The sequence below is a fragment of the Brevundimonas sp. RM1 genome (assembly GCF_052907225.1).
The window spans coordinates 1-111017 of the sequence record NZ_JBRERY010000008.1; the positions used below are offsets into that span (position 1 = coordinate 1).

Annotated in this window: 111 protein-coding genes (1 of these 111 running past the window's edge); 37 read left to right on the forward strand and 74 right to left on the reverse strand. The window is 68.4% G+C overall.

The genetic code is table 11. The annotated features are described in order from the left end of the window. The 19 genes from ACU5AP_RS09185 to ACU5AP_RS09275 form a co-directional block, all read right to left on the reverse strand. Complete coding sequence (locus tag ACU5AP_RS09185; RefSeq protein WP_446681122.1) at positions 1 to 972, reverse strand: hypothetical protein; 972 nt, start codon at positions 970 to 972, stop codon at positions 1 to 3. Next, positions 969 to 1214, reverse strand: a complete 246-nt coding sequence (locus ACU5AP_RS09190; protein ID WP_446681123.1) for a hypothetical protein — start codon at positions 1212 to 1214, stop codon at positions 969 to 971. The genes ACU5AP_RS09185 and ACU5AP_RS09190 overlap by 4 nt, the downstream gene beginning before the upstream one ends. An 86-nt stretch (positions 1215 to 1300) precedes the next feature. Further along, on the reverse strand, positions 1301 to 2368 hold the full coding sequence (locus ACU5AP_RS09195) for a glycosyltransferase (RefSeq protein WP_446681124.1): 1068 nt from the start codon (positions 2366 to 2368) through the stop codon (positions 1301 to 1303). A gap of 174 nt (positions 2369 to 2542) precedes the next feature. Then, positions 2543 to 2725 carry a CsbD family protein gene (locus ACU5AP_RS09200; protein WP_128719677.1) on the reverse strand — a complete coding sequence of 61 codons (183 nt, stop codon included), beginning with the start codon at positions 2723 to 2725 and terminating at the stop codon, positions 2543 to 2545. A gap of 63 nt (positions 2726 to 2788) precedes the next feature. After that, positions 2789 to 3265 carry an NUDIX domain-containing protein gene (locus ACU5AP_RS09205; protein WP_128719676.1) on the reverse strand — a complete coding sequence of 159 codons (477 nt, stop codon included), beginning with the start codon at positions 3263 to 3265 and terminating at the stop codon, positions 2789 to 2791. Positions 3266 to 3315: 50 nt separating this feature from the next. Next, positions 3316 to 4359, reverse strand: a complete 1044-nt coding sequence (locus ACU5AP_RS09210; protein WP_258317076.1) for a sensor histidine kinase — start codon at positions 4357 to 4359, stop codon at positions 3316 to 3318. 4 nt (positions 4360 to 4363) lie between these two features. Then, a complete protein-coding gene (locus ACU5AP_RS09215; RefSeq protein ID WP_046651841.1) occupies positions 4364 to 4762 on the reverse strand; it encodes a response regulator in 399 nt (132 codons plus the stop codon). Positions 4763 to 4782: 20 nt separating this feature from the next. Continuing rightward, the gene (locus ACU5AP_RS09220; RefSeq protein WP_046651617.1) at positions 4783 to 6318 is read right to left on the reverse strand and encodes a sensor histidine kinase; all 1536 of its coding nucleotides are present in this window, start codon (positions 6316 to 6318) and stop codon (positions 4783 to 4785) included. A gap of 54 nt (positions 6319 to 6372) precedes the next feature. Beyond that, positions 6373 to 8472: a flagellar biosynthesis protein FlhA gene (gene flhA / locus ACU5AP_RS09225; RefSeq protein WP_128719674.1), complete on the reverse strand. Its 2100-nt coding sequence runs from the start codon at positions 8470 to 8472 to the stop codon at positions 6373 to 6375. Between the two features lie 47 nt (positions 8473 to 8519). Next, the gene (bla, locus tag ACU5AP_RS09230) at positions 8520 to 9404 is read right to left on the reverse strand and encodes a class A beta-lactamase (protein ID WP_128719673.1); all 885 of its coding nucleotides are present in this window, start codon (positions 9402 to 9404) and stop codon (positions 8520 to 8522) included. 4 nt (positions 9405 to 9408) lie between these two features. Next, positions 9409 to 10821, reverse strand: coding sequence for a sigma-54-dependent transcriptional regulator FlbD (gene flbD, locus ACU5AP_RS09235; protein ID WP_128719672.1), 1413 nt, complete (start codon positions 10819 to 10821; stop codon positions 9409 to 9411). Positions 10822 to 10863: 42 nt separating this feature from the next. After that, positions 10864 to 11196 (reverse strand): flagellar motor switch protein FliN, encoded by a 333-nt coding sequence (fliN, locus tag ACU5AP_RS09240; protein ID WP_003163531.1) that lies wholly within the window; start codon positions 11194 to 11196, stop codon positions 10864 to 10866. Beyond that, entirely contained in the window at positions 11196 to 11870 is a 675-nt protein-coding gene (locus tag ACU5AP_RS09245) for a hypothetical protein (protein ID WP_003163532.1), read from the reverse strand. The genes fliN and ACU5AP_RS09245 overlap by 1 nt, the downstream gene beginning before the upstream one ends. A 1-nt stretch (position 11871) precedes the next feature. Continuing rightward, entirely contained in the window at positions 11872 to 12909 is a 1038-nt protein-coding gene (gene fliG, locus ACU5AP_RS09250; protein ID WP_003163534.1) for a flagellar motor switch protein FliG, read from the reverse strand. Next, positions 12909 to 14546: a flagellar basal-body MS-ring/collar protein FliF gene (gene fliF, locus ACU5AP_RS09255; protein WP_446681125.1), complete on the reverse strand. Its 1638-nt coding sequence runs from the start codon at positions 14544 to 14546 to the stop codon at positions 12909 to 12911. Before fliF ends, fliG begins: the two co-directional genes overlap by 1 nt. A 238-nt stretch (positions 14547 to 14784) precedes the next feature. Continuing rightward, positions 14785 to 15873, reverse strand: coding sequence for a Glu/Leu/Phe/Val family dehydrogenase (locus tag ACU5AP_RS09260; protein WP_312121650.1), 1089 nt, complete (start codon positions 15871 to 15873; stop codon positions 14785 to 14787). 143 nt (positions 15874 to 16016) lie between these two features. Next, a complete protein-coding gene (locus tag ACU5AP_RS09265; protein ID WP_128719669.1) occupies positions 16017 to 17060 on the reverse strand; it encodes an alpha/beta fold hydrolase in 1044 nt (347 codons plus the stop codon). Then, entirely contained in the window at positions 17057 to 17662 is a 606-nt protein-coding gene (locus ACU5AP_RS09270; RefSeq protein WP_046651624.1) for a uracil-DNA glycosylase family protein, read from the reverse strand. Before ACU5AP_RS09270 ends, ACU5AP_RS09265 begins: the two co-directional genes overlap by 4 nt. Then, a complete protein-coding gene (locus ACU5AP_RS09275; protein WP_046651625.1) occupies positions 17646 to 17966 on the reverse strand; it encodes a DUF3253 domain-containing protein in 321 nt (106 codons plus the stop codon). The genes ACU5AP_RS09270 and ACU5AP_RS09275 overlap by 17 nt, the downstream gene beginning before the upstream one ends. A 47-nt stretch (positions 17967 to 18013) precedes the next feature. On the opposite strand from ACU5AP_RS09275, the gene ACU5AP_RS09280 reads away from it, so the two are divergent. Continuing rightward, entirely contained in the window at positions 18014 to 18448 is a 435-nt protein-coding gene (locus tag ACU5AP_RS09280; RefSeq protein ID WP_003163540.1) for a PaaI family thioesterase, read from the forward strand. Here the strand turns inward: ACU5AP_RS09280 and ACU5AP_RS09285 are convergent. From ACU5AP_RS09285 to ACU5AP_RS09300, 4 genes are all read right to left on the reverse strand, one after another. Then, entirely contained in the window at positions 18432 to 19070 is a 639-nt protein-coding gene (locus ACU5AP_RS09285; RefSeq protein ID WP_198478723.1) for a YoaK family protein, read from the reverse strand. The two genes, ACU5AP_RS09280 and ACU5AP_RS09285, sit on opposite strands and share 17 nt — an antisense overlap. 7 nt (positions 19071 to 19077) lie before the next feature. Then, positions 19078 to 19695, reverse strand: coding sequence for a glutathione S-transferase family protein (locus tag ACU5AP_RS09290; protein ID WP_003163543.1), 618 nt, complete (start codon positions 19693 to 19695; stop codon positions 19078 to 19080). A gap of 35 nt (positions 19696 to 19730) precedes the next feature. Then, a complete protein-coding gene (locus tag ACU5AP_RS09295) occupies positions 19731 to 21002 on the reverse strand; it encodes a NupC/NupG family nucleoside CNT transporter (RefSeq protein WP_003163544.1) in 1272 nt (423 codons plus the stop codon). 111 nt (positions 21003 to 21113) lie between these two features. Next, positions 21114 to 21992 carry a branched-chain amino acid aminotransferase gene (locus ACU5AP_RS09300; protein ID WP_312991326.1) on the reverse strand — a complete coding sequence of 293 codons (879 nt, stop codon included), beginning with the start codon at positions 21990 to 21992 and terminating at the stop codon, positions 21114 to 21116. Between the two features lie 88 nt (positions 21993 to 22080). Between ACU5AP_RS09300 and ACU5AP_RS09305 the strand changes: the two genes are divergently transcribed. The 3 genes from ACU5AP_RS09305 (at position 22081) to ACU5AP_RS09315 (ending at position 24773) form a co-directional block, all read left to right on the forward strand. After that, positions 22081 to 22812, forward strand: coding sequence for a response regulator (locus ACU5AP_RS09305; RefSeq protein WP_003163547.1), 732 nt, complete (start codon positions 22081 to 22083; stop codon positions 22810 to 22812). Positions 22813 to 22834: 22 nt separating this feature from the next. Then, entirely contained in the window at positions 22835 to 24193 is a 1359-nt protein-coding gene (locus ACU5AP_RS09310) for an ATP-binding protein (RefSeq protein ID WP_128719667.1), read from the forward strand. Between the two features lie 88 nt (positions 24194 to 24281). Beyond that, on the forward strand, positions 24282 to 24773 hold the full coding sequence (locus tag ACU5AP_RS09315) for a hypothetical protein (protein WP_128719666.1): 492 nt from the start codon (positions 24282 to 24284) through the stop codon (positions 24771 to 24773). A 12-nt stretch (positions 24774 to 24785) separates the two neighbouring features. Here ACU5AP_RS09315 and ACU5AP_RS09320 read toward each other — a convergent pair whose 3' ends face one another. The 3 genes from ACU5AP_RS09320 to ACU5AP_RS09330 form a co-directional block, all read right to left on the reverse strand. After that, positions 24786 to 25589 (reverse strand): pyrroline-5-carboxylate reductase family protein, encoded by an 804-nt coding sequence (locus tag ACU5AP_RS09320; protein ID WP_128719665.1) that lies wholly within the window; start codon positions 25587 to 25589, stop codon positions 24786 to 24788. Then, on the reverse strand, positions 25589 to 26092 hold the full coding sequence (locus tag ACU5AP_RS09325) for a YbjN domain-containing protein (protein ID WP_004370784.1): 504 nt from the start codon (positions 26090 to 26092) through the stop codon (positions 25589 to 25591). The genes ACU5AP_RS09320 and ACU5AP_RS09325 overlap by 1 nt, the downstream gene beginning before the upstream one ends. A 79-nt stretch (positions 26093 to 26171) precedes the next feature. After that, positions 26172 to 26459 carry an accessory factor UbiK family protein gene (locus ACU5AP_RS09330; RefSeq protein ID WP_046651628.1) on the reverse strand — a complete coding sequence of 96 codons (288 nt, stop codon included), beginning with the start codon at positions 26457 to 26459 and terminating at the stop codon, positions 26172 to 26174. 179 nt (positions 26460 to 26638) lie between these two features. Between ACU5AP_RS09330 and lgt the strand changes: the two genes are divergently transcribed. The 4 genes from lgt to pgeF are packed head-to-tail and all read left to right on the forward strand — an operon-like array spanning position 26639 to position 29642. After that, the gene (gene lgt, locus ACU5AP_RS09335) at positions 26639 to 27511 is read left to right on the forward strand and encodes a prolipoprotein diacylglyceryl transferase (protein WP_003163553.1); all 873 of its coding nucleotides are present in this window, start codon (positions 26639 to 26641) and stop codon (positions 27509 to 27511) included. Between the two features lie 7 nt (positions 27512 to 27518). Next, positions 27519 to 28592, forward strand: coding sequence for a class I SAM-dependent methyltransferase (locus tag ACU5AP_RS09340; RefSeq protein WP_128719664.1), 1074 nt, complete (start codon positions 27519 to 27521; stop codon positions 28590 to 28592). Positions 28593 to 28626: 34 nt separating this feature from the next. After that, positions 28627 to 28875: a helix-hairpin-helix domain-containing protein gene (locus ACU5AP_RS09345; RefSeq protein ID WP_164918056.1), complete on the forward strand. Its 249-nt coding sequence runs from the start codon at positions 28627 to 28629 to the stop codon at positions 28873 to 28875. Continuing rightward, positions 28872 to 29642, forward strand: a complete 771-nt coding sequence (pgeF, locus tag ACU5AP_RS09350) for a peptidoglycan editing factor PgeF (protein WP_446681126.1) — start codon at positions 28872 to 28874, stop codon at positions 29640 to 29642. Before ACU5AP_RS09345 ends, pgeF begins: the two co-directional genes overlap by 4 nt. Positions 29643 to 29817: 175 nt before the next feature. Here pgeF and lpxC read toward each other — a convergent pair whose 3' ends face one another. The 7 genes from lpxC to murC form a co-directional block, all read right to left on the reverse strand. After that, complete coding sequence (lpxC, locus tag ACU5AP_RS09355; RefSeq protein ID WP_128719661.1) at positions 29818 to 30717, reverse strand: UDP-3-O-acyl-N-acetylglucosamine deacetylase; 900 nt, start codon at positions 30715 to 30717, stop codon at positions 29818 to 29820. Positions 30718 to 30922: 205 nt separating this feature from the next. Beyond that, on the reverse strand, positions 30923 to 32515 hold the full coding sequence (ftsZ, locus tag ACU5AP_RS09360) for a cell division protein FtsZ (protein WP_128719660.1): 1593 nt from the start codon (positions 32513 to 32515) through the stop codon (positions 30923 to 30925). 520 nt (positions 32516 to 33035) lie between these two features. Beyond that, positions 33036 to 34361 carry a cell division protein FtsA gene (gene ftsA / locus ACU5AP_RS09365; protein ID WP_223850933.1) on the reverse strand — a complete coding sequence of 442 codons (1326 nt, stop codon included), beginning with the start codon at positions 34359 to 34361 and terminating at the stop codon, positions 33036 to 33038. 27 nt (positions 34362 to 34388) lie between these two features. Next, the gene (locus tag ACU5AP_RS09370; RefSeq protein WP_128719659.1) at positions 34389 to 35228 is read right to left on the reverse strand and encodes a cell division protein FtsQ/DivIB; all 840 of its coding nucleotides are present in this window, start codon (positions 35226 to 35228) and stop codon (positions 34389 to 34391) included. Next, positions 35216 to 36154 carry a D-alanine--D-alanine ligase gene (locus tag ACU5AP_RS09375; protein WP_128719658.1) on the reverse strand — a complete coding sequence of 313 codons (939 nt, stop codon included), beginning with the start codon at positions 36152 to 36154 and terminating at the stop codon, positions 35216 to 35218. The genes ACU5AP_RS09370 and ACU5AP_RS09375 overlap by 13 nt, the downstream gene beginning before the upstream one ends. A 255-nt stretch (positions 36155 to 36409) precedes the next feature. Further along, positions 36410 to 37330, reverse strand: coding sequence for a UDP-N-acetylmuramate dehydrogenase (gene murB / locus ACU5AP_RS09380; RefSeq protein ID WP_128719657.1), 921 nt, complete (start codon positions 37328 to 37330; stop codon positions 36410 to 36412). Between the two features lie 153 nt (positions 37331 to 37483). Beyond that, positions 37484 to 38929 carry a UDP-N-acetylmuramate--L-alanine ligase gene (murC, locus tag ACU5AP_RS09385; RefSeq protein WP_128719656.1) on the reverse strand — a complete coding sequence of 482 codons (1446 nt, stop codon included), beginning with the start codon at positions 38927 to 38929 and terminating at the stop codon, positions 37484 to 37486. A 150-nt stretch (positions 38930 to 39079) separates the two neighbouring features. Here murC and ACU5AP_RS09390 point away from each other — a divergent pair, with 150 nt between their 5' ends. The 3 genes from ACU5AP_RS09390 to ACU5AP_RS09400 all read left to right on the forward strand — a co-directional run bounded on the left by ACU5AP_RS09390 (position 39080) and on the right by ACU5AP_RS09400 (position 43637). Beyond that, complete coding sequence (locus ACU5AP_RS09390) at positions 39080 to 40159, forward strand: site-specific DNA-methyltransferase (protein ID WP_040344441.1); 1080 nt, start codon at positions 39080 to 39082, stop codon at positions 40157 to 40159. Positions 40160 to 40291: 132 nt separating this feature from the next. Then, positions 40292 to 41383 carry a glycosyltransferase family 4 protein gene (locus ACU5AP_RS09395; RefSeq protein ID WP_446681127.1) on the forward strand — a complete coding sequence of 364 codons (1092 nt, stop codon included), beginning with the start codon at positions 40292 to 40294 and terminating at the stop codon, positions 41381 to 41383. A 106-nt stretch (positions 41384 to 41489) separates the two neighbouring features. Further along, on the forward strand, positions 41490 to 43637 hold the full coding sequence (locus ACU5AP_RS09400) for an amylo-alpha-1,6-glucosidase (protein WP_446681128.1): 2148 nt from the start codon (positions 41490 to 41492) through the stop codon (positions 43635 to 43637). Between the two features lie 187 nt (positions 43638 to 43824). Here ACU5AP_RS09400 and mutY read toward each other — a convergent pair whose 3' ends face one another. Next, positions 43825 to 44865, reverse strand: coding sequence for an A/G-specific adenine glycosylase (gene mutY, locus ACU5AP_RS09405; RefSeq protein ID WP_446681129.1), 1041 nt, complete (start codon positions 44863 to 44865; stop codon positions 43825 to 43827). A gap of 21 nt (positions 44866 to 44886) precedes the next feature. On the opposite strand from mutY, the gene ACU5AP_RS09410 reads away from it, so the two are divergent. The 5 genes from ACU5AP_RS09410 (at position 44887) to smc (ending at position 50922) form a co-directional block, all read left to right on the forward strand. Then, complete coding sequence (locus ACU5AP_RS09410) at positions 44887 to 45450, forward strand: DUF721 domain-containing protein (protein WP_313521163.1); 564 nt, start codon at positions 44887 to 44889, stop codon at positions 45448 to 45450. A gap of 99 nt (positions 45451 to 45549) precedes the next feature. Continuing rightward, complete coding sequence (locus ACU5AP_RS09415) at positions 45550 to 46185, forward strand: thioredoxin domain-containing protein (protein ID WP_003163571.1); 636 nt, start codon at positions 45550 to 45552, stop codon at positions 46183 to 46185. 28 nt (positions 46186 to 46213) lie between these two features. Then, positions 46214 to 46819, forward strand: a complete 606-nt coding sequence (locus ACU5AP_RS09420) for a thioredoxin domain-containing protein (protein WP_128719651.1) — start codon at positions 46214 to 46216, stop codon at positions 46817 to 46819. Positions 46820 to 46826: 7 nt separating this feature from the next. Further along, on the forward strand, positions 46827 to 47471 hold the full coding sequence (locus ACU5AP_RS09425; RefSeq protein WP_164918002.1) for a DsbA family protein: 645 nt from the start codon (positions 46827 to 46829) through the stop codon (positions 47469 to 47471). Positions 47472 to 47481: 10 nt separating this feature from the next. Next, positions 47482 to 50922 (forward strand): chromosome segregation protein SMC, encoded by a 3441-nt coding sequence (smc, locus tag ACU5AP_RS09430; RefSeq protein WP_446681130.1) that lies wholly within the window; start codon positions 47482 to 47484, stop codon positions 50920 to 50922. A 225-nt stretch (positions 50923 to 51147) separates the two neighbouring features. On the opposite strand, the gene ACU5AP_RS09435 is transcribed toward smc, so the two are convergent. Next, complete coding sequence (locus ACU5AP_RS09435; RefSeq protein WP_446681131.1) at positions 51148 to 52008, reverse strand: WecB/TagA/CpsF family glycosyltransferase; 861 nt, start codon at positions 52006 to 52008, stop codon at positions 51148 to 51150. Between the two features lie 89 nt (positions 52009 to 52097). Between ACU5AP_RS09435 and ACU5AP_RS09440 the strand changes: the two genes are divergently transcribed. Further along, entirely contained in the window at positions 52098 to 52550 is a 453-nt protein-coding gene (locus ACU5AP_RS09440; RefSeq protein WP_312294587.1) for a surface-adhesin E family protein, read from the forward strand. Between the two features lie 83 nt (positions 52551 to 52633). On the opposite strand, the gene ACU5AP_RS09445 is transcribed toward ACU5AP_RS09440, so the two are convergent. From ACU5AP_RS09445 to ACU5AP_RS09460, 4 genes are all read right to left on the reverse strand, one after another. Next, positions 52634 to 53056: a MucR family transcriptional regulator gene (locus ACU5AP_RS09445; RefSeq protein WP_040344688.1), complete on the reverse strand. Its 423-nt coding sequence runs from the start codon at positions 53054 to 53056 to the stop codon at positions 52634 to 52636. A 164-nt stretch (positions 53057 to 53220) separates the two neighbouring features. Next, complete coding sequence (locus ACU5AP_RS09450) at positions 53221 to 54438, reverse strand: DUF2336 domain-containing protein (protein WP_446681132.1); 1218 nt, start codon at positions 54436 to 54438, stop codon at positions 53221 to 53223. A gap of 60 nt (positions 54439 to 54498) precedes the next feature. Then, complete coding sequence (gene cysK, locus ACU5AP_RS09455) at positions 54499 to 55488, reverse strand: cysteine synthase A (protein ID WP_446681133.1); 990 nt, start codon at positions 55486 to 55488, stop codon at positions 54499 to 54501. A gap of 101 nt (positions 55489 to 55589) precedes the next feature. Then, on the reverse strand, positions 55590 to 56072 hold the full coding sequence (locus tag ACU5AP_RS09460) for an Lrp/AsnC family transcriptional regulator (protein WP_003163583.1): 483 nt from the start codon (positions 56070 to 56072) through the stop codon (positions 55590 to 55592). An 85-nt stretch (positions 56073 to 56157) separates the two neighbouring features. Between ACU5AP_RS09460 and ACU5AP_RS09465 the strand changes: the two genes are divergently transcribed. Further along, entirely contained in the window at positions 56158 to 57069 is a 912-nt protein-coding gene (locus ACU5AP_RS09465) for an EamA family transporter (protein WP_040344449.1), read from the forward strand. Between the two features lie 133 nt (positions 57070 to 57202). Here the strand turns inward: ACU5AP_RS09465 and ACU5AP_RS09470 are convergent, their stop codons facing one another. Then, entirely contained in the window at positions 57203 to 58687 is a 1485-nt protein-coding gene (locus tag ACU5AP_RS09470) for a methyl-accepting chemotaxis protein (RefSeq protein WP_191001986.1), read from the reverse strand. Between the two features lie 189 nt (positions 58688 to 58876). On the opposite strand from ACU5AP_RS09470, the gene fliI reads away from it, so the two are divergent. Genes fliI through ACU5AP_RS09485 form a run of 3 tightly spaced genes read left to right on the forward strand, consistent with a single transcriptional unit; the run spans position 58877 to position 61723 of the window. Continuing rightward, positions 58877 to 60220, forward strand: coding sequence for a flagellar protein export ATPase FliI (fliI, locus tag ACU5AP_RS09475; protein WP_128719644.1), 1344 nt, complete (start codon positions 58877 to 58879; stop codon positions 60218 to 60220). Positions 60221 to 60236: 16 nt separating this feature from the next. Next, positions 60237 to 60650 (forward strand): flagellar FliJ family protein, encoded by a 414-nt coding sequence (locus ACU5AP_RS09480; protein WP_076223519.1) that lies wholly within the window; start codon positions 60237 to 60239, stop codon positions 60648 to 60650. A gap of 2 nt (positions 60651 to 60652) precedes the next feature. Further along, the gene (locus ACU5AP_RS09485; protein ID WP_128719643.1) at positions 60653 to 61723 is read left to right on the forward strand and encodes an endo-1,4-beta-xylanase; all 1071 of its coding nucleotides are present in this window, start codon (positions 60653 to 60655) and stop codon (positions 61721 to 61723) included. A 100-nt stretch (positions 61724 to 61823) separates the two neighbouring features. Here the strand turns inward: ACU5AP_RS09485 and ACU5AP_RS09490 are convergent, their stop codons facing one another. From ACU5AP_RS09490 to rpsD, 5 genes are all read right to left on the reverse strand, one after another. Beyond that, positions 61824 to 62204: a hypothetical protein gene (locus ACU5AP_RS09490; RefSeq protein WP_003163589.1), complete on the reverse strand. Its 381-nt coding sequence runs from the start codon at positions 62202 to 62204 to the stop codon at positions 61824 to 61826. Then, positions 62204 to 62332, reverse strand: coding sequence for a hypothetical protein (locus ACU5AP_RS09495; protein ID WP_003163590.1), 129 nt, complete (start codon positions 62330 to 62332; stop codon positions 62204 to 62206). The genes ACU5AP_RS09490 and ACU5AP_RS09495 overlap by 1 nt, the downstream gene beginning before the upstream one ends. Positions 62333 to 62419: 87 nt before the next feature. Next, positions 62420 to 64774: a bifunctional diguanylate cyclase/phosphodiesterase gene (locus ACU5AP_RS09500; protein ID WP_446681134.1), complete on the reverse strand. Its 2355-nt coding sequence runs from the start codon at positions 64772 to 64774 to the stop codon at positions 62420 to 62422. 116 nt (positions 64775 to 64890) lie between these two features. Next, positions 64891 to 65274, reverse strand: a complete 384-nt coding sequence (locus tag ACU5AP_RS09505; protein WP_164918001.1) for a hypothetical protein — start codon at positions 65272 to 65274, stop codon at positions 64891 to 64893. 164 nt (positions 65275 to 65438) lie between these two features. Beyond that, positions 65439 to 66056, reverse strand: coding sequence for a 30S ribosomal protein S4 (rpsD, locus tag ACU5AP_RS09510; protein ID WP_003163593.1), 618 nt, complete (start codon positions 66054 to 66056; stop codon positions 65439 to 65441). Positions 66057 to 66315: 259 nt separating this feature from the next. On the opposite strand from rpsD, the gene ACU5AP_RS09515 reads away from it, so the two are divergent. Beyond that, positions 66316 to 67785 (forward strand): amidohydrolase family protein, encoded by a 1470-nt coding sequence (locus ACU5AP_RS09515; RefSeq protein WP_446681135.1) that lies wholly within the window; start codon positions 66316 to 66318, stop codon positions 67783 to 67785. 7 nt (positions 67786 to 67792) lie between these two features. On the opposite strand, the gene ACU5AP_RS09520 is transcribed toward ACU5AP_RS09515, so the two are convergent. Both ACU5AP_RS09520 and ACU5AP_RS09525 read right to left on the reverse strand, forming a co-directional pair. Further along, the gene (locus tag ACU5AP_RS09520; protein WP_223850934.1) at positions 67793 to 68737 is read right to left on the reverse strand and encodes an MBL fold metallo-hydrolase; all 945 of its coding nucleotides are present in this window, start codon (positions 68735 to 68737) and stop codon (positions 67793 to 67795) included. Positions 68738 to 68805: 68 nt separating this feature from the next. Further along, the gene (locus ACU5AP_RS09525; protein ID WP_003163596.1) at positions 68806 to 69420 is read right to left on the reverse strand and encodes a superoxide dismutase; all 615 of its coding nucleotides are present in this window, start codon (positions 69418 to 69420) and stop codon (positions 68806 to 68808) included. 194 nt (positions 69421 to 69614) lie between these two features. On the opposite strand from ACU5AP_RS09525, the gene ACU5AP_RS09530 reads away from it, so the two are divergent. Further along, on the forward strand, positions 69615 to 69803 hold the full coding sequence (locus ACU5AP_RS09530) for a hypothetical protein (RefSeq protein ID WP_446681136.1): 189 nt from the start codon (positions 69615 to 69617) through the stop codon (positions 69801 to 69803). A gap of 15 nt (positions 69804 to 69818) precedes the next feature. Here ACU5AP_RS09530 and cckA read toward each other — a convergent pair whose 3' ends face one another. The 4 genes from cckA to fliQ are packed head-to-tail and all read right to left on the reverse strand — an operon-like array spanning position 69819 to position 74088. Next, complete coding sequence (gene cckA, locus ACU5AP_RS09535; RefSeq protein ID WP_446681137.1) at positions 69819 to 71903, reverse strand: cell cycle histidine kinase CckA; 2085 nt, start codon at positions 71901 to 71903, stop codon at positions 69819 to 69821. 59 nt (positions 71904 to 71962) lie between these two features. Then, positions 71963 to 73039, reverse strand: coding sequence for a flagellar biosynthesis protein FlhB (flhB, locus tag ACU5AP_RS09540; RefSeq protein WP_003163602.1), 1077 nt, complete (start codon positions 73037 to 73039; stop codon positions 71963 to 71965). Continuing rightward, positions 73032 to 73802 carry a flagellar biosynthetic protein FliR gene (fliR, locus tag ACU5AP_RS09545; protein ID WP_003163603.1) on the reverse strand — a complete coding sequence of 257 codons (771 nt, stop codon included), beginning with the start codon at positions 73800 to 73802 and terminating at the stop codon, positions 73032 to 73034. The genes flhB and fliR overlap by 8 nt, the downstream gene beginning before the upstream one ends. A gap of 22 nt (positions 73803 to 73824) precedes the next feature. Next, positions 73825 to 74088: a flagellar biosynthesis protein FliQ gene (gene fliQ, locus ACU5AP_RS09550; RefSeq protein WP_003163604.1), complete on the reverse strand. Its 264-nt coding sequence runs from the start codon at positions 74086 to 74088 to the stop codon at positions 73825 to 73827. A 192-nt stretch (positions 74089 to 74280) separates the two neighbouring features. Between fliQ and ACU5AP_RS09555 the strand changes: the two genes are divergently transcribed. The 3 genes from ACU5AP_RS09555 (at position 74281) to ACU5AP_RS09565 (ending at position 76853) form a co-directional block, all read left to right on the forward strand. Beyond that, complete coding sequence (locus ACU5AP_RS09555) at positions 74281 to 74964, forward strand: hypothetical protein (protein ID WP_128719636.1); 684 nt, start codon at positions 74281 to 74283, stop codon at positions 74962 to 74964. A gap of 70 nt (positions 74965 to 75034) precedes the next feature. After that, a complete protein-coding gene (gene folE / locus ACU5AP_RS09560) occupies positions 75035 to 75625 on the forward strand; it encodes a GTP cyclohydrolase I FolE (RefSeq protein WP_003163608.1) in 591 nt (196 codons plus the stop codon). A gap of 127 nt (positions 75626 to 75752) precedes the next feature. After that, positions 75753 to 76853: an acyltransferase family protein gene (locus tag ACU5AP_RS09565; protein WP_003163609.1), complete on the forward strand. Its 1101-nt coding sequence runs from the start codon at positions 75753 to 75755 to the stop codon at positions 76851 to 76853. Here the strand turns inward: ACU5AP_RS09565 and ACU5AP_RS09570 are convergent. From ACU5AP_RS09570 to ACU5AP_RS09580, 3 genes are all read right to left on the reverse strand, one after another. Further along, positions 76850 to 77233, reverse strand: coding sequence for a VOC family protein (locus tag ACU5AP_RS09570; RefSeq protein ID WP_003163610.1), 384 nt, complete (start codon positions 77231 to 77233; stop codon positions 76850 to 76852). The genes ACU5AP_RS09565 and ACU5AP_RS09570 overlap by 4 nt on opposite strands. A 129-nt stretch (positions 77234 to 77362) precedes the next feature. Then, positions 77363 to 77566, reverse strand: a complete 204-nt coding sequence (locus ACU5AP_RS09575; protein ID WP_003163611.1) for a cold-shock protein — start codon at positions 77564 to 77566, stop codon at positions 77363 to 77365. A gap of 368 nt (positions 77567 to 77934) precedes the next feature. Next, a complete protein-coding gene (locus ACU5AP_RS09580; protein WP_446681138.1) occupies positions 77935 to 79032 on the reverse strand; it encodes a serine hydrolase domain-containing protein in 1098 nt (365 codons plus the stop codon). 95 nt (positions 79033 to 79127) lie between these two features. Between ACU5AP_RS09580 and ppk2 the strand changes: the two genes are divergently transcribed. Then, complete coding sequence (ppk2, locus tag ACU5AP_RS09585) at positions 79128 to 79871, forward strand: polyphosphate kinase 2 (RefSeq protein ID WP_046651664.1); 744 nt, start codon at positions 79128 to 79130, stop codon at positions 79869 to 79871. Positions 79872 to 79899: 28 nt separating this feature from the next. Beyond that, on the forward strand, positions 79900 to 80664 hold the full coding sequence (locus tag ACU5AP_RS09590; protein WP_128719634.1) for a COG4705 family protein: 765 nt from the start codon (positions 79900 to 79902) through the stop codon (positions 80662 to 80664). A 4-nt stretch (positions 80665 to 80668) separates the two neighbouring features. Here ACU5AP_RS09590 and ACU5AP_RS09595 read toward each other — a convergent pair whose 3' ends face one another. Both ACU5AP_RS09595 and ACU5AP_RS09600 read right to left on the reverse strand, forming a co-directional pair. Further along, entirely contained in the window at positions 80669 to 81307 is a 639-nt protein-coding gene (locus ACU5AP_RS09595; protein ID WP_081461798.1) for a hypothetical protein, read from the reverse strand. Next, entirely contained in the window at positions 81304 to 82545 is a 1242-nt protein-coding gene (locus ACU5AP_RS09600) for an acyltransferase family protein (protein ID WP_128719633.1), read from the reverse strand. Before ACU5AP_RS09600 ends, ACU5AP_RS09595 begins: the two co-directional genes overlap by 4 nt. Before the next feature lie 51 nt (positions 82546 to 82596). Between ACU5AP_RS09600 and ACU5AP_RS09605 the strand changes: the two genes are divergently transcribed. Beyond that, positions 82597 to 83523, forward strand: coding sequence for a LytTR family DNA-binding domain-containing protein (locus ACU5AP_RS09605; protein ID WP_223850937.1), 927 nt, complete (start codon positions 82597 to 82599; stop codon positions 83521 to 83523). Here ACU5AP_RS09605 and ACU5AP_RS09610 read toward each other — a convergent pair. After that, entirely contained in the window at positions 83487 to 84683 is a 1197-nt protein-coding gene (locus tag ACU5AP_RS09610) for an MFS transporter (RefSeq protein ID WP_128719632.1), read from the reverse strand. The genes ACU5AP_RS09605 and ACU5AP_RS09610 overlap by 37 nt on opposite strands. Positions 84684 to 84810: 127 nt before the next feature. Between ACU5AP_RS09610 and ACU5AP_RS09615 the strand changes: the two genes are divergently transcribed. Next, positions 84811 to 85830, forward strand: a complete 1020-nt coding sequence (locus ACU5AP_RS09615) for a UbiA family prenyltransferase (RefSeq protein WP_128719631.1) — start codon at positions 84811 to 84813, stop codon at positions 85828 to 85830. A gap of 25 nt (positions 85831 to 85855) precedes the next feature. Continuing rightward, the gene (locus tag ACU5AP_RS09620) at positions 85856 to 86698 is read left to right on the forward strand and encodes a DUF3298 and DUF4163 domain-containing protein (protein WP_128719630.1); all 843 of its coding nucleotides are present in this window, start codon (positions 85856 to 85858) and stop codon (positions 86696 to 86698) included. A 7-nt stretch (positions 86699 to 86705) separates the two neighbouring features. Here ACU5AP_RS09620 and ACU5AP_RS09625 read toward each other — a convergent pair whose 3' ends face one another. The 3 genes from ACU5AP_RS09625 to ACU5AP_RS09635 form a co-directional block, all read right to left on the reverse strand. Further along, positions 86706 to 87635, reverse strand: a complete 930-nt coding sequence (locus ACU5AP_RS09625; protein ID WP_128719629.1) for an alpha/beta fold hydrolase — start codon at positions 87633 to 87635, stop codon at positions 86706 to 86708. Between the two features lie 126 nt (positions 87636 to 87761). Continuing rightward, positions 87762 to 87959, reverse strand: coding sequence for a helix-turn-helix transcriptional regulator (locus ACU5AP_RS09630; protein ID WP_128719628.1), 198 nt, complete (start codon positions 87957 to 87959; stop codon positions 87762 to 87764). Beyond that, the gene (locus tag ACU5AP_RS09635) at positions 87959 to 88366 is read right to left on the reverse strand and encodes a hypothetical protein (protein ID WP_128719627.1); all 408 of its coding nucleotides are present in this window, start codon (positions 88364 to 88366) and stop codon (positions 87959 to 87961) included. Before ACU5AP_RS09635 ends, ACU5AP_RS09630 begins: the two co-directional genes overlap by 1 nt. A 124-nt stretch (positions 88367 to 88490) precedes the next feature. Here ACU5AP_RS09635 and ACU5AP_RS09640 point away from each other — a divergent pair, with 124 nt between their 5' ends. Then, a complete protein-coding gene (locus tag ACU5AP_RS09640) occupies positions 88491 to 89066 on the forward strand; it encodes a hypothetical protein (protein WP_128719626.1) in 576 nt (191 codons plus the stop codon). After that, positions 89053 to 89718, forward strand: a complete 666-nt coding sequence (locus ACU5AP_RS09645) for a class I SAM-dependent methyltransferase (protein ID WP_446681139.1) — start codon at positions 89053 to 89055, stop codon at positions 89716 to 89718. Before ACU5AP_RS09640 ends, ACU5AP_RS09645 begins: the two co-directional genes overlap by 14 nt. 7 nt (positions 89719 to 89725) lie before the next feature. Here the strand turns inward: ACU5AP_RS09645 and ACU5AP_RS09650 are convergent, their stop codons facing one another. The 3 genes from ACU5AP_RS09650 to ACU5AP_RS09660 all read right to left on the reverse strand — a co-directional run bounded on the left by ACU5AP_RS09650 (position 89726) and on the right by ACU5AP_RS09660 (position 93562). After that, positions 89726 to 90298, reverse strand: coding sequence for an NADPH-dependent FMN reductase (locus ACU5AP_RS09650; RefSeq protein ID WP_003163623.1), 573 nt, complete (start codon positions 90296 to 90298; stop codon positions 89726 to 89728). Positions 90299 to 90379: 81 nt separating this feature from the next. Then, entirely contained in the window at positions 90380 to 91690 is a 1311-nt protein-coding gene (locus ACU5AP_RS09655; RefSeq protein WP_446681140.1) for a nicotinate phosphoribosyltransferase, read from the reverse strand. Positions 91691 to 91696: 6 nt separating this feature from the next. Further along, complete coding sequence (locus ACU5AP_RS09660) at positions 91697 to 93562, reverse strand: monovalent cation:proton antiporter-2 (CPA2) family protein (RefSeq protein ID WP_446681141.1); 1866 nt, start codon at positions 93560 to 93562, stop codon at positions 91697 to 91699. A 568-nt stretch (positions 93563 to 94130) separates the two neighbouring features. Between ACU5AP_RS09660 and ACU5AP_RS09665 the strand changes: the two genes are divergently transcribed. The 4 genes from ACU5AP_RS09665 to ACU5AP_RS09680 all read left to right on the forward strand — a co-directional run bounded on the left by ACU5AP_RS09665 (position 94131) and on the right by ACU5AP_RS09680 (position 99239). Beyond that, on the forward strand, positions 94131 to 95621 hold the full coding sequence (locus ACU5AP_RS09665) for a vWA domain-containing protein (protein ID WP_128719620.1): 1491 nt from the start codon (positions 94131 to 94133) through the stop codon (positions 95619 to 95621). An 83-nt stretch (positions 95622 to 95704) separates the two neighbouring features. After that, positions 95705 to 96115, forward strand: a complete 411-nt coding sequence (locus ACU5AP_RS09670; RefSeq protein WP_046651853.1) for a CBS domain-containing protein — start codon at positions 95705 to 95707, stop codon at positions 96113 to 96115. Between the two features lie 86 nt (positions 96116 to 96201). After that, positions 96202 to 96777, forward strand: a complete 576-nt coding sequence (locus ACU5AP_RS09675; protein WP_076223499.1) for a hypothetical protein — start codon at positions 96202 to 96204, stop codon at positions 96775 to 96777. Positions 96778 to 96854: 77 nt separating this feature from the next. Next, the gene (locus tag ACU5AP_RS09680; RefSeq protein WP_128719619.1) at positions 96855 to 99239 is read left to right on the forward strand and encodes a cache domain-containing sensor histidine kinase; all 2385 of its coding nucleotides are present in this window, start codon (positions 96855 to 96857) and stop codon (positions 99237 to 99239) included. A 6-nt stretch (positions 99240 to 99245) separates the two neighbouring features. Here ACU5AP_RS09680 and ACU5AP_RS09685 read toward each other — a convergent pair whose 3' ends face one another. The 11 genes from ACU5AP_RS09685 to ccmE form a co-directional block, all read right to left on the reverse strand. Next, the gene (locus ACU5AP_RS09685) at positions 99246 to 99779 is read right to left on the reverse strand and encodes a periplasmic heavy metal sensor (RefSeq protein ID WP_446681142.1); all 534 of its coding nucleotides are present in this window, start codon (positions 99777 to 99779) and stop codon (positions 99246 to 99248) included. Then, positions 99776 to 100201, reverse strand: a complete 426-nt coding sequence (locus ACU5AP_RS09690) for a hypothetical protein (protein WP_232463925.1) — start codon at positions 100199 to 100201, stop codon at positions 99776 to 99778. Before ACU5AP_RS09690 ends, ACU5AP_RS09685 begins: the two co-directional genes overlap by 4 nt. Positions 100202 to 100203: 2 nt before the next feature. Further along, entirely contained in the window at positions 100204 to 100836 is a 633-nt protein-coding gene (locus ACU5AP_RS09695; RefSeq protein WP_446681143.1) for an RNA polymerase sigma factor, read from the reverse strand. 62 nt (positions 100837 to 100898) lie between these two features. Next, the gene (locus tag ACU5AP_RS09700; protein ID WP_446681144.1) at positions 100899 to 101540 is read right to left on the reverse strand and encodes an EF-hand domain-containing protein; all 642 of its coding nucleotides are present in this window, start codon (positions 101538 to 101540) and stop codon (positions 100899 to 100901) included. A gap of 67 nt (positions 101541 to 101607) precedes the next feature. Further along, positions 101608 to 104493 carry a bifunctional [glutamine synthetase] adenylyltransferase/[glutamine synthetase]-adenylyl-L-tyrosine phosphorylase gene (locus ACU5AP_RS09705; RefSeq protein WP_446681145.1) on the reverse strand — a complete coding sequence of 962 codons (2886 nt, stop codon included), beginning with the start codon at positions 104491 to 104493 and terminating at the stop codon, positions 101608 to 101610. Continuing rightward, positions 104490 to 105905, reverse strand: coding sequence for a sensor histidine kinase (locus ACU5AP_RS09710; RefSeq protein WP_128719615.1), 1416 nt, complete (start codon positions 105903 to 105905; stop codon positions 104490 to 104492). The genes ACU5AP_RS09705 and ACU5AP_RS09710 overlap by 4 nt, the downstream gene beginning before the upstream one ends. Before the next feature lie 9 nt (positions 105906 to 105914). Continuing rightward, positions 105915 to 106586: a response regulator transcription factor gene (locus tag ACU5AP_RS09715; RefSeq protein ID WP_003163635.1), complete on the reverse strand. Its 672-nt coding sequence runs from the start codon at positions 106584 to 106586 to the stop codon at positions 105915 to 105917. Positions 106587 to 106651: 65 nt separating this feature from the next. Beyond that, positions 106652 to 108202 (reverse strand): Do family serine endopeptidase, encoded by a 1551-nt coding sequence (locus ACU5AP_RS09720; RefSeq protein WP_128719614.1) that lies wholly within the window; start codon positions 108200 to 108202, stop codon positions 106652 to 106654. Between the two features lie 174 nt (positions 108203 to 108376). Further along, on the reverse strand, positions 108377 to 108856 hold the full coding sequence (locus ACU5AP_RS09725; RefSeq protein ID WP_446681146.1) for a cytochrome c-type biogenesis protein: 480 nt from the start codon (positions 108854 to 108856) through the stop codon (positions 108377 to 108379). Beyond that, a complete protein-coding gene (locus ACU5AP_RS09730) occupies positions 108853 to 110862 on the reverse strand; it encodes a heme lyase CcmF/NrfE family subunit (protein ID WP_128719612.1) in 2010 nt (669 codons plus the stop codon). Before ACU5AP_RS09730 ends, ACU5AP_RS09725 begins: the two co-directional genes overlap by 4 nt. Positions 110863 to 110865: 3 nt before the next feature. Further along, on the reverse strand, positions 110866 to 111017 hold the 3' portion of the coding sequence (ccmE, locus tag ACU5AP_RS09735; protein WP_003163639.1) for a cytochrome c maturation protein CcmE. 346 nt of this gene lie beyond the right edge of the window; the window shows 152 of its 498 coding nt (coding positions 347-498); its start codon lies beyond the right edge, outside the window; it ends in the stop codon at positions 110866 to 110868.

Genomic DNA, 111017 nt, shown 5'->3' on the forward strand with positions numbered 1-111017 from the left:
TCAGAAGGCGCGCGTCACGCCGAAATTCACCTGGGTGTAGTCATAGGTGTAGCCACGGGCGACGGGGGTGTTGCTGTAGGTCAGGCCCGCTGTGAAGGCCCATTCGCGCACAGGGGGGCTGGTGACCTGAGCGTTGAAATAGCGGGCGTTGCGCCAGTCGCTGCCCGTTTCCTTCTGAGCGCCCAGACCGCCGGCGATCACATAGCGCCAGCCGCCGTAGTAGCGGCGCACCTGCAGCACCGGCATGACCTCGACATAGTTCTTGGGCGAGAAATAGTCGTACTCGCCGGGGTCGCTGCTATGGAAGTAGCGGGTGCGAAGTTGGGCGGACAGCCCCCATTCGGGCTTCAGCACATGGATGTAGTTGAGGCGCAGATGGGTGCGGACGTTGTCGCCCGTGAAATCCTGAACGCCCGCCATGACGGTGAAGTTGTTGCGGTCGTTGACCGGCAGGTCGAAGGCCCCGCCGAGGAACGTGTAGTAGAGCCCCTTCTCCAAGCCGAGCGGCGTTTCCAGAATCTCGCGCTCGATGAAGTATTCCTGGCGGAACCGGGCGTCGTTGTGAACGCTGACCGCGCCCAGGACGGTGTCGCCGTCCGTGCCGACCTGCCCCTTCCACGACCAGTCGCCGGTCTTGTCGGCGAAGCGCAGATAGACGCGCTGGTCCTCGGTCGACTTCTGGCCCAGCGGCTTGAAGCTGGCCGTCTCGATCCGCAGGCCGAGGTAGTCGTCCGGCCCCCTGTAGCGCCAGTCCAGGTTCACCCCCGCCTTGATGACGTCGGTGTTGTCGGCGTCGGTCGAGGCGAACAGGTCCGCGCCCACCGCGTAGCGCGGCAGGAAACCGGCCGCCACGCTGTCGGGATGCTCGGCGCGGGCGGTCTGCTGGGCCGTCTCCGGCGCGGACTGAGCCTGGGCGGAGGCGGCCGCCGCCAGAATGAGCGCCACGACGGCGCCGCCGGTCAGGGCGTTCATTTGGTGTCCCATTTCTTCCGCATCCCCAGCAGTTCGGCGCCATAGCCCCATACGCAGACCGGTTGCATCACCAGACTGTAGCCCAGGGCGTAGAAGAGAAAGCCCCCGAAGTTGCGGCGCACCTTCAGCCCCTCGCGATGGAACATGCGGCGCTGGATACGGAAGATGAAGATGTTCCACAGGGCCGCCAGCGGCAGAACCGCCAGCGTCAGCGGTCCGGCGATCCAGAAGATGCCGAACATCGCCAGCACCAAACCGGGGATGAAGACGAAGGTGTAAACCAGATCCAGCGGCAGGAAGCACAGGTTCCACCAGATGAAGATGGTGGTCAGGCGCGGCTTGAGCAGCAGGCGCCGTGCGCCTTGAACGCCTCGATCAGGCCGCGCGACCAGCGTTTGCGCTGCAGGGCGAACTGCTTGAAGCGCGTCGGCACATTGGTGAAGGCCAGGGCGTCCTCAGCGTAGCCGATGCGGTATCCCTTTTCGAGCAGGGCCCAGGACACGACGATGTCCTCCCCCACGCACTCGGGCCAACCGCCGACCTGTTCCAGGGCCTCCCGCCGATAGAGGGAGAAGGCGCCCTGTGCGACCAGGGTGCCGTGATACATGGATTGCATCCGCTTCACGGCGGCGATGCCGTGGAAGTAGTCCCATTCCTGGGAACGGGTCAGGAAGTTCTCGCGCGAGTTGCGGACCATGACGGCGCCGGCGATCGCCTGGGTGGAGGGCGGATCGGTCAGCAGACGCTCGACGATCTGGGCCAGGCCGTCCTCGCGCACCCAGGAATCGCCGTCGATGGTGACGATCAGGTCGTGCCGCGCCTCTTTCAGACCGCGGTTGAGCACCGCCGCCTTGCCTGCATTGACCGAATAGTCGAGCAGGCGCACGGCGGCGTTGGGCGGAAAGTCCAATTCGGCGATCGCCCGGCGCGCGACCGCGACCGTGTCGTCGGTCGAACCGTCGTTGAGGATCAGAATCTCATAGGGGCCGGGATAGGTCTGATGCGCCAGACTGGTGAGGGTGTCGCGAATGCCGGCCGCCTCATTATAGGCGGCGACAAGAACGCTGACCGCCGGATAGGTCGTCGGGCGGATGCGAGGCGGCCTTCGATCGAACATCAGCGTGCCGAGCAGGAAGGCGTTCATGAACCCCGGCACATAGGCGATGAAGCCGATGGCGATGAGGGCGAATACCCAGCTGCTCACGCTCGCCAGGTCCGCCAGCCAACGCTGGGAAAGCCAGACGCTGAGCGCCGTCCAGGCAATCGCCAACGTCAGCGCGAGAATGAATTTTGCGGGAACCGGCAGATACAATCGCCGGTAGGGGTGCGACAGTCCGGTCGCGCCTTGCACGCCGACCATCGGCTCCGTGCTCGTCTCAGACACTCTATCGGACATCGCTGCCCCCGTGAACGCCTTGTGAATGACGACAGAAATTTTCGTTTTTGAACTTTATCGCTAATCGAAAGTAACCATCACTCGAATATTACACCGACCATATCGAATAAATCGTAAATTCTCTTATCAAGCGAGCAACGGGCGTCATACACAGACAACGCCCGCCTCGACGTCTTAGTCTCGCTCGTCCTTCAAGGCGTCCTTGACGCCGCCAACGGCGTTCTGGACCTTGCCCGCAACCTGATCGGCGCGGCCTTCGGCTTTCAGCTTTTCATCGCCGGTCAGCTTGCCGGCGGCTTCCTTGAGCTTGCCGCCCATGTTCTTGGCGGCGCCTTCGATACGGTCGTGGTCAGGCATGGGGAGCTCCCTGTCTTTCGGATCGCCGGGACTGGCGCCCGTCAGGAAAACAACCCTTTTTCTCTAACGAGGTTCCGAAGCGGAGGCTGCGGCATGACGATCACGCAACCAGCGCGCAACGGCCCAGCTGTGCGCCTCGTGCCGCAGGCTGAACAGGGCGCGCAACGGCTCCAGCCAGACCAGCTCATGATCCGCTTCCTGCTTGGCCGAGGGGTCGGCGCCGGTCACATTCACGAGCCAGACGCCGCCGACGTTGTTGACCGGCGTGCCGTCCGACTTGAGGAAATACTGCGCCGCCTCGGTCAGGCGATCGACCGGCTGGATGATCAGGCCCGTCTCTTCGGCGAACTCGCGCGCCAGAGCCTGCTGCTCCGTCTCTTCGCCGTCCAGGGCGCCGCCGGGCAGATCGAAATAGGCGTGCCCGTCGCCGCGATCCACACGCACGCAGGCCAGACGGCCGTCACGCTCGGCGATGCCGAAGACGGCGGGACGGTGGATGTAATCGAGACCGGGACGGGCCGTACCGAACTGAAGCTTCATCGTGGGAGATTAACCCTGCCGCGTCGCCGGGCGAAACCCCCAAAGCGTCGTCAGAGATCAAACGCCAAAAGGGCGCGCACGCCGCGATGCGCCGGGTCCACCTCGATCGCCGAGCGCAGTCCGCCCGCCATGGCCGAGATGATCTTGGAGCCCAGGCCCGTCCCCTTGGGCAAGCCGTCGCCCAGGCCAGGCCCGTCATCCTCGACCGTCAGCTGGGCGCGTCGCCCATCCCCCAGACGCCTCAGGATCACGCGGATCTCGCCCGCAGCATCCGGCTCATAGGCGTATTTGACGGCGTTGGTGACAAGCTCGGTCACGATGACGCCGAGGGACACGGCCTGATCGGTCGTCACCTGAAGAGGCTCGGCCTGCAGAGTCAGTCGCGGCCCGTCGCTGTCGGGGCCGATGGACTTGCCCAGCTCATCGACCAGACCGGCCAGATACTCGTCCATCTGAACCCGCTCGACATCGGCCGAGGTGTAGAGGCGGCGGTGGACATGGGCCACGGCCTCGATCCGCACCTGGGCCTCGCGCAGGGCGTCGCGCGCGCCCTCATCGGCCAGCTGGCGCAGTTGCAGGGAGATGAAGCTGGACACCAGTTGCAGCGAGTTGCCGACGCGATGGTTCACCTCGCGCAGCAAGGCCTCGGCGCGGTCGCGGGCCTGACGCACTTCCTCGTGCGCCTCTTCGTTCTCGCGCTCCAGACGCCGCCGCAGCAGCGCGTCTTCGAGGGCCGAACGCAGCAGGGCGGTGAAGTCCTCGGACACGTCCTTGATGACGTAGTCGGCGGCCCCGGCGCGCAGGGCGGCGACGGCGATGCGGCCGTCCTGGGCCCCCGTCACATAGACCACCGGCGGCGGCGTCGGCAGGGCCAGGATGTCGGGCAGGACGTCTAGGCCCTCACGGCCCGGCATGTAATGGTCCAGGGCGCAGACATCGAACTGGCCCGCCTTCAGCACCTCATAGCCGCTGTCCGCATCGGGCGCGCAGATGACCTCATAGCCGTGACGGCCGAGCTCCTTCTGGACCAGGCGGGACAAGCCGCGGTCATCGTCGATGTACAAGAGACGTATGGCGGCCCCCGGTTCCGTCACGGCGTCAGATCTCAGGCGCCTGCATGACCGACAGGAACAGGCCCAGCTGGCGGATGGCGCCCGCAAAGGCCTCGTAGTCCACCGGCTTGGTGATGTAGACGTTGCAGCCTAGGTCGTAGCAGCGCTGGATTTCGATTTTGTCGTCGGTGGTGGTCAGCACGACCACGGGCGCGCGGCGCAGATTGTCGTCGGACTTGACCCGATCAAGGATGTCCGTGCCCGACATGTCCGGCAGATTCAGGTCCAGCAAGATCAACAGGGGGCCGGTGCGCCCCACCTCGTCGCTGAACAGATAGTCGAGCGCCGCCTCGCCGTGATCGAAATGGACGATGTCGTTGGCGATGTTCGCCCGCCGGATGTTCTTCTCAATGAGCTTGGCGTGCCCATGATCGTCCTCGACCATGACGATCTTCACTGAGTGGCTCACAGGCGGTCTCCTTGATAGTCACCCAGCATAGTCAGACGTTTCGGAAATTTCAGATGAAATGTCGACCCCTGGCCGAGTTCTGATTCGACGTCGATGGAGCCCCCGAGACGCCGCACGATGTTGCGCACGAAGGCCAGGCCCAGGCCCTCGCCCGGCGTGTCCTGCTTGCCCGAGCGACGGAACAGCTCGAAAATCCGCTCATGATCCTTGGGCGAGACGCCCCGGCCGTTGTCGCTGATGCGATACTCGAGCCAGCCGCCGGATGTCTCCTGCCCCTGAATCTCGACCCGGATGGGACGGTCGGGCTGCTGATACTTCACCGCATTGTCGATCAGATTGCCGAAGATCTGCTCGACCGCCAGACGATCGCTCTCCAGCATCGGCAACTCGCCCACCACGATCTCGCCGCCTGTTTCGGCGACCTGATGATGAACCGTGTCGGCGATGCCCTTGGCCATGGCCGTCATGTCCAGCCGCTCCGAAGCCAAGGCGCGACGCCCTTCGCGCGACAGACGCAGGATGGCGTTGATCAGCCGATCCATCTTGGCCGTCGAGGTGCGGATGAAGCCGACAGCCTCGGGGGCGTCCTCACGCACGGCGCGCACGGCCTCGGGGTCCACCAGACCAGGGTGCGCCGTCTCGACCGCCGCCAGTTGCTCGTCCAGCTGTTTAGCGACCTGCTCCAACTCAGACGTGTAGCCCATGACGTTGACCAGGGGCGCACGCAGATCGTGGCTGACGATATAGGCGAAACGCTGGATCTCTTCGTTGGCGCGGGTCAGTTCGGCGGTGCGATCGCGCACCTCGTTCTCCAGACCGGCGTTGACCCGGTCCAGTTCGAAATGCGCGGCCTCGATCTCGGCCACATAGCGTCGCACCAGCCAGACGCTGATCCCCGCCAGCACCAGGATCAGCACCCCGGCCAGAGCGTTGACGGCCACGGTCACCGCCTGGGCCCATTCCGACTGGCGGGTGCGTTCGGCCAAGCGTTTCGCTTCAATGGCGTCGATGGCGGCCAGCTCGACGCGCATGGCGTCCATCAAAGCCTTGCCCTGACCGCCGCGAATGCGCGAAACGGCCTCGCCGATACGGCCCGTGCGGGTCAGGTTGACGGTTTCATCCATCAGAGCCAGCCGGTCCCGCGCCATCTGCTTGACCTTGACCACGCGCGCCGAGGATTCAGCGTCGCCTTCAACCAGGGCCTCCAGCCGAGCGATCACGGCCGGCAACTTGGCGACCGCATTGTCGTGCACGCCCAGATACTCGGTCCGCGCCGTCAACATGAAGCCGCGCTGCCCCGTCTCGGCGTCGGTCAGCAGCATCAGCGTGTCCTTGGCCGCCAGGCGCACCTGCTGGCTGTGGTCCACGGTGTCGTTGTAGTTGGAGGTCCGCTGGATCATCACCAGCGTCGCCGTATTGACGGCCAGCAGCAGCAGCAGCGCCAGGGCCAGAAGGGCGATGATCGAGCGACTGAGGGTCGGGGTGCGCAGGAAGGTTCCGAAGGTGCGCAAGGCCGGCCGAATGCGTTTCATGCCGCGAACCTTATTCGCCGTCGAAGCCGTGTCCAGCCCCTACCACGCCGCGACCTAGACTGATCCCACCGTCCTGAGGCGAGCCTTGGGATGAATCTCATTTTGGCTCATCACCACCGTCTGACCGCGGAAGCGTTCGATGATGGAGCGGACGTAGGGGCGCACCTGCGGCCCAGTCAGCAGGACCGGGTTCTCGCCCGTCATGGCGGCGCGCTCGAACACCTCGCGGACAGCGCGGATGAAGTCCTGAAGCTTGCTGGGCGCCATGGCCAGTTGCTTGTCCTCGCCAGGGCCGATCAGGCTTTCGGCGAAGGCCTGCTCCCACTCGGGCGACAGGGTGACGATGGGCAGGGCGCCGTCGTCGGCCTTGTGCTGCCAGCACAGCTGACGCGCCAGACGGCCGCGCACGTGCTCGACCAGGGTGGCGACGCTGGTGGTGTGCGGCGCCGCCTCTGCCAGACCTTCCAGAATGGCGGGCAGGTCGCGGATCGACACCTTCTCGCGCAGCAAGGCCTGAAGCACGCGCTGAAGCGTGGTCACGGTGACGACCGAGGGGATCAGCTCCTCGACCAGCTTCTGCTCCTCGCCCTTCAGCTCCTTCAGCAGCTTCTGCACCTCGGCGTAGGAGAGCAGTTCGGCCATGTTCTCCTTGAGGATTTCGGTCAGGTGCGTCGTCAGCACCGTCGAGGGGTCGACGATGGTGTAGCCGCGGAAGGTCGCCTCTTCGCGCAGGGAATCGTCGATCCAGGTCGCGGGCAAGCCGAAGGCGGGCTCGCGCGTATGCTCGCCGGGCAATTCGACCTGACGACCCGCCGGATCCATCGCCATCAGGGAGCCGAGGCGCACCTCGCCCGAACCGGCGTCCATCTCCTTGATGCGGATGGCGTAGCCCTGATTGGACAGGCGCATGTTGTCGAGGATGCGCACGCTGGGCATGACGAAGCCGTACTCCTGGGCCAGCGAGCGGCGCAGGGCGCGGATCTGATCGGTCAGGCGGCGGCCTTCCAGATCATTGATCAGCGCCAGCAGGGCGTAGCCCAGCTCGATCTTCACCTCGTCGATGGTCAGGGCGGTGGAGATCGGCTCCTCCACGTCCTCCTTCGGCTTCAGGTTCACCGGCTCGGCGGGCGGCGGCTTCAGCCGGTCGCGGCCCAGCTTCCACGCCATGAAGCCCGTCCCCAGCGCCAGCGCCGCGAAGGGCAGCAGCGGCATGCCCGGAATCAGGCCGATCAGTCCAGCCGTGCCGGACACCACGCCCAGCGACACCGGATTGCTGGCCAACTGGGCGACGAAGGCCTTGTCGGCCGAACCCTCGACCCCGGCCTTGGTCACCAGGAAGCCCGCGGCGACCGAGACGATGATGGCCGGGATCTGCGTCACCAGGCCGTCGCCGACGGTCAGCTGGACATAGGTGTTGGCCGCCTCCATGGCGGGCATCCCATGCTGCACCACCCCGATCAGCAGGCCGCCGATGGCGTTGATGAAGGTGATGATCAGACCCGCCACGGCGTCGCCGCGCACGAATTTGGAGGCGCCGTCCATGGCCCCGAAGAAGGTCGATTCCTGCTCCAGCTCCTTGCGGCGCAGCTTGGCCTGATCCTCGTTGATCAGACCCGCCGACAGGTCGGCGTCGATGGCCATCTGCTTGCCCGGCATGGAGTCCAGGGTGAAGCGGGCCGAGACCTCGGCGATACGGGTCGCGCCCTTGGTGATGACCACGAAGTTCACCACCAGCAGGATGGCGAAGATGATCACCCCGATGATGAAGTTGCCCCCCATCATCAGCTCGCCGAAGGCCTGGATGATCTTGCCCGCGCTGTCGTGGCCTTCCTGACCGTTGCTGAGGATCAGCCGCGTCGAGGCCAGGTTCAGCCCCAGGCGGAACAGGGTCGAGACCAGCAGCACCGTGGGAAAGATGGCGAAATCCAGCGGCCGCTTCATCATCACGGCCGTCATCAGGATCAGCACGCTGGACACCAGCGAGATCGCCAGCAGCAGGTCCAGAAGCATCTTCGGGATCGGCAGGATCAGCAGCATGATGACGGCGATGACGCCGACCGCCATGCCGACCTCGCCGCGCATCAGCCAGCCGAGCGCATCACGCCCCGTGGGGCGCGCCATGCCGTCCTTCATCAGGATGGGCGCGTCAGCCATGACGACGTGCGAAGCTCATGCCGCCTGATGACAGGATTCGGCGGCCCTCAGCCATGCCCCAGCGCCTTGAGCGCCTGCCGGGTCGCATCGGCGATAACCGCCTCGCGCTGGGCGTCGGTCGAATCCTTCGTGGCGTGGAAATAGATCGCGATGGCGATGGGCGCCGCATTCGGCGGCAGGATCAGGCCGATGTCGTTGACGGGGCCATAGCCGCCGGTGCCGGTCTTGTGCGCCACGGTCCAGCCCGCCGGGACGCCCGCCTTGATCCGCCCCTGCCCTGTCGGCGTATCGACCAGCCAGCGCATCAGCAGGGTCTTGGACGCCGGGCTCAGCGGCGTATCGGCGGCGACCAGCAGACGCTGGATGTTCCGCACCGACTGATCGGGCGTGATGGTGTCCTTGTCGCCGTCCTGGCGATTCATCTCGGGCTCGAGGCGATCGACGCGGGTGCTGTCGTCGCCGATGCCGCGATAGAAGGCGCGCAAGGCGTCCAGCCCGCCCATTTCGCGGATCAGGATGTTGGCGGCGGGATTGTCGCTGACTTCGACCGTGCCCTTCATCAACTGCTCGATCGTCAGGGTCGAACCGACCGCCAGTTCCGTGACCGGGGCGTGGCTGATCATGTCAGCCTGCGTCACCGGGATCGCCCGGTCCAGCCGCTCCTGCCCCGCCTGGACGCGCAGCAGGGTCGCCGCCGCCAGATACATCTTGAAAGTCGAGCAGTAGACGAACCGCTCGTCGCCGCGCCAGGCGGCGCTCCGGCCCTCGGTCGCGACCGACACGCCCAGACGACCGCCGTGGCGCGCCTCCAGCCCCGACAGGTCGAGGTTGAGCACGGCCGGTTCAGCCGCCGCAGGCTCCGTCGCACGCGCGCAAGCGCCCAGGGCGAGGGCGCCCGCGCCGATCAGCAGGGTGCGGCGGTCGGCGCGCATCGGATCAGCCCGCCGCGCCGTAGGCGGCCGCGACGCCCGACTGGGGCGCCGGGATCGGCGTGCCTGCGTCAGCGTATTCGTTCAGCTTGTTGCGCAGAGTGCGGATCGAGATGCCCAGGATGGTCGCCGCATGGGTGCGGTTGCCCAGGCAGTGGCTGAGCGTGTCCAGGATCAGGGCCTTCTCCATCTCGGCCACGGTCTGGCCGACGAAGCTGCGGGTCACGGCGTCGGCGACCTGGGCGGCCTGACCGGCCACGCCTGCGTCATAGGCCGAGGCGGCGGGCGTCGCGCCCCCCTCCCCCCCGCCCAGCAGCGGGCGGCCGTCCGGCAGGCGGATGGCGTCGACGTCGATCTCGGCGCCCGCCGCCAGCAGGACGGCGCGGTGCATGGCGTTTTCCAGCTCGCGCACGTTGCCGGGCCAGCGGTGGGCGACCAGGGCGCGCTTGGCCTCGGAGCCGATAGCGCGCGGCGGCACGCCGTTGGCGGCGGCGTATTTCTTGACGAAGTGGTCCGCCAACACGGCGATGTCGCCGGGGCGTTCGCGCAAGGACGGCAGGCGCAGGTTCACCACGTTCAGCCGGTACAGCAGGTCTTCGCGGAACGTCCCCTCGGCCACGGCCTTGGCCAGGTCGCGGTTGGAGGTGGCGATGATGCGGATGTTCACCGGCACCGGCTTGGCGCCGCCGACGCGGTCGATCACCCGCTCCTGAATGGCGCGCAACAGCTTGGCCTGCAGACGCGCGTCCATCTCGCTGATTTCGTCCAACAGAAGCGTGCCGCCGTCGGCCTCTTCGAACTTGCCGATGCGGCGCGCCACGGCGCCGGTGAAGGCGCCCTTCTCGTGACCGAACAGCTCGGATTCCAGCAGGTTGTCGGGGATGGCGGCGCAGTTGACGCTGATGAAGGCCTTGTCGGCGCGGCGCGAGTGGGTGTGCAGATAGCGCGCCATCACCTCCTTACCCACGCCGCTTTCGCCGGTGATCAGGATGGAGGCCTCCGAACGCGCCACCTGATCGGCCAGCTGGATGACGTGCTTCATCGCCGGATCGGCCGAGATCATCGGCCGTTCGTCGTCGGCCACGGCGGACAGGACGGCGGCGATCAGATCCGCCTCGGGCGGCAGGGGGATGAACTCCTTGGCCCCGGCGCGGATGGCGTCGGCCGCCTCGCGCGCGTCAGCGTCGACGCCGCAGGCCACGACCGGCACATGGATGCGCTCGGCGTCATTGGCGGCGATCAGGGCGGCGATATCGATGCGATAGTCGACCATCAGCAGGTCCGCGCCCTGCCCCCGGCGCAGTTGCTCGGTCGCCTGATCGGCGCGCTCGACGTGCTGGACCTTGGCGCCGTGCGCCATGGCCATCTTCACCGCCGTCGCCAGTTGGCCGCTTAAACGACCCACCACCAGAAGACGCATCGCCCTACTCCTTCAAAATCCTGTCCGTGACGGGGCGGCCGATCAGGCGCCCTTGTCCTCGGTCTTGATGATTTCCGTCATGGTCACGCCCAGACGGTCCTCGACGACAACGACCTCGCCGCGCGCCACCAGGCGGTTGTTGACGAAGATGTCGATCGCCTCGCCGACCTTGCGGTCCAGCTCCAGCACCGAACCCTTGTTGAGCTTCAGCAGCTGGGCCACCGACATATTGGCCTTGCCCAGCACAGCCGAGATGTTGACCGGCACGTCGAAGACGGGCGCCAGGTCGACGGCGGACTTCTCGCCGCCCTCGTCGGCCAGGTTCAGGGCGGTGGACTCGCCGAATTCCTCAAGCGAAAGATCGTCGGTGGCCATCAGAAGCCCCTTCTGTCATGAGCGCCGCCTTCGAGGGGCGGCTCGGCGTGGCCGGCTTCGGCGGCCAGGGCGGCGTTGAGCGCGGCGACCACACGGGCCTCGGCTTCGGCCGGATCGAATTCAGCGCGGCCGTCGGCCCATTCCAGGGCGAAGGCGGCGGCGGGCAGGTGCGGCTCGTCGCGGAACACCACCAGTCCCGAGAAACCGGCCTGGGCGCATAGGGCCTCGATCTGGGCGCGGCCTTCGTCATCCAGCCCCGAGGCGCGAACCAGAAGGCGCGGCGTCGCGTCCATCTCCTGTCCCAGGGCCTCGATGGCGGCCTCGAGCGGACGGCGCGGAAAACGATCGAAGGCGGCTGAACCGATGACCCGCGCGGCGGCCAACGCCAGTTCGGCGGATTCGCGACGGTGCGACTCGGCCACGCCGCGCAACAGGGTCGCGGCCTGCGCCGTCGACTGGGCCACGATCGACAAGGCGTCGGCGCGCAGGGCCTCGACCTCGGCCAGGGCCTGCTGACGGGCCTCCAGCCGGGCCTGGGCGACCAGGGCTTCGACCTCGGCGGGGGCGAAGGATCGCTTGGCCGGCTGCCAGGTCGAGGCGCGCAGCACGGCGCCGTCGGCCCCGAACTCGGTGTCGAAGGCGAAGGGGACGGCGTTGGCGGGTTGGGCGCTCATGTCAGTAGATCAACTCGTCGTCGCCGCCCTGGCCGGCCAGCATGATGTCGCCGCGCGCCGCCAGATCCTTGGCCACCTGGACCATGGCCATCTGGGCGTTGTCGACGTCCTTGAGGCGGACAGGCCCCATGGAATCCATGTCCTCGCGCATGATCTTCGAGGCGCGCTCGGACATGTTGGAGAAGAACATTTCGCGCAGGGGATCCGAGGCGCCCTTCAGCGCCAGCCCCAGCTGGTCCTTCTCGACCGCGCGCAGCAGGGTCTGCACCCCGCCCGGATCGAGGCGCGACAGATCCTCGAACACGAACATCAGGGCGCGGATACGCTCGGCCGCGTCGCGGTTGCGTTCCTCCAGCGCGCCGATGAAGCGGGCTTCGGTCTGGCGGTCGAAACTGTTGAAGATGTCGGCCATAAGCTCATGGCTGTCGCGCTTGGACGTGCGCGCCAGGTTGGACATGAACTCGCTGCGCAGGGTCTGTTCGATCTTGTCGAGAATGTCGCGCTGCACCGGCTCCATGCGCAGCATCCGCTGGACGCATTCCAGGGCGAAGTCCTCGGGCAGGGCCGTCAGCACGCGCGAGGCGTGGTCCGGCTTGATCTTCGACAGGACGACCGCGACCGTCTGCGGATATTCGTTCTTCAGATAGTTGGCGAGCACGGCCTCGTTCACATTGCCGAGCTTGTCCCACATGGTGCGGCCCGCCGGACCGCGGATCTCCTCCATCAGAGCCTCGACCCGATCGCCGGGCATGAAGGAGGCCAGCAGGCGCTGCGTCTGCTCATAGGAGCCCATCAGCGAGCCGGACCCGCCGATGCCGGAGACGAACTCGACCAGGACCTCTTCGACGACGGCGGCGGTGACGGTGCCCAGCCCCGCCATCGCCTGAGAGACCTCTTTGATCTCTTCGTCGTCGAGCTGCTGCCACAGGGCGGTGTGCTCTTCGCCCAGAGACAGCAGAACGACGGCCGCCTTTTCAGGCCCCGTCAGCTTCTTCGCGTCGTCAACCGCAGCGCCCTTTGACACCAGCCGCGCCGCCATCAGCTTTCATGCATCCACGAGCGCAGGATCGCCGTGGATTCCTCTGGATGGCTGTCGACGAAATCGGCGACCTTCTTGATGGAGGAGGCCTTCACCTGGCCCTCGATGCGGGCGATGTCGATGCGCTGCTCCATGTCGCTGGGGCCCGCCAGCATGGGCGCGCCGCCCGGCAGGGTTCCGCCGACGATCTGGGTGTCCAGGGCGGTCACGGGAATGCCGCCGGCGCCGGCCAGAGCGGGCGCGCCGCCAGAACCCGTCGCCGCTTTCAGCAGCGGACGCAGGACGAAGAAGGCCAGTACGAAGCCCGTGACGGCCAGGATCAACAGCTCGACCCCGCGCATGATGTCGTTCTTGTCGAAGGCGAACATCGAAGAGCCTTCCTCGGCGCCCGGCGCGGCCGACGGCTCGCGGTTGAAGCGGACGTTGACGACCTCCAGCTTGTCGCCGCGCGTCTCGTCGATGCCGACGGCGGCGGCGACCAGGGCCTTGATCTGCTGTACTTCCTCGGCCGTGCGGGCGGCATAGGTCGGCTCGCCCTTGCCGTCGGCGGCGGGGGTGTATTTGCCGTCGACCGCGACCGAGACCGACAGCTTCTTGACCTCGCCCGGCTCCTTCACCGTCGTGGTGGTGGTGTTGGAGATTTCGTAGTTGGTCGTCTCGGTGTTTTCCGAGTTGGTCGAGCCGATCGGCGTGGTGTTCGGGGCCTGCCCGCCGGGAATGTTGTTGGTGGCGGTGACGCCGCCGTCCTGCTGACCGGTCGTGTCCTGCGACTGCGAGCCGTTGGTCGAGGTCGAGCGGACGACCTGGCCGTCCGGGTCGAACTTCTGTTCCTGCGTCGTCGAGCGGCTGTGGTCGATGTCGGCCGTGACCTGGACGCGGGCGGCGCCGGCGCCGACGACGCCCTCGACGATGTCCTTGATGCGAGCCTGCATCTGGGCCTCGGTCGAGGCCTTGGACGCCTCGGCGGTGGCCGAGGTGAAGCCGGTGTCCTCAGACCCCGCCGCCAGGGTGCGGTTGGCCTGGTCCGTCACCGTGACCTTATCCGGCTTCAGGTTCGGCACGGACGAGGCGACGACGTTGCGGATGGCCCGCACCTGATCAGCCGACAGGTCGCGGCCCGACAGGCCCACCACCACGGCGGCGGTCGGGTCGATGGCGGCGGCCTGGAACATCTCACGCCGGGGCATGGTGATGTGGACGCGGGCGGAAGAGATGCCGCGCATCGACATGATGGTGCGCGCCAGCTCGCCCTGCAGGGCGCGCTGCTCGTTCAGGTTCTGCTGGAACTCGGTCTGGCCCAGCACCGACTGGTTGTCGAAGATCTCGTAGCCGACGCTGCCCGAGGTCACGAGCCCCTTGCCCGCCAGCATCAGGCGCGCCGTGCCCACCTCGTCGCGGCTGACGAAGATGGTCGAGCCGTCGCCCTTGGACGAATATTTGATGCCGGCCTGATCCAGGGCGGCGCTGATTTCGGAGGCTTCGCGCAGGTCGAGATTGGAATAGAGCAAGGCGTCCGGCGCCTGGCCCACGCGCAGCATGACGGCGACCAGCACGGCGGCCACGCCCGCAGCCACGCCCAGGATAGCGGCCAGGCGTCCGATGCCGAACCTTTTCAAAGCTTCCGTGAAGCCGCCCACGCGCCATCGCCCCTGCACACGCGGGACGAACCGAACCCGCTAGGCAGAAACTGCCGCCTGGATGGTAAATGCGGCGTTAAGAGGCGTTAAAGAATGGGAGGCGGGGCCGCTAGCGCAGGCCCAAAAATGATAAAGGGGCGCGGACTTATGGCCCGCACCCCTCAGGCGCCCCCCGGCGCCCGCCCGCCTCCCGAGAGAGGCAGGCTAGCTGGTCAAAGGTCGATCTGACCTTCAAACTTTAGATCTTTAGGGCCGCGGCCTTCTTGTCGGCGGCGGCCTTGATGCGGGCCTCGGCGATGGCGTCGGCGATCAGGTGGGTCGGCTTGTTCTCGGAGACCGAACGCTCGAGGATTTCCTCGAAGGTCTCCATCAGGCGCGACAGCTTGCCTTCGACCCACGAGGCGTCATAGGCGCCGCCGGTCTGACGAGCGTTCATTTCCGAGGCGACGTTGATGATGCCGCCGCCGTTGATGACGTAGTCCGGCGCATACAGCACGCCGCGCTTGAACAGTTCGTCACCGATGTCGGCCGTGGCCAGCTGGTTGTTGGCGGCGCCGCAGACGGCCTTGACCTTCAGGCGGTCCAGCGTCTGCGGGTTCAGGGTCGCGCCCAGGGCGCACGGGGCGTAGATGTCGGCGGCGACGTCATAGATGGCGTCCGGGGCGACGATCTCGGCGCCGGTCTTGGCGGCGACGGCTTCCAGGTTGGCCTGGTTGACGTCGGTGATGATCAGCTTGGCGCCGGCCTTGTGCAGCTTCTCGGCCAGATAGGCGCCGACGTGGCCCACGCCCTGGATGGCGACGGTCAGGCCGGTCATGTCGTTCTGGTTGAACAGGCGGCGCGCGACGACCAGGTTCGAGCGGAACACGCCTTCGGCGGTGACGGGGCTGGGATCGCCCGAGGCTTCCGGACCGTCCTTCAGGCCCAGAACGAATTCGGTGACCTTGCGGGCTTCGGCGATGTCCTCGACCGAGGTGCCGACGTCTTCAGCGGCGTAGTAATGGCCGCCCAGGCCGTTCAGATAGCGACCGAAGGCGTGGAACAGCTCAGGCGACTTCTGAGTGCGGCTGTCGCCGATGATGACCGACTTGCCGCCGCCCATCTCCAGATCCGCGACGGCGTTCTTGTAGCTCATGCCCTTGGACAGGCGCAGCACGTCTTCCAGCGCCTCGGCGGCGGTGGCGTAGTTCCACATGCGGGTGCCGCCGACGGCCGGACCGCGCGCGGTCGAGTGCACCGCAACAATCGCTTTCAGGCCGGTTTTCTCATCATAGAAGGCGTGGACGCCTTCATGGTTCGAGAAAGAAGGAGAATCAAACAGCGTCATGCCCATGACAGGCCTTTCCTGGGGTATTTTTTGTGCGGAAGGACATACGCGCAGCCTGACCAAACGGCAAGCATCACCATGCGGCCGCCCCAGGCTTCTAGGAAACATGCGGAAAATGCGTCCGCATTCCGCAGGTTCTGCGTTCAGCGCGCCTTGGGATCAGCCTGCAGGGCGGGCAGCACAGCCGGCGCGCCTGACGGCAGAGGGCGTGTCGGATCGCGCAGCCAGGATTCGACATCGGCGAACACGGTCTCGGCCTGAAGATCGCGATTCAGGATGTGCCAGCCGTCGGCGTAATAGCCCGTCGTCAGGTTCGCCCGTTCGCCCGCCTGTTCCAGGGCGCGGCGCATGGGGCGTTTGGTGATGATCTGATCGTGCGCGCCGTAAAGCAGGAGGGTCGGTTTCTCGACCTGTCCTAGCCGCTGGGTCGCCGTCTCCATCAGATCGACCAGGCCGTAGAGGGAATCGAAGCGCGTCGACAGGATCGACAGGGGGTCGCGGCCGTTGCGGATCAGCTCCAGCGTATTGTCCGAGGCGCGGATGTCGCGCACGGCGAAGGACGGCGGCTCGACCCGCTTGGCGCCCATCAGACGCGCGGCGGTCCACAGGCCCGCGCTATTGAAGGCGCTCTGGCTGGACCAGCCCCAGACGCCGGGCGCCAACAGCACCGCCCGATCGGCGTCGGGCGGCGCGTCGGAGCCGAAGGCGGCGATAGCTGAGGAGCCGCCCATGCTCTCGCCAGCCACCACGATCAGGGCGTTCGGCCGCTCGGCCCGGACCAGGGCGACGATCGTGCGCAGATCCTGACTGGTCAGGCTTTCGGCCGCGAACTGGCCCCGGTTCGGCGCCAGGCCGAAGCCGCGCTGATCATAGGCCCAGGTCTCGATGCCCCGCTGCGCCCACCACGGCCCGGCGAAGCGGAAGGAGGCGTAGTGGTCGTTGAAACCGTGCAGGGCGACGATGACGGCCCAAGGCGCCTGGCCTTCCGGACTCCAGCGCAGATAGGGCAGCCGCGCCCCGTCCTGCACCACAAAGGCGCCGCGTCCCAGGGTTCCCGTTTCGATGCGCGGCCCGTTGAACCCGTTGGGCGGCGTCAGCGGCGACTGGACGTGCGGCGTGGCGCAGGCGCTCAGGCCCAGGGAAAGAGCCATAAGGCCCGCCGCCAATCCGCCCCGCCAAATCTTCACGTCAGTATCTCCGCTGTCCGCTGACGAAGGTAGGGCAGAACCTCGGCCTCGAACCACGGGTTTTTCTTCAGCCAGGCCGTATTGCGCCACGATGGATGCGGCAGAGGCAGTATGGCGGGGGCGTAGTCGCGCCAGGCGTGGACCGTCTCGGTCATGTTGGCCTTGGCCGCCGCGCCCAGAGCCCAGGCCTGGGCGTAGCCGCCGACCAGCAGAGTCAGGTCGACCTTCGGCAGTTCGGCCAGCAGGCGCGGCCGCCACAGCTCGGCGCAGCGGCGCGGCGGCGGATAGTCGCCGCCCTTGGGATCGGTGCCAGGGAAGCAGAAGGCCTGCGCCGCCACGCCGAGACGCGGATCGCCGTAGAAGGTCGCTTCATCCACCCCCATCCAGTCGCGAAGGCGAACGCCGGACGGGTCGGTGAAGGGCAGGCCGCTTTCATGCACTCGCCGCCCGGGCGCCTGGCCGCAGATCAGCAGGCGCGTCTCAGGCGCGACCATGACCACCGGGCGCGGCGTGTGGGGCAGCTGGCCCAAGCACGCCCGGCAGGCGCGGATCTCGGCCAGGAGCGCGTCCAGGCCGTTGTCCGGTTCAGTCGAAGTCGTCATCCGAAGCTTCGACCGGCGGCAGGGCCGCCAGGGCTGCGGCCGTCTCGGCCTCAGTCGGCAGGCGCAGGCGGATCACGCCGCGGAAGTTGTTGGGATCGACCGCCTTGCCCTTCTTGGTGATGGTCAGCTTGCCCTGACGCATCAGGCCCAGAGCCGTCGCCTTCACCTTGGGCAACAGGCGTTGCCACTGCTCGGGCTGCAGCTCCTTGGCCACATCGGCCGGTTCAATGCTCTTGCCGCCGACGTTCTTGGGGTCGGCCTTGGCCAGTTTTTCGAAAATGGCCGCTTCGATTGGATCGCTCATAGGCGCTATATGCTGCACCGCGAGATCGGAAAGAAGGCAAAACCGACATGGCCGAGATAATCACCGTCACCGAGGGCGAGTTCGCCGGTTGGCAGACCTATGACCTGCGCGACACCTTCGACGTGGTGGTGGGGCCCTTCTACGGCAAGCCCGATCCCGACGGGCATATGCGCTGCGCCTTCCGCGCCGAGCAGAAGCACATGAACGCCGGCGGCCGGATGCACGGCGGCTGCCTGATGACCTTCGCCGACATCGCCATGTTCCAGATCGCCTATCAGGAGATGGAGGGCGCCTCGGGCGTGACGGTGCAACTCGACTCCACCTTCATCGACGGCGCCTATGTGGGCGAACTGATCGAGGCGACCGGCCAGGTGACCAAGGCGGGCAAGAGCCTGATCTTCGTGCGCGGCCAGATCACGACCGGCGAACGGCTGCTGATGACCTTCTCCGGCGTGATCCGGAAGTTCACGCCGCGCGGTTGAACCGTACGCCCAAGGCCAAGGCCATGGCGACGGCGGCCGCCGGCCACAGGGCGATCAGCCCCAGACGGCCGTAGACGACCGCCCCCATCAGCGCGCCTCCGGCCAGCCCCGCCCACAGCGCCATATAGGGCCGGAACGCCCAGGGGTCGCCGCCGCGCACAGCCGCGGCCAGGGCGTGGCCGGTCTTGATCAGGGTTCCGGTCATATAGGTCAGGCTGACCCCGACCTCGCCGTCGCGCAGGAAGACCGAGTTCTCGACCGCCATGGCCAGGACCATCAGGCCGATCGCCAGGGGCGCGATCCCCGCCCCTGCCGCCACGGCGGCCCCGGCCAGCAGCGCCGCCTCGACCGCCAGCACCCGGCTGCGCGAGCGCGCGCCCTCGCCGCCCGCGACCAAGGCCCCGAGCATGGCGCCTAGGATAAACAACAGCAGAACGCCCGCCACCGCGCCCGCCGCCAGCCACCGCCCCTCGGCCAGATTGACGGCCAGGCGGGTGGTGTTGCCGCTCATGAAGGAGACGAACACCCCGCCCAGATGCAGAAAGCCCAGGCTGTCGACATAGCCCGCCAGCCCCGCCAGCATCAGAGCCAGCCCGCGATCCGGCGCCGTCAGAGTCCGCAAGGCAGGCTCACATCCCCGCCGCCGCCGCCGGACGGGCGCGGCACGTCTCCAGCCAGCGGGCCAGATGGGTCAGCTCCTCGGGCGGGCGGTATTTGACCAGGCGGGCGAAATCCAGACCCACGGCCCCGACGATGTCGGCGATGGTGAAGCGGTCGGCGGCGATGAACTCATGCTCCGCCAGGTGGCGATCCAGCGTCTTCATGAAGCGTTCGGCGCCCAGGCGGTTGTATTCGGCGACCTGCGGCTGGGGCGCCTCCAGCGCAGCCAGGGCCGGGTGGGTGAAGCGCACGTTCAGCATCATCGGATTGGCCAGATACATCTCGCACCGGCGCATCCACATCTCGATGATCGCCTGCTCCTTCGGATCGCGGCCGAACAGGTTCGGCTCGGGGTGCAGGGCCTCCAGATAGCGGCAGATGGCGATGGATTCCGTCAGGCAGGTTCCGTCGTCCAGCTCCAGCGCCGGAACGTGCGGCACGCCGAACTTGGCGCGATAGGCCGGTGTGCGGTGCTCGCCCGCCAGAAGCTCGATCTCGACCCGCTCGACATCGGTCACGCCCTTTTCCGCCATGACCCAGCGGACGCGGCGCGGATTGGGCGCGCGGCGGCTTTCATAGAGCTTCATCAGAGGGTTCCCCTTCGGCTGCCCTCGGAACGCTACTAGGCGAAGACGGCGGCGGGCAAGGCCCCGACGATGCAGGCCGTCATCAGCGTGGCCAGGAAGCCCGCCAGCAGCGCCTTCCACACCATGCCCAGCACCTCCTCGCGGCGTTCGGGCATCAGCACCGACAGGCCGGTGACGGTGATGCCGACCGAGCCGATGTTGGCGAAGCCGCACAGGGCGTAGGTCATCAGCATCCGCGTGCGCTCGCTCATCTCGGCGACGGGCACCTTGCCCAGCTCGATGAAGGCGACGAACTCGGTCAGGGTCAGCTTGACCCCCAGCAGCCAGCCCGCCTTCTGGGCGTCGGCCCATTCCACGCCGGTCAGCCAGGCCACCGGGGCGAAGAGCACGCCCAGGATGCGCTCGATCGTCAGCGGCTCTCCGGCGATGACGAAGCCGCCCAGGATGACGTTGGCCAGCGCCACCAGGGCCACGAAGACAATCAGCACGGCCGAAATGTTCAGCACCACCATCAGGCCGTCGGACGTGCCTTTCACGATGGCGTCGACGGCGCTGTCGTACTTCAGCGCCGAGTTGTAGTCGGCGACCGCCCCGCCCTCGCCCGGCTTTTCCGGAATGATGACGCGGGCCAGCAGGATGCCGGCGGGCGCCGAGACGATGGAGGCCACCAGGACGTGGCCCGCCGCATTGGTCAGCACCGGCGACAGAATGGTCGCATAGGCCACCATGGTCGAGCCGGCGACCGTGGCCAGACCAACCACCATCATCAGGAAGACCTCGGAGCGGCTCAGCTTGTCCAGATAGGCGCGGATGACGATCGGGCTTTCGATCATGCCCAGGAAGACGTTGGCCGCCACCGCCAGGGCCGAGGCGCCGCCCAGACCCATGGTCCGCTGGAACAGGAAGCCGAAGCCGAGCGTGATCCACTTCAGGATCTTCCAGTGCCACAGCAGGGCCGACAGGGCCGAGATCACTAGGATCAGCGGCAGCACATTGAAGGCGAAGGTGAACAGGGCGCCTTCATTGGCGACGGCGTAGGGCTGATCCCCGCCCGCCAGATAGCCGAAGACGAAGCGCGTCCCCTCTGCGGTCGCCAGCTCCAGCCCCTTCACCGCATTGTTGATGCCGTCCAGCACCACCTGCGAGCCGGGAATGGCGAAGGTCGCCAGCACCAGCGCCGCCTGCACCAGCACCGCCCCGATCGCCAGCCGCCACGGAAAGGCGCGGCGGTTCTCGGAAATCGCCCAGCAGACGGCGACGATGACGACCAGGCCGAACAGGCTCTGGAGGTTCAGGAGGCTGAACATGGAAAGGCGGCTCCGCGACCGGCGCTATGGGAGCCGGCTTCTTCAGTGCGCATCAACGACAGCAGAACGCCGCTGGCAAGGGGGACGACGAAACTCGTCGATGGAAGCCGCCTAGAGTTGGCCGCGCACCAGCTTGCCGTAGTCGTCCATCAAGTTCAGCGACAGCGCGCCCGGCGTGAAGCGATAGTCGCCGACCTGGCCCACCGGCGTCACCTCGGCGGCCGAGCCGGTCAGGAAGCATTCGGAGAAATCGCCCAGCTCTTCCGGCAGGATGTCGCGGACAATGACCTCGATCCCGCGCGCCTGCGCCATTTCGATGACGGTCTGACGGGTGATGCCGTTCAGGATGTGATCGACACGCGGCGTGTGCAGGACGCCGTTCCGGACGAAGAAGACGTTGGCGCCGGTCGCCTCGGCCACATAGCCGCGCCAGTCCAGCATCAGGGCGTCAGCGAAGCCGCGCTTCTCGGCCGCCGTCTTGGACATGGTGCAGATCATGTAGAGGCCGGCCGCCTTGGCTGTCGACGGGGCCGTGGCCGGGTCGGGACGGCGCCACTTGGCCCACTCCAGGGCGATGCCCTTCTTCTTGACCTCGGGATCGAAATAGCTGGGCCACTCCCAGGCGGCGATGGCCAGATGGACCTTGCTGTTCTTGGCGGTGACGCTGAGCTGCTCCGGTCCTAGATAGGCGACGGGGCGGATATAGCAGTCGATCAGACCGTTGCGCGCGCAGGTTTCCTTGCAGGCGGCGTCGATCTCGGCCACGCTATAGGGAATCTCGAAGTCGAGCAGCTCGGCGGAGCGCTTCAGGCGTTCGCTGTGCGCGGTCAGCTTGAAGATTTCACCGCCATACATACGCTCACCCTCGAACACCGACGAGCCGTAGTGAAGGCCATGGGTCAGAACGTGCGTTTTCGCCTCCCGCCAGGGGACGAATTCTCCGTCAAACCAGATCCATCCGTCACGATCGTCGAAAGGAACGAAGGCCATTGAAGAACATCTCCCGCGCAAGATATTTATTTAGACGCCCGTCGCACGCCCGCGTCAACGGCGCCTCGCGAGGAGATTCGCAGTGAGCATGATCGAGCCTCGCGCCAACGGCCGGTCCGGCCCCATCGCGCCCGCCGGCAGCGGACGGCACATCCTGGTCGTCGACGACGACGACCGCATCCGCGAACTGCTCAAGGAATTCCTGAGCCGCGAGGGCTATCGCGTCACCGGCGCCGCCCACGCGGGCGCGGCGCGGCGCATGGTCGAACTGATTGAGTTCGATCTGATCGTTCTGGACGTGATGATGCCGGGCGAAAGCGGCTTCGACCTGACCACCTGGATTCGCAGCCAGGCGGCCCTGTCCAAGACGCCGGTGCTGCTGCTGACGGCCAAGGGCGACCCGGACGACCGGATCGAGGGCCTGTCGCGCGGCGCCGACGACTATATGTCCAAGCCCTTCGACCCGCGCGAGCTGTCGCTGCGGATCGAGGCCATCCTGCGCCGCACCGGCGGCAAGCTGATGACGCCCAAGGAGATCCGCATGGGCCCCGCCGTCTTCGACATGGAGCGGCTGGAGCTGACGCGCGACGGCGAACTGCAACGCCTGACCGAGGCCGAGGCGCAACTGCTCAAGACCCTGGCCATTCACGCCCATTCGCCGGTCGAGCGCATGACCCTGTCGCCCGACACGGCCGACGTGACCGGCCGCGCCGTGGACGTCCAGGTGACGCGCCTGCGCCGCAAGCTGGAGGCGGACCCCAAGAATCCGCGCTACCTCCAGACGGTGCGCGGCGTCGGCTATATGCTGGCGCCGGACTGACGACAGGACCGGAACGCTCCTCATGCGGCTGATGCCGTTCAACGTCTGGACGCGGTGGATCAAGCGTCGGCTGCCGACCTCCCTGTGGGGTCGGTCGCTGCTGATCATCGTCCTGCCGGTGCTGATCATGCAGGCGGCGGTGACATGGGCCTTCTTCGACGCCCACTGGCAGGCGGTGACGGCGCGCCTGTCCGAGGGTCTGGCCGGCGACGTGGCCTGGGCGGCCGAAAGCTATCGCGACGATCCCTCGCCCCAGAACCTGGCCCTGATCTCCGAACGCGCCGAACGGTCGATGCAGCTGTCCATCGCCTTCCAGCCCTCCGCCTCCCTGCCCGACGAAGAACGGCGCGGCGCCCTGGGCCTGGTCGACCGGACGCTGGAGAAGGCCCTGGCCTCGCGGCTGGACCAGCCCTTCTGGTTCGACACGACCCGCTACCCCGCCTATGTCGACATCCGGGTGCAGGAGGCCGACGGCGTGCTGCGCGTCATCGCCCCGCGTGAACGGGCCGTGGCGACCCAGGCCCACATCTTCGTCCTGTGGCTGATGATCGCCACCGTCCTTTTACTGGGCGTGGCGGTGCTGTTCATTCGCAACCAGGTGCGCGCCATCGAGCGCCTGGCCTCCGCCGCCGAAGCTTTCGGCCGGGGCGAGAGCGTGCCGCGCTTCAAACCGCACGGCGCGCGCGAGGTGCGGGCCGCCGCCACAGCCTTCCTGGACATGCGCTCGCGCATCCAGCGCCACATCGACCAGCGCACGGCCCTGCTGGCCTCGGTCAGCCATGACCTGCGCACGCCCCTGACCCGGCTGCGTCTCGAACTGGCCCTGGCCCCGCCGTTCAAACGCGCCGAGGCGATGAAGGGCGACCTGGACGAGATGGAGCACATGATCGACGAATACCTCGCCTTCGCGCGCGGCGAGGCGGGCGAGGCGATGCAGACGATCTCCGTACCCGAAATGCTGCGTCGCGCCGCCGAGGACGCCCGCCGCTCGGGCGCCGTGGCCGAGGTCGAGGCCCCCGACGATCTCAATATGCTGGCCCGCCCCCTGGCCTTCCGTCGGGCGATCAACAACCTGGTCGGCAACGCCGCCTCGCACGGCGAAAAGGTGCGGCTGTCAGCCCGCCCCCTGCCCTCCGGCGGGCTGGAGATCCTGGTCGAGGACGACGGCCCCGGCATTCCCGACGACATGCACGAAGAAGCCTTCCGCCCCTTCTCGCGGCTGGACGCCTCGCGCAATCAGAACCGCAAGGGGGTGGGTCTGGGCCTGGCCGTGGCGCGGGACGTGGCGCGCGGCCACGGCGGCGACATCATCCTGGGCCGCAGCGACCTGGGCGGGCTGAAGGCGTCCATCCGACTGCCGGCGGATCGTCGCGCCGCCTAGATCTTTGCTTCGCACCCCTAGCGGAACCGTAAAATCGTCGCCATCTTGTCCTGTGTTCCAGGGGGGCCTGGAATCAGGAGCCCGTACTATGCGTCGTATTGCTTTTCTTGCGCCGCTCGCCGCCGCCCTCGCCGTTTCCGGCGCCGCTGCGGCCCAACCCTCGGCCGTCGTCGTGACGGTCAGCCCCGACTTCGCCCAAACCGCCCGAGAATTGGGCGAACGCGACGTCCAGCAACAGGTGAGCGACCTGACCCGCACCGTCGAGCGCGTGCTGACGGATCGTCACGCCCTGGACGGCGCTCGCGTCGAACTGGTCATCACCGACCTGAAGCCCAATCGTCCGACCATGCAGCAACTGGGCGACAAGCCCGGTCTGGATTCCATGCGCAGCCTGTCGATCGGCGGTGCGGCGGTGGAAGGCTCGGTGACCATGGCCTCGGGCGAGGTCCAGCCGGTCAAGTTCGACTACTACACCCCGACCCTGGCCGATGCCCGCGGTTCGACCACCTGGACCGACGCCCAGCGCGCCTATGACCGCCTGGCCCGCAACCTGGCCGAGGGTCGTTTCGTCCGGCGCTGAAGCGCCTGACGATCAGCCGCTGAGTTCAGTAGACTTGGCGACCGCCGCCTTCACGGCGCTTTCGACAGAACGGTCGAGGGCGCCGTTTTCATTGAGGGCGATGAGACCGGCCTGCGTCACCCCGCCGGGCGAGGCCACGCGATCGATCAGGGCGCTCAGAGCCTCGTCGCCCTCCACGCCCGACGCAGCCGAACGCAGGGTGGCGCGCGCCAGTCGCGCGGCCGCCTCGGGCGACAGACCTTCGGCCTCCCCGGCCTCGGCCAGGGCGCGGGTGAAGGCGAAGAAATAGGCCGGTCCGCAGCCGGACACCGCCGTCGCCGCGTGCATCAGGGCCTCGTCGTCCAGCAGAACCGTCTCGGCGATCGGCTCGAACAGTTCGCGCCCAACCGCCAGGGCCTCAGCCTCCGCCGCCCACAACGTCGCCACCCCGCGCGCCTGGGCCACGCCGGTCGTCGGCATGACGCGCACGACCGGGCGGCCGTCATAGCCGTCAGAGATCGTCTCGCCGCGCACCCCGGCCATGACCGAGACGATCACGGCGTCCGCCGCCAGATGCGGCAGGACGGCCTGCGCGGCCTCCAGCCATTTGGCGGGTTTGACGCCGATGACGAAGGCGCGGGCGTTCGCCAGTTCCTCCAGCGGCGGATTGATCCGCGCGCCCCTGGCCCGCGCCGCCTCGGCGACCGGCTTTTCGGACGGCGTCAGGATGATCAGATCGGCCGGGTCGACGGCGCCCGTCGCCAGCCAGCCTTCCAGAATGGCCGAGCCCAGGCGCCCGACGCCCTGGAGCACGACCGGACGTCCGTTGCCGCTCATCAGGCGTTGCCCACGGTCTCGAACAGGCAGGCGTCGATCGCCTCCTTCGGCTTCTTGGAGCCGCGCACCATGAAGTCGAAGGCGGGGTAGTAACGGTCCGCCGCCTCGACCGCCGCGTCGATCATGGACGCGGCCTGGGCCAGGGTCGGACGCTCGGTGTGCGGCAGGGCCAGGGCGTGGCGGAAGACGATCTCGCCCTCGTCCGGCCAGATCTCGAAATGGCCCAGCCAGGTGCGCTGGTTGATCATGGAGACCAGTTCATAGGCCGCCGCGCGCCGCGTCTTGGCCACCCGCAGGTCCAGCGCCAGGCACAGCTGAAGGCAGTCGCCCTCGGGCCGCCAGGCGAACCACAGCTCATAGTCCTTCCAGTCGCCGGCCAGGGCGAAGGCCAGATCGCCCTCGTCCGTGCGGTCGAACGGCAGGTTCTCCGCCGTCAGGACGTGTTCGACCACATCCAGCGGATCAAAGGGCAGGTCGACCTCTTCGGGTCTCACAGCATCCATCAGGCGTTCAACTTCTTCAGCAGCGACAGCGACTCAAGTGAGCGCTTTCGAGGACGGTAGGCGTGTTCGCAGATTCGGCTCAACCGGCTGAATCCGGGGTCGAAGCCGCGTCTGTGGACGATCCCTTGGCGGCCTTCTTCGGGGCCGGAGCCGCAGCCTTCAGCGCTGCGATCTCGGCGCGCAGGGCGGCGATCTCGTCCTTCAGCACGTCGAACTCGTCGCGACGGACCAGATCCATTTCAGCGACGAAGCGGTCGGCCTGGGCGCGCCAGGCGGCCTTGGCCTCTTCACCCGCGGCCTGGGCCAGGCCCATGGCGCCGGTGGTCAGCTTGGCGAACTCATCAAGGAGGGGATTGCGCGTCTGCATGGCGGCCTCTTGAGAACTCTCGGACCATCGGCCCGAACGTGGTTAACGGTGCATTGATTTGGGTAAACCAAATCTTACCTGCCTGCGGCCTATAGACTGCTTCGCGGGAAAAGCGCGCGACGAATGCAGTCCCGCTTGCTAGACGATGGACAACTTCTGAAGGCGCAGACGGAGGCCCCGTGCCCTTTCCCGAATTCGACCCTGTCCTGATCCACCTCGGCCCCCTGCCCATTCGCTGGTACGCCCTGGCCTATGTCGCCGGCATCGTCCTGGGCTGGTGGTACGCCTCGCGTCTGGCCAAGACCGAGCGGCTGTGGGCGCCAGGCAAGTCGCCGGTGAATGGCCAGCAGTTGGACGACCTGGTGCTGTGGATCACGCTGGGCGTCATCCTGGGCGGTCGTTTCGGCTACGCCCTCTTCTACAAGCCGGAGATGTTCGCTCAGTTGTTCACCGGCGACAGCTGGGGCGAGCGGCTGGAGCTGCTGCAGCTGTGGACCGGCGGGATGAGCTTCCACGGCGGCTTCCTGGGCGTCGTCATCGCCATCACCCTCTACGCCAATCGCCAGAAGGTGAACCCGCTCAGCCTGGGCGACCTGATCGCCCCGGTCGCGCCGCTGGGTCTGTTCTTTGGCCGCATCGCCAACTTCATCAACGGCGAGCTGTGGGGGCGCGAAACGACGGTTCCCTGGGCCATCCGCTTCTGCAACGAACGCATCCAGCAGATGTACGGCTTCTGCCCCGCCGGCAACGAGCCGCGCCACCCCAGCCAGCTGTATGAGGCGGGGCTGGAGGGCCTGCTGCTGTTCGTCATCCTGTCGCTGGCGATCTGGAAGTGGCGGATGCTGAAGCGTCCCGGCTTCGTCACCGGCCTGTTCCTGCTGGGCTACGGCGTCTGCCGCGCCGCGCTGGAGAACGTGCGTCAGCCCGACGCCGGGCTGGAGAACCTGCCGCTGGGCCTGACCATGGGCATGATCCTGTCGATCCCGATGATGCTGGTCGGCGCCTGGCTGATCTGGCGGGCGCTGAAGAAGCCGGCCGTCACGGAGGCGTAAGACCATCATGGCGGAGACGCTCAAGGACCGCCTGGTCCGCGAGATCGTGCTGACCGGGCCGATGACGGTGGCGGACTACGTCACCCGATGCCTGCACGACCCAAAGGGCGGCTATTACGCCACCCGACCGGCGCTGGGCGAGCGGGGCGACTTCATCACCGCCCCCATGGTCAGCCAGATGTTCGGCGAACTGATCGGCCTGTGGGCGGTCGAGACCTGGACCCGTCTGGGCGCGCCCGAGCGGGTGCGGCTGGTCGAGGTCGGGCCGGGCGACGGCACGCTGATGTCCGACGTGCTGCGCGCGGCGCGGCTGGTCCCCGGCTTCCTGCAGGCGGTCGACCTGATCCTGATCGAGCCCAGCGCCCCCTTGCGCGCCGAGCAGGCGCGGCGACTGGCCGACGCCGACGCGCATCCGCGCTGGCTCAGCGCCCTGCACAAGATCGAGACGGACGCCCCTGTCATCCTGATCGCCAATGAGGTGCTGGACTGCCTGCCCGCGCGCCAGTTCATCAAGACCGAGGGCGGCTGGGCCGAGCGCCGCATCGGCGTCACCGACGCTGATGAACTGACCTTCGGCCTGACCGCCATCGCCGACGGCTTCGAGACGCCGGGATTTGACGTCGAACCGGGCCAGATCATCGAGATTTCGGAACAGCAGGCCGCCTTCGGCCGCGATCTGGCCAGCCTGATCCGCGCCGCATCCGGCGCCGCCCTGCTGATCGACTACGGCCGCAGCAAGCCCGAGGCGGGCGACACGCTTCAGGCCCTGCGGCGGCACCAGAAGGTTGATCCCCTGTCGACGCCGGGCGAGGCCGACCTGACGCAGTGGGCCGACTTCCCCCTGGTGCTGGAGGCCGCCGTGCGCGGCGGCGCCGACGTCACCGGCTGCGTCAGCCAGGGCGCCTTCCTGAAGGCGCTGGGGATCGAAGCTCGCGCCCAGCGGTTGATGCAGGGACGCCCCGAAGCCGCCCCGGTGATCCAGCGCCAGCTGGATCGCCTGACCGCGCCAGATCAGATGGGCGAGCTATTCAAGGCGACGGCGATCTTCTCGCCCCGTTCACTGGCCCTGCCGGGCTTCTGACGCGGCCCGCCCGATGATGGAGACTGATGCGGCCATGACCTTCACCAAGCATGAGCGCCGGATCCTGTTGGCGACCAAGGGCGTCGGTCCCAAGGTAATCCAGCGGCTGGAAGAACTGGGCGTCGGCGGCTTCGCCCGTCTGGCCCAGGCCGACGCGGCCGTCGTCTGCGCCGGAGCAGCCGCCAGCGTCGGCTCGACCTGCTGGAAGAACAGCCCCCAGGCCCGCAAGGCCGTTCAGGCCGCCATCGACGCCGCCCGTTTCGGACTGGAGGGCGCCGCATGAGCCTGAACCCCATCACCCATCCGCTGCTGACCAGGGCCGGGGTGCGCCACGGATTCTTCACCCGTGCGGGCGGCGTATCGGACGGCATCTACGCCGGATTGAACGCGGGCGTAGGCTCCAAGGACGACCCGGCCCACGTCGCCGAGAACCGCCGCCGCGTCGCCGAATGGATGGGCGGCGCCGCCGACGACCTGTGCGGATGCTATCAGGTCCACTCCGCCGTCGCCCGCGTGGCCGAAAGCGGCTGGGCCGGAGAACGCCCCGAGGGTGACGCCGTGGTCGCGGGCGTGAAGGGGCCGGTGCTGACCGTCCTGACCGCGGACTGCGCCCCCGTGCTGTTCGCCGACGCCGAGGCGGGCGTCATCGGCGCCGCCCACGCAGGCTGGAAGGGCGCTCTTGGCGGCGTCATCCACTCGACGGTCGCGGCCATGCAGGCGCTGGGCGCCGAGTCGTCGCGCATCGTCGCCGTCGTCGGCCCCTGCATCGCCCAGGCCTCCTATGAGGTCGGCGCCGACTATCAGGACCGCTTCGCCCACCACGATCCCGGCAGCGAACGCTTCTTCGCCCCCGGCGCGACGGACGACAAGCGCCAGTTCGACCTGCCCGGCTTCGTCCTGTGGCGGCTGGAGCAGGCGGGCGTCGGCGAGGCGGCCTGGACCGGCGACGACACGCGCGCCGATGAAGGGCGCTTCTACTCCAACCGTCGCGCCTATCTGGCGGGCGAGCCCGACTTCGGCCGGTTGATCTCAGCAATCACCCTCACCTGACCCTTCTCCCCTTGAGGGAGAAGGTGGGCGCCGGAGGCGCTCGGATGAGGGGTGTCAGCCGGCATCTAAAAATTAGCGAGGACGGCGACGCGCCCATCCGGATGCCCGGGCGATCACACCCCTCATCCGTCAGGCTCCGCCTGCCACCTTCTCCCTCAAGGGGAGAAGGAAGCGGTCAGCCCGCCATCGCCATGTCGGGCACGCGAACCGTCTCGCGCCACGCATCCGGCTGAGCCAGCAGGGCGCGGACCAGCTTGTTGTTCAGGGCGTGGCCCGCCTTGACGCCTTCATAGCGACCCAGCAGCGGCGCGCCGAGCACATACAGGTCGCCGATGGCGTCCAGCGCCTTGTGGCGCACGAATTCGCGCTCCATGCGCAGGCCGCCGGGGTTCAGGATCTGGTCGCCGTCGATGACCACGGCGTTCTCCAGCGAGCCGCCGCGGGCCAGACCGGCCTGACGCAGGGCCTCGACCTCATGGGCGAAGCCAAAGGTGCGGGCCGCCATGATGTCCGAACGGAAGGTCGCCTCGTCCACCACGAAATCCACCACCTGATGGCCGATGACCGGCGTGGGGAATTCGATCTCGAAGCGCATCTCATAGCGGTCGCAGGGCTTAAGAACGGCGGACTTGTCGCCCTCCTCCACCCGGATGGGCTTCAGGATCTCGATATAGGTCTGGGGCGCTTCCTGACGGCGGAAGCCCGCGCGGTCCAGCAGTTGCACGAACTGCAGCGCCGAGCCGTCCAGGATCGGCAGTTCCGGCCCGTCCACCTCGATCACGGCGTTGGAGACGCCCAGGGCGGCCAGGGCGGCCATCAGGTGTTCGATCGTCGACAGGCGCACGCCCGCCGCGTTCTCGATCATGGTGTTCAGGCGCGCGTCCACGACCGCCTCGCCCGAGACGGGGATGCGGTTGTCGCGGTCGGTGACGTCCGTGCGCACGAAGACGATGCCGTGGCCGGGCGCAGCCGGGCGCACGACCAGACGCACGCGGCGGCCGGTGTGCACGCCGACGCCGGCGCAGATGGCCGGGGCGACGATGGTCTGTTCGTACTGGTCGTTGCGGACCGTCACTCGGAAACTCTCTGTTGCGCGACCCGCCCCAAACGGGACGGTCTTCGCCTCACCTGTCGTTTACGCCTCGGCGCTCAAGCCCGAAATGAAAGTCGGGTTTCGGATTGTTTCGGTTCGGCGACACGTCCCAGCCCCCGTCCCCACACGCAAAAACGCCCCGGAGGTCGGCTCCGGGGCGTTTCTGTTTCAGGGCTTCTTAGGCCGATCAGTTCGCGAGGCGGCGGAGAAAGGAAGGGATCTCCAGGTCGTCATCCTCGGACTGGCCCACCTGCGGATCTTGCTGCTGGGGCTGCATCGCCTGGGTCTGGCGCAGTTGCTGGGTCGTGCGGTTCGACGACGGCGGCGGCGCATAGGACTGTTGCTGCTGCGGCTGCTGACGCTTGCGGCCGAACAGGCTCCAACCGCTGCGGCGATGGTCGCGCTCGTCGTAGAAGGGCTCCTCGGCGGGCTCTTCATGACGGGCGGCCGGACGCTGGGCCGGTTGCTGCGGCGCCGGCTGCTGACGCTGCGGCGCACGGTCGAAATAGAGGTCGCCCTGCTCGGAAGAGGCGGCGGGTTGGGCCCGACCGGCGCTCTGCTCATATTCCTCGACCCACGGATCGACGATCGGCTCCAGATTGCGCGGCGCGTCACGGATGACCGGCTCGGGCTTGGCTTCGATCTTCGGCTCAGGCGCACGCGCGGCCGGAGCTTCATAGATCGGAGCGGGCGCCGGCTGCGGCGCGGCTTCGCGCACCGGATCGATGCGGACTTCCGGCTGACGCGGCGCCGCGTTCGGCAGGCCGCCGGTGCGGCCGAAGCTCTGGCCCTGCGGCTCGATCTGCTGGATGACTGCTTCATCCATGCCGGTCGCGACGACCGAGACGCGGATCTTGCCGTCCAGGGCCGGATCGAAGGCGGCGCCGAAGATGATGTTGGCGTCGCCGTCCACTTCGCCGGCGATGGCGTTGGCGGCCTCGTCGACTTCCAGCAGGGTCATGTCCATGCCGCCGGTGATGTTCACCAGCACGGCCTTGGCGCCCTTCAGGCTGGTCTCGTCCAGCAGCGGGTTGGCGATGGCGTTCTGCGCCGCCAGCAGGGCGCGGTCGTCGCCCGTGGCCTCGCCCGTGCCCATCATGGCCTTGCCCATCTCGCTCATCACGGCGCGGACGTCGGCGAAGTCGAGGTTGATCAGACCCGGCAGGATCATCAGGTCGGTGATCGAGCGGACGCCCGAGTGCAGCACCTGGTCCGCCATGCCGAAGGCGTCGGAGAAGGTGGTGCGTTCGTTGGCGACGCGGAACAGGTTCTGGTTCGGAATGACGATCAGAGTGTCGACGTAGCGCTGCAGCTCGGCCACGCCCGCGTCGGCCAGGCGCATCCGGTGACGACCCTCGAAGGTGAAGGGCTTGGTCACCACGCCGACGGTCAGGATGCCGCGATCACGCGCGCATTTGGCGATGACCGGCGCCGCGCCGGTGCCGGTGCCGCCGCCCATGCCGCAGGTGATGAAGACCATGTGCGCGCCTTCCAGGTGCGCATGGATCTCGTCCGCGCTCTCCTCGGCGGCGTTCATGCCGACTTCGGGGTGGGCGCCCGCGCCCAACCCTTGCGTGATCGTCTCGCCCAGCTGGATGCGGCGGTCGGTCTTGGCGAAGCTCAGATGCTGGGCGTCGGTGTTGGCGACGACGAACTCCACGCCCTCAAGGCCGGAGTCGATCATGTTGTTGACCGCGTTTCCGCCCGCTCCGCCTACGCCGAAGACGACGATGCGGGGCTTCAATTCCGTAGCTTCCGGCCTGACCAGCGAGAGAGACATTGTATTATTCCGACCTAAGGACCCTGCCCTTCGTCCCCGATGCGAACTCCCCGCCGAATCGCATTGGTTATGAGCGCGTTAAGGAAAACCCTGACTGCGTTAACGAAGGGTTACCATGAATAGCGTGAGTCGGCTTTCAGACCACCCCCAGCGGTTCACCCGACCAAGTTCAATAAAAAAGGGTGCGACCGAAACCGCACCATCTTCATTGCCATTTTCCGATCCTCGAGCAGTCAACTCGATTGTCCGCACCAGCGCCAGAGAAGATTGAGGGGCGGTTGATGCCCAGGTTAAACAAGTTCACGATACGAAGGCCAAGATCGCAACCCTGCTAATCGCCATCCAGCATGACCGGGGCGCCCGCCAGCGGTTGCTAGTTCAGCGCCTCGGCGATGTTGGTGAACCCCGTGTTATCAATAGCCTCAAAAGACATCGCCGTCAGAGGCGATGACGACGTCACGTAGTTGTGCGAAAGCAGGAGCATGGCTCTAGTCTTTCAAGGAGGGAGCGCGCCAAAAACTCACAGATTATCCCGCAGCCAGCCCGCCGCGCGCGCCACCATACCGCCACGGTGGACCTTGGGCGCATCCGCCGCTGTGATCTGGCGGGACATCAGCTTGCGGGCGGAGACGGCCTCGCGCGGACCGTAGGCGGCGCGCAGAAGGACGCCTGCGGCTGAGCAAAAGGCAGGGCCGGCGGCGGCGTCGGCCAGGTGGGGCGCGCGTTGCGGGCGGCCCAGGCGCACCGGGCGGTCGAAGACGCGCACGGCCAGCTCGCGCACGCCGTTCAGCTGGCTGGCGCCGCCGGTCAGGACCAGGCCCGCGCCGGGTTCGAGGCCCAGCCCGGCGTGCTTCAGGCGGTCGCGCAGCAGCTCCAGCGTCTCTTCGACGCGCGGGGCGATGACGGTCTTGAGCATGGCGCGCGGGACGATGACCGGACCGGCCGAGGCGTCCTCGCCGCGCGGCGGAGCTTCCAGCATTTCGCGGTCTTCATTGGCCGAAGCCATGGCCGAGCCGTGGAGGGTCTTCAGTCGTTCGGCGCCGACGCGCGAGGTCGACAGGCCGCGGGCGATGTCGGCGGTCACATGGTCGCCGCCGACGTTCAGGCTTTCGATATGCAGCAGGGAGCGACCGCCCCAGACCGCCGCCGAGGTCGAACCGCCGCCCATGTCGATGCACAGGGCGCCCAGCTCCATCTCATCCTCTTCCAGCGCGGCGAGGGAGGAAACGACGGGCGCGGCGGCCACGCCCTGCAGGTCCAGGTGGGCCAGTTCGAGGCAGTGGCTGAGGGCGTTGAACGACCCCTCGGACATGGAGACGACCAGCAGGTCCAGCCCCAGCGAGCCGCCGCGCATCGAGCGCGGGTCGTGGACGCCGCGCGCCCCGTCCACCGACCAGGCGATGGGCAGGACGTGGATCGGACGACGGTTGGGCAGGCGGATCTGCGCCAGGGCCATGCCGATGGCGCGGGCCAGATCCGCGTCGCTAATCGGGTGTGAGCCGAGCGAGACGCGCGCCTGCACCCGGTGGCTGGCCATCTGGCCGATGGCCGTGGTGACGACGACGCCGGAGACAGGAGCGCCCGCCGCGCGCTCGGCGCGTTCGACGGCGTGGCCGATGGCCTGGGCCGTCTCGTCCATGTTGACGATGGCCCCGCCCTTGACGCCGCGCGACTGGACGTGGCCGGCGCCGGCGACGCGGATGGTGCGGTCGGCGTGGCGCACGCCGTCGGGCTTCATGATGAAGCAGGCGACCTTGGCCTGGCCGAGATCGAGCGCGGCCACGACCGGCGCGCGCGGCGCGCCCCTGCCCTGTTCCGGCTTCATGTCTCGGCTGCGTCCAACCATGGGGTCGTGTCCTAAGGGGTCAGAGGGTCAAGCGGCGCCTTCGGAAGGGCGAACGGCCACTTCCTCCGGCGTGCGAAGGTCGATGCGGGCGAAGCCCAGGTCCAGCAGGCGTTCGCGCTGGTCCAGGGCGTCGAGGCGGATGAGGGCGGATTCCTGATCCACGGCGGGCAGCTGGATCAGGGCGCCGTCCTTGAGGCGCAGATCCCAGCGGCGTTCGTCCACGCGGACCAGGGCGTCCACCTTGGCCATCAGACGCGGGCGCTGGGCCAGCAGGGGCAGGACGTCGGAGGCGGCCTGATCCGCGCCCTTTCCCACCACCAGCGGCAGTCGGGGATAGCGGCCCGCGTCGGCGCCGGGAATGACGATCCCTTGCGCGTCGATGACGTGCGCCTTGCCGCCCACCTGCCAGACGGCGAGACGGTCGTGTTCCTTGACGTCGACGATCAGGGTGTCGGGCAGCAGGCGCACCACGCGCGCCTCCTTGACCCAGCCGACCGACTGCACACGTTCGCGCACGGCGGCCAGATCGAGGCTGACGATGGGCTGGTCGGCATGGACGCCGACGGCGGCGCGCACGGCGGCGGCGGCCTCGGGCGAGGCGCCGGTGACGTGGACCTGACGCACCTTCAGACCCATGCCTGTCGTGACCGAGTCAAAGCGTTCGGAGACAGCCGTCGAGATACGCTCGGCCCGTGCGCCCGTGGCCAGCACGGCCGCCAGTATGCCGACGCCGACCACCAGGGTCGCCGCCACGACGCGCGGCGACATGTCCAGACGGCCGATCTCGGCCGCGCGGCCGGACGGAGCGCCGCGCGCCCCGCCCTTGCCCGAAGACTGTCGCCGACCGCCGCGCACTACCGCGGGCATGAGGCGTCCTCCACCATCCAACGAACCAGTTCGCGATAATCCATACCGACAAAGGCCGCCTGCTCGGGGACGAGCGAGGTCGGGGTCATGCCGGGCTGGGTGTTCACCTCCAACAGAACGAGAACGTCGTTAACATCGTCATAACGGAAGTCGGCGCGGGAGACGCCTCGGCACCCCATGGCCGCGTGGGCCAGCTCGGCCTGACGTAAAGCCTTGTCAAAGACGTGCGAGGGCAACTCGGCGGGCAGGACGTGCCGCGAGCCGCCGGGCGCATATTTGGCCTCGTAGTCGTAGAAGCCCTTGGTCGGGGTGATGTCGGTGATGGTCAGGGCGCGCGGGCCGGTCGCCTCGCCGATCACGCTGACCGCCAGCTCCTTGCCGGGGATGAAGGGCTCGACCATGACCTGATCGCCATAGGTCCAGTCCTCGGCGCCGACCTCGGCCACCGGACGGTTGGCGCCCTCGCGCACTAGGAAGACGCCGACCGAGGAGCCCTCGGCGTTCGGCTTGACCACATAGGGCGGGTCGATGACGTGGCGCGACGCCACTTCATGCCGGTCGAACAGGCCGCCGCCGGGCACGATGACGCCCGCCGCGTGCAGCACGGCCTTGGACTTGTCCTTGTCCATCGCCAGGGCCGAGGCCAGGACGCCGGAGTGGGTGTAGGGAATCTTGAGCGTTTCCAGGATGCCCTGGACGCAACCGTCCTCGCCCCATTTGCCGTGCAGGGCGTTGAAAACGACGTCGGGCTTCAGCGCCGTCAGCACCTGAGCCAGGTCGCGACCGGCGTCGACGCGCGTGACCTTGGCGACCTGTCCCTCCAGGGCGTCCGCGCAGCCGCGCCCCGAGGACAGCGAGACCTCGCGTTCCGACGACAGGCCGCCCATCAGGACAGCGACATGGAGGGTGTTCAAGGGCGTACGCATGGCGACATCCGAAGACTAGCCCACCCCTATGCCCTGAATACGGTTAACCGGTTGGAAACGATACGGGGTCGTGGAAGGAAATTCGTCACCCTCTTCCTTCTCCCCTTGAGGGAGAAGGTGGCTTGCGGAGCAAGACGGATGAGGGATGCGAGGATACGGGCAAGCGGCTGGGATTGGGGCCAGGATTAGGGAACGTCGCGTCGACACCCCTCATCCGGCCCTGACGGGCCACCTTCTCCCACAAGGGGAGAAGGATTACGGACGCCCGATCCGCTTGATTTCCCAGTTCAGCTGCACGCCCGTCTTTTCCAACACGTCGGCGCGAACCGCTTCGCCCAGCCCCTCGATATCGGCGGCGGTCGCCTCGCCGGGGTTGATCATGAAATTGGAGTGCAACTCGCTGAACTTCGCGCCGCCGCCCCCATGCGGTGCAGGCGCGGCGTGCAGCTTGCCACGCCAGCCCGCCTCGTCGACCAGCTTCCACGAGGAATGGCCGTCCGGGTTCTTGAAGGTCGAGCCGCCGGTCTTCTCGCGGATCGGCTGGGTCTTCTCGCGGCGCTCGGTGATCTCGTTGATCCGGGCGGCGACAGCCTCGGGCGCGTCGGGCGTCCCGCGATAGGTCGCCTCGACCCAGATGATGTCGGCCGGAGCGTTCGAGTGACGGTAGGTGTAGCCGAAGTCGGCCAGGGCCAATTCGACCCGCTCGCCCTTGCGGTTCAGGCCCCAGGCCGAAACCAGCACGTCTTTCGTCTCGGAGCCATAGCAGCCCGCATTCATCGTCAGGGCGCCGCCGATCGAGCCGGGGATGCCCGCATAGAACTCCAGCCCGGCGATGCCCGCCTTGGCCGAGGCGCGCGCCACCATGCTGTCCAGCGCGCCTGCGCCCGCCGTGACCGTGACGCCGTCGGTCGTCACCTGCCCCCAGGCGCGGCCCGCCAGACGGATCACCACGCCCTCGACCCCGCCGTCGCGCACGATCAGGTTCGAGCCGACGCCGATGGCCGTCACCGGCACGTCCTCGGGCAGGGCCTTGAGGAAGTCGGCCAGATCATCGGCGTCCGCCGGAATGAACAGGGCGTCCGCCGCCCCGCCCACGCGGAACCAGGTGTAGGGCCCCAGCGGCTCGTTCAGCAGCAGCTTGCCGCGCACGGCGGGGAGGTTGTCAGTCCAGGCCATCCGATAAATCCGCTCATCCCGGCGGACGACGCCGGGATTCAGTGCTTTGGCTGCATCCAGCCGTTTGACGTTGATCCGATGTAGGGCGGCAAGGCTTCGTCGTGAAGCTCTCACTAGATCCCGGCGTCCGCCGGGATGATCGGGAGCATGAGATTAAGCCAACGCCTCCAGCTGCGCCGGCAGGGCGTAGGCCCAGCTGGTGATGTCGCCGGCGCCCAGCAGGACCACCAGATCGCCGGGCTTGGCCTCATCCTTGATGACGCGCGGCAGGACGGCGGCGTTCTCCAGCGCGGCGACGTGGCGGTGGCCGTAGCGGCGGACGCCCTCGACCAGGGCGTGCTTGTCGACGCCCTCGATCGGCTGCTCGCCCGCCGGATAGACGTCGGCGACCAGAACGCTGTCGGCGTCCGAGAAGCAGGTGGAGAAGTCCTCCATCAGATCGCGCAGGCGGGTGTAGCGGTGCGGCTGGACCACGGCGATGACGCGGCCGGTGTTGTCGGCGTTCTGCACCACCTGGCGCGCGGCCTTAAGCACGGCGGCGATCTCGACCGGATGGTGGCCGTAGTCGTCGATGACGCGCACCCCATGAGCCACGCCCGTGGTGGTGAAGCGGCGCTTGACCCCGCCGAAGCCGGCCAGGCCGGCGCGAATGGCGTCATCGTCCACCCCGATCTCGCGCGCCACGGCGATGGCGGCCAGGGCGTTGGAGACGTTGTGCCAACCCGCCATCGGCAGGTGCAGGTTCTCGATGCGCGCAGGCTCGCCCAGGGCGGCCATGCCCTGCCCCTGGATCACCACGTCGAAGCGCGAGCCGTCCGGGTCCATGCGCACATTGTCGGCGCGGACCATGGCCTGAGGGTTCAGGCCGTAGGTGACCAGACGGCGGTTGTCGATCTGGGCCGCCAGCTTCTGCACCTCGGGATGATCCAGACAGACCACGCCGAAGCCGTAGAAGGGAATGTCTTCGATGAAGTCGCCGAACGCCTTCTTCACCGCGTCGAAATCGCCGTAGTGGTCCAGGTGCTCCGGGTCGATGTTGGTGATGATCGCCACGGTGCATTTTAGGCGCAGGAAGGAGCCGTCGCTCTCGTCCGCCTCGACCACCATCCAGTCGCCCTCGCCGACCTTCGCGTTGGTGCCATAGGCGTTGATGATGCCGCCGTTAACCACCGTCGGGTCCAGCGAGCCTGCGTCCAGCAGGGCTGCGACCATCGAGGTCGTCGTCGTCTTGCCGTGCGTGCCGCCCACGCCGATCGAGAACTGCAGCCGCATCAGCTCGGCCAGCATCTCGGCCCGGCGCACCAGAGGAATGCGGCGTTCGCGCGCCACCGCCAGCTCGGGGTTGGTCGACTTGACCGCCGTGGAATAGACCACCGCCGAGACGCCCTCGGTCACATGGGCGGCGTCGTGGCCGATGTAGATGCGGGCGCCCAGCTTCTCGAGCCGCTCGGTGTTGGCGCTGGCCTTGGCGTCAGAGCCCTGCACCTGATAGCCGATCTTCAGCATGATCTCGGCGATGCCGCTCATGCCGATGCCGCCGATACCGACGAAGTGGACAGGCCCAAGGGCGAACGGAACGGGGCGAAGACGACGGATCATCTTCGCGTCATAGCCCAGACAGTATGTGATTTGCATACCCCTTCGTTCGTTCTCTCCTCGCAGAGACAGGGCCGGATCTGAATCTTGGTTACTCCGCCTTAACCGTAAGGATTCACCATAAGCGTCTCATCTGTCCGGGGCCGCTTTTCCATGTCCGAGTTGAAGACCGACGTCATCCTGCGTGGCGACTGCATCGAGGTGCTGAAGGGCCTGCCGGACAAGTCGGTGGACATGGTCTTCGCCGACCCGCCCTATAACCTGCAGCTGGGCGGCGACCTGCTGCGTCCCGACAACTCCAAGGTCGACGCGGTCGACGACGACTGGGACAAGTTCGACAGCTTCGCCGCCTATGACGCCTTCACCCGCGCCTGGCTGGGCGAGTGCCGCCGCGTGCTGAAGGACGAAGGCTCGCTCTGGGTCATCGGCAGCTATCACAACATCTTCCGCCTGGGCGCGGCGATGCAGGATCTGGGCTTCTGGGTGCTGAACGACATCATCTGGCGCAAGTCGAACCCGATGCCGAACTTCAAGGGCACGCGCTTCACCAACGCGCATGAGACGCTGATCTGGGCCGCCAAGTCGCGTGAGCAGAAACGCTACACCTTCAACTACGACGCGCTGAAGGCCTTCAACGAAGACACCCAGATGCGCTCGGACTGGACCCTGGCCCTGTGCACCGGCGGCGAGCGGCTGAAGGACGAGAACGGCGACAAGGCCCACCCGACCCAGAAGCCCGAGGCCCTGCTGCACCGCGTGCTGCTGTCGGCCAGCCGCGTCGGCGACGTGGTGCTGGACCCCTTCTTCGGCACCGGCACGACGGGGGCGGCGGCCAAGCGCCTGGGTCGCCGCTTCATCGGCATCGAACGCGACGAGACCTACGCCAAACTGGCCGAAAAGCGCATCAAGGCCGTCATCCCCGCCGCGCCGGAAGACCTGGTCGTCACCGGCTCCAAGAAGGCCGAGCCCAAGGTGCCCTTCGGCGCCCTGGTCGAGGCCGGGCTGCTGGCGCCGGGCGACAAGCTGTACTGCCCCAAGGGCGAGCGCGAGGCGCGGGTGCGGGCCGACGGTTCGCTGGTGTCCGGCGCCCTGACCGGCTCGATCCACAAGCTAGGCGCCCTGCTGGAGAACGCCCCGGCGTGCAACGGCTGGACCTATTGGCGCTTCAAGACGGATACGGGCCTGCGCCCCATCGACGCCCTGCGCGCCGAAATCCGCGCCGGGATGCAGTAAGGCCGACGCTTCTCACCGCCTCATAACCTACAGGCGGCGTTGAAGAATATCGTTCCGGCAACGCTGGAACCCGGCGATCCTGGGCGGATTGAGGTTTCGGCGTCGCGTCTTCACGCGACGCAGGAGCCTGCCATGAAAATCGCCCAAGTCACGCCCTTGTACGAGGCCGTGCCGCCCCGGCTTTACGGCGGCACGGAGCGCGTGGTCGCCCACCTGACCGACGCCCTGGTCGAGTTGGGCCACGACGTCACCCTGTTCGCCAGCGCCGATGCGCGCACGCGCGCCCGCCTGATCTCCGTCCGTGATCAGGCCATCCGTCTGGACCCCGCCGCGTTGAAGTCCGATCTGGCGGCCCACATGGCCCAGTTGGCCGAGGTGCTGGACCGCGCCGACCGTTTCGACGTCATCCATTTCCACACCGACATGATCCACTTTCCCTTCTTCGAAGGCTGGGCGGACAAGACGGTGACGACCCTGCACGGGCGACTGGACCTGAAGGATCTCGCTCCGATCTACGAACGCTGGACGGAGTACGGCCTGGTGTCGATCTCCGACGATCAGCGGCGTCCCCTGCCCCACGCCAACTGGCGGGCGACCGTGCATCACGGCATGCCGGGCGATCTCTATCGCTTCTCGCCCCAGTCGCAGGGCTATCTCGCCTTCCTGGGCCGTATCTCGCCCGAAAAGCGGCCCGACCGCGCCATCGAGATCGCGACCCGGCTGAACAAGCCGCTGAAGATCGCCGCCAAGATCGACGCCGCCGACCGCGCCTATTGGGAGACCGAAATCGAACCGCTGGTGCGCGGCAATCCCCTGGTCGAGTTCGTCGGCGAGATCGGCGATGCGGAGAAGTCCGCCTTCCTGGGCGGGGCCGAGGCCCTGCTCTTCCCCATCGACTGGCCCGAGCCGTTCGGCCTGGTGATGATCGAGGCCATGGCCTGCGGCACGCCCGTCGTCGCCTTCGCCTGCGGCTCGACGCCCGAGATCATAGAGGACGGGGCCACCGGCTTCCTGGTCTCATCCATGGACGAGGCGGTCGCCGCCGCCGCCGAGGCGCACCGGCTGGACCGGGAGGCGATCCGCGCGCGGTTCGACCTGCGCTTCTCGGCTACGGCCATGGCGCGGCGGTATCTGGACGTCTACGCCGACCTTCTGGCGCAGCGGCCGTTCGCCGCCCCGATGCGGACGATCGAGGAAGAGCGCAGCTTCGCCGCCCTGGCCTAACCCTATCGGCCCGATGACGAACGCCGTTTTCATCTGAACTGAACCGCGCGCGGGCCGTTCGCTTCTGATCCCAAGCCGGGGGGACGAACCGCAAGCGGAGACGCTTATGGACGACGCCTATTCGGTCCAGACCACCGCCGCCGACACCAACGACCAGGACGGGCTCGAGACCCTGATGGCGCTGAAGGACGGCGACGCCTTCCTGGTCGCCGATCACTGGGGAGACGTGAAGTCGGGCGCCGACGGCCTGTTCGAGCGGGACACGCGGCTGCTGTCGCGCTTCGTCCTGACGGTCGGGCGGGCGCGGCCGTCGCGGCTCAGCTCAGGCGTGACCAAGGACAACGTCTTCTTCACCTGCCACTCGACCAATCGACCCTTGCCGCCGATGGGCGGACGCTCGGCCCCGGCGGGGGTGCTGCATCTGGAGCGGCGGCGCTTCCTGTGGGACCGGCGGCTGTTTGAGCGGGTGCGGATGGTCAACCACGGCGTCGAAGACATCCTGCTGCCGCTGACCTTCGAGTTCGACGCGGACTTCGCCGACATCTTCCAGGTGCGCGGCACCGTGCGGGCTCAGCACGGCGAGATCCATCCGCCGGTGATCGACGGGCGGCGCGTGACCTTCAGCTACACGGGGGTGGACGGGGTGGCGCGCACCAGCTGCCTGGCGTTCTCAGAGCCGCCCGCCCGCCTAAGCGCCAATCGGGCCGAGTTCATGTTCAGCCTGCCGCGTGGGCGCAGCCTGGACCTGTTCATCGAATGCGGTCTGGACGCCTGCGAACAGCCGGACGAAGCGCGCTGGCGCTGGCACGCCATTCTGGCGCGGCTGGCCATGCGACGACGGCTGCGGCGCGGCGCCATCGTCGAGGGCGGACGCAACCAGGGCTTCAACGACTGGCTGCGGCAGTCGAGGGCCGACATCGCCCTGCTGGTCACCGATCTGCCGACCGGCCCCTATCCCTATGCGGGGACGCCGTGGTTCTCGACCCCGTTCGGGCGCGACGGCATCATCACCGCCTGGCAGATGCTGTGGATCGACCCCGGCCTGGCCAAGGGGGTGCTGACCTATCTGGCCTCGCGTCAGGCGACCGAGACCAGCGCCTTCATGGATTCCGCGCCCGGCAAGATCATGCACGAGACGCGCGGCGGCGAGATGAGCGTGCTGGGCGAGGTGCCCTTCGGCCTCTACTACGGCGGGGTCGACACCACCTGCCTGTTCATCGCCCTGGCCGGCGCCTACGCCAAGCGCACCAACGACTATGGGACCATCCGCGCCCTGTGGCCCCATCTGATCGCGGCGGCGGGCTGGATGAGCGACTACGGCGACAGCAACGGCGACGGCCTGATCGACTACGCCCGCGCGGCGGACACCGGCCTGTCGAACCAGGGCTGGAAGGACTCCGAAGACTCCATCTTTCACGCCGACGGCCGTTTTCCCAAGGGACCGGTCGCCCTGCTGGAGGTCCAGGGCTATGCCTTCGCCGCCTGGAAGGCGCTGGCCGAGATGGGCGCGGTGCTGGGCGACGGCCGCGCCCTCGAATGGGCGGCGCGGGCAGAGGCGCTGCGCGCCCTGGTCGAGGACCGCTACTGGATGGAGGACGAGGGCTTCTACGCCATCGCTCTGGACGGCGACGGGGAACAGTGCCGCGCCGTCGCCTCCAACGCCGGGCACCTGCTGTTCATGGGCCTGCCCTCGCATGAGCGGGCGCGGCGGGTGACGCGACGGATGCTGACGGCCGAGTTCCGTTCGGGCTGGGGCCTGCGGACCTTGGCCAAGGGACAGGCCCGCTTCAATCCGATGAGCTATCACAACGGCTCGGTCTGGCCGCACGACACGGCCCTGGCGGCGGCGGGGATGGCCCGTTACGGCGAACGGCGGGCGGTCGCCATGCTGCTGGGCGAGATCTACGGCTCGGCCGCTCATTTCCAGATGCGGCTGCCCGAACTGTTCTGCGGCTTCGTGCGCGAGACGGGAGAGCCGCCGATCGCCTATCCGGTCGCCTGCCTGCCCCAGGCCTGGGCGGCGGGGTCGGTCTTCCTGATGATGCAGTCGGTGCTGGGCCTGAGCATCGACGCCGCCGAGGGCCTGGTCGAGGTCAACAATCCCGCCCTGCCCGCCGGGCTGGACCGGCTGTCGATCACGCGGCTGAAGGTCGGCGACGGGGTGATCGACCTGCATTTCCAACGCCTGAACGGCCATGTCGTGGTCATGCCGCGCGAACGTAGCGGCGCGGTGAATTTACGAGCCACCGGCTAACCCTCTCCCGATGGGAGAGGGCTTGAGCCTCCAAGAGCGCAGCGATTGGAACAGGCGAAAGGGTGAGGGTTCACAGATAAAGTCGGCCAGAGGCCGTGGCAGAACGGCGAGACGGCGGCCTTCGGCCGATTGATGGGACAAGCCCCTCACCCTTTCGCGCCAGAACGACGGCTGCGCCGCCGTGCGCTCAAGCCCTCTCCCGCCGGGAGAGGGTTCCTAAAGCCCGCTCCAGCACCTTCCTGAACACGGTCGGCAGGGCCTTCGCCGCCTCAGCCGCTGAGGTCCACAGAAAGTCGCCCTGCCCTTCGGCCACATGCACCTCCAGCGTCAGGCTGAAGTGGGTGAAGACGTGTTCGACCGATCCGGCCGCCCGCCAATCGCCTTCCATCGGCGGAGCGAAATCCGGCGCCGCGCTCCAGTCCGAGGTCGGCAGGCCCGCCATGCCGCCCAGCAGCCCTTTGTCCGGCCGCCGCACCAAAGCGACGCGCCCCGCGTCATCGGTCAGCACATAGGCGTGGCCGCGCCGATGCGGCCGTTCGGCCTTCTTCGTCTTCAAGGGATAGCGTTCGGGCGTCCCCGTCTTCAGCGCCTCGCAGCCGAAGGCCAGCGGGCACTGATCGCACAGCGGCGACCGGGGCCGACAGACGCCCGAGCCGAGATCCATCAGCGCCTGCGCCCAGTCGCCGGGTCGGTGGTCGTCGACGAACAGGGCGGCCAGGCGGCGCAGCTCGGGCCGCGCGGCGGGCAGCGGAGTCTCGACCGCGAACAGACGGCTCATCACCCGCTCGACATTGCCGTCGACGACATTGGCGGGCCGGTCGAAGGCGATGGCGGCCACGGCGGCGGCGGTGTAGGCGCCCACTCCCGGCAGGGCCAGCAGCTCGGCCTCGGTCTGCGGGAAGGCGCCGCTGTGATCCGCCGCCACGGCGCGGGCGCAGGCCAGCAGATTGCGCGCGCGGGCGTAGTAGCCCAGCCCCGCCCAGGCGGCCATCAGTTCGGCGTCCTCGACGGCGGCCAGGTCGCCCACCGTCGGCCAGCGCGTGGTGAACCGCTCGAAATAGGGGGCGGCGTGCGGCACCGTCGTCTGCTGCAACATCACTTCGGACAGCCAGACGCGATAGGGGTCGGTCTTCGCCTCAGCCCCCGGCGGCGCGCGCCACGGCAGGCTGCGCGCATGGGCGTCATACCAATCGAGCAGGGCGGCGCGGAGAGAGGGGACGTCGGTCATCGGTCAGGCTATATAGGATGAATGCGTCGTCCCCTGCCCACCGAAAGCGAAGCGCGCCAGATCCTGGCGCAACGGCGCACGCGTCCCGCTCCGCGCCCGCCGCCTCCGGCTGGTCGGTCGCTGGCGCCGCTGATCAAGAAGCTGGACGCCCAGTTCGGGCGCGGCGCCTCGGCGCTGGAGCCGCGCTGGGTCGAGATCGTGGGCGAACGTCTGGCCCGCGTCACCCGCCCCCAGAAGCTGACCAAGGGGCGCGGCAATGCAGGCGGCGTGCTGGAGCTGCGCGTCGTCGGCCCCGCGGCCCTGCTGGTCCAGCACCAGTCGGCCGACATCATTCAGCGGGTGAACCTGTTCCTGGGCGCAGGCTCGGTCGAGAAACTGCGCATCGCCCAGGGGCCGGTGAAGCCTCTGCCTGCCGCCGGAGCCAAGCCCCGCCCGCGCGGCCGCGCCGTCCTGCCGCCCCTGCCCGCCGCGACGGAAGCCGAACTGAACGCTTCGGTGGAGGCGGCGCCCGACAGTCTGAAAGCAGCCCTGGGCAAGCTGGGCCGCGCCGTGCTGTCGCAGCCTCCACGCGACGAGGGGCGTTGACAAACCTTCGCCATCGGCGTTCTCGACATTCAGACGATTTCGCCTGCGCGCACGAATCGCGCGACGTTTCTGAATCTCATTTCTGACAAGGACCAGCCGATGGCCCCGATCTTCAAATACGCCGCCATGAGCCGCCGCGCGGCCCTGTCCGCCGCAGCCCTGGCCTCGATGGCCGTGCTGGCGGGCTGCTCGGCCGGCGGCGCTGGCGGCGAGGTCGAAGGCGACATGGCCAAGGGCGCCCCCGAAGGCGCCAAGGTCACGGTCGTGGAGTACGCCTCGGTCACCTGCGGCCACTGCGCCGTGTGGAATGAAGAGGTCTGGCCCGAGTTCAAGACGAAGTACGTCGACAACAACAAGGTCCGTTTCGTCTTCCGTGAATTCCCGACCCCGCCCCAGGACATCGCCGTCGCCGGCTTCCTGATCGCGCGCTGCGCCGGTCCGGACAAGTATTTCGACGTCGTCAGCGACATCATGGCCAGCCAGAAGGAATGGCAGGCGGGCGTCGCGCCGCGCACCACCCTGTTCCGCGCCGGCCAGGCGGCAGGCCTCAGCGAGCAGCAGATCAACGACTGCATCCGCGACAAGGCCGCCATCGAGGCCATGGAGAAGCGCATCCAGGCCGGCATCAGCGCCGGCGTGACCGGCACGCCCTACTTCACCGTCAACGGCGTGAAGGTGGCGGACAGCTCGCTGTCGGGCCTGTCGGAAGTCATCGACGCCGAACTGGCGAAGTAAGTCGTCCAAACGGGAGGAGGGGGCGGACATGATGAAACGTGCAGCGGTCGTCGGCATGGCGGCCACAGCCTTGATCCTGTCCGCCTGCAACCAGGGCGGCGGAAGCGGAGCGGCGGCGACGCAGGGCGATATGGCCATGGGCGCGGCCGAGGGGGCCAAGGTCACGGTGGTCGAGTACGCTTCTACCACCTGCGCCGGGTGCGCCGCCTGGAATGAGACAGTCTGGCCTGACTTCAAGGCCAAATATGTCGACAACAACAAGGTTCGTTTCGTTTTCCGGGAGTTCCCCACTCCGCCCCAAGATGTTGCCGTGGCGGGGTTCCTGATCGCCCGCTGCGCCGGAGACGATAAGTATTTCGAGGTCGTCGACCACCTGATGCGGGCGCAGACTGAAATGCGCAACGGCGTCCCGCCGCGCGAGATACTGCTACGCACCGCCCAGGCCGCTGGCCTCAGCGAAGCCCAGTTCCAAGAGTGCGCCACCGACAAGGCCGCCGTGGCAGCCCTGGAACAACGTATCAAGCAGGCGTCGGCGGCAGGCGTGACCGGTACCCCGACCTTCATGGTCAACGGCCAAATCGTGACCGACAACTCCCTGTCCGGTCTGTCGGCCAGCATCGATCCCCTGCTATAGAATCCGCATGACTGTTCGCCTCCTGCACCTTCTGTCAATCGTGGCCCTAGCCAGCCTGAACGCCGCTCCAGTCCTGGCGCTTGATCCGGCTATGACGCGCGCCTCCGCGACGGCGGCCGTGCCCGCTGTCACGGCGGCGGACCGCGTGATGGGCCGGGCCGATGCGCCGGTGACGGTGATCGAATACGCCTCCTTCACCTGCAGCCATTGCGCCCATTGGACCAACGACGTCCTGCCGCAGTTCAAGGCCCGCTATATCGACACCGGCAAGGTGCGGCTGGTGTTCCGCGACATGCCGACGCCTCCGGCCCAGATCGCGGCGACGGCGGCGGGCATCGCGCGCTGCGCCGCCCCGAACCGCTTCTTCGACGTGGCCCACAGCCTGATGAGCGGTCAGGCCGCCGCCTTTGAAAAAGGCGACGCCCGCGACTGGTTCGCCGCCGCCATCGCCGCCAGCGGCCGCAGCCAGGAACAGATCGAGACCTGCATGAAGAACCCCGCGACCAGTCAGGCCCTGCAGGCCGAGGTCGACGGCGCCGTGGCGGCAGGCGTAACAGGTACGCCGTCCTTCTTCGTCAACGGCCGGCGGGTCAGCGACCATTCGCTGGAGGCCCTGTCGGCGGCCATCGACCCGCTGATCCGGGCGCGCTGATCGAGACGCGATGCAGTTCCAGCGCCTCCGGCTCGTCGGCTTCAAATCCTTCGTCGACCCGGCCGAGGTGCAGATCGAGGCCGGGCTGACCGGCATCGTCGGGCCGAACGGCTGCGGCAAGTCGAACGTGCTGGAAAGCCTGCGCTGGGTCATGGGCGCCAACTCGGCCAAGGCCATGCGCGGCCAGGGCATGGAGGACGTGATCTTCGCAGGCGCCGCGGGCCGTCCGCCGCGCAACCACGCCGAAGTCCAGCTGACCATCGACAACGCTCAGAAGCGCGCGCCCCAGCCCTTCACCGACAGCCCCATGCTGGAAGTCTCACGCCGGATCGAGCGCGGGCGCGGCTCGACCTATCGCATCAACGGCAAGGAGGTGCGGGCGCGCGACGTTCAGCTGCTGTTCGCCGACGCCTCGACCGGCGCCAACAGCCCGGCCCTGGTGCGTCAGGGCCAGATCAGCGAACTGATCGCCGCCAAGCCCCAGAACCGCCGCCGCATCCTCGAAGAAGCCGGGGGCGTAGCGGGCCTGCACACCCGGCGCCATGAGGCGGAACTGCGGCTGCGGGCGGCCGAGACCAACCTCGACCGGCTGGACGACATCGGCAAGGAGCTGGAGTCGACGCTGAACAGGCTGAAGCGCGAGGCGCGTCAGGCGGAGAAGTACAAGAAGATCTCCGCCGAGATCCGCGCCCTGCAAGCGGCGCTGCTCTACGTTCGCTGGACCGACGCCAAGACGGCGGCCGAGACGGCGGCGGCCGAACTGCGCGAGGCCGACCGGCTGGTGGCCGAAACGACAACGGCGGCGGCGGCGGCCCAGACGGCGGCCCTGAACGCGCAGGAGGGCCTGAAGCCTGCGCGTGAAGAAGACGCGGTCGCCACCGCCCTGCTGAACCGGGCCATCATCGAACGCGACCGGCTGGACATGGCCGAACAGGCCGCCCGCGCCGAGGTCGACCGCCTGAAGGCCGAGGTCGCCCGCATCGAGGCCGACCGCGTGCGCGAGGACGGCATGGCCGCCGACGCCGGGCGCGAACTCGAGCGGCTGGACCGCGAACTGGAGAAGCTGAAGGCCGAAATCGCCGCCGCCCCCGAGCGCGGGCCGGAACTGGAACGCGCCCTCTTGGAAGCTGAGGACGCGCGCAAGGCCGCCGACGCCGAGGTCGAACGGCTGGCCGGAACGCTCGCCGCCGTCGAGGCCCGCGCCAACGCCGAGAGCGCCCGCAAGCGCGACGCCGAGGCCCGGCTGGCGCGCGTGAAGGGCCAGCACGAACAGACCCGCCGCGAGCGCGAGGCGCTCGGCCCGCTGGAGACGCCCGAGATCGAGACGGCGCGCACGGCGCTGGAAACCGCCCAGACCGAACTGACCGCCGCGCGCGAGGCCGTCGAGGCCGCCGAGGCCAAACGCAGCGACATCGCCCGCGCCGAGCAGGAAGCGCGCACCGCCGCGCGCGCCGCCGAGGACCGGCTGGGCCGCCTGCAGACCGAGGCGCGCGGGCTGGCGCAACTGCTGGTCACGGGCAAGCGCGAGCATCCCCCGGCGCTGGACAAGGTGTCGGCGGCCAAGGGCTATGAGGCCGCGCTGGCGGCGGCGCTGGGCGATGATCTGGACGCCGCGCTGGACGCCCGCGCCCCGGCGCACTGGGCTGGCGCCGAGGTCGCGCCGCCAGATTGGCCGCAGGGTGTCGAGCCCCTGTCCGCCCATGTGACGGCGCCGGATCAGTTGGCGGCGCGTCTGGCCTTCTGCGGCGTGGCCCCGCGCGAGCGGATCGCTGAACTGGCCCGCGCCCTGCCGCGCGGCGCGCGCCTGACCACGGTCGAGGGCGACCTCTATCGCTGGGACGGCTTCGTCAGCCGCGCCGAGGCGCCGCGCCCCGCCGCCGTGCGTCTGGCCCAGCGCACGCGCCTGTCGGAACTGGAAGCCGACATCGACACAGGCAAGCCTGCGCTAGAGACGGCGCAAGCCGCGCTGAAAGCCGCGGGCGAAACCTTCCGCGCCGCCGAGGAGGAGGTGAAGGCCGCGCGCTTGCGCCCCTTCACGCTGGACAAACAGGTCGTCTCGGCCCGCGACCGGCTGGAATCCCTGATGCGCGATCAGGCCCGCAAGGAGGCCCGCGCCCAGTCGCTGGACGAAAGCGTCGCCCGGCTAGAGGGCGAGGTGCAGGAGGCCGAGGCCGCCTTCGCCGAGGCCAGTTCGGTGGAGTCGTCCTCCGATGTCGTCGTCGGTCTGCGTCAGGAGCTGACGGAGGCGCGCGGCGGGGCCGAACGCGCCCGGCTGGCGGCGCAGGCCGCCCGCTCGACCCGCGACGAGGAGGCCCGCGATCGCGCCATGCGCGAGCAAAGGCTGGGCAGTCTGACCCGCGCCCGCGAGGGCTGGGTCACGCGATCCGGCGACAGCGCCGCCCGCCTCAAGACGCTGGAGCGCGACGCCGAGAAGGCGCAAATCGCCCTGACGAAGGCTGAGGCCGCGCCCGCCGGTTTCGCCGAACAGCGCAACGCCCTGATGGACTCCCTGGCCGAGGCCGAAAAGCGCAAGCAGGCGGCGACCGACGCCGTCGCCGTGGCCGAGGCGGGCGCGCAGGAGGCAGACCGCGCCGCGCGCGCCGCCGAAACCGCCGCCTCTCAGGCCCGCGAGAGCCGGGCGGGCCTTCACGCCCGCGCCGAGGCCGCCGCCGAGAAGCTGGCCGAAAGCGCCTCCAACATCCGCGAAACGGCGCAGATGTCGCCCGAGGAACTGGGCAGGAAGCTGACCGACGACGCCATCGCCCGCCCGCCCGACGCGGCAGGCGCCGAGAGCCTGCTTTACGGCCTTGAACGCGAGCGCGAGGCGCTGGGCGCCGTCAACCTGCGCGCCGAGGAAGAGGCGGCCGAATACGGCGACCGGCTCAGCGCCATGAAGACCGAGCGCATCGACCTGACGCAGGCGATCGCCAAACTGCGCGACGGCATCGACGAACTGAACGCCGAGGGGCGCGAGCGGCTGATCGCCGCCTTCGACGTCATCAACACCAACTTCAAGACCCTGTTCGAGGCCCTGTTCGGTGGCGGTCAGGCCGAGTTGAAGCTGGTCGAGAGCGACGACCCGCTGGAGGCCGGGCTGGAGATCTACGCCTGTCCGCCCGGCAAGCGGCTGTCGGTGATGAGCCTGATGTCGGGCGGCGAACAGGCTCTGACGGCGGCGGCGCTGATCTTCGGCGTCTTCCTGGCCAATCCGGCGCCGGTCTGCGTGCTGGACGAGGTCGACGCCCCGCTGGACGACGCCAATGTCGACCGCTTCTGCCGGATGCTGCACGAAATGCGCAGCCGCACCGACACCCGCTTCATCGTCATCACCCACAACCCGGTGACCATGAGCCGGATGGACCGCCTCTACGGCGTCACCATGCCCGAACGCGGCATGAGCCAGCTGGTCAGCGTCGACCTGCAACAGGCCGAAGAGATCGTCACGGCCTGACCTGGAGGCGCGGGGTCGAGGCGGACGCAAAAAACAGAGTCCAATTCGTCTGAAACGTCTGAAATCGGCGCGGTCGTCTCCTTGTCAGCCCGCGCCGTCTTCGGCGCGCTGAGGAGTATGCGGGATGGCTAGAGAACGGCCGGTCGATCCCGTCCAGTCGAGACAAAGGCCTAGGAATTCAAAGCCTCGACCAGCGTCATTGCGATGGCTGACGAGAGGCGCGGTTCAGCGTTTCCTGCGCCGCATGGCCTCTCGCACGTCGCCCAGCGCCGGGCCGATCAGGAACCAGGGCTCGATGCAGTAGCGCGTGAACAACCGTTTCGGATCGGCGAACAGGCGGAACAACCATTCGACGCCCAGCCGTCCCATCCAGCGCGGGGCGGCCTTCTGAACCCCGGCCTCATAGTCGAAGGCGGCGCCGACCGGCAGGATCGGAACCGGCGGCAGGGAGGCCAGATTGTCCGCGATCCACAGCTCCTGGCGCGGCATGCCCATGCCGACGAACAGCACGTGCGGGGCGAAGTCCTTGATCGCCGCCAGAACCGCCGTATTGCCCAACGACCCCGGCGTGGCGTCGAAATAGCCGCTGAGCCCCTTCACCATTGCGCCCGGATAGCGGGTCGTCAGTCGCCGCGCCGCCTCTTCGGCCACGCCGTCCTCGCCGCCGACATAGAGGACGCGCCAGCCTTTGCGGTCGGCCAGGCTCCAGAAATGATCGCGCCAGTCCAGATAGGTGCAGCGGTGCTGCGGACGCGCCGGATGCCCCAGCAGACGGGCGAAATGGATCAGCGGCGTCGAGTCCAGCTCGATCAGATCGGCCGCGTCGTACAGGCGCCGCATCCCCGGCGTGCGCCGGATCAGATAGAGGCTGTGCAGATTGTGGTTGGCGACGACGCTCTGCACGCCCGCCTCGACGCTGCGTTCGACGTGCAGCAGCACCTCTTCAGGACGCACCAGGTCGACCGGCTCGCCCAGCAGGGTGATGCGTTCTTCCGGACGGCGCGTCTGACGAAACGGCGCACGAACCCGTCGCCGCCGATCAGGCGGAGGGCCGGAAGGATCGAAACCGGAAGGCGCGTGGTACATGACGTCTGTCTAGCGCAGCCGTTTCAACGGCGGGTATGCGGACAGGGTTAACCGCCGCCGCTCGTTCGGTCATGTAAAAGGACGTCATCTTGCCCCTCGCCCTGCTGTTGACCGCCGCCCTCGCCGCCGCGTCCGCCCAGGAGACGCCCGAGATGGAGTTGGCCCTGACCGGCGTGGGCCGGTTCGCGGTCTTCGCGGATCGGGCCTCGATCACGCCCGACGGCGACGGCGTGCGGATGCGGTCCCTGCAGGTCAGCGAAGAAGACATGATGATCGGCGGCGTCGCCTATGTCGGGGGCTGGTCCTGGTGGCGGTTCGACTGCGCCGCGCGCACGGCTGACCGTCTCGACTTCGCCTCCCTGCGCGCCGACGGGACGGAAGGGCCGCGCACCGCCGAAACCGCCCCGCCCTACGCCATCGCCCCCGGCGGCGACGCGGACGAACTGGCCGCCGTCGCCTGCGGCTCAGTTCGTCCCGAGACGCTCGCCTCCAGCGCGGCGGAGGCCGTGCTCATCGGCCGGGCGCGAATGACGGAAGACTGACCCTCTGCATTGACCCCCTGACAGCAAAACGCCCGCCCTTCGACCGAAGAGCGGGCGCTTCATGTCTTGGTCGCTGGGTAGAATTACTTACGCGACGCGCGGGCCGGCTTACGACCGCCTTGGCCCAGACCCATCTGCTTGGCCAGTTCCGAACGCGCCTTGGCGTAGTTCGGGGCGACCATGGGATAGTCTTTCGGCAGACCCCACTTGGCGCGGTATTCCTCGGGGCTCATGTTGTATTTGGTGCGCAGGTGACGCTTCAGCGACTTGAACTTGCGGCCGTCTTCCAGGCAGATCAGGAAGTCAGGCGTGATCGACTTGCGAACCGGGACCGCCGGTTCCTGGGGCTCGGGCTCGGGCTCGACCGGAGCCACCGAAACGCCCGACAGAGCGGCGTGGATCTGAGCGATCAGACCCGGCACGGCGTCCGCCGAAACGGTGTTGTTGCTGACATAGGCCGACACGATGTCAGCGGTCATCTCGAGCAGTTCGGGTTTTTCTTCCATCTGCATCAGCCTCTTGCATGCCCCATTTTCAATCGACTGATCTGAATCGACCTGCCGTCGATCAGTTTCATACTTATGTTTCACATTGAAAGCAATGCAACGCGCGTTGCTCGCTTATGAAGCGAAATCAACGCCTGAATTCAGCTCGCACAGGAATGGCGATTTCAACGACCGAAGTTATCCACCAAGGCGAGAGCCGCCGCACGCTCTGGCGCCGAGTATTCGTCGACCGCCTGGTCTTCCCCGTCACGGATCGCACGCAACAAGGCCGGCGTCAGGGCCGATGACAGCGACCAGTTCCAGTAACGCAGCACTGTCTGAGCGCGATCGACCGCCAGCATTTCATAGGTCAGTTGAACACGATCCCAGTCGGGATGCGCCGCGCCGTCGGCGGTCGTCTCAGGCCGCCGCATGGATCGCCACAAGGCCCGAAGATTTGGCCGCGTCAGCCCTGTCGCCTTACACAGTATAGCCACGGGTTCTCCGCCAGGATCGCTCATGATCTTGGCGGCGGTCAGCGGTTTGACGCCTGACAGATAGCCGATCTCGCTGACCAGTTCGCGCGACAGGCCCTGCGCGGCGGCGGCCGCCACGGCGGCTTCAAGATCAGCAAAGGGGCTCTTCTCAATCGCGGCGCGGTTTCTCTGGCGTCGTTCGATGAACTGAAGGGCCTTGCGCGCCACGGGATCATCCCAGCCCTCGGCCGCCGCCATGGCGAAGACGTCCTCGACGCTGGTCTGCATCACTTCGCGCGAGACGGCGAACCGTTGCAGGATGACACGTCGCTCGTCCGATCCGCACCACCAGAACATGACATAGGCGCCGGAGGGTCTTAACTCGTGTCGCTTCAGCAAGGCCGCGCACAGGTCGCGCGACGAGCGGCTGAGGGCGATCACGCCCTCAAGGCTGGTCTGGGTCAGACGGGCGGAGGGGTTGGCCAGTACGGCGGCGATCACCGCCTCCTCGCCCCAGCTCAGAAGGGTGTCCGTCACGGCCTCGGACAGGTCGCGCCGCGTCGCCATCATCAGTCGATGCTGGATCGTGGCGTCTCGCGCGCAGCCGATCAGGTCCGCATCCGACAAGGCGGCGCAGTCTTCCAGCAAGGGTGCCGCCACCTGAGGCTCGTCACGAATGAGCAGGCGCTTCAGCGCATCCGGCAACTCGCCCAAGGAGGCCAGGCGCAGGGACACGCGACGACGTTCCTCCAGCGGCGCCGGGCGCAGGACATCGACCAGAAGATCGCCGGCCACCGCCCGCTCGAACGCATTGATCCGGCTGGCGGGCAGGCTGACGACATCGGCCAGCCGGCGCAGCAACACCTGCCGCGCCGTACGGCCGCGCGGCGCGTGCGTCTCTTCCAAACTGGCCTGGATCTCGCCCATGCCCGCAGCCTAGACGCCAGCGGTTAACCAGCAGTGCAGTTGCGGGGTCCGGACGCGCCGTTACAGCCCTTCGAACAGGGCCGTCGACAGATAGCGTTCGGCGAAGCTGGGGATGATGGCCACGATGGTCTGGCCCGCATACTCATCCTGCGCCGCCAGACGGAAGGCCGCCGTCAGGGCCGCGCCCGAGCTGATGCCGACCGGAATGCCTTCCTCGCGCGCGGCGCGGCGGGCCATGTCGAAGGCGTCCTCGTTCGTGACCTGCTCCACGCCGTCGATGACCGCGCGGTCGACCACCGCGGGAATGAAGCCCGCGCCGATGCCCTGAATCTTGTGCGGGCCGGGGGCGCCGCCCGACAGCACGGGCGAGGCCGTCGGCTCGACCGCGATCATCTTCACCGAGGGCTTCTTCGCCTTCAGCGCATGGCCGACGCCGGTGATGGTGCCGCCGGTGCCGACGCCGGACACCACCACGTCCACGGCGCCCGCCGTGTCGTTCCAGATCTCCTCGGCCGTCGTGGCTTCATGGATGGCGGGGTTGGCCAGGTTTTCGAACTGGGCCGGGCTGACCGAACCGGGGATTTCCGCCAGCAGTTCCTCGGCGCGGGCGATGGCGCCCTTCATGCCCTTTTCGGCAGGCGTCAGCTCCAGCCGCGCGCCCAGCAGGGCCAGCATCTTGCGCCGCTCGATCGACATGCTCTCGGGCATGACCAGGATCAGCTTGTAACCCTTGGACGCCGCCACAAAGGCCAGGGCGATGCCGGTGTTGCCGCTGGTCGGCTCGATCAGGGTGGCGCCCGGCTTGATCTTGCCCAGTTGCTCCAGCGCCTCGACCATGGCCACGCCGATGCGGTCCTTGACCGAGGCGATCGGGTTGAAGAACTCCAGCTTGGCCAGCACCGTGGCCTTGGGCCGCAGCGCCGCCGTCAGATTGGGCAGCCGCACCAGGGGGGTGTCGCCGATGGTGTCGACGATGCTGTCATAGACCCGGCCCCGGCCCGCCTTCTTGTGGCGGCTGGCGTCATAGGCGGCTTGAGAAGCGTCGGACATGGGAAGGTCTCCGTGCGGCGATGTCGGCTCAACAGATAGGCCTTATACGCCGCGAGCAAAGCAGGCCCGCGCAGGAATTCTGACGCAGGCTTTAGATGATCTCATCGCACCAGGGCGCGACGGGCGGGATCGAAGGGCAGAACTTCGCGGATCGAGATCAGGGTCTTGAAGGCGCGGACGCGCGCGTCGTCGTTCAGCATCTCTCGGGTGAAGACCTCATAGGCCTCCATCGTCGGCACGACGACATAGAGGATCAGGTCGGTGTCGCCCGTCACATACCAGGCGGCCTGGACCTCCGGTCGGGCGGTCAGCTTGTCGATCAGGGCGTCCAGAACGGCGGTGCCCTCGCGCTCCATCTCGACCAGGACGTGCATGGTCAGGGCGCGACCCAGTCGGGCGGGATCGACCACGGAGACGTCGGCGATGATGACCCCTTCGTCGCGCAGGCGCCGCAGCCGTCGCGACACCGCCGATTCCGACAGGCCGACCTTTTCCGCCAACACGCGCGCGGGCTGAAGATTGTCGCGCCGGACCAGGGCCAGCAGTCGGCGATCGAAGGAATCGAGATCGATGTTTTCTTGCATTTGATACAAACATACGCCTGTTTCTTGCGTCGTGGCAGGTGAAATCAGCGAGAAACACAGACGGGTTTTGGCTAGGTTCCGCGCCATGTCCTCCCTGACGCTCGCCCTTCGCACGCCGCGCATCGCGGCCATCCTGCCCTATCTCGCCCTGATCGGCGGGATGGTGTCGCTTTCGGCCGGCACCTCCTTCGCCAAGACGCTGTACCCCATGGTCGGACCGGCCGGGACGGCGGCCCTGCGCGTAGGACTGTCGGCCCTGTTCCTTCTGCTGGTCTTCCGCCCCTGGCGCAGCGCCTTCACGCGCAGCGACCTGCGCGCCCTGGCCGTCTACGGCGGCGTCATGGGGCTGATGAACCTCAGCTTCTACATGGCGCTGAACACCATTCCGCTGGGCGTCGCGCTGGCGATCGAGTTCATGGGACCGCTGTCGGTCGCCCTGTTCAACTCGCGCCGCCTGATCCATTTCGTCTGGGTCGGCCTGGCGATCCTGGGCCTGGGCCTGCTGTTGCCGCTGGACGGCAGCGTGGCGACGCTGGACCCGGTCGGCTGCGCCTATGCGGCGGCGGCGGCGGTGTTCTGGGCGGGCTACATCGTCTTCGGCAAGCGCGTCAGCCACCTGCCCAGCGGCGCGACGGTCGCCATCGGCATGTCCGTGGCGGCCATGACGGTGGTGCCGTTCGGCATCGCCGGCGCGGGCCTGGCCCTGTTCGATCCGAGGATCCTGGTCCTGGGTCTGGTGGTCGCCCTGGTGTCCAGCGCCCTGCCCTATACGCTGGACATGATCGCCCTGCGCCACATTCCCAAGCGCACCTTCGGCGTGGCGGTCAGCGGCGATCCGGCCATCGGCGCCCTGGCCGGGCTGTTCGTCCTGGGCGAGCACCTCAGCACCCTGCAATGGCTGGCCATCGCCGCCATCATCACCGCCTCGGTCGGCGCGGTGCTGACCTCGCCTTCCGATGAGGCTCAGCCGCTGCAAGATCCTGCCGCCCCCGCCTGACGACAGACGCGCGCCCATGAAGTTCCTGCTGTCCCGGCTGCAACGGCCGGTCCCCAACCTGATCGCCTGCCTGGTGTTCGGCGCCGTGCTTGCCCTGTTGATGCGGGGCGCGGTGAAGCTGCTGTTCTAAACTCTAGAACTCCGTCCATTCCTCAACCGCCGGGCCGTTGACCACGGCGCGCAGGCGAGCGCGTTGCGCCTCCAGCGCCGGGGGCGGACCGCCGCGCCTCGCCAGATCGTGCACCACGCCGTCGCTCCCGCCCGTGCGGAAGCGACCGACCAGTTCGGCCAGATGCTCGGCCTGGGTCTTCAGATTGGCCGCCGCCGCCGTCGTCTGCTCGACCATGGCGGCGTTCTGCTGGGTGACCTGATCCATCTGGTTCACCGCCTGATTGACCTGGCCCAGGCCCGAGGCCTGTTCTTGAGCCGAGGCGGCGATCGCGGCGACTAGGGCGTCCATCTCATCGACCTGTTCCGCAATCGTCTCCAGGGCGCGGCCGGTCTCGGCGACCAGTTCGACGCCCTGCGCCACCTCGGCGCCCGAGGCGGCGATCAGGGTCTTGATCTCCTTGGCGGCCTCGGCCGAACGCTGGGCCAGGGCGCGCACCTCGGAGGCGACCACGGCGAAGCCGCGCCCGCTGTCGCCCGCCCGCGCCGCCTCGACCCCGGCGTTCAGGGCCAGAAGATTAGTCTGGAAGGCGATCGCGTCGATCACGCCGACGATGTCGCTGATCTCGGCCGAGCGGCGGCTGATGCCGTCCATGGCGGCGACCGCCCGGCGCACGACCTCGCCCGAGCGATCCGCCTCGGCGTGGGCCTGAGAGGCGACGGACGCCGCCTGACGAGCGCCCTCGGCGCTGCGCTGAACGGTGGCGGTGATCTGATCCAGCGCCGCCGCCGTCTCTTCCAGACTGGCCGCCTGCTGTTCGGTGCGGCGCGACAGGTCGTCCGACGCCCGGCTGATTTCGTCCGAACCGCCGCGCAGCGTCGTCACCGCCGCCAGCACCTGCTCCAACGCCGCCCTGAGACTGGCCACAGCGCCGTTGAAGTCGACCTTCACGGCCTCATGGGCGCCTCCCATTTCCTGTTCGATGGCGGCGCGCAGATCGCCGTCCGACAGACGCGAAAGCTGTTCCGCCAGGGCGCCGACCAGTTCCGCCTGCGCCGCCTCGACCGCGAGACGATCCCGCTCGGCGCGCCGCGAGGCCTGTTCGGTCTCAGTGATGTCGACAGCCAGCTTGACCACCTTCAGCGGCCGCCCCGCGTCGTCCAGCACGGGGTTGTAGGAGGCCTCGAGCCAGACCTCGCGCCCGCCCTTGGCCATGCGCCGGAACTTGCGGGCGACGAAGCGGCCCTCGTTCAACTCGCGCCAGAAGGCGGCGTAGTCCGGCGTCGCCGCCTCGGCCGGGTCCATGAACATCCGGTGATGCTGGCCACGGATCTCGTCCAAGCCGTAGCCCATGGTCTGCAGCAGATTGTCGTTGGCGTCGCGGATCGTGCCGTCCAGGTCGAACTCGATCACCGCCTGGGATCGACCGATCGCCGCCATGCGGCGGTCCAGCTCCTCAAGCCGCAGCTGGTCCGCAGCCTGTTTCACACGACGACTTCCACTGAACATCCGAACCGCTCCCCTTCAGAACAACGGTGATGACCCAGACCCGCCTGCGGATAGTAGCGACACCAATGGTTTCATAATCATTATAAAACACTCATAGGTTGATATTCCGGCCGCATTTCATCGCCCGTTAACCATGATGGGGCATGAGCGTGTGGATCGGCTGCGCCTCTTGCGGCCAAGGGGCCCTCTTTGCGCAATCTCGTCGCCGCCGTCGAAGCGATCGACCCGCTGGTCGTCACCGGCAAGGTGGCGGGCGTCAGCGGCCTGTTGATCGAGTCGCGCGGCGGACTGTCCCGCCTCGCCGTCGGCGCGCGCGCCGAGATCGAGCGGCGCGGCCAGCCCCCTCTGCCCGCCGAGGTCGTCGGCTTCCGCGAGGCCAAGGCCCTGCTGATGCCTTTCGGCCCGGTCGAGGGCGTGGCGCCGGGCGCCGACATCCGCATCATCGACGCCGCCGCCAGCGTGCGCCCGACAACGGCGTGGTTGGGCCGCATCATCGATTCCTTCGGCGAGCCGATCGACGGCCTGGGGCCGTTGACGCCGGGCCTCGTCCCCTACCCCCTGCGCGCGCCGCCGCCGCCCGCCCATTCGCGCGGCCGGGTGGGCGAGCGGCTGGATCTGGGCGTGCGGGCGATGGACGTCTTCACCACCACCAGCCGGGGCCAGCGCCTGGGCATCTTCGCCGGCTCGGGCGTGGGCAAGTCGGTGCTGCTGTCCATGCTGGCGCGTCAGGCGACCTGCGATGTCGTCGTCGTCGGCCTGATCGGCGAACGGGGCCGCGAGGTCCGCGAGTTCATCGAGGAGACCCTGGGCGAAGAGGGGCTGAAACGAGCCGTCGTCGTGGTCGCCACCAGCGACGAGCCGGCGCTGAAGCGGCGTCAGGCGGCATACATGACCATGGCCGTGGCCGAGTTCTTCCGCGATCAGGGGCTGGAGGTGCTGTGCCTGATGGACAGCGTCACCCGCTTCGCCATGGCCCAGCGCGAGATCGGCCTGGCCGCGGGCGAGCCGCCGACGACCAAGGGCTACACCCCCACCGTCTTCACCGAACTGCCCAAGCTGCTGGAGCGCGCGGGGCCGGGGCCGATCCGTCCGGACGGGACCGAGGCGGGACCGATCACCGCCCTGTTCACCGTGCTGGTGGACGGGGGCGACCATGACGAGCCGATCGCCGACGCCGTGCGCGGCATTCTGGACGGCCACATCGTCATGGACCGCAAGATCGCCGAGCGCGGCCGCTTCCCCGCCATCGACGTGCTGAAGTCCGTCAGCCGCACCATGCCCGGCAACCAGTCCCCGCCCGAGCGCGAACTGAACCGCCGCGCGCGCCAGTGCCTGAGCGCCTATTCCAACATGGAAGAGCTGATCCGCATCGGCGCCTATCGCACCGGCGCCGACCCCATCGTCGACCGCGCCATCGCCCTGAATCCGGCCCTGGAAAGCTTCTTGACCCAGGACAAGGACGACGTGACGCGCCTGAACGACAGTTTCGACAGACTTGAAACCATCCTGAACCAGGGCATGGTGGACCAATGATCGCGGGAGACGACGCATGACGGCCTGGGCCCAATCCCTGATCCGCATCTCCAACTATGAGGTCGAGACGCTGCAGAAGCGGCTGGCCGAAATCAGCGCCCGCAAGGCCGAGGCCGAAATGCGCGTCGCCGTGCTGGACGCCGAGGCTGAGGTCGAGCGTGACAACGCGCGGCACGATTCGTCCTCCGGCATGATGTTGCAGGCCTATCTCAACGGCTGGAAGCAGCGCCGCGCCGACGCCGAGGCCGAGGTCGCCGCGATCGCCGCCGAGGAAGAAGGCGCCCGCGACGCCCTGACCGGCGCCTTCGAGGAGCTGAAGAAGTTCGAGCACGTCGCCGAAACCACCCGGCTGAACAAGCTGACGGCCGCCGCCAAGCGCGAGGCCGCCGCCTATGACGAAATGGGCCTGCGTCGCCGCGCCGAGGGCTAGACGTGATCGACCGTCGCGCCCTGCTGGCCTCGACCCTCGCGCTCGCGTCCTGCGGCGCCGGCGAGGCGCCCGTCCCGCCGCCGACCGGCCCTGTTCGGCCGCTGAAAGCCGTCGCCCCCTTCCCCGTCGGAACCGTCGCCATGTCGGGCCAGCTGTCGGATCAGGACTGGTTCCGGCTGGTCTCCACCCACTTCTCCCAGCTCACGCCCGAGTGGGAGATGAAGATGGAGTACATCCTCCAGAAGGACGGCTCCCTGCGCTTCGACGCGCCGGACCGCATCGCCTATTTCGCGCGTGATCTGGACATCCGCCTCTTCGGTCACGCCCTGATCTGGTACGCGCAGGACCACCCGTGGTTCACCGCCATCGTCGACGACCGCCCGCGCTTCATCGCCGAACACGACCGCTATATCGCCGAGGTGGCCGGACGCTGGCGCAGCCAGATCGTCGGCTGGGACGTGGTCAACGAACCGGTCGAGGATGACGGAAGCGGCTATCGCGACTGCGTCTGGAGCTGGGGCCTGGGCGGCATCGACGCCTATATCATCCGCGCGTTCGAACAGGCCCGCATCGCCGCGCCCGAGGCGACCCTGTTCCTGAACGACTACAATCTGGAGAACACGCCCAAGAAGGGCGCGGCCTTCCTGCGTCTGGTCGAGCGGCTGCTGAAGGCGGGCGCGCCGGTTCAGGGCATCGGCGTCCAGTCCCACCTCGACATCGAAATCCCCAAGGGCCAGATCGCCGCCTTCATGAATGAGGCCCGCCAGTTCGGTCTGCCCATCCATGTCTCCGAACTGGATGCGTCGCTGAAGCGCGGCGGCCGGATGCCGGACCTGCGTTCCCGCGCCCAGCGCCGCGAGCAGCAGACGGCGCGCGTCGCGGAACTGGCCGAGGCCTTCATGAGCCTGCCCCCCGCACAACGCTTCGCCTTCACCGTCTGGGGCGTGCGCGACAGCGATTCCTGGCTGCGTCGCGGCGAGAACGACGACGGCCGGGACAGCCCCCTGCTGTTCAATGATGAGGGGCAGCCGAACCCGCTGTTCGGCGTCCTGTCCGGCGCGTTCGACGCCTGAAGACGGCCCGCGACCAAGGAAAAGGGGTGCGAAACGCAAGTCCCGCCCCCCCTATATGTTCCGACCGACGAACGGTCCCCCCTCGAAGAGAAGGCGACGCCTACAGGCTGATCGGGTTGATCACCCGGACCGGCTGGCCCGCTTCCAGGCCCAGTTCGGCATAGGTCCAGCTGACCGTCACGCCCTCGGGCGCGAGGGCGCGGCACACGTCGGGCGTGCGACGCACCAACTTCAGCTCAGCCGGATCAGAGTCCTTGATCTGCACTTCGAAACTGGACGCCTCGGTGCAGCCGTTGGACCCGACCACGACGTTCAGGCGCTGGCCGTCGAAGTCGACGCGGCGCACCGCCTCCACGACTTCCGTCTTGGCCATATTGGGCTCCGTGACGACCGAAACCTTCTCGCCGCCCCCATTGGAATAGATGACGCAACCGCCCAGCAAGGGCAGCAGGGCGACGGCGGCCAGCAGAGCGCCGCGCATCAGGCGCCTTCCGCCGGCGGCGTGTGGATGACGCGCGTGGTCGGCTTCTCAGTGGCGATGATGATGCAGCCCGACAGAGCCGGCGCGGCGACAGCCGCCAAGGCCAGGGCGATGATGATGCGGCGCATGAGACGCGTCCCTTTTTTTAACTTGGCCGCACCCTGCCAGCGCCGGGTCGCAGGGTCATGTGAATAATCGGCAAGGATCGCCGCCCGTCACGCGGCTGTCGCCGTCTCCTCCAGGTCGATCCAGGCCGCGCCGTGGTGCAGGGCGTCGGCTTCGGGTTGGGGGCGGCCGAGCAGGTAGCCCTGCACCTCGTTGCAACCCTGGGCGCGCAGGAAGGCCAACTGCTCGGCGGTCTCGACGCCTTCGGCCAGGACCGGGATCGACAGGCTTTCGCCGATGGTCAGAACGGCGCGGATGATGGCCCGCGACTGCGGCGCCTCGCCGTCCAGTTCGGTCATGAAGGAGCGGTCCAGCTTGATCTTGTCGAAGGGGAAGGCCTTCAGCGTCGACAGCGAGGAATAGCCCGTGCCGAAGTCGTCCATGGCGATGGTCACGCCCAGCGCCTTCAGCTGACGCAGCACATGGGTGGTGCGCGCCATGTCGGTGATCATGGCCGTCTCGGTGATCTCCAGCTCCAGGCGCGACGGCGCAAGGCCGGTCTCCAGCAGGATCTGATGCACCAGACGAGGCAGATCGACGTGGCTCAACTGCACCGGCGACAGGTTGACCGCGATGCGATGCGGCTCCTCCCAGGCGGCGGCCTGGCGGCAGGCCTGACGCAACACCCACTCGCCGATCGGCAGGATCAGGCCGTTCTCCTCGGCCACGGGAATGAAGTCGGCCGGCGAGATGTAGCGGCCTTCATCGTTCTTCCAGCGCAGCAGGACTTCATAGCCGGTGGCCTTGCCGGTCTCGACCGAGGCCTGGACCTGATAGTGCAGCTCGAACCGCTCATTCTCGAGCGCCTCGCGCAGGGCCTGGGTGACGCGGCGACGGGCGCGGACCGCCTGATCCATGTCCGCCTCATAGAAGCAGACGTCCTGGGTCAGCGACGCCTTGGCCCGGTACATGGCCAGGTCGGCGTTGTTGATCAGGGTGGACACGTCCTGGGCGTCTTCCGGCCACAGCGAGACGCCGATGCTGGCGCCGCACGACACGTCGGCATGGTCGAGCGTCACGGTCTGGATCACGGCCTGGCGCAGGCGCTCGGCCACCGCGCGGGCTTCGTCGCGGGTCGCGACCGAGGCCAGGGCCAGGAACTCGTCGCCGCCCTGGCGCGCGATGAACTCGCCCTCGCGCAGGGCGCCCTTCATGCGTTCGGCGATGATGCACAGAAGCTGGTCGCCGACCGCGTGCCCGTACAGATCGTTGACCTCCTTGAACCGATCCAGGTCCAGGGCGAACAGGGCCAGGCTCTCGCCCTCGGCCGCCGTCTGCTTCTGGCGCGTCAGCCGCTCCAGGAAGGAGGCTCGGTTGGGCAGGCCGGTCAGGCTGTCGTTGCGGGCCAGGTGGGCGATGCGACGTTCCTGGGCCATGCGGGCGCGCAGGTCGCGCACGGCGTAGATCATGGTGCGGCCGCGCGCCGTCAGGTCGCGCCGGGCCGACAGTTCGACGGGAATCTCCTGACCGCCGGCCATCAGAATGGTCTGGATCACAGCGCCGTCGTCGAGACGGTGGGCGTCCTGCACCCAATCCCCCAGATCGGCGCCGATCAGGCTGTCACGGTCAGTTCCGGCCAACTCGGCCAGGACTTCGTTGACGGCCACGATGACGCCGTCGCGTTCGATCGCCATGCCGTCGACGCCGGTCTCGAGCAGGTACTGCAGTCGCTCGCGGTTCAGCGCCAGGGCTTCCCGATCCAGGGCGTGGCTGGCGGCGCCGGCGCCCAGCACCAGCAGACCGACGCCGGCGACGCCCAGCGCCAGCACATGGCGCGCGTCCTCGCCCGTCAGCATGCCGTCCAGCGGTCCCAGCGGAATGACGGTCATCGCCGCCATGGCCGTGAAGTGCAGGCAGACGATGCCCAGCACCATGGCCGCCCCGCCCTTCAGCCGCGCGAAGCGTTCTTCGGTCGAGGCCAGGCGGAAGGCCAGGGCGCCGAACGCCACCGAACCGATAATGGAGACCGCCAGATAGACGGCCGACCAATGCACCACGCCCTCGACCGACAGGGCGGCCATGCCGACGAAGTGCATCCCGGCCACAGCCATGCCGAACAGGGCGCCGCCCGCCTCGACGGAGAAACGGCGGCGCATGGAGGCCGTCGCCAGGGCCAGGCCGACGCCCAGGATCGCCACCGCCAGGGAGACGCCCGTCAGCATCGGCTCATAGGCCGTCTCGACGCCCGGTCGATAGGCGATCATGGCCACGAAATGGGTGCACCAGATGGTCGCTCCGCCCGCGACGGCGCCCAGGGCCAGCCACGACACACGCGACAATCCCCCGTTTTCACGAACGCGCCGCAACAGTCCTGTTGTGATGAAGCTGCCCAGCAGGCAGATCAAGGCAGCCAGGGCGACGAGCCCCAGATGGTGCTCGTCAGTCAGACAGGTCAGGACACGCATGGAAGACGCCGTAGGGAATAGGGAGTCTGATGTCCTAAAAGCCAAGGCGTTAACCCTGGCTGTCTCGATATGAATAACGAAAATTGAAAAAAGCGGCCCTTAAGCCGCTTCAGCCTCTACTGGCTGACGGCCGCGGCCTCGCCGTCCATCATGTAGGGATTGTTGACCAGAACGTTGGCGCCGGGCGGAAGGCCCAGTTCCTTGAAGGTCCATTCCATCTGCACCCCGCCCCGGACCGGACGGCTGCAGCGATCCTCGTCCAGACGACGCAGGGTGATGACCGCCGAATCCTTGAGCTGGGTGATGAAGGGCTTGACGTCGCTCTTGTCGGTGCAGCCGTTCGAGCTGACGCGGAACACGGCCAGATCGCGGGTGAAGGCGGCGGCGTGGATCGGCTCCAGCTGCCCCGGCATGCCCTCGGTCCGCACCAGGGCGCCCGGCTTCGAGGCGCACCCGGCCAGGGCCGCGACGGCAACGCAGAAAGCGATCCGATATCTCATCTCGGCCTCCTGCGGCTCGATCCTGACAGCTAGGGGCAACATGCCTTGGTTTGGCCCAAAAGGGAACCGCCGCTGCGTCTGATTAAAAAAAGAGGCCCCGGCGAGCCGGAGCCTCTTTTCTTGTCTTGAACCACGACCCGACGGATCGGGCGGGATCGTCGAACTTACGAGGAGTAGTATTCGACGACCAGGTTCGGCTCCATCTTCACCGGATAGGGCACATCGGACAGTTCCGGCACGCGGCCGTAACGGACCGAGAAACCACGATCGCCCAGTTCCAGATAGTCGGGCAGATCACGCTCGCTCGACTGCTGGGCTTCGAGCACCAGCGCCATGTTGCGCGACTTTTCCTTGACCTCGACGACGTCGCCGACCTTCACGCGGTACGAACCGATGTCGACCTTCTTGCCGTTGACGGTGACGTGGCCGTGCGAGACGAACTGACGGGCGGCCCAGACGGTCGGCACGAACTTGGCGCGGTAGACGATGGCGTCCAGACGCGATTCCAGCAGACCGATCAGGTTTTCCGAGGTGTTACCCTTGCGACGGGCGGCTTCGGCGTAGGTCGCCGCGAATTGCTTCTCGGTGATGTTGCCGTAGTAGCCCTTCAGCTTCTGCTTGGCCTTCAGCTGCAGACCAAAGTCCGAGACCTTGGACTTGCGGCGCTGGCCGTGCTGGCCGGGGCCGTAGGAACGCTTGTTGACGGGAGACTTGGCGCGACCCCACAGGTTTTCACCCATGGCCCGGTCGAGTTTGTACTTGGCGCTATGGCGCTTGGACATGTGTCACTCTTCATCATGATGCGGCCCGGCTGCTCCCCGATTGGAGCGGCGATCTCAACGGCGGTCCACGCATCGTCCGTAATAGACATCGCGCCTCGGGTGAAACCCGGTGCGAGAAGGCCGGGCTTATGAAGGCGACGGCCCCTGGAGTCAATGTCGGCGGCCTCTCTTCCCAGATGACAGAAAGGAAACTTGAGCCTGAAGCCGCTGTTCGTGCAGTTGCCGCCGATAAGAAGAAACGACTCGGGAGGCCCTCGGCATGACACGCAAACCCTGGCTCACGGCGGCGACCCTGGCCGTTCTGGCGGCGACGGCGGCGCAAGCGCACGACGCGAACCGGCCCTCCGCCCTGGTGGTCTCAGGCCGGGTCATCGACGGCTCAGGCGCGGCGCCGATCGTCGGGGGGCGGGTGGTGGCCGTGGACGGCATCATCGCCTGTGTCGGCCGCGCGGCCGACTGCCCGACGCCGCCCGGCGCCGCCGTCATCGACGCCGGCGACGGCAGCATCATCCCCGGCCTGATCGACCTGCACGTCCACCCGCGTCCGCACTACTACGGCTGGTTCCTGGCTTCGGGCGTGACCACGGTGCGGTCGGCCAACACCACAACGGAGATGGCCCGCGCCCTGAACGACCTGCCCGCGCCGCACGCACGACTGGTCTGGGCCGGGCCGATGCTGGACGGCGAGAACAGCATCATCAAACGCTTCTATCCCGAGGCGACGCCGGACGCGCCCTCGCCCGCACGCGCCGCCGACGGTCCCTCGCTGGATGGAGTAGAACTGCTCATCGCCGCGACGCCCGAGCAGGCCGTCGCCGCCGTCGACGCCCTGGCCGCTGAAGGCGCCGACTGGGTCAAGCTGTACGAGCAGCTTCCGCCCGACGCCTTCGCAGCCGCCGTCCGACGCGCGAAAGACCTGGGGCTGCCGACGATGGCCGACCTGGGCATGGCCTCGACCCGCGGCCTCAGCGACGCCGAAGTCGACCTGCTCCAGGCCGCCGCCCTGGGCCTGAACAGTCTCGAACACGCCAGCGGCGCGGCCCTGGCCTACCGCCGACTGGGCGGCGACCTGGAGGCGGAAAGCCTGGATCCGGCGCTGATCGATCAGATGGCGCGCGCCCTGCTGGCGGCGGATACGGCGCTGATCCCTACCCTGTCCGTCTTCCATTTCACCGCCGAGACGCAGTCGCCCGATCCGGTGCTGACCGATCTGCCGCTGGGCGATGCGGCAGGGACGGTCCGCGACGGCCTGGATCAGCAATGGCGCGGCGTGCATCAGCATTTCCACGCCGATGCCGAGAACAACCGCAAGGCGAGGCAGGACGCCCGCGTCGGCGCGGCCGTGGCCCTGCGTCTGGCCCAACTGGGCGGCCGCATCGGCGCCGGTTCGGACACGCCCGCCGGCGCCTACAACCTGCCCGGCGGAGGCCTGCACCTGGAGATGGAGCTGATGACCCGCGCGGGCCTCAGCCCCCTGCAGGCGCTGTCGGCCGCGACGGGAACGGCGGCTGACATCCTGAAGCGCGACGACATCGGCCGCATCGCCGTGGGCCGCCGCGCCGACCTGCTGATCGTCGAGGGCGACCCATCGCGCGATATTCGCGACACGCGCCGCCTGCGCCACATCGTTCTGGACGGCCGCGCCTATGCGCCGGACGCCCTGAAGCGTCAGGCGATCACGGACGGCGAGGCGCGGCTGGCGGCGCTTCTGGCGGAAGAAGGCGATTGAGCGCCGATCAGGCGGCGGGGCCCGCCTCCGCGACCCAGACGTAGCCCTCGCCCCGGCGCTCGATCCGACCCAGGCCCGGGAAGGGGAAGTGAACGCCGTACAGACGCAGCCGTTCGGTCGCGCCGCGTTCAAGAATCTCCCGCCGCGTCGCGGCGCCTACGGCGCGGTCGCTGTCCCAGACCAGAGCCAGGTCGGGACGAGGAACCGAAATGATGGAGCTGTGCAGGGCGTCGCCGAGATAGAGCAGACGCTCGGAGCCGGAAGCAATTTCATAGCCGGAGTGGCCCGGCGTGTGCCCCTTCAACGGCACGGCGCGGATCGAGGGCGTGACCTGCGCGCCCGGCTGGAAGGTTTCGACCTTCGACTTAATGGCCGCCACCAGAGGCCCGCCGCCGTGCGCTTCGGCGCCGGCCTGGGCCGCGTCCCATTCCGGCGCGCTCATGCGGATCACCGCATTGGGAAAGACCAGGGCGCCCTCGGCGTCGACCAGGCCGCCGACATGGTCGCCGTGGGCGTGGGAGATCAGAATATCCGTCACCTGCGCCGGTTCGACGCCCGCAGCCCGCAGCGAACCGACCAGCAGATTGGCCGTGCCCATCTGACCGCCCGCCCCGGCGTCGATCAGCACCACGCGATCGCCGTCGCGCACCAGCAACGGCTGCACCGGCAGATGGACCGCGTCCGTCGGCGCGCCGCCCGCCGTCAGCAGGGCGGTGATCTCTTCAGCCTTGGCCCCGGCTTCGACCCACGGGGTTTGCGCCACCGGCACGACGATCTCGCCGTCCCGCAGGGCCGTCAGCTTCAGCTCGCCCACCGTAAAGGGACGCACGTCGGGCGAGGCCGCGGCGACGACCGCCCGTCCCTGCCCCTGTTCGTCGGACTTGGGCTGCTGCTGGCAGGCGCCGGCGCCGATCAGAAGACCCAGCACAAGCCCCGAAGCGGCTAGTTTCAAATATGGTGTCATCCTCGCCCCCCGAAAGAAAAACGCCCCGCCGGGATCGGCGGGGCGTCTGGTCTGCATCAGCCCTTGGCGGCTTCGTACAGTTCGTTGACCTTGTTCCAGTTCACCACCGACCAGAAGGCTTTGAGGTAGTCGACCCGGCGGTTCTGGTACTTGAGGTAGTAGGCGTGCTCCCACACGTCGGCAGCCAGCAGGACGGCGCCCTTCTCGGCCGCGTCGTCCATCAGCGGGTTGTCCTGGTTCGGGGTCGAGGTGACCTTCAGCTTGCCGTCCTGAAGGATCAGCCAAGCCCAGCCCGAACCGAACTGACCGGCGCCGGCGGCGTCGAAGTCAGCCTTGAACTTGTCCATGCCGCCCAGTTCGGCGTCGATCTTGGCGGCCAGTTCGGCCGAGGGCTCGCCGCCCGCGCCGACCGGGGCCAACAGCTCCCAGAACAGGCTGTGGTTCCACACGCCGCCGCCGTTGTTGCGAATCGGCTTCGGCAGCTTGGACATGATCGCGAAGATGTCTTCCAGCGACTTGCCCTGCGCCTCGGGCGTGGCGTCGACGAACTTGTTCAGGTTGTCGACATAGGTCTGATGGTGCTTGTCGTGGTGGAAGGTCATCGTCTCCTTGTCGATGGCCGGCTCCAGCGCGTCATAGGCGTAGGGCAGCGGGGGCAGGGTGAAGGCCATGGGAGACTCCTCTTTACGGCGTTTGATTCCTCTGGACCCTATCTAGGGCCGCGCGCGCCAGACCCAAGCCTTGAACGTCGCCTTTGTTCACAATTCTCGAGGCGAAACCGCTTTTCGGAACCGAAAGCGCGAAACAGCCGTTTCCCGAACGCCCCAGACCCTCTTTTCAGGTCGCTTACTCAGGGGGATGCGTCATGCCTGATCGCGCCTCTTCGCGAAACGCCCTGCTGTCGGACGCCGCAGCAGAAAGCCTGCGCCTGCAACTGCTGGAAGTGATTCCGCGCCTTCGCCGCCATCACCTGTTGGACCTCGCCGACACCCTACATGAGGCGGCGCGAGAACGCCGTTGGTCGCCGGAGGAACGGCTGGACATGAGGGCCTGACGCCCTCGCCGGTCGTCAACCTGCGTGCAGTTCCTGCTTCACGCGCTCTGCCAGAGTCTTGATGTCCAGCGGCTTGGGCAGGAAGGACACCCCGACCTCGTCCTGCAACAGGTCCGAAAAGTCGCTTTCGGCGTAGCCCGAAATGAACATCACCGGGGCGTCGCCGAGGAAGGGCCGCGCCTTCCTGAGCAGCGAAGGCCCGTCCAGCCCCGGCATGATGACGTCCGAGATCAGCATGTCGATCTGGCCCGCCCACTCCTCGGCCAGGATCAGGGCCTCCTCGCCGTCGGCGGCCTCGATCACCTCATAGCCGCGCTGGCGCAGCAGGCGGGCGGCGATGCCGCGCACGGCGGCCTCATCCTCGACGAACAGGATGCGGCCCGCGCCTGACAGGTCGCGCGGCGCCTTGACGACCTTCTCGACCACGGGGGCCTCGACCAGTTCCTCAGCCGTGGCGGCGGGCAGGAAGATGCGGAAGGCGGCGCCGGCGCCGTCCAGATTGGCGACGGTGATGTGGCCGCCCGCCTGCTGAGCGATGCCGTAGACGGTGGCCAGACCCATGCCCGTCCCCTCGTTCACCGCCTTGGTGGTGAAGAAAGGCTCGAAAATCTTGTCCAGCAGGGCCGTCGGCACGCCGGGGCCGGTGTCCGACACCTCGATCAGGGCGACTTCGTCCGTCGCCTCGCGCCAACCCATGTCGCGGGCCTGAGCGCCGGTCAGACGGCGGGTCTTGATGGTGACCACGCCGGCGCCGGGTTCGACCACGCCGCGCATGGCGTCTCGGGCGTTGACTGCCAGGTTCATCACCGCCGTCTCCAGCTGGCTCTTGTCGGCCAGCACCAGCGGCAGGTCGCGGCCGTAGTCGGTCTCCAGCCGCACGTCCTCGCGCAGCAGGCGGCGCAGCAGGACGGCGAACTCGCCGACCAGCTCGCCAAGGTCCAGCCGCTCGCGCCGCACGGTCGACTTGCGCGAGAAGGCCAGCAGCTTGCGCACCAGATCGGCGGCGCGGATGGCGGTCTGGCGGATCTCGTTCAGCCCTTCATAGGAGGGATCGCCGACCGGGTGGCGCTCCAGCAGGCCCGACAGCTGCAGTTGGATCGCCGTCAGCAGGTTGTTGAAGTCGTGCGCCACCCCGCCCGCCAGTTGGCCCACGGCCTGCATCTTCTGGGCCTGCGACAGCTGCAGCTCCATCGACTTCTGCGCCGCCACGTCGAACAGCCAGACGCGGCGCCGGTCGCCCTCGGGCGCGACATAGAGGTGCAGCTGGCGATCAGGGTGGGCGCGGGCGATCAGCTCGATCGGGCCGGACGACCCGGCCTCCAGCTTGGCTCTGGCCTCGGCCACGCCCGCCGGGTCGAACAGATGGCCGAAGGCGGCGTCGCCCGAGGCCGCCGGGCCGGTCAGCAGGGCCAGGGCCGCGTTCGGCTCCTCGACCCGGCCCGCGAACAGGTCTTCGCCGCCGATGACGGCCGAGCCGAACGGCGCGCCGGCGGCCATGGCCCGCGCCTCGCCGGTCGGGGCGGCGGGCTGGGGCGCGGCGGGCGCGGACGGCGCCAGCGGCAGGACGGCCTCCGGCGCGGCGCGGACGAGGAAGCGCCCCTGCCCCGCCTGACCGATCAGCACCTCGATCTCGCGCGCGCCGATCTGGACGATGGCGCGGCCCTGATGCCCCTCGCGCGCCTGGGCGAAGGCCATGTAGAGGGCCTGGGCGGACTTACCGCCCCCCTTGCCGGCTCTGGGCAGGGTGGTGACGGTCCCGTTCTCCTCGGCCCAGGCGGCGTTATAGGCCAGCACCTGGCCTGACGGCTGCACCAGGGCGGCGGGCTCGGCCATGGCGTCCAGCATCTCGACCGCCGTATCGCCTGAAGGCGAGCGACGCTCTGACCGGCCGAACGCCGACAGCCAGATCAGCGCCGTCGCCCCCGCTGCGAAGATCAGGATCAGCCCCGGCGCGGTGAAGGCGCTGGCCCGGAACGCCGGATAGGCGATGGCCGCGATCGCCAGGGCGAAGCCGACCGCCATCACGACCAGCCACGGATCGAAGCGCGGGCGGCCCGCGATGCTGGTCTTCTGGCGGTCTTGCGGTCGGGAAATGGTCATGGCGTCTCGCCCGCGCGAATCAGGGTTCGTCAGCATACGCCGTTCCTCCGCCGTCGCCTTCATCGCCGCTTCCTTTGCTGCATGACGAAGCCGATGACCTTGGCGGCCGCCTCGAAATGTTCGCGCGGGATGACGCCGTCCACCTCGACCGCCGCATAGAGGGCGCGGGCCAGAGGCACGTTCTCGACGATGGGCACCTTGTGCTCCCTGGCCACCTCGCGGATGCGCAAGGCCAGGGCGTCCACGCCCTTGGCGACGCAGACCGGCGCGCCGTCGCCCTTGTCCGGCTCATAACGCAGGGCGACCGAATAGTGGGTCGGGTTGGTGATGATGACGGTGGCGTCCGGCACAGCCTGCATCATCCGCTGGCGGCCGCGCTGCATGCGGATCTGACGCAGCTTGGCCTTGACGTGCGGGTCGCCGTCGGACTGTTTGAAGTCTTCCTTCAGCTCTTCCTTGGTCATCCGCATCCGCTTGGCGAAGCGCATCCGCTGCCACAGATAGTCAGCCCCCGCCGTCAGCGACAGGAAGACCAGGGCCGACAGCATCAGCGCCAGCGCCAGATCGCGCGCGAACGGCAGGATCATCGCCGGGCTCATGGCGGCCAGGTTCTCGAGCTCGCGCGCGTGAGGCTTCAGCACCCACCAGCAGACGGCGCCGATGGCGACCAGCTTGATGAAGGTCTTGAGGAACTGCACCAGGCCGTCCGGGCCGAAGATGCGCTTGAAGCCCTCCAGCGGATTCACCTTGGACCACTTCGGCTTGACCTTGTCGGCGGTGAAGATGAGGCCCGACTGAGCCAGATTGCCGCCGACCCCGCCCAGGATGACCGCGAACATCAGAGCCGCCAGGAACGGCGCCGCCGCCCAGACGGCGTGCATGCCGATCTCGACGCCTCCGCCCGCCTCCAGCCCGCCGATCATGGCGTGCGGCTGGGCCAGGAAGGGCGTCAGCGCTTCGGCGATCCGGGTCGAGAACCAGCCGCCGCCCGCCAGCAGCACGCCGGCCGCCCCAGCCAGAGACAGGGCCGCCGCCACGTCCGGCGACTTGGCGACGTCGCCCTTCTTCCGCGCCTCTTCGAGTTTTCGCGGGGTGGCGTCTTCTGTTTTCGACTCGGGATCGGGGCCGTCAGCCAACGGCGCCTCCCGTGAAGAAGGCCGCCACCGAACGGTAGCGGTCGATGAAGACGGTCCCCACCACGCCCAGGCTGAGCGTGAACACCGACAGGCCCAGGATGACGCTCAAAGGCGCGGCGGCGAAATAGACCTGGAAGCTGGGCATGACCCGCGCCACCAGGCCCGAGGCCAGGTTGAAGATCAGGGCGAAGACCAGCACCGGCGCCGCCAGCTGCACCCCCAGCATGAAGCTCTGGCTCAAGGTCTTCACCGCCATCTGGGTGAAGTCTGACACGATCAGCGGCTTGGCCGGGGCGATGGCCTCATACGATCCGACCATGCCGCCGATGAACAGGTGATGGGTGTTGGTGGCGAACACCAGAGTCACGCCCAGCAGCATCAGAAAGGCCGACAGGGTCGTGCCCGGCTGGGCCTGCAGCGGGTTGGCGGTCTGGGAGAAGCCCAGCGTCGTCTGCAGGGAGACGATCTCGCCCGCCGTGGTCAGGGCGGTCATGAAGCTGCGCAGGATGGCGCCGATGGCCAGGCCGGTCAGCACCTCGCGCATCACCCAGCCGACGGTGGCGCCCAGGGTCGCGGGCAGGGCCGGCAGACTGGCGCCCACGATGGGCCACAGCGCCAGCGACAGCACCAGGGCCAACGACAGGCGCACCCGCGGCGGCACATAGGATTCGCCGAAGCCCGGCAACAGCATCAGGATCGCGCCGACGCGCGCGAAAATCAGCCCCCCGGCCCAGACCTGTTCCGCCGTGGCGTAAGGCTCCATGTCCCTGCCCTACAGCCTCGCCCTACATGCCCGCGATGCGGGCGGCGATCTCGCGCATGAAGCCGCCCAGCAGGGCGCCCATCAGCGGCAAGAACAGCAGCAGGGACACGAAGATGGCGATGATCTTGGGCGCATAGACCAGGGTCTGCTCCTGGATCTGGGTCAGGGCCTGGAACAGGCCGATGGCCACGCCGACCACCAGGGCCACGATCAGGGCCGGCAGGCACAGCTGGATCGTCAGCCACAGGGCGTCGCGACCCACATCCAGAACTTCCGCGCCGCTCATCGCCGATCCCCGAAGCGCCCCGAACACAAGCACGGGACAGTGGGCAGAAAATGCCGACAGGATGGTTAACGCGACGTTAGGACGATGCAATGAGACCGATGTTCCGGTCGATGCCGGTTCATTCGATTGACAACAGCGGCGACTAGACGAACGTTTTCACCCTCCCCCCGATCAACGCCTGAAGGATGCCTCATGAAACCGTTCCTGCGTCTCGCCTCTGTCCTGATGGTCGCGACCTCGGCCTTGCAGGTCGCCGCGTGCGACAACAAGGCGCCGGAACAGACTGAAACGGCGACGGCTCCGGCCGAGGGCGCCTCGGCCGCCGCCGGTCCCTTCGACGTGAACAGCGTGGCCCTGTCGACCGCCAGCCTGGGCGACTTCCCCTATTTGCGCCTGCCCGAGGGCTACAAGCCGCAGAACAGCGAGGCGCACGACTTCGCCGACTTCCCCTTCTGGACCGGCGCCCGGTTCGAAATGATCGAAGGCCGGGTTCATCAGAGCCAGATCACCAACGACACCGGCAAGAGCTTTTCGCGGCTGGAGCTTCTGCGAAACATGGAGCACGCGCTGAAAGAGGCGGGCGCCGTTCGCATCTTTGACGGCCAGATTCCCAGCGACGCCGCCCACGCCCTGCCCGAGGCGGTGCAGATGGCGGCCCTGAACGGCATCGGCGACATCTATAACGGTCCGTCGCAGACCTGGGTGATCCGTCAGGCGGACCGCACGGTCTGGGTTCACCTGTATGTCGGCAGCGCGCAAGGCTCGATGGCGGTGGTCGAGGCCAAGGGCTTCGGCGCCGACAAGCCGGTGGCCGACAACGCCAGCGACGAGGGCCGCGCCCGCAATCGCCGCGTCGAACTGGTCCGCCTGCCCTGATCGGGGCAGAAGCCGTTTTAAACAGCGGCGCCGTTTCCAAAACCTGTGCAGGGGAGGTATGCAGCCTGTCATGAGCGACCAGACCCCCTCCTCCCCCGCCGTTTCCCAGGAAGAAGCCGAAGCCGCCGTCCGCACCCTGATCCGCTGGGCCGGCGACAATCCTGCACGCGAAGGCCTGATCGAGACGCCTAAGCGCGTGGCCAAGTCCTATCGCGAGCTGTTCCAGGGCTATGAAGTCGAACCGCGCGACTATCTGGAGAAGACCTTCGAGGAGGTCGGCGGCTACGACGAGCTGGTGGTCCTGAAGGACATCCGCTTCGTCAGCTTCTGCGAGCATCACATGCTGCCGGTGGTGGGTAAGGCGCACGTCGCCTATCTGCCGACCGACCGGGTCGTCGGCATCTCCAAGCTGGCCCGCGTGGTGCGCGGCTACGCCCGGCGCCTGCAGATTCAGGAGAAGATGACGTCCGAGATCGCCAACGCCATCCAGGACGTGCTGCGCCCCCACGGCGTCGGCGTGGTCATCGAAGCCGAGCACAGCTGCATGACCATGCGCGGCGTCGACGTCCCCGGCGCCAGCCTGTCGACCAGCTGCCTGCTGGGCGCCGTCCGCGAAGACCCGCGCACACGCGAGGAATTCCTGCGTCTGGTGCGAGGATAAGAGATCCTGCCCTCCTTCTCCCCGTGAGAAGGAGGGCAACGGCCCCGTTCTTGCGTAACAGCATTCGAACAAGGGGGTCGTGATGCTGCAGGCTGTATTTTCGTCCCGGAATGAACCGCCGCCAATCATGCGCGGAGGCTGGCTGGACGCGCTGCGTTTCATCGTGGCCGCCCTGATCATCCTGCATCACTTCCAGATGTCGGCGCCCGTCCCCCTGGCCGAAGGACTGCATCCCGTGTTCGAGCGCGGCGGCTTCCTGCTGACCAACTTCTTCCTGATCGACAGCGGATACGTGCTGATGCGGGTCTATGGCCGCGCGGTCGGCTCGGGCCGGATGTCCAAGACCGACTTCTTCATAAAGCGGGCCTTGAGGGTCTATCCGGCGCATCTGATCGTGCTGGGCCTGCTGGTGGCGCTGGTGCTGGCGGCGACCGCCGCGGGCATGCCGCCCAGCCATCCCGAGTGGTTCGCCTGGGATCAGCTTCCCGCCCAGGCGGCCCTGGTGCAGTCGTTCGGCGTGCACGGCGGCCTGGGCTGGAACGCCCCGACCTGGTCGATCTCGGCCCTGCTGGGCTGCTACGTCGCCTTCCCCTTCGTGCTGCGGGGTCTCAGCCGGATCGGGCCGTGGACGGCGCTGATCCTGGTCGTCGTCGGCTATCTGGCCGCCAATGAACTGAGCTGGGCGATCCTGAAATATCCCGTCTATCAGATGCCGCTGAACCTGGGCATCTGGCGCGCCCTGCCCCTGTTCATCCTGGGCATGGGGCTGGCCTGGTTCGCGCAAGGCGTGTGGATCAACGCCCGCATCGCCGGCTGGGCCGGGGTGCTGGCCGCCGTCGGCCTGGCTGTGGCCCAGTATTTCGACAAGAACGCCCTTCTGTCGCTGGTCTTCATCTCCATCATCATCCTGGCGGCGGGCGCCGTGCCGACCAAGCGGCCGTCGAAGCTGGTCGAGGCGGCGGCCATGGTCTCCTTCTCCATGTTCATCTCGAACGAGGTCGTGCGCATCGCCTGGTTCGGCCTGGCCGAGGCCTTCGCCGACAAGCTGGCGCTGGGCGAAGCCTGGCGCTGGGGCCTGTGGGCTCTGGGCGTGCTGGCGGCCTTCGTCTTCGCCTTCGGCCTGCACTATCTGATCGACCAGCCGATCCAGAACCGCATCCGCGCCTGGCTGAAGGCGCGCGGCAAGGGCGCCGCCGTCAGCCAGCCGGTCGTCTCTCTGGAGGGCTAGGCCCCGCCCGCGCCGCCGACCAGGTGCAGGATGTTGCCGTCCGGATCCTTGAACCAGGCCAGACGCAGCGGCCCGGCGACATGGACGTCGCCGTCATGCGCCATGCCGTCATAGCGTTCAAAGACGACGCCCTTGGTCTTGAGATCGGCGACGATGTCGTCCACCTCGACGCCCACGTCCCAGGTCACGGCGTTGGCCTGGTTCGTCCCGGCGAAGTCCGAGCGGTAGACCGTCAGCCAGGTGTTCCCGGTGCGATAGCCCAGCACCCCGTCCATGCCGGTGTCCGCCAGGTTCAGACCCAGCACGTCGGAATAGAAGGCCCTGGCGCGCTCCAGATCCTTCACCGCCACGATGGCCGAAGAGTTCTTGTCCTTGAGCATGGTGTTTCTCCCGTTTCGAGAGACAACCATCGGCGCCCAGGGTCGATCCCTGCGAGGCGCGACAAAAAAAGACGCGGAGGTCGCCCTCCGCGTCTTCTTCTTTTCACGAACCAGAAGGTCCGTAAGGCCTTAGAGGAGCTTGAGATCCACGGCCGAAGTCTTGCCGCGCTGGGTTTCCAGCTCGTACTCGACCTTGGCGTTGTCATCGAGACCCACCAGACCCGCCTTTTGCACGGCGGTGATGTGGACGAAAACGTCCGCGCCGCCCGTGTCGGGTTGAATGAAGCCGAAGCCCTTCGTGGGGTTGAACCACTTGACCGTGCCGGTCGCCATATTGCGTCTCCGTAAACGCGCTTTTCCAGGCGGACGTCCTAGCAGGATCGCCCGTCAGCCCATCTGGACAAGCTCGTTCAGGCGAAGGAGCAAGACGCGGGTTTGGACCCCACGTGAAATCCGGACTGCGGCGATGTTGTCACCCGACTATCCACAGCGGTCAACTGTAAAGCGAAACCGAGCCGACAGGCTTTACAGTTAATTTCGCCGCGACGCGCGCAGCTTGCGCTTCTTGGCGCCCAACCGACCACGCACCGACGCGCAGTGATGAGGTCCGACGACTGCACATGGCCGAACAGACGACGTTCCGCCCCGTGCAAACACCGAAGAAACGCCGCTCCAGAAGCGCAGAAGCGGCTATAGCGGGCTCAGATACCCAGCATTTCCATAGCCATGGCCTGACAGGCCGGGCCGCCGCGCCCGCCGTCGTTGGACAGGCCGAAGACGGCCCGGCCGCCCGCCGGATCGACCAGGGCGATGGCGTGCCACAGGGTGTTCGAGCCCTCATGCGCGATTACGAGCCCCTTGGCCCACGGCTGGGGCGGCAGGACGATCCAGCCATAGGCGTAGTTGCGCCCTTCGCCCGGCGTGACGAGAAGCCGCACCGTCTCCGGTTTCAGCCAGCCGCCGCCTTCGGTCAGGAAGACCTGTAGAAAGCGGGCGTAGTCGGCCGCCGTCATGTGAACCGTGCCCGCCGGGCCGAGCGCCAGAGGATTGTCCGAACCCGGATCGACTGGGTCCATCGACACGGCCGTCTCGCCCATGCGGCGGTGCCCCCAGGCGTTGTCGCTTCCAGCCGGCGCGCCGAACCCCGCCGAGGCCAGGCCTAGAGGGCCGAACACCTCGGCCTGCATGGCCTCTTCCCACGAGCCGCCGGTGACGACCTCGATCGCCGCTCCGACCAGCACATAGTTGGCGTTGCCATAGGCGAACGTCCTGCGCGCGCCGGACGGCGGGGCGGCCAGCGCCTTCTCGACGATGGCGCGGCGCTGTGCGGGCAGGGATTGAGGGTCGGCGCGGGCGGTCATCAGCCAGGCCATGCCCATGACCGCCTCGTCCTTCAGCCCCGCCGTGTGGGTCATGAAGTCGTCCAGCGTCGCGCCGTCCCAGCCCGCGTCGATCGTCAGGTCGGGAAAGGCTTCGGCCAGCGGCATGGCCCAGCGCGCCCGTCCCTGCTCGACCAGGCGGGCGAACAGCGCCGCCGTCATCGCCTTGGTGTTGGAGCCCAGGTGCCAACGGTCGTCCGTCGTCGCCGGATCGTCCCCTCCCGCGCGCCGCACGCCGCGCACGCCGGACCAGGTCAGTCCTTGGGCCGTCACGACCCCGCCCGCCAGGGCGATCGGCTTGACCCCGTCGAAGGCCGTCGTCAGGGCGGCGTCGAACGCTCCTTCGCCTTGGGCGCGCGCCGCCGATGGCGCGACTGCGGCCGCGGCGCCGACGGCCAGGACATGACGACGATTGATCATTTTCGGCTCCTTTTGCGTTGCACCCTGAACAGCAAGGCTGGCGACGCCAGTGAATTCGCCGCAAGGTTGGTCGATCGCGACACAAGGACACGCCCATGGCCAAGGACGACTACGCCGACATCCTGGAAGCCCTGCAGATCCAGATGGTCGAGACCCAGGCCTGGGCCATCGAACAGGGGCTGAAGGTCGTCATCGTCTTCGAGGGGCGCGACGCCGCCGGCAAGGACGGGGCGATCAAGCGGATGACCGAATACATGGCCCCGCGGCAGACGCGCGTCGTCGCCCTGCCCAAGCCGACCGAGCGCGAAACGACGCAATGGTATTTCCAGCGCTACGCCGCCCATCTGCCGGCGGCGGGCGAGATCGTGATCTTCAACCGCTCCTGGTACAATCGGGCCGGGGTCGAGGCGGTCATGGGCTTCTGCACGCCCGAGCAGCATGAGCGCTTCCTGCACGACGCCCCGCATTTCGAGCGGATGCTGACCCAGTCGGGCGTCATCCTGATCAAGCTGTGGCTGGACATCAGCCGCGACGAACAGGCCCGCCGCCTGGAGGAGCGCGTCGACCACCCGCTGAAGCGGTTCAAGGTCTCGTCCCTGGACGCCGAGGCCCAGGCCCGCTGGAGCGCCTATTCCGCCGCCCGCGACGAGATGCTGAAGCGCACGCATCTGGACTATGCGCCCTGGACCGTGGTGGCGACGGATCAGAAGAAGACGGCGCGGCTGAACATCCTGCGCCATGTCCTGCGCCGCCTCGACCGACCCGGCCTTGAGTGCCGCGAGCCGGACCCGGACGTGGTCTTCCCTGGCGACGAGGCGCAAGGGCGGCTGGCGAAGTAGACCGCCTCACACCATGAGGAGACGGACCATGACGGAGCAAGAACGTCAGGCCCTCAGTAAAGTCCCCGCTGTCACCCTGGGGTTCTGGATCATCAAGATTCTGGCGACCACGCTAGGCGAGACCGCCGGCGACACAGTCACCATGACGATGAAGCTGGGCTACCTAGCCGGAACAGGCGTCTTCATGAGCGTGCTGGTCGTTCTGGTCTGGCGTCAGATCACGGCGAAACGATTCCGCCCCCTCCTCTATTGGGCGACCATCATCGCTTCGACCACCGCGGGAACCGCCCTGGCGGATTTCGCCACCCGTTCTCTAGGCATCGGCTATACGGGCGGATCGCTGCTGCTGCTGGCCTGCGTCCTGGCCTCTCTGGCCGCCTGGCGTTTGAGCACGGGATCCATCTCTTCAGACACGATCACCACCCCTCGCGCTGAGGCCTTCTACTGGCTGACCATCACCTTTTCACAGACGCTCGGAACCGCGCTCGGCGACTGGACCGCGGACAGCGGCGGCTTGGGCTATGTCGGCGCCGCCTTCGTATTCAGCGCCCTGCTGGCCGTCGTGGCCGGTCTCTACTTCTGGACCAGGGCGAACCAGATCTTCCTGTTCTGGGCCGCCTTCATCCTGACCCGGCCGCTGGGCGCCACGGTCGGAGACTTCCTGGACAAACCATTGGACCACGGCGGCCTGGCTCTGAGCCGCCCGCTGGCGTCGGCTGTTCTGGCGGCGGCGATCGTGGCGCTTATTCTGTTGCTGCCCCAACGCGCGGGACGACACCCCGGCGAAACCTGACCGCCTAGCCGCCGAACAGCCGCCGATTCTTGTCGACGAAAGCGCGCATGGCCCGCACCAGCGGCCCGCCCTGGCGCCCCTTCAGATAGGCCCAACCGGCGCCCGCCCCGATCAGGGCGCCGATGGAATCAACGATCAGATCCCACATGGTGTCGACCAGGCCGGACTTCTGGGTGTTGAGGCCGAACACCTGGTCCAGCATGAACTCCCAGATCTCCCACAGGGCGCCGATGGTCACGGCGAAGCAGAAGGCGAAGAAGGCCACCGTCAGGGGCGCGGCCTTCAACTGGCGGCCCTGCACCAGCATCAGCATCAACAGGGCGCCGACCAGGCCGAAGGCCACGGCCGAACCGCCGTGCAACACCACGTCCCACCACCAGTAACGCTCGTAGAAGTCGCCCATCTCGCCCAGGAACAGGGTGGCGCACAGGAAGACGGCGATGGCGGTGACGAAGCCGATCGGCAGGTTCAGCCCGATGCGCGGCGCCAGCCAGAACGGAATCAGGGTCAGCAGAAACGTCCCGGCGCCGACGAAGGTGACGCTGAACTCGCCGGTCAGGAAGCCCCCGACGGCCGCGCCCAGCAGCACCAGCCAGGTCAGGGCCAGCAACCAGGGAAATGGGGGCTTCGTGCGTATCGTCATCCGTCTTGTCCGACCGGCTGCTGTTTCTGGCGATCGAGCCTAGCGGGACGATCCCGGCGCGCAAGCGGGGTCTTCACGCCCAGCAGCAGGCCCAGCGGTCCCAGGCGGCGCGCGACCTCATAGGCGGCCCAGCAGCCGCCGAAGGTGACGGCGATCAGCAGCCCCGCCTCCAGCCCCTGCGGCAGAGCCAGCTTCGACAGGTGGTAGGCCGCGACCACGGTGATCGTCTGGTGCACGATGTAGAAGCAGAAGACTCCACCCGTCAGATAGCGCAGCCACGGCCCGCCCCGGTTCAGATAGCGCGCGCCATAGCCCAGCACGGCGGCGATGAAGGCCCACTGATCCAGCGCATAGACGAGGCGCATGGCGGCTCTCAGCGCTTCGGGCGGCGTTCCCGCGTCGCGATAGGTCCAGGCATAGACGGCCCATCCCGCCCAGGCGCACAGACCCAAGATCAGCGCCGGTCGCCGCAGCCGCTCATAGGCCGCCTTCAGCACCGCCGAGCGCACGCTGAGAAAGCCGAACAGGAAGGCGCTGAACGACACCGCGTGGTTGTACCAGTCGTCGGTCAGGGCGTGGGTCGTCGGGAAGATCCGCGCCAGCGTCCAGCGCAGAACGAACAGCCACAGCACCGGCCAGATCAGCAGACCCCAGCCCTTCAAGGCGCGCTCCAGCCCGGACTGGATCATAGGCAGCCAGCCGCGTCCGAACGCCAGCAGCCCCGCCAGCACCAGACTGTAGACGAACAGATAGGCCACGAACCACATGTGGTTCCACGTCGGCGTGGTCAGGCAGCCGTCGGCGTCGCACCAGCCGCCGGACGCTGTAGCGTACTTCAGCCAGAAGTCCGCCAGCCAGGGCGAGCGCGCCGGATCGACCACGCCCAGTCCCTGCGCCGCCTCGACCACTTCGTAATAGGACTGCGGCGGCACGATCACGAACATGGCAAACAGCAGCGGCGGCAGCAGGCGCCAGCTGCGCGACCCCGCGAAACGGCGCGCGGCGCCCTTCCCTTCGCGCTGGAAGCTGTCGAACAGGAACCGGGTCGCGGCGCCCGAGACCAGAAACAGCAGGGTCAGCCGCCAGGGATTGGTCAGTTGCATCACCGGCTCCAGCCATTCGACCGGCTGCGGGCTGTTCACATGCCAGTCCCAAGGCACGTAGAACATGCCGACGTGATAGAGGATCAGCAGCATGAAGGCCCCGACCCGGATCCAGTCCAGGTCATGGCGGCGCATCGCTGCGAGGGGTTCGGGTGCGAGGGGTTCTGACGACATGGGCGACCTGAAATGACGGAAACGACGCCATCGGCCGTGCCTCCGCCGCCCCGCGCCCGGCAAGGCATAGGGGCCGTCCGGTCAGACGCCGGGGCCGGATCGCGGAGCGCCGGGACGAGCGGCGCGCCTGTCGGGACGAACGGGGCGGACCGGCGCGACCTGCTGGCCGGGGGTTCGATCCTGCTCGCCGTCACCCTGGCGTTTCTGGTGGTCAACGCCCTGACCGTGCTGGCCGACTGGCCAGGCCTGCGCCCCTGGGCCCCGTGGCTGTGGGAGGGGTCCAGCGCGCTGGCGCTGATGCTGTTGATCTGGCTGCCGTGGCGGGCGGCGGACGCGGCGCCGCCATCGCTGCTGCACGAAGGCTGGCGGGCGCGAGGACGGTTTCTGGCCGTGCATCTGGGCGCCGCCTGCCTCTACAGCCTGCTGCACGTCGTGCTGATGGTGGCGATGCGGCATGGCGTCTACGCCCTGCTGGGCGAGGTCTATGACTATGGCCCGCCTATCGAGCGCTTCGTCTATGAACTGCGTAAGGACATGCTGAGCTACGCCCTGTTCATCGGCGTCTTCTGGGGCGTGCGCAGCCTGCGCGAGGCGCGCGAGACGCCGCTGCGGCCCGTCAGCTTCGACATCCGCGACGGGACGCGGCTGATCCGGGCGCCGCTGGGCGACATTCTGGCCGCGACCTCGGCGGGCAACTACGTCGAGTTCGTCCTGGCCGACGGGCGCAGGCCCCTGATGCGCGTCACCCTGGCGGCGGTCGAGGGCGAGCTGGCGCGCTTCGGCTTCGTGCGGACGCACCGGGGCTGGCTGGTCAACGCCGCGCGAATGACCGGCCTGCGGCCTGAAGGGTCAGGCGACTGGACCGTGGAGCTGGGCGCGCTGGAGGCCCCGCTGTCGCGTCGTTACTCCGAGGCGCTGGAACGGCTGCGCGCCGCCTGAAGCCGCATCCACCCGGCGACGCCCAGGGCGCAGACGAGGCTCAACACCGCGCCGACCGCAAAGGTCGCCTGCGGGCCGAAGCCGTCCCACAGCAGGCCCGCCGCCACATTGCCCGCCAAGGCGATCAGGCCCGAGATCAGCGCGAACAGGCCGAACGCTGAGCCGCGCAGGTGAGCGGGCGCCGCATCAGCGATCAGGGTCATCAGCAGGCCCTGGGAAAAGCCCATGTGCAGGCCCCACAGGGCCACGCCCAGATAGAAGACGACCTGATCGCTCGCCAGCGCCAGCGCCACGTCGGCGGCGGCCAGGAAGACCAGGCTGAGCAGCAGCAGGGAGGTGCGGCCGATGCGGTCCGACAGCGCCCCCACCGGGAAGGCGGCCAGGCCGAACACCAGGTGCAGCAGGACGATGGCCGCCGGCGCGAAGGCGGCGGGGACGCCGACGTCCAGCCCCTTCATCAGCAGGAAGGACTCGCTGAACCGCGCCAGGCCGATCACCGCCGTCAGGGCGATCATGGTCCAGGTGGCGGCGTCCAGACGCAGCGCCCCCTTCAGGCTGGGCGGCTTCCTGGCGCCCTCGTCCGGGCGCGGCGGATCAGACACGCCGCCGACCAGCAGGGCCACGGCCAGGAAGGCCGGGATGGAGGCCAGCCAGAACACCGCCTTGATATCGTTCGCCAGCACCACCATCAGCCCGATCGCCAGCAGCGGGCCGACGAAACCGCCGACCGTATCCAGCGACTTTCTCAGGCCGAAGGCGCGGCCGCGAATGTCCGGCGGCGTCACGGCGGCGACCAGGGCGTCGCGCGGGGCGGTGCGGACGCCCTTGCCGATCCGGTCCACCCCCTTGGCCAGCAGCACCCCCTCGACCGAGGCCGCCAGAGGGAAGATCGGCTTGGACAGGGCCGCCAGCCCATAGCCCGCCACCGCCAGCCATTTGGGCCGCGCAATGCGGTCGGACCAGAAGCCCGACAGGAACTTCACCGCCGTCGCCACGACGACGGAAAAGCCTTCGATCAGACCGATCATCACCGCCGAAGCGCCCAGCCCCACCACCAGATAGATGGGCAGAAGCGTCTGGATCATCTCCGACGAGACATCCATCAGCAGGCTGACGAGGCCCAGAATCCAGACGCTGCGGGGGATGGAGCTGCGAGCCATTCGCGCCAAGTGACGGATAGGGCGCCCCCTGTCCACCCCCGGTCCGGCTCCGGCAAGAAACTTCATGAAACTGCGATCCGACGCGCCCCCTTCACCCGGCGCCGCATGGAGGGCTAAGACGGTCCGCATGAACACAGCCCCGCTTCCCGACGCCGCCGGCCAGAACTGGGTCGACCGCCATGCGCCCGAGCGGCTGAAGCCCTGGCTGAAGCTGGGCCGCTTCGACCGGCCGATCGGGACGTGGCTGTTGCTGCTGCCCGGCTGGCAAGGGATCATGCTGGCGCTGAACCAGTATGACCGACCGTTCGGCGGCTATGAGCTGTGGCTGGTCGTCGGCTTCGCCGTCGGCGCGGCCCTGATGCGCGGGGCGGGCTGTGCGGTGAACGACATCGTCGACCGCGACTTCGACGCTCAGGTGGCCCGCACGGCCCTGCGCCCCATTCCGGCGGGCCAGATCAGCGTCAAACAGGCCTGGGCCTTCGTCGGCGGCCTCAGCCTCATCAGCCTGTGCATCCTGCTGACGATGAACCTGACGTCGGTGCTGCTGGGCGCCCTGTCGCTGGGGCTGGTGGCGGCTTATCCCTTCATGAAGCGCATCACCTGGTGGCCGCAGGCGTGGCTGGGCCTGACCTTCAACTGGGGCGCCCTGTTGGGCTTCGCGGCGGCGACAGGAGGCCTGTTCGCGCTCGGCTGGCTCTATGTCCTAAGCGTGAAGGCCAGCGGGGACAGCTACTGGATAGCCGAGGGCCTGAACCGCACGGGGAACCTCGCCCTGTCAGCGGGGCTGCTCTACGCGGGCGGGATCTTCTGGACCCTGGGCTACGACACCATCTACGCGCTTCAGGACATCGAGGACGACGTCATGGCCGGGGTGAAGTCCTCGGCGCGGGCGTTGGGCGGCAAGGTGAAGGAAGGCGTGGCCGTCTTTTACGTCCTGGCCGTGGCCCTGGCGGGCGCGGCGGGCTACGTCGCGGGCCTGGGGCCGGTCTTCTATGTCGGTCTGGCGCTCTACGCCCTGCATTTCGTCTGGCAGGTGCGGCGGTTGCAGCCGGACGACCCGAAACTTTCCTTGCGTCTTTTCAAATCAAATCGCGATGCGGGGTTGATCCTTCTGGCCGCCATCGCGTTCAACGGCCTAGCTTTCTGATCGAACCGTTCCAAAGGAGCCCGGCATGATCCCTTCGCGCCCCCTTCGCGTCCTTCTCGTCGCCGCCGCCGTCTCGGCCTCGCTCGCCGCGTGCCAACGCAATGAGAAGAAGGAGACGCCCGCCGCGCCGGCCGCCTCCGCCCACGCCGTCGAAGGGCCGCTGAAGTACGACAGCGCCACGCCCTACGCCAAGGTCAGCCTGAGCCTGCCGGAAAACGTGCTGTCCTATCCGGCGCTCTACACCCCGCTGTACCGCGACGAGGTGGCCAAGCTGAAGGAATACGCCGAGGGCGCCCAGGCCGACCGCACCGAGGCCGGATCGCCCGAGGGCATGCCGCCCTATGAGAAGACCATCGTCTACGGCGCCCCGATCGAGACCGGCCGCCTGTTCAGCCTGATGCGGACCGACTTCGACTATTCGGGCGGCGCCCACCCGAACACGGTCGCCACCGGCCTGCTGTGGGACAAGACCGAAGGCCGCCGCATCGCCGCCGCCGAACTGTTCGCCGACAAGGCCGACAAGACCGGCCTGGAGCGCGCCCTGTGCCAGGCGGTAAACACCGCCAAGACCAAGCGTCCCGGCGCCGAGCCGGTCTCGACCAGCGGCGAGATGTGGGCCTGCCCCAAGCTGAAGGACGTGGCCGTGACCCTGGCGCCCGGCTCGGTTCCGGGTAAGGCGGGCGGCCTGACCTTCCTGCTCGACGCCTATGCGGTCGGTCCCTATGTCGAGGGCGCCTATTACCTGACCCTGCCGCTGTCGGCCTTCCAGAGCGCCCTGTCGCCGGAATACGCGGGCGAGTTTGCGGGCGCCCCGACCAAGGCGGGCGACGTCACCGACGACCTGCGGCTGAAGGCGCCCGCCGCCTGATCCGCGATCAGTCCTCGCGCTTCAGGAAGGCGTCGACCAGGGCGTCCAGCCGGTCAGGCTGATCGATCATGATGAAGTGCCGGGCGCCGTCGACGCGCTTCAGCGTCACGCCCGACAGGGCGGCGTATTCGCGGCTCCACAGGGCGTCGGCCATGGCGGCGGGCGCGCCGCCGTCCGCGTCCGAGGCGTAGACCGCCCAGACCGGCGTGGTCATGGCCGCCAGGCCGGGCCGCGCGTCGGTCGTCATCACCTCGCGGATCGCCGAGGCCATCGCCTGGCGGTTCGAGGCCATCGACCAGTCGACCATGGCGGCGCGCCCGGCCTCGTCGCGCATCATGCCGACAGCGGTGCGTTCCTGCTGAATGCGAAAGGCCGCTTCGTCCGCGTTCAGGATGGAGGCGGCGGCCTGATCGGCGAAGGGCTTAGCCGTCTGCGGCGTGACCTGCGGGCCGAACATGGCGCTGAAGAAGGGCAGGCTGTCGACGCTCATCACGCGGCTGACCGCCTCGGGACGCTGCTGCGCCAACAGAAGACCGCTGAGCCCGCCCATCGAATGGCCGATGACGGCAGGCCGGTCCAGCGTCGCCGCATAGCGCGCCAGTTCATCCACGACAGGCTGGATGAAGACGCCGTCGCCGTGCGTCCACGCCTCGCCCGCGAAACCGGCCAGTTGCACCAGATGGACGCGATGCGTCGCCGACAGACGCTGGGCCAGCGGACGCCACACCTCGCGCGAGGAGGCGAAGCCGGGGATCAGGATCACGTCCGGCCCCTGCCCCATCACCTCGACCGACAGCCGATCAGAGACGAAGGCGGGCGCCTCGGCGCGGGCCGGTTCGGCCTGGGCTGGGGAGACGATGCTGGCGGCGCTGAAGCCGACGGCGGCGGCCAGGATGAAGGCGCGCAGGGTCTTGGCGGGTGCGGAGATCTTGGTCATGGCGTTTCCTTTGCGTGTTGGACCTGCCCGCGGTTCAACGCGCAGCAGGGTTCGCCCCTCGGATCAGGCCCGAGGATGGCGACGATGAAGCGAAACAGGCGAGTAAGGTTTTCCTGACTTTACGCGTCAGGCGTGCGGGTTCTCGAAGATGTCCTCGACCGGCCGCTCGAACAGGGCGGCGATGCGATAGGCCAGGTCGAGCGACGGATCGTGCTTCTCGGTCTCCAGGGCGTTGACCGCCTGGCGCGACACCCCCAGCGCCTGACCCAGCTGCTCCTGGGTCCAGTTGCGCTCGGCGCGCAGCAATTTCAGCCGGTTCTTCATCAGTTCGACGACTGAATGAAGGGTGAAACCAGACCGAAGGCCGCCCAGAACAACGGATAGATCAGCCAGGCCGGCAGATGCGGCGCTCCGGCGAACGTCTCGCCGAATCCCCAGAAGGTCGCCGCCGCCATCGCCAGGCCGGAGGCGATGATGAACTGCTTGGCCGTGACCATGCGCACGAACTCATCGCTTTCCCGCATCAGCGACAGCGTCGCCCAGATCTGGCCGATAACCGGAGCGGCCACGGCGGCCGCCAGCACCCAACCCGCAGGACGCCCCATCACGCCGTCGAAGGCGTCAGTGGTCATCATCGCCACGCAGATCGCCACATAAGGGACCATAAAGGCGAAGGTCCGCAGGACGTAGCGACGCCCGGCGGGGGTCTGTTGTTTGGAAAGGGTCAACATGGCAGGCGCTCCTGACTTTGTGTAAGGCCAACCTTACACCGCCTTCATGTCATGTCAACCTGACTTTTTATCAGCCTGTCCTGACTTTCTTGCCAGCGCCTTCGGCGGCCCCTAGCTTGTCGTCATGCGTAGCCTTCCCGCCTTCGTCCTGGCCGTCCTGACGGCCGCCGCGCCCCTTGCGGCCCCGGCCGCCTCGCCTGCCCCGCCCGCCGTCGAGCAGGATGTCCGGGGCGCGCGCGACTATGAAGACCTGCCGCGCATGGACGGCGCGCGCATCCGCGCCTGGCGCCAGTTGTCGGTGGCTGAGATCACCCTGCCGACCGGCGCGGTGGCTGAAAGCGGCGCCCCGGAAAACGCCCTGCGCCTGCAGGGCCAGATCAGCCACCTGGACTACGCCATCCGCCCCGCCGTCGCGCCGATCGACATGGCGCGCCACTATGAGGAAGCGTTGCGCGAGGGCGGCTATGAGACCGTCTTTTCCTGCACCGGCATCGCCCGCTGCGGCTCGGGCATGGGGGCGCTGATCCTGCTCAGCGACGCCGTGGCGCCCGCCGGGTTCGCCGACGGCGTGTTCAACGATCAGCTGCGGGTGGTCGTGGCGCGCAAGGGTTCGACCTGGGTGCTGCTGCACATGACGCGCGGACCGGATCGGTCGCTGGTCTATCAGGCCGTGATCGAGGGCGCCCGTGAACTCGACTAGACGGATCGCCGACCCCGCCCGTTTCATCCGCGACAACACCCGTCTTCAGCCCGTCTCCCACACGCCGGAGGTTTCGCTGTGGCTGGCCGATGAGGTCACGCCCATCTGGCGGCTGACAGAGGAAGAGCTGGGCGAAATGGGCCTGCCGCCGCCGTTCTGGGCCTTCGCCTGGGCGGGCGGACAGGCGCTGGCGCGCTGGCTGCTGGACCATCCGCAGGCAGTTGAGGGACGTCGCGTGCTGGATCTGGCGACGGGCTCGGGCCTCGTCGGCATCGCGGCGATGAAGGCGGGCGCGGCCTCGGTTCTGGCCGCCGACATAGATCCCTTCTGCGCAGCGGCGGTGGCGGCGAACGCTGAGGCCAACGGCGTCGAGATCGCCTTCACCGCCGACAACCTGCTGGAGGCCCCGCCTGCGGCCTTCGACCTGATCTGCGCCGGGGACGTCTTCTATGAGGGGCCGATGGCCGCGGCGATGCTGGCCTGGCTGAAGCAGGCGCGCGCGGCCGGGTCTAGCGTGCTGGTCGGCGATCCGGGCCGCACCTACTTCCCGAAAGAGGGCCTCAGCCTGCTGGCCGAATACCGCGTGCCGACGACGCGCGAACTGGAGGACCAGGAGGTCAAGCGCACGCGCGTCTGGTCGCTGGACGCCTGACGCCGCCTCAGGCGTCGCGCGGCAGGACGGTCAGCACCCGCGCCATGTGCTGATGGAAGGCTTCCATATAGTCGCGCAGGAACTGCTCGGTGCCGGGGACGCTGACGTTTCCGTCGTCGTCGATCAGGTCCGGTTTGAACTGGATATAGGCCTCGACCGCATTCATCTGCGGGGCCTGAAGAAAGCCGAGGATGGGGCGCAGGGTTTGTTGCCCCACCGCCGTGCCGATGGCGCCGGGCGAGGCGCCGATCACCGCCGTCGGCTTGTTCTTGAAGACGTTGGTGCCGTAGGGGCGGCTGGCCCAGTCCAGGGCGTTCTTCAAGCCGCCGGGAACGGAGCGATTATACTCCGGCGTAACGATCAGGATGGCGTCAGAGCGCTTGATCGCCGCCTTGAAATCCTGGGCCACGGCCGGATAGTCGGCGTCGTAGTCGTAGGAATAGAGCGGCAGGTCGGCGAAGCTGATCTCGCTCATGTTCAGCTTGTCCGGCGCCAGCTTGACCAGAGCCTTGGCCAGCTTGCGGTTGATCGAGCCCTTGGCCAGGCTGCCGATGATGTAGCCGACGTTGTAGGTGGTCATGGAAGCGTGTCCCGCTGAAATTATGGGCGGCGCCCGGCGCCGCTGATAGCCAAATGTCCAACCAAGCTTAGCGGTTCCGTCTCAGACGCGCACGGCCTGACGCCCGCGTCCCGCCTCGCCGAACACGCGCAGATAGCGTTCGATCTCGGCCCGGTCGCCGGTGGCCTTTTCGACGTTATCCGACAGCTTGACCGCCGGACGGCCCGCCGCCTGGGTCACCTTGCAGACCAGCGACAGGGGCAGCAGTTCCGGCGCCTCGACCGGAGCGCAATCGCGGAAGTCGTTGGTCAGGTTTGTGCCCCAGCCGAAGCTGGTGCGCACCCGGCCCTTGAAGTGGGCGTGGGCCGCCTCGATGCCGTCGACGTCCAACCCGTCGGCCAGCACCAGCAGGCGCTCGCGCGGGTCGCGGCCCTTGGACGCCCACCACTTCATGATGATCTCGCCGCCCTCGATCGGCGGGGCGGAATCGGGACGGAAACCCTTCCAGTCGGCTAGCCAGTCGGGCGCGTCGTCGAGGAAGGCTTGCGTGCCAAAGGCGTCCGGCAGGGCGATCAGCAGATTGCCGTCATAGGCCGCCCGCCATTCCTCCAGCACCCGATAGGGCGCCGCGCGCAGGGCCGCCTCATCCTCGCCCGCCATCGCGGCCAGCACCATGGGCAGTTCGTGGCCGTTGGTGCCGATGGCCTCAAGGTCGTTGTTCATGGCCAGCAGCACGTTGGAGGTGCCGATGAAGGCGCCGCCCAGTCCCTCCTTCAGCGCCTCGACGCACCAGCCCTGCCACAGGAAGCCGTGGCGGCGGCGCGTGCCGAAGTCCGACAGGGCCAGCGGCTCCAGCTGTCGCAGTCGCTCGATCTTGCTCCACAGCTTGGTCTTGGCGCGTGAATAGAGAATGTCCAGTTCGAAGCGGCCCATGCGGCGAAGGGCCCGGCGGCTACGCAGCTCGTTCAGGATCGACAGGGCGGGAATTTCCCACAGGGTGACGTCCGCCCAGCTTCCTGAGAACTCCAGCCGGTACTGACCGTCGGCGCCGCGCGACAGGTCGTAGTCCGGCAGGCGATAGTCAGCCAGCCAGGCCAGGAAGTCCGGGCTGAAGATCGACTTCACGCCGTAGAAGGTGTTGCCGCCCAGCCAGATCAGCTCCCGGTTGGTGAAGCGCAGGGACCGGGCATGGTCCAGTTGAGCGCGCAGTTCGGCCTCGTCCACTTCCTCGGCCAGCCGCGCCGAAGTCGTGCGGTTGATGACCGAGAAGGTCACGGGCGCGTCGCGGAACCGGCGCCAGATCAGCTGCAGCATCAGCAGCTTGTAGAAGTCGGTGTCCAGCAGGCTGCGGACGATGGGGTCCAGGCGCCAGCCGTGGTCATAGGCCCGCTTGGCCAGGTCGATGCTCGCCATGCCGGGTCAGTCCGCCTTCTGTGCAGCCGGCTCGATGACAGCCTCGGGCGGAGCCTCGTCCTCATTGACCAGACGCCCTTCGCGGTGCGGCTTGATGTAGGGCGTCGGCTGCGGCGTCGGCATATTGCCGCGCATCAGAGCGGCCCCGGCCTTCAGCCCGCCGGTCAGGTCCAGGTCCAGGCGCGCCTCGTCGCGACGGCGCACGTCGGCGATGACGTCGGCGACCTCGTCTTCCGGCAGGCCCAGCTCCTCCAGAACGGCCTGGCCGAACCGGAGGGCGGACTCAAAGGTCTCGCGCACCTGATAATCGACCCCCGCCTGGATCAGGCGCAGCGAATGGCCGCGGTCGAAGGCCCGCACCATCAGCTTCACGCCGGGGAACTCGGACTTGACCAGTTGCACGATCTTGTCGGCGGCCTCCGGCTTGTCGACGCAGACCAGCACCGCCTCGGCCTTGCCCGCGCCCGAGGCCCGAAGCGTGTCGAGGCGCGTGCCGTCGCCGTAGTAGACCTTGAAGCCGAAGTTTCCGGCCGCCTGGATCATCTCCACGTCGTTCTCGATGATCGACACGTCCACGTCGCGCGCCAGCAGCGGCTGCGACACCACCTGGGCGAAACGGCCGAAGCCGATGATCAGCACCTGACCGCGCAGGCCGTCGGCGGCGTCCACGCCCTCGGCGTCTTCCGGCGACAGGCCCGCCTCCTTAGGCAGGAAGCGCTTCAACGCCAGGGTCGTCAGCGGCGTCAGCGCCATCGACAGGATGACGATGGCCGTCAGGGCCGCGCTCGCCTGGGCGTCGATCACTCCCGCCGTCGCAGCGGCGCTGTAGAGGACGAAGGCGAACTCGCCCCCTTGCGCGAACAGGGCCGCGCGCTCGATCGCTTCATGGTGGCGCGCCTTGAACACGCGGGCGACGACATAGATGACCAGGGCCTTGACCACCATGAAGGCCGCCAGCCCCGCCACGACGATGCGCCAGTCGTTGATCACCACGCCGATGTCCAGCGCCATGCCGACCGACAGGAAGAACAGGCCCAGCAGAATGGCGCGGAACGGCTCGACATCCGCTTCCAGCTGATGCCGGAAGGTCGAGTCGGACAGCAGCACCCCCGCCAGGAAGGCGCCCATGGCCATCGACAGGCCGACCCCGTCCATGATCCAGGCCGTGCCCGCCACGACCAGCAGGGCGGCGGCCGTCATCACCTCGCGCCCGCCGTTGCGGGCCAGGAAGCGGAACACCGGATTGATGGCGTAGATCCCCACCGCCAGCACGCCCGCCAGGGCCGCCAGCGCAAGGCCGATCGACTGCCACAGGGGCGTCGTGCTCTCGGCCGAATGGCCCATAGACGCGCCCAGCAGGGCGACGATGGCCAGCAGGGGCACGATGGCCAGATCCTCGAACAGCAGGATGGACACGGCGCGCTGTCCGCTGGGCGTCGGCAGGTCGCCGCGCTCTTCCAGCATCTGCACGATGACGGCGGTCGAGGACATGACGAAGCCCATGGCCCCGACGAAGGCCACCGGGGCCGACACGCCCGCCGCCATAGCCGCCAGCGTCAGGGCCAGGCCCGCCAGGCCGACCTGGGCTGCCCCCAGGCCGAAGATCTCCCTGCGCATCCCCCACAGCCGCTTGGGCCGCATCTCCAGGCCGATGATGAACAGGAAGATGACCACGCCGAACTCGGCGACGTGCAGGATGGTCTGCGGCTCACGGAACAGGGCCAGCCCGAAAGGACCGATGGCGACGCCCGCCGCCAGATAGCCGAGCACCGAGCCCAACCCCAGCTTGCGGAAGATCGGCACGGCCACCACGCCCGCCGCCAGCAGCGCGGCCACATGGCCCAGTTCCAGTCCCGTCGTCGCCTCGGCCATCGCTCACCTTTGCATCTGGATCGCCATAGTGGGGATGAAACGACCCAATGGCGAGAGGCGGCAGCGCTGAAGCTTCTTCGCCACACTCGACCCTACAAACGCTCAGGACGAAGAACCTTCGCCACAGTTTCGCCGAACATCGTCATGCTCCATGATAATCGACAGGGACGGAGGAGACCGACATATGCCCCAAGCCTATCCAAAGCACCGCACGCCCAGCATGATCCTCGCCGCCGTCGCCGCTGTCATGACCGTCGCGCCCGCCCCAGTTGGCGCAACCGCTGCGCCTCCCCCGATCGAGGACGGAACGCCCAGTCCTGCCGCATGCCGCGCAGTCGGCTTCGATCTGGCGCCGCCGTCTGCTGAGCGGCCGTCTCGTTCCGCGCCCCCTCCGCCTGTGACCCTTCCGATCGAGGCGACAAAGAAGCAAGACCGAGTCGAGTACAGCGGCCCGCCGGTCATCGTTCCCGGACCGCCGCCGCCTCCGATCGGAGCTCCTCCTCCTCCTCCTCCTCCTCCTCCTCCTCCTCCTCCTCCTCCTCCTCCCGGGTCTCCCACAGCGAGCAGCATGGTCGTCAGCGGCTCGCGGATCGTGCGGTTTCCGTCAGGCGCCCTGGCCCCGCCGCGTCCCGTCGACACCGAACGCTATCCCGACGCCACGCTCAATGCGGTCAAGCGCACGGCGGACCAGCCGGTCTCGACCTTCTCCATCGACGTGGACACGGCCGCCTACGCCAACGTCCGTCGCTTCATCGACAACGGCAGGGCTCCGCCGCGCGACGCCGTGCGGGTCGAGGAGATGATCAACTATTTCGACTACGGCTACACCCGCCCGACCTCGGCCGCGCGGCCCTTCGCCGTTACGGCGACCACCACGGCCTCGCCGTGGTCCGAAGGTCGCCGGATCGTCCATGTGGGCCTGCAGGGCTATGAGTTGCCCGAGAACCAGCGCCGCCCGCTGAACCTGACCTTCCTGGTCGACGTGTCCGGTTCGATGAACAGCCCGGACAAGCTGGATCTGGCCAAGCAGTCGATGAACCTGATCATCGACCGCTTGCGGCCCCAGGATCGCGTCGCCGTGGCCTATTACGCCGAAGGCGCCGGCACGACGCTGGCCCCCACCGCCGGGACGCAGAAGCTGAAGCTGCGCTGCGCGGTCGCCTCCTTGCGGGCTTCGGGCGGCACGGCCGGGGCCACCGGCATGACCAACGCCTATGACCAGGCCCAGGCCAGCTTCGGCCGGGACAAGGTCAACCGCATCCTGATGTTCACCGACGGCGACTTCAACGTCGGCGTCACCGACGACAAGCGGCTGGAGGACTACGTCGCCGACAAGCGCAGGACGGGCATCTACCTGTCCGTCTACGGCTTCGGACGCGGCAACTATCAGGACGCCCGGATGCAGGCGATCGCCCAGGCGGGCAACGGAACGGCGGCCTATGTCGACGACCTGAAAGAAGCGCGTCGTCTGTTCGGGCCGATGTTCGACCGGGGCGCCTTTCCCATCGCCGACGACGTGAAGATCCAGGTCGAGTTCAATCCGGCGCGCGTCGCCGAATGGCGGCTGATCGGCTATGAAACCCGCCTGCTGAACGAAGAGGACTTCAGCAACGACGCCGTCGACGCGGGCGAGGTCGGCTCGGGCGCTTCCGTCACGGCCTTGTATGAGATCACGCCCGTCGGCGGGCCGACCCAGATTCCCGAGCGCCGCTATGCCGACAACCGCATCGCAACCGGCGGCGGCGATCCGAACGGCGAATTGGGCTTCATCCAGGTGCGCTACAAACAGCCCGGCCAGCAGCGTTCCGAGCTGATCCAGCAGCCGCTGACCGACCGTTCGCGCACCGACGCTCCGCCCGAGGCCACGCGGTGGGCCCTGGCCGTCGCCGCCTTCGGTCAGAAGCTGCGCGGCGATCCGTGGATGGCGCCCGACTACGGCTGGGATCGGGTGCTGGATCTGGCCCAGGGCGCGCGCGGCGACGATCCCTACGGCGAGCGGGCTGAGTTCGTCCAGTTGGTCCGCGCCGCCCAGAGCCTGCCGGAACGTCGGGAACCCTGAGCGTCCCCGCGCCGCCGGAACCGCGACCGGCGGCGCGGGTTCCTTAAGGCCAGGCCGCAACGGCCGCGCCAAGGGAGATGGCCATGAAGATTCGCGACGTGATGAGCAAGGACGTGCAGGTCGCCCGCCCTGAAGACACCCTTCAGAACGTCGCCGGGCGCATGGCGGCGGGCGATTTCGGCTTCATCCCCGTGGCCGACGGCGACCGGCTGATCGGCGCCCTGACCGACCGCGACATCGTGGTGCGCGCCGTCGCCTCGGGCGCGGGGCCGGAGGCGCGTGTGCTGGACGTCCTGTCGCGCGACGCCCTGGTGGTGCGGGCCGACGACGACCTGAAGGTCGCGCTGGATCTGATGTCCTCGCGCCAGATCCGCCGCCTGCCGGTGGTCGACAAGGACGGCCGCCTGGTCGGCGTGGTTTCGCTGGGAGACCTCTCGACGCGGGTTAAAGAACGCTACGCCGGCGAGGCGCTGGAAGAAATCTCCCGCCCCTAGGGTTAACCGCCGCTAACCACGTCGCGGAACCCGACGATAACGGCCGCGGCCGCATCATTCCCTTCTTTCAGCACGGGAAGTTCGGAATGGCGCGCGCCCAGTTCCAGAAAGGCCAGAAGGTCTGGGTCGAGAGCGTCGGCGTCTGGGCCCAGGTCGAGAAGGTCAATCCTGTCTGGGCCAAGGGCTTCGACGAGCCGGTCCGCATCACCTACGATGTGGGGCTGGGCCGGGAATTCGCAGCGGCCGAGCTTCAGGTTCCCTCAGGCAATCCCGCCGCCGGCGCCCTGGGCGACTGGCGCATCCTGCGCGCGCGCAACAAGTGGCAGGATCCGGCCGACTGCGCCCATCACCCCTTCCCCGGCAGCTATCCCGTCGTCGTCACCGACAAGGCCGACTGGGGCGGCTGGCGCGTGCCCGGCGCCGAATACGACCGCGACCCGCAGCGCGTCGAGTTCCAGGCTCGCCTGATCGCGGGCGCGCCGGAGCTGATGGACCTGGCGCGCGAGTTGATGGCCTCGGTCGCCGAGGCCCCGGACGACGCCCCGCCCGAGACCCAGCGCCTGGCCCGCAAGGCCCAGGCCATCCTGCGCCGCATGACCGAGATCGCCGCCCCGCCGCCTGCGCCCATCCAGCCCGGCGACGGCGCCGAAGCCGAGGCTTAACGACCTTAATCCCACCCCTCGACGGATTCCGCGACGCAGCCTAGATTCCCGGCTGAATCGTCACAGGAGGGTCGCCCTTGCGGGGCACCGAGCGCCGCAGTTACGGGCCGGGCCGTCGGGCCACGGACCATCAGGCCGCGCGCTCTGCGCCCTGGGTCCGCATCCTTGCGCTCGCTGTGGCGCTGGCGCTGGCGGCCTATGTCATGCTGTTCGCCCGCGAGCACAGCCGTCCCAGCCGTGAAGTCGAGGCCGCCCGCCAGGAGACCCTGACGCTTGAGGCTCGGCTCGCCGCCGCCCAGGTCGAGGCCCGCGCGGCCCAGACCGATCGCGCCCTGGACGCCGCCGCCCGCGTTCTGACCCAGACGCCCGGCCAGCCGGTGCAGGCGCTGGACAGCGCTCGGCTGGAAGACCCCGAGGCCGCCTTCCTGATCGCCGACGCAAACGGCCGCGCCCTGGCGGCGCGAGGCGCCCGCCTGGGTCCGGACGCAGCTGTGGGACTGTCGATCGGGGAGGACGGCCTGACCACGCGCCGGACGACGCCGGGCGGTCATATCCTGGTCGCCCGCACGCCCCTGCCGAACCTGAAGCCGACGCTGGCGCAGGCCGGTCTCAGCGTCCTGCCGTCGGGTCAGGCGCCGGCGACGCCGGATCAGGCGGCCAAGGGGCCGGACGGCCGCCCCCGGACCGCCGCCGTCGCCCCGATCGGCGACACCGGCCTGTCGGTCGTGGCGAGCCTGCCTCGGCCCGACGCCTTCGCCGCCTGGCTGGACGACGCCTGGATGCTGGCGGCGCCCCTGCTGCTGGTAGTGCTGATGCTGGTGGTGATCGCAGTGCAGAATTGGCGCCAGATGCGAGCCAGCCGACGTTGGGCCGACACCGAACGGCGTTTCCGCGTCGCGGTCGAGGCCGCCCGCTGCGGCGTGTGGGAATGGGATCTGGCCAGGGGCGAGGCGACCCTGTCCGACTATATGGCCGCCCTGCTGGAGGTGGAGACGGGAACCACCCTGACCACCCAGGCCATGATCGAGCGGGTCCACCCGCGCTATCGCCAACTGATGATCGAGGCCCTGGACAAGGCCATGGCCGACGGCGTGTTCGAGGCCGCCTTCCCGGTGCCGCTGAGCAACGGCGGCGTGCGCTGGATCGACGCGCGCGGCCAGTCGCGCCAGCCGCAACGCGACGGCGGCTATGACAGCCTGATGGGGGTGGCGCTGGACGTCACCGAGGCGCGCCGCACCAAGGCCCAGGCCCAGGCCGCCGAGAGCCGCCTGCGCGACGCCATCGAAAGCGTGTCCGACGCCTTCGTCCTGTTCGACCGGCGCGGGCGGCTGATCCTGTGGAACCAGGGTTTCCAGGACGCCTTCGCCTTCCCCAAGGGCGTGGTGCGGCCCGGCGCCCAGAAGGACGAGCTGAACCGCATCGCCGCCGAGGCGATCAAGGCCGAGCACCCTTCCGCCGGGGGCCGCGCCGGGGTACGCGAGGTCGAGCTGAAGGACGGCCGCTGGCTGCAGATGGCCGAGCGCTTCACCGGCGACGGCGGCACGGTGGTGATCTGCGCCGACATCACCGTCATCCGCCGTCAGGAGGCCGAGCGCCGCCGCGCCGCCGACGAGCTGCGCGCCATGGTGGCGGAACTGGAGGCCAGCCAGGCGAACCTGGCCCTGCTGGCGCGCAAATATGAGGTCGCCATGACCCGCGCCGAAGCCGCCAATCAGGCCAAGTCCGAGTTCCTGGCCAATATGAGCCATGAGCTGCGGACCCCGCTGAACGCCATCAACGGCTTCTCTGAGATCATGGCGGCCGAGATGTTCGGTCCTCTGGGCGACCGTCGCTACAAGGGCTACGCCGCCGACATCCACGGCTCAGGCCAGCATCTGCTCAGCCTGATCAACGACATCCTCGACATGGCCAAGATCGAGGCGGGCAAGCTGACCCTGCACTATGAGCCGATGGCGCTGGACGTGCTGTGCGCCGAAGCGGTGCGGCTGATGCGCGGCAAGGCCCAGGAGGCGCAACTGGCCCTGACGCTGGACTGCCCCGAGGATCTGCATATCGAGGCCGATCAGCGCGGCCTGAAGCAGGTGCTGCTGAACCTGATCTCCAATGCGGTGAAGTTCACGCCCGAGGGCGGCGCCGTATCGGTGAAGGTCGCGCCGCGCGACGCCGCGACCGTGCGCGTCTCGGTCGTGGACACCGGCATCGGCATCGCCGCCAAGGATCTGGAGCGGCTGGCCCAGCCGTTCGAACAGGTCGAGGGTCAGCATTCCAAGTCGACGCAAGGGACGGGTCTGGGCCTGGCCCTGACCAAGTCGCTGATCGAACTGCACGGCGGCGCCATGACGATCGAGAGCGAACCGGGGCGCGGCACCACCGTCTGGTTCGACCTGCCGACCCGCGCGCCCGAGGGCGCCGTGGCCCCCGTCGGCGCTCCGGCCCAGCGGGTTCAGGCCCGCGCTGCGTAGGGCCGATCAGGCCGCCGGTTCAGGAGCCGTCGACGACTTGGCCGCCGTCTTCCCCGTCGAGGGCGCGCACTTCGACGACTCCTTCGACCTGGACTTATGACGCGACAGGATCGGCGCCAGGGCGGCGCGATCAGCCGGATTGAGGCGGTTCAAGGTCTCCACCGCTCCCGATTCCAGTCGCGCCCGACCGCGCATTTCGGACGCGCGCGATCGTTCCAGCAGGGAGGCGACCGCCACGGGGTCGAACTGATCCGAGCGGGTCAGGGCGATCGCTTCGCGGCGGGCGGCGCGCGCCTCCTCGAAGTCAGGGCGGGCCTCCAGAGCCGTGGCGCGCATCTCGCGCTTGATCTGGTCGCGCACGGCGGGCGGGCGGGCCTCGACCACCGCCCAGACAGGCTCGCTGCGGCCCGGCTGACGCGCCTCGGCGGTGGCTTCCTTGACTCGCTTGGCCGCCATCCAGGCCGCGCCCGCGCCCGCCACCGCGAAGATATTCAGGGCGACCGACGCCGCCAGGGCGATCTTCAGGCCTCTTCCGTTCATCCGCCCAGAACCTCCGTGTCGTCCGCGCTGCTCAGGCTGGCCTGGTACAGCACGGTGTCTGCGCGGATATCCGCCGTCATCTGACCGGTCAGGACCACGCCGAAGACCGCGCCGGCGCAGGCCGCCGCCGCCCAGCCGGCGCCAGACAGCCAGGCCATGACGCCGATCCCCGCGCGTCGACGACGGCCCAGGCCCGCGCCGACCGCCGCCGCGATCACCCGTTCGCGCAGGGCGTGGGACGCCGCCACGCGCGGCGCCGCGTCCAGCAGGGCGTCCAGGCCGTCCGCCTCATGCAGCAGGGCCGCCGCCTGAAGGTCCGCCGCCGCCAGGGCGCGCGCCGCCTCGCGTTCGGTCTCGGGCCAGCGGCGCAGATCGCCGCCATAGGCGTCGGCCAGGTGCTCAAAGCGTTCTGGAGTCATCATCGTCATCTCGTCCCCCGCCACAGTCGTTCGGCGCGCTCCGCGGCGCGCCCTCGCATGCCCTGTCGCCCATCCCGCGCGACGCCAGAATGCGGCGCGATGTCCGCCAGGGCGGTCCGCAAGGCGCGTCGGCCCCGCGACAACAGGCTTTCCAGCGCTTCGACGCTGATCTCCATCAGGGCGGCGGCTTCGATATTGCCCAGCTCCTGATAGTGACAGAGGACGATGGCTTCGCGCTGCCGTTCCGGCAGACGCGCCAGGGCCGCCTCGACCCGCGCGCCCGTCTCGGCCGCCAGCAGGCCCCGGTCCGGCGCCGGGCCGTCGTCGATGCGGTCGGGAACGGCGTCAGTCGCGATCTCGCGCCGCCGCCGCAGACGGTCATAACAGAGGTTCAGCCCCACCCGGTGCAGCCAGGTGTCGAAGCGCGCCTGGCCGGGGGTCCAGCGCGGCGCCTGCCTCCAGGCTCTGAGCATCGCTTCCTGGGCCACGTCTTCAGCCTCCGCCGCGTCGCCCAGCATCCGCCGGGCGAGCGACAACATGCGCGGCAGCTTGCGCGCCACCATGGCCTGAATGGCCGCAGGGTCGCCTTCGCCCACACGGCGCACCAGATCCTCGTCGGGGTCGACGGTTGTCGCCAATCCAGCCTCTTCGGCTCAATCCAGAAAGGGCGGACGGACGAGCCGTCTTCCCCGCCATCACCCTACTCCGAAGCAGGCGCCGAAGGCGACGCCGCCGGCGTGCGCGCGCGACGCTGTTCGTGCCTCTGGCGCATGTCGCCTCGATTGGCGCGCATGGCGGCGCGGCGTTCGTCCTGCGTCAGCACGCCGTCGCTGTTGGCGTCCATCCGCGCAAAAGCCTCATTCGCCCGGCGTTCAACGTCGGCGATGACGATAGGGAAACGGCTTTCTCCGCCTCGCGCCATGCCGCGCATGTTCGCGTCCCTATGATTGCGGCCGCCGCCATGACGCCCGCCCATGCCCTCGCCGCGCTCGCCGCGCGCACGCGGCGTGTTGAACTCCTCACGGTCCAGCACGCCGTCGTTGTTCGCATCCAGCCGGTCGAAGCGCGCGGCCCGTCGCTCGGCGCGGCGCGCCTGGACATAGGTCCGCATCTCCTCGGCCGTCACCTGACCATCGCTATTCGCATCCGCCGCGCGCAGGCGCTCGACCCGGCGCTGCACGAAGTCCGCCTTGCTGACCGGTTCGACCATCTGTGCGTGGTGCGGACGAGCGTCCGGCGCCTGTGTCCGAGCCGGGGCCTGGACCGGCGCCTGGGCCATGGCTGCGCCGCTGACGGCGAGAGCCGAAGCAAGGACGGCCATGCCGCTGAAACTCTTTTTCATGTCGATGTTCTCCATCTGGCCCGAAGGCCGAGAAGCGATCCTGTCGAAAGATGGAACGACGCCCGGATCAGATTCCGTCGCGCAAAGCGGGCAGCATCGCTTCAAAGGCCCGCCGCGCACGCAGTCTCAGGTCGATCAACCGGGCCTTCAGCGTGTCGAAATCCGGCGCGCCGACCGTTCGGGCCAGCCGCATCTGGAAGCCGGACGGCTCCTGATCCGGGTCGCCCCCGCCGTCGAAGGCGCAGGCCATCAACTGGCCCAGCTGTTGATGCGTGCGCCAGGCGTCCGCCAGAATCGGATCGTCGGCCAGGGCCTCCAGCGTCGAAACGGTCAACGGGGCTCCGGCCTGCGCCGCCGTCAGCTGGCGATACTGGGCTGCGAACTCGGCGTCGACCTGGCCGCCCGCCGACAACTTCAGATCCCAGAAGCCCTTGGGCTGCCGTTCGCGGTCCATCAGATCGCGCATGGCCCGCACGTCCCCGGCGATGTCGACGCCCGGACGCGGCCGCCGCAGCGCCGCCTCCAGCGCCGCCTCGACCCGCGCCCCGAACGCCTCGTCGCTGGCCCAGACCAGCCGCGCGCGCGTCAGGGCCATGAACTCCCACGTCTCGGCCTCGTCGGCGTAATAGGCCTCCAGCGCCTCCAGCCGCACCGACACCGGCCCCTTGGAGCCGGTCGGCCGCAGCCTCATATCGACCTCATACAGCCCGCCTTCGGCGGTATGGGCCGACAGGGCGGCGATGAACCGCTGTGTGAAACGGCCGTAGAAGGTCTCAGCGCTCCAGCCGCGCCCGGCGGACACCGCCTCGGGCGGCGCCGCATAGACGGTCATCAGGTCCAGGTCCGACCCCGCCGTCATCTCACGCGACCCGGCCTTGCCCAGAGCCACCACGGCGACCGCGCCGTCGAAGGCCCCGCCCATCCGCTCAGCCTCGGACAGGGCCGCCGGGGCCAGCCCCTTCATGCAGGCGTCGGCCAGGGAGGTGTAGGTCAGCCCGGCCTGCTCGGCCGTGGTCCGGCCGGTGACGACATGCATGCCGATACGGAAGGTCTGTTCGCGGTGCAAGCGGCGCACGGCGTTCATGGCCCCTTCGAAATCGCCGGCCTCATGCGCCTCGCGCACCACCTGGTCAGCCAGGCCGGTGTCGGTGCCCAGGGCCGTCATGAAGCGCGCGTCCAGCACCCCATCCAGGGCCTGCGGCTGACGTCCCAGCGCCCGCGCCAGTCGCGGCGCGAAGGCCATGACCCCGACCACCAGGTCGAACAGCTTGGGCTGGTTCAGGAACAGGGCCTGCACCTGCACCCCGGCGCTGAGGCCCGAGAAGAAGACGGCGAACCGGCGGAAGGCCGCGTCCGGCGCTCCCGTCCTGGCCACCGCCGTCAGCAGTTGCGGCGCCAGGCGGGTGAACAGCTCGCGTCCCCGCGCCGTGCGCGTCGCCTGGATGCGGCCGTGGTGCCAGCTGCGGATCGTGTCGGACACCGTGGCGGGCTCGGAAAAGCCCATGCGGGCCAGCGTCTCCAGCGTGCCGGGGTCGTTCTCCACCCCCGTGAACACCAGGCTGCCGTAAGGCGAGGACAGGTCTTCGCCGCCCTCGAACAGTTCGCCATAGCGGGCGTTAACCCGCACCAGCAGGCGCTCGATTTCAGCGTCGAAGGCGGCCAGATCGCCCTGCCCGGCCAGGGCCGCCACATCGGCGCGGCGTTCGGGATCGACGGGCAGGATGTGCGTCTGTTCGTCCGCCAGCATCTGCGCCCGATGCTCCAGCGCGCGCAGTTCGACATAGGCGGCGTGCAGTTCGTCGCGCGCCTCGGGCGCGACGTGGCCGGCGGCGGTCAGGGCGTCCAGCGCCTCCAGGGTGCGCGGCGAGCGCAAGGACCGGTCGCGTCCGCCCAGGATCAGCTGCTGGGTCTGGACGTAGAACTCGATCTCGCGGATGCCGCCCCGGCCCAGCTTCAGATTGGCGCCCGCCGCCTCCAGACCCTCGCCGGTCTTGTGAACGTGGATCTGCTTCTTGATCGACTGGATGTCGAGCACGGCCTGATAGTCTAGGCTGCGCCGCCAGATGTAGGGGACCAGCGCCTTCAGGAAGTCGGCGCCCTCGGCCGCATCCCCGGCGCAGACGCGGGCCTTGATGAAGGCCGCCCGCTCCCAGTTCTGGCCGACGGATTCGTAGTAGGCCAGCGCCATCGGCGCCGCGACTGCGGGCGGGGTCGAGGACGGATCGGGCCGCAGCCGCAGATCAACCCGGAAGACGTAGCCGTCCGCCGTCCGCTCGGCCAGCAGGGCGGTCAGCCCCTGGGCCAGACGGTTGGCGAAGCCCTGCATCTCCACGCCCTCGGCCAGCGCCGTTTCCAGCGCCTCCGGCTCGTAAAAGAGCGACAGGTCGATGTCCGAGGAATAGTTCAGCTCGAACGCCCCGCCCTTGCCCATGGCCAGGACGAACAGGCCCGGAACCGGCCCGCGCGGATCGTCAGGCGCCGAAACCAGTCGACCGCGCCTGCGCCAGTCGTCGGCCGTGATCCGCAGCGCCGCCCGCGCCGCCGCATCGGCGAACCGCGACAGGGCGCCCGTCACCTGATCCAGATCCCAGACCCCGCCCAGATCGCACAAGGCCGTCAGCAGGTGCAGTTCCGCCTTCAGCCGGCGCAGCGGCGCCTTGGCCTCATCCGGCGCGCCGGTCAGGGCGTCGGCGCCCGCCAGAATCTCCGCCAGTCGCGCTTCGGGATCGGCGTCCAGCGTTCGCCGCAACCGATCCGGACAGCGGCGCGCCAAGCCCGCCAGATAGGGCGAGGCGGCGAAGACCGGCTCCAGCGCCGCCCAGGCCGCATCCAGCGTCGCGCGCCAGCCGTCGGCGTCCGCCGCCTCGGCCAGCCGTTCATGCAGGCGCGCCGCCGCCTCGGCGTCGCGCACGGGACCGCACGGCTGCAACCGGTTCGCCAGGGTCTCGCTCACGCCTCAGCCTCAGGCGCCCGCATCGCGGCGGGCAGGATCAGGGCCACGCGCAGGCCCGGCCCGCGTCCGTCATAGACGCCCGGCCCCTCGTCCAGCTGGATGCGACCGCCGTGCGCCTCGGCCACCGCTGTCACCAGAGACAGACCAAGGCCCGAACCCGGCTCGGTGCGGCTGTTGTCCAGGCGTACGAAGCGTTGCAGCACGCGCTCGCGATCCTCGTCCGGCACGCCCGGCCCGTTGTCAGTCACTGAAAACTCCACATCGCCCGACGAACGGCGGCGCGCGCGGAACATCACCGCCCCGCCCTCCGGCGTATATTTGATGGCGTTGTCGATCAGATTGGCCAGCGCCTGGGCCAGGAAGGGCTGATTGCCCTCGATCATCAGCCCCTTCTCGATCTCGGCGGCGAACTCCAGTCCCTTGTCCTCGCCCGCCGGTTCGTACAGCTCGGCCATGTCGGCGGCCAGGTCGGCGGCGTCGAACACCTTGGGATCGGGCGCTCCGCCCGCCTGCAGACGGGCGATGGCCAGGACGGTGTTGAAGGTCTTGAGCAACGCGTCCGCCTCGTCCAGCGCCACGCCCAGGGCGTCCACGCCCGACGTCCGCCCCGCCTCGGCGTCGATCAGGGCGACCTCCATCTTGGCCTTCATCCGGTTCAGCGGGGTCCGCAGGTCATGGGCGATGGCGTCCCCGGCATGGCGGATCGAGGCCATCGAGCCCTCCAGCCGGTCCAGCATCCCGTTCAGACCCTCGGCCAGCTCGTCCAGCTCGTCGCCGGAATGACGGATGGGGACGCGCGTCTTCAGGTCGCCCTCCTGCACCGCCGTCACCACCCGGTTCAGACCCGCCATGGCGCGCTCGACGCCCCGGCTGATCCACAGCCCGCCGCCGACGCCCAGCACAAGCACCATGACCATCGCCCCCCACAGGGCTTGGGTCAGCCGCGCCAGATAGGCCTCGATGTCGCCGATGTCCTCGCCGACGAACAGGTGTTCGCCGCCGGACAGGGGGGTGTCGATGCCGATCGACTGACGCCGTCGAACACGGCCGTCTTCGTCCGTATCCGTCAGACGAAAGCTGTCCCACTGCCCCGGCTTCACCCCGTCCGGCACGTCGGTGATATTGGCGGTGATGATGCGGCCGTCGGCGTCCTTGAAGACGTAAAGATAGGGTCCGTTGCGGATCGCCCGCTCGACAAGCGCCTGATTCAAAGCGTCGCGCCCGCGCGTGCGATAGATGGCGGTCAGGCTTTCGACTTCGCCCTGAACGCTGGCCTCGGCCCGCGCCCGCGCCTCGGACGCCGAGGCGAAATAGACATAGGCCAGCACCGCGCTGGCCGTCGCCACGAACAGCGCGAGAAACAGCAGCGTCAGCCGGAAGGGCGTCCGTCGAAAGAGCGAGGGCAGTTTCATGCCGGGGCCTTACGCCTCCAGCCGGTACCCCGCGCCGCGCACGGTCTGCAGCATGGCCTTGTCGAAGCCCTTGTCGATCTTGGAGCGCAGGCGGCTGATGTGGACGTCGATGACGTTGGTTTGAGGGTCGAAATGGTATTCCCAGACCTTCTCCAGCAGCATGGTGCGCGTCACCGACTGGCCCGCGTGGCGCATCAGGAACTCCAACAGCTGGAACTCGCGCGGCTGCAGGTCGATCTCCTGGCCGTCGCGGTGGACGGTGCGGGCGATCAGGTTCATCTCCAGATCGCCGACCTTGAGCACGGTCTGGACCCCGCCCGTCTCGCGGCGGCGCGACAGGGCCTCCACCCGCGCGACCAGTTCGGCCAGGGCGTAGGGCTTGACCAGATAGTCGTCGCCGCCCGCCTTCAGACCGGTGACGCGATCCTCGACCTCGCCCAGGGCGGACAGGAACAGCACCGGCGTCTGGTCGCCGCCCTTGCGGATGGTCTCGACCATGGCGACGCCGTCCAGGCGCGGCATCATGCGGTCCACGACATAGACGTCGTAGCCGCCCTTCTGCGACTCAAGCAGTCCGAAGGCGCCGTCCACCGCATGGGTGACTTCGTGCCCGGCCTCGCTGAGGCCGCGCACCATGGCGGTCGCGGCTTCAGCGTCGTCCTCAACCACCAGAATACGCATGCAGCCTCCCAAAAAAGATTCGGCGGCGATGTTAGCGCATCGCCGCCGATCCCGTGAGTTACGCCTTATTCAGACTTGGCGAAGGGCAGAACTACCGAAGAGTTGGCTCCCTGCACCCGGATCAGCAGGAAGACACCGGGCCGCCCCGCCGTCCGCGCCGCATCAACGGCCGCCTTCAGATCGGCTTCCGAGCGAACCACGCGGTTGTTGGCGCGCTGGATGACCGTGCCGACCGGCATCCGCATCTTGCCTGCTTCCGAACGCGGAGCGACGGCGGTGACCACCACGCCCTGCATATCCTCCGGTATCGAATAACGCTGACGCAAGGCCGCAGTGATCGGCGTCACCGTCATGCCCTCGATCGACTGGCCGACAGCCGCGCCGTCCTCGCCCGGTTGCTGAGCGCCCGAATCCTGGCCGCCGTTCAGTTCGGCTTCCGACGGACGGGTGCCGGCGCGGATGTTCAACGTCTGGCGCTTGCCGTCGCGCAGAACTTCCAGCCGCAGCGTGTCGCCGGGCTTGGCGCGGGCCACGCGGCGAGTCAGTTCGGTCGAGCTGTCGACCGCCTCGCCGTTCACGCTGACGACCACGTCGCCGATCTGCATGCCGCCACGCTCGCCAGGGGCGCCGGCCGTCACCTCGGCGACATAGGCGCCCTTGGTGTCTTCGCTCAGCCCCAGGGCGGCCGCCGCATCCTTGGACAGGGTCTGGATCTGCACGCCCAGATACCCGCGCTCGACGCTTTCGCCGCGCATCAGCTTGTCGGTGACAGCCTTGGCCGTGCTGGCCGGGATGGCGAAGCCGATGCCGACCGAGCCGCCCGACGGCGAGAAGATCGCCGTGTTCACCCCGATCACGCGGCCATAGATGTCGAAGGTCGGCCCGCCCGAGTTGCCCCGGTTGATGGCGGCGTCGATCTGCAGATATTCGTTGTAGCCGGCCGGATCGATGTCGCGTGACTTGGCCGAGACGATGCCCGCCGTCGCCGTGCCGCCCAGGCCGAAGGGGTTGCCCACGGCGATGACCCAGTCGCCGACGCGCGGCTCGGCGCTTTCTTCAAAGCTGACGAAGGGGAAGGCCGAACCCTCAACCTTGATGACCGCCAGGTCGGTGCCCTCGTCGCGGCCGATCAGCTTGCCCTTCAACTCACGGCCGTCGCTGAACTTGACGTTGATCTCCTCGGCGTTCTCGACGACGTGGTTGTTCGTCACGATGAAGCCGTCGGCCGAGATCAGGAAGCCCGAACCGGCGCCCAGGGCCGTGGTCGAATTGTCTTCGCCCTCCTCGCCCGATCCGCCCGGCGCGCCGGGGATGGGCACGGCGCCGAAGCCGGGGATCTGGAACACGCCGCCGCGCGGGCGCTGGACGCGGGTCTTCACATCGATCTGCACCACGGCGGGGGCGACCTGCTGGAAGATGTCGGCGAAGCTGAGCGGCGCGCCCTGCGGCGGGGCGAAGGCCAAGGCTCCGGCCCCGGCCGAGGGAACCAGCTGTCCGACCTTGGCGGCGGGCGCGGCTTCGGCGCCCGGCCAGGTGATGACCCCGCCCGCCGTCGCGGCGGCGGCGAAGGTCAGGCCGACAGCGGCCCCCAGAATGAACTCCTTGCGTTTCAGCATCGTCGTCCTTGCAGTCTCTAACTGGCGGATACGGAAAAGCTCCGTTCGCCCATGGATATAGGGCGTTACGGCTCAAGCCAATGCACGCCGTCGCGATGATTGTTCCTGATCGTCGTTCGACGTGTGGCGCGTCTGCGTCAGGAAGGCGGCGAAAGGCTTTCCAAACGGACAGGCTCAGGCGTTCTCGTCGTCCGCCGTCAGGGCGGCAAGGGCGCGTTCTTCCTCCGGCGTCAGGGGCGCGGCCTCGCCCGCACGGCGCCGACGCGCCCGCAGGACCAGCGCCACGCCCGCCCCCGCCGCCAGGGCGAAGGGGCCGAACCACAACAGCCATGTGCCGATCCGCAGCGGCGGCTGGAACAGCACATAGTCGCCGTAGCGGCGCAGCAGGTCGGCCTTGATCTCGTCGTCGGTCTTTCCGGCGGCGATCTGTTCGCGGACCAGGCCGCGCAGGTCGGCGGCGATGCCCGCCGGGCTGTCGGCGATGGATTCGTGCTGGCAGACGACGCAGCGGATATCGCCGAACAGGGCGCGGGCGCGGGCCTCCTGCGCAGGATCCGTCAGCGGACGATCCGGCGCAGGCGGCGGCTCGGCCAGCGCGGGCGCGGCGGCGCCGGCCAGAAGGACGGCGGCGAACAGGGCGGCGGCGCGCTTCATGCTTGAGCCTCGACTGGCTCGACCGGCTGGGCGGCCTTCTTCACGCGCGAGCCCGCCCCGACGCGCAGGCGCCGGTCCAGCAGGGAGATCAGTCCGCCCAGCGCCATCAGCGCCGGTCCCAGGAAGATCAGCCGCGCCCAGGGATTGTAGTAGATGCGCACGATCCAGGCCCGCTCGCCGTCGTCGGTCGCCGCGCGGTCGCCCATGACCGCATAGACGTCGTCCAGCCCGCGGAAGTCGAGGCCGACCTCGGTCGTCGTCTGGCCGCCCGCCGGAAAGAAGCGGCGCTCGGCGGTGATGACGCGTTCGGGCGCGCGGCCGTTGACCGGCATGATGGTCAGGCGGCCCTGCTCGGCCAGGTAGTTCGGCCCTTCGATGACCTGCACCGCATCCAGCCGCGCCTTCCACGGCCCGGCGGCGACTTCTCCGCCCAGCGGCATGGCCAGCGCAGCCTCGGCCTTGAAGCTGGTCTCGACCACGGCCCCCAGAATGAAGACGCCCAGACCGGCGTGGGCCAGCGCCATGCCCCAGGCGCCCAGCGGCAGGCCCTTGGCGCGGCGTAGAGTCTCGGCCAAGGGCGCGCGGAAGGCCTTGGTGCGCACGCCCAGCTCCGCCAGCGCCCCGCAGATCAGCCACGCCCCGACGCCCAAGCCTGCGGCGGCCAGCGCCTTCTTCGGCTCGAACAGGAAGAAGGCGGCGAAGGCGGCGGCGATGGCCAAGGCGGCGGCCAGCCACAGGCGCTGCAGGGCCCCCTTCAGATCGCCCCGCTTCCACGCCAGCAGCGGCCCGGCGGGCAGGATCAGACAGGCCACGATCATCAGCGGATTGAAGACGGCGTTGAAATAGGGCGGGCCGACCGAGATGGTCGCCCCCGTCACGCCTTCCAGAATGAGCGGATAAAGGGTGCCCAGCAGCACCGTGGCGGCCGCCGCCGTCAGGAACAGGTTGTTCAGCACCAGGGCGCCTTCGCGGCTGATCGGCGCGAATGCCGCCCCCGACCGGATGGCCGGCGCCCGCAGGGCGAACAGGATGAAGGCCGCGCCCGCAGCCACGCCCAGAATGGCCAGCAGCATCATCCCCCGCTGGGGATCGACCGCGAAGGCGTGGACGCTGGTCAACACGCCCGAGCGCACCAGAAACGCGCCCAGCATGGAAAAGGTGAAGGCCAGAATGGCGAGGAAGACCGTCCAGCCCGCCAGCGCCCCGCGCCGCTCGGTCACAATGGCCGAGTGCAGCAGGGCCGCGCCCGCCAGCCACGGCATGAAACTGGCGTTCTCGACCGGATCCCAGAACCACCAGCCGCCCCAGCCCAGCTCATAATAGGCCCAGAAGGAGCCCAGCGCGATGCCGACGGTCAGCAGGGCCCAGGACGCCAGGGCCCACGGCCGCACCCAGCGGCCCCAGGCCGGATCGACGCGCTTCTCGATCAGGGCGGCGACCGCCAGGGAGAAACAGACCGAAAACCCGACATAGCCGCCGTAAAGCAACGGCGGGTGCACCGCCAGCGCCGGATCCTGCAGCAAGGGGTTCAGGGACGCGCCCTGCACCGGCGCCGGGTCCAGCCGGAAGAAGGGGTTGGAGGTGAAGGCGGCGAAGGCCAGGAACAGGCTCGACAGAGCCGCCTGCACGGCCACGGCCGAGGTCTTCAGCCCGAACGGCAGGCCGCGCGCCAGGGCCAGCGCCCCGCCGAAGACCGTCATCACCAGACACCACAGCAGCAGCGAGCCTTCATGGCTGCCCCAGGCGGCGGCGACCTTGTAGAAGACCGGCTTGTCGGTGTGGCTGTTCATGGCCACGTTCGACACCGAGAAGTCCGACACCACGAAGGCGTAGATCAGCGCGGCGAAGGCCAGGGCGATCGCTGCGGCCGAGGCCAGCATGGCGCCGCCCCCCGCCCCGGCCAGCACCGGACTGAGCCGCAGACGGCCCGCCGTGGTCAGCGCCAGGCTGAGCGCCGACAGCACCAGCGCCAGGATCAGGGCGAAGGCGCCCAGTTCGACGATCAAGGCTTAGGCCCCCTGCTGGACGGTTGCGGCGGCGGGCGCGGCCTCGTCGCCCTCGGGCCGCCACTCGCCCTTTTCCTTCAGCCGGTCGGCGACTTCGCGCGGCATATAGGTCTCGTCGTGCTTGGCCAGCACCTGGCTGGCCTCGAAGGTGCGGT

Excerpts from the sequence above, each read along its gene's own strand:
- ACU5AP_RS09220 (WP_046651617.1), bottom strand. The coding sequence starts at position 6,318 with ATGAAACGCATTCGGCCGGCCTTGCGCACCTTCGGAACCTTCCTGCGC.
- ACU5AP_RS09625 (WP_128719629.1), bottom strand. The coding sequence starts at position 87,635 with ATGACCAAGATCTCCGCACCCGCCAAGACCCTGCGCGCCTTCATCCTG.
- ACU5AP_RS09215 (WP_046651841.1), bottom strand. The coding sequence starts at position 4,762 with ATGGTCGAGGACGATCATGGGCACGCCAAGCTCATTGAGAAGAACATC.
- ACU5AP_RS09480 (WP_076223519.1), top strand. The coding sequence starts at position 60,237 with ATGACGGCCTGGGCCCAATCCCTGATCCGCATCTCCAACTATGAGGTC.
- ACU5AP_RS09315 (WP_128719666.1), top strand. The coding sequence starts at position 24,282 with ATGCGTCGTATTGCTTTTCTTGCGCCGCTCGCCGCCGCCCTCGCCGTT.
- ACU5AP_RS09270 (WP_046651624.1), bottom strand. The coding sequence starts at position 17,662 with ATGACGACTTCGACTGAACCGGACAACGGCCTGGACGCGCTCCTGGCC.
- ACU5AP_RS09525 (WP_003163596.1), bottom strand. The coding sequence starts at position 69,420 with ATGGCCTTCACCCTGCCCCCGCTGCCCTACGCCTATGACGCGCTGGAG.
- ACU5AP_RS09420 (WP_128719651.1), top strand. The coding sequence starts at position 46,214 with ATGATGAAACGTGCAGCGGTCGTCGGCATGGCGGCCACAGCCTTGATC.
- ACU5AP_RS09655 (WP_446681140.1), bottom strand. The coding sequence starts at position 91,690 with ATGGCGAGCATCGACCTGGCCAAGCGGGCCTATGACCACGGCTGGCGC.
- ACU5AP_RS09390 (WP_040344441.1), top strand. The coding sequence starts at position 39,080 with ATGTCCGAGTTGAAGACCGACGTCATCCTGCGTGGCGACTGCATCGAG.
- ACU5AP_RS09610 (WP_128719632.1), bottom strand. The coding sequence starts at position 84,683 with ATGGCTCGCAGCTCCATCCCCCGCAGCGTCTGGATTCTGGGCCTCGTC.
- fliN (WP_003163531.1), bottom strand. The coding sequence starts at position 11,196 with ATGGCCACCGACGATCTTTCGCTTGAGGAATTCGGCGAGTCCACCGCC.
- ACU5AP_RS09300 (WP_312991326.1), bottom strand. The coding sequence starts at position 21,992 with ATGGCCTTCGTTCCTTTCGACGATCGTGACGGATGGATCTGGTTTGAC.
- ACU5AP_RS09395 (WP_446681127.1), top strand. The coding sequence starts at position 40,292 with ATGAAAATCGCCCAAGTCACGCCCTTGTACGAGGCCGTGCCGCCCCGG.
- smc (WP_446681130.1), top strand. The coding sequence starts at position 47,482 with ATGCAGTTCCAGCGCCTCCGGCTCGTCGGCTTCAAATCCTTCGTCGAC.
- ACU5AP_RS09630 (WP_128719628.1), bottom strand. The coding sequence starts at position 87,959 with ATGAAGAACCGGCTGAAATTGCTGCGCGCCGAGCGCAACTGGACCCAG.
- fliG (WP_003163534.1), bottom strand. The coding sequence starts at position 12,909 with ATGGCGGCGCGGCTGGTGTCAAAGGGCGCTGCGGTTGACGACGCGAAG.
- ACU5AP_RS09445 (WP_040344688.1), bottom strand. The coding sequence starts at position 53,056 with ATGGAAGAAAAACCCGAACTGCTCGAGATGACCGCTGACATCGTGTCG.
- ACU5AP_RS09200 (WP_128719677.1), bottom strand. The coding sequence starts at position 2,725 with ATGCCTGACCACGACCGTATCGAAGGCGCCGCCAAGAACATGGGCGGC.
- ACU5AP_RS09435 (WP_446681131.1), bottom strand. The coding sequence starts at position 52,008 with ATGTACCACGCGCCTTCCGGTTTCGATCCTTCCGGCCCTCCGCCTGAT.
- ACU5AP_RS09665 (WP_128719620.1), top strand. The coding sequence starts at position 94,131 with ATGGTCGTCAGCGGCTCGCGGATCGTGCGGTTTCCGTCAGGCGCCCTG.
- ACU5AP_RS09495 (WP_003163590.1), bottom strand. The coding sequence starts at position 62,332 with ATGCGCCGCATCATCATCGCCCTGGCCTTGGCGGCTGTCGCCGCGCCG.
- flhA (WP_128719674.1), bottom strand. The coding sequence starts at position 8,472 with ATGGCTGACGCGCCCATCCTGATGAAGGACGGCATGGCGCGCCCCACG.
- ACU5AP_RS09530 (WP_446681136.1), top strand. The coding sequence starts at position 69,615 with ATGCCTGATCGCGCCTCTTCGCGAAACGCCCTGCTGTCGGACGCCGCA.
- ftsZ (WP_128719660.1), bottom strand. The coding sequence starts at position 32,515 with ATGTCTCTCTCGCTGGTCAGGCCGGAAGCTACGGAATTGAAGCCCCGC.
- ACU5AP_RS09205 (WP_128719676.1), bottom strand. The coding sequence starts at position 3,265 with ATGAAGCTTCAGTTCGGTACGGCCCGTCCCGGTCTCGATTACATCCAC.
- ACU5AP_RS09500 (WP_446681134.1), bottom strand. The coding sequence starts at position 64,774 with ATGCGTGTCCTGACCTGTCTGACTGACGAGCACCATCTGGGGCTCGTC.
- ACU5AP_RS09670 (WP_046651853.1), top strand. The coding sequence starts at position 95,705 with ATGAAGATTCGCGACGTGATGAGCAAGGACGTGCAGGTCGCCCGCCCT.
- fliR (WP_003163603.1), bottom strand. The coding sequence starts at position 73,802 with ATGGAGCCTTACGCCACGGCGGAACAGGTCTGGGCCGGGGGGCTGATT.
- murC (WP_128719656.1), bottom strand. The coding sequence starts at position 38,929 with ATGATCCGTCGTCTTCGCCCCGTTCCGTTCGCCCTTGGGCCTGTCCAC.
- ACU5AP_RS09340 (WP_128719664.1), top strand. The coding sequence starts at position 27,519 with ATGGCGGAGACGCTCAAGGACCGCCTGGTCCGCGAGATCGTGCTGACC.
- flbD (WP_128719672.1), bottom strand. The coding sequence starts at position 10,821 with ATGCGTCTTCTGGTGGTGGGTCGTTTAAGCGGCCAACTGGCGACGGCG.
- ACU5AP_RS09245 (WP_003163532.1), bottom strand. The coding sequence starts at position 11,870 with ATGAGCGCCCAACCCGCCAACGCCGTCCCCTTCGCCTTCGACACCGAG.
- pgeF (WP_446681126.1), top strand. The coding sequence starts at position 28,872 with ATGAGCCTGAACCCCATCACCCATCCGCTGCTGACCAGGGCCGGGGTG.
- ACU5AP_RS09685 (WP_446681142.1), bottom strand. The coding sequence starts at position 99,779 with ATGAACGGAAGAGGCCTGAAGATCGCCCTGGCGGCGTCGGTCGCCCTG.
- ACU5AP_RS09185 (WP_446681122.1), bottom strand. The coding sequence starts at position 972 with ATGAACGCCCTGACCGGCGGCGCCGTCGTGGCGCTCATTCTGGCGGCG.
- ACU5AP_RS09325 (WP_004370784.1), bottom strand. The coding sequence starts at position 26,092 with ATGGATGCTGTGAGACCCGAAGAGGTCGACCTGCCCTTTGATCCGCTG.
- murB (WP_128719657.1), bottom strand. The coding sequence starts at position 37,330 with ATGGCCTGGACTGACAACCTCCCCGCCGTGCGCGGCAAGCTGCTGCTG.
- ACU5AP_RS09605 (WP_223850937.1), top strand. The coding sequence starts at position 82,597 with ATGACGGAAACGACGCCATCGGCCGTGCCTCCGCCGCCCCGCGCCCGG.
- ACU5AP_RS09310 (WP_128719667.1), top strand. The coding sequence starts at position 22,835 with ATGCGGCTGATGCCGTTCAACGTCTGGACGCGGTGGATCAAGCGTCGG.
- ACU5AP_RS09660 (WP_446681141.1), bottom strand. The coding sequence starts at position 93,562 with ATGGCCGAGGCGACGACGGGACTGGAACTGGGCCATGTGGCCGCGCTG.
- ACU5AP_RS09305 (WP_003163547.1), top strand. The coding sequence starts at position 22,081 with ATGATCGAGCCTCGCGCCAACGGCCGGTCCGGCCCCATCGCGCCCGCC.
- folE (WP_003163608.1), top strand. The coding sequence starts at position 75,035 with ATGAGCGACCAGACCCCCTCCTCCCCCGCCGTTTCCCAGGAAGAAGCC.
- ACU5AP_RS09650 (WP_003163623.1), bottom strand. The coding sequence starts at position 90,298 with ATGACCACCTACAACGTCGGCTACATCATCGGCAGCCTGGCCAAGGGC.
- ACU5AP_RS09575 (WP_003163611.1), bottom strand. The coding sequence starts at position 77,566 with ATGGCGACCGGCACGGTCAAGTGGTTCAACCCCACGAAGGGCTTCGGC.
- mutY (WP_446681129.1), bottom strand. The coding sequence starts at position 44,865 with ATGACCGACGTCCCCTCTCTCCGCGCCGCCCTGCTCGATTGGTATGAC.
- cckA (WP_446681137.1), bottom strand. The coding sequence starts at position 71,903 with ATGACCATTTCCCGACCGCAAGACCGCCAGAAGACCAGCATCGCGGGC.
- ACU5AP_RS09410 (WP_313521163.1), top strand. The coding sequence starts at position 44,887 with ATGCGTCGTCCCCTGCCCACCGAAAGCGAAGCGCGCCAGATCCTGGCG.
- ACU5AP_RS09465 (WP_040344449.1), top strand. The coding sequence starts at position 56,158 with ATGTCCTCCCTGACGCTCGCCCTTCGCACGCCGCGCATCGCGGCCATC.
- ACU5AP_RS09700 (WP_446681144.1), bottom strand. The coding sequence starts at position 101,540 with ATGAAAAAGAGTTTCAGCGGCATGGCCGTCCTTGCTTCGGCTCTCGCC.
- ppk2 (WP_046651664.1), top strand. The coding sequence starts at position 79,128 with ATGGCCAAGGACGACTACGCCGACATCCTGGAAGCCCTGCAGATCCAG.
- ACU5AP_RS09570 (WP_003163610.1), bottom strand. The coding sequence starts at position 77,233 with ATGCTCAAGGACAAGAACTCTTCGGCCATCGTGGCGGTGAAGGATCTG.
- ftsA (WP_223850933.1), bottom strand. The coding sequence starts at position 34,361 with ATGGTTGGACGCAGCCGAGACATGAAGCCGGAACAGGGCAGGGGCGCG.
- ACU5AP_RS09635 (WP_128719627.1), bottom strand. The coding sequence starts at position 88,366 with ATGTTGACCCTTTCCAAACAACAGACCCCCGCCGGGCGTCGCTACGTC.
- ACU5AP_RS09620 (WP_128719630.1), top strand. The coding sequence starts at position 85,856 with ATGATCCCTTCGCGCCCCCTTCGCGTCCTTCTCGTCGCCGCCGCCGTC.
- cysK (WP_446681133.1), bottom strand. The coding sequence starts at position 55,488 with ATGTCCGACGCTTCTCAAGCCGCCTATGACGCCAGCCGCCACAAGAAG.
- ACU5AP_RS09515 (WP_446681135.1), top strand. The coding sequence starts at position 66,316 with ATGACACGCAAACCCTGGCTCACGGCGGCGACCCTGGCCGTTCTGGCG.
- ACU5AP_RS09715 (WP_003163635.1), bottom strand. The coding sequence starts at position 106,586 with ATGCGTATTCTGGTGGTTGAGGACGACGCTGAAGCCGCGACCGCCATG.
- ACU5AP_RS09280 (WP_003163540.1), top strand. The coding sequence starts at position 18,014 with ATGGCCGAGATAATCACCGTCACCGAGGGCGAGTTCGCCGGTTGGCAG.
- ACU5AP_RS09425 (WP_164918002.1), top strand. The coding sequence starts at position 46,827 with ATGACTGTTCGCCTCCTGCACCTTCTGTCAATCGTGGCCCTAGCCAGC.
- ACU5AP_RS09375 (WP_128719658.1), bottom strand. The coding sequence starts at position 36,154 with ATGCGTACGCCCTTGAACACCCTCCATGTCGCTGTCCTGATGGGCGGC.
- ACU5AP_RS09505 (WP_164918001.1), bottom strand. The coding sequence starts at position 65,274 with ATGAGATATCGGATCGCTTTCTGCGTTGCCGTCGCGGCCCTGGCCGGG.
- ACU5AP_RS09195 (WP_446681124.1), bottom strand. The coding sequence starts at position 2,368 with ATGTCCGATAGAGTGTCTGAGACGAGCACGGAGCCGATGGTCGGCGTG.
- ACU5AP_RS09400 (WP_446681128.1), top strand. The coding sequence starts at position 41,490 with ATGGACGACGCCTATTCGGTCCAGACCACCGCCGCCGACACCAACGAC.
- ACU5AP_RS09690 (WP_232463925.1), bottom strand. The coding sequence starts at position 100,201 with ATGATGACTCCAGAACGCTTTGAGCACCTGGCCGACGCCTATGGCGGC.
- ACU5AP_RS09460 (WP_003163583.1), bottom strand. The coding sequence starts at position 56,072 with ATGCAAGAAAACATCGATCTCGATTCCTTCGATCGCCGACTGCTGGCC.
- ACU5AP_RS09490 (WP_003163589.1), bottom strand. The coding sequence starts at position 62,204 with ATGCGCGGCGCTCTGCTGGCCGCCGTCGCCCTGCTGCCCTTGCTGGGC.
- ACU5AP_RS09675 (WP_076223499.1), top strand. The coding sequence starts at position 96,202 with ATGGCGCGCGCCCAGTTCCAGAAAGGCCAGAAGGTCTGGGTCGAGAGC.
- ACU5AP_RS09415 (WP_003163571.1), top strand. The coding sequence starts at position 45,550 with ATGGCCCCGATCTTCAAATACGCCGCCATGAGCCGCCGCGCGGCCCTG.
- ACU5AP_RS09725 (WP_446681146.1), bottom strand. The coding sequence starts at position 108,856 with ATGAAGCGCGCCGCCGCCCTGTTCGCCGCCGTCCTTCTGGCCGGCGCC.
- ACU5AP_RS09590 (WP_128719634.1), top strand. The coding sequence starts at position 79,900 with ATGACGGAGCAAGAACGTCAGGCCCTCAGTAAAGTCCCCGCTGTCACC.
- fliQ (WP_003163604.1), bottom strand. The coding sequence starts at position 74,088 with ATGAGCGGCGCGGAAGTTCTGGATGTGGGTCGCGACGCCCTGTGGCTG.
- ACU5AP_RS09275 (WP_046651625.1), bottom strand. The coding sequence starts at position 17,966 with ATGAGCGATCCAATCGAAGCGGCCATTTTCGAAAAACTGGCCAAGGCC.
- ACU5AP_RS09710 (WP_128719615.1), bottom strand. The coding sequence starts at position 105,905 with ATGAAACTGCCCTCGCTCTTTCGACGGACGCCCTTCCGGCTGACGCTG.
- ACU5AP_RS09260 (WP_312121650.1), bottom strand. The coding sequence starts at position 15,873 with ATGACGCTGTTTGATTCTCCTTCTTTCTCGAACCATGAAGGCGTCCAC.
- bla (WP_128719673.1), bottom strand. The coding sequence starts at position 9,404 with ATGCGCGCCGACCGCCGCACCCTGCTGATCGGCGCGGGCGCCCTCGCC.
- ACU5AP_RS09320 (WP_128719665.1), bottom strand. The coding sequence starts at position 25,589 with ATGAGCGGCAACGGACGTCCGGTCGTGCTCCAGGGCGTCGGGCGCCTG.
- ACU5AP_RS09600 (WP_128719633.1), bottom strand. The coding sequence starts at position 82,545 with ATGCGCCGCCATGACCTGGACTGGATCCGGGTCGGGGCCTTCATGCTG.
- ACU5AP_RS09595 (WP_081461798.1), bottom strand. The coding sequence starts at position 81,307 with ATGACGATACGCACGAAGCCCCCATTTCCCTGGTTGCTGGCCCTGACC.
- ACU5AP_RS09565 (WP_003163609.1), top strand. The coding sequence starts at position 75,753 with ATGCGCGGAGGCTGGCTGGACGCGCTGCGTTTCATCGTGGCCGCCCTG.
- ACU5AP_RS09450 (WP_446681132.1), bottom strand. The coding sequence starts at position 54,438 with ATGGGCGAGATCCAGGCCAGTTTGGAAGAGACGCACGCGCCGCGCGGC.
- ACU5AP_RS09345 (WP_164918056.1), top strand. The coding sequence starts at position 28,627 with ATGACCTTCACCAAGCATGAGCGCCGGATCCTGTTGGCGACCAAGGGC.
- rpsD (WP_003163593.1), bottom strand. The coding sequence starts at position 66,056 with ATGTCCAAGCGCCATAGCGCCAAGTACAAACTCGACCGGGCCATGGGT.
- ACU5AP_RS09580 (WP_446681138.1), bottom strand. The coding sequence starts at position 79,032 with ATGATCAATCGTCGTCATGTCCTGGCCGTCGGCGCCGCGGCCGCAGTC.
- ACU5AP_RS09295 (WP_003163544.1), bottom strand. The coding sequence starts at position 21,002 with ATGTTCAGCCTCCTGAACCTCCAGAGCCTGTTCGGCCTGGTCGTCATC.
- ACU5AP_RS09470 (WP_191001986.1), bottom strand. The coding sequence starts at position 58,687 with ATGTTCAGTGGAAGTCGTCGTGTGAAACAGGCTGCGGACCAGCTGCGG.
- ACU5AP_RS09290 (WP_003163543.1), bottom strand. The coding sequence starts at position 19,695 with ATGAAGCTCTATGAAAGCCGCCGCGCGCCCAATCCGCGCCGCGTCCGC.
- ACU5AP_RS09615 (WP_128719631.1), top strand. The coding sequence starts at position 84,811 with ATGAACACAGCCCCGCTTCCCGACGCCGCCGGCCAGAACTGGGTCGAC.
- ACU5AP_RS09330 (WP_046651628.1), bottom strand. The coding sequence starts at position 26,459 with ATGCAGACGCGCAATCCCCTCCTTGATGAGTTCGCCAAGCTGACCACC.
- ACU5AP_RS09640 (WP_128719626.1), top strand. The coding sequence starts at position 88,491 with ATGCGTAGCCTTCCCGCCTTCGTCCTGGCCGTCCTGACGGCCGCCGCG.
- ACU5AP_RS09720 (WP_128719614.1), bottom strand. The coding sequence starts at position 108,202 with ATGCTGAAACGCAAGGAGTTCATTCTGGGGGCCGCTGTCGGCCTGACC.
- ACU5AP_RS09555 (WP_128719636.1), top strand. The coding sequence starts at position 74,281 with ATGAAACCGTTCCTGCGTCTCGCCTCTGTCCTGATGGTCGCGACCTCG.
- ACU5AP_RS09370 (WP_128719659.1), bottom strand. The coding sequence starts at position 35,228 with ATGCCCGCGGTAGTGCGCGGCGGTCGGCGACAGTCTTCGGGCAAGGGC.
- ACU5AP_RS09190 (WP_446681123.1), bottom strand. The coding sequence starts at position 1,214 with ATGTTCGGCATCTTCTGGATCGCCGGACCGCTGACGCTGGCGGTTCTG.